This window comes from Bradyrhizobium sp. AUGA SZCCT0431 (genome assembly GCF_018131065.1).
GTDB lineage: Bacteria > Pseudomonadota > Alphaproteobacteria > Rhizobiales > Xanthobacteraceae > Bradyrhizobium.
This window is the reverse complement of record NZ_JAFCLR010000017.1, coordinates 57,672-156,454: the sequence shown is the minus strand read 5'-3', so window position 1 is coordinate 156,454 and position 98,783 is coordinate 57,672. Positions and strand designations below refer to the sequence as shown.

Sequence of the window (98,783 nt, the reverse complement as noted above, 5' to 3'; positions counted from 1 at the left end):
CTCGCGTGGGCCGCCTGGATCGTCGGCCGGCTCGGCGGCTGGGACGGTTACCCCTCGTCCAAGCCGCCAGGTCCCATTACCATGAAGCACGGCCTCGAATACTTCCACGCCGCCGCCGCAGGATGGAGCCTCAGAGATGTGTGCATGCCCTAGGGCCTTCGCCGGGACGACAAGCTACGCGCCATTGCGCTGGAACTGGCCTGCGGCGCGGAAGCGCCAGAGATACTGCGGCGCGATCGCTTCCAACGAATCGGGCGCGATGCCGAGCCCTTCCAGCGTCAGCCCTGCGGCCTTCGCCGCATCCGACACGACGTTGTCCGAGCGCAGCATCGCCACCTGATCCGGCGTCAGTTTCAGCACGCCCGGTGCGAATTGCAGGAACAGCGCCTGCAGCTTCGCCAGGCCGAACGGCAGCGAAATCAGCATGCGTTTACGCTCGGTGATGCTAAGAATGATTTCCATGATTTCACGCATGGTCAGCACTTCCGGCCCGCCAAGCTCATAGGTCGCGCCTGGCTTCGCCTTGCCATCGACGGCCTCGGCGACCGCGGTCGCGACGTCGCCGACATAGGCCGGCTGCATCCGGGTCTCGCCACCGCCGATCAGCGGCAGCGCCGGCGACATCCGCGCGAGCGCGGCAAAGCGGTTGGTGAATTGATCCTCGGGGCCAAACACGATCGACGGCCGCAGGATGGTGGCGGAAGGCACGGCTGCCAGCACGGCCTGTTCGCCGGCGGCCTTGGAGCGGCCATAGCCCGACGGCGAGTTCTCGTCGGCGCCGATCGCGGAGACGTGCACCATCCGCCCGCCGGCGGCGGCGACGGCCCTGGCGATCGTCTCAGCGCCCTTGGCCTGCACGGCGTCAAAGGATTGCGCGCCGCCCTCGGCCAGGATGCCGACCAGATTGATCGCGATCTGAGAATCCCGCATGGCGGCCTCGACCGAGGCCGGATAGCGCAAATTGGCCTGAACGCTGTGGATCTGGCCGACCCGGCCAAGCGGCTGCAGATGCCCGGCCAGCTCCGGCCGCCGCACCGCCACCCGGATGCGATAATCGCGCTTGGCCAGCGCCCGGACCACGTTTCGCCCCAGAAAGCCCGATCCGCCGAAGATCGTGACGAGGGTTTCCTGGTTCGATGCCATCGGGTCCATTGCTGGGTCCATTCCTGCGGTCAAATTCGAGAAATCGTGGGCGAATTTAGCGGATTCGCGATACGCCAACCCGCCGTCGCTGTACAGCATATTTGCACGTCGCCCCGGAAAAGTGGGCTCCGGTTTTCCGCAAGGGCGATGGGCCAAAAATTTATAGCCCACCCCGCAATTCATCAATTTGACAAGCTCGCGACTGATCCTTACTAACCCGCCCGGGCCCAGGTGGTGGAATTGGTAGACGCGCTGGCTTCAGGTGCCAGTGGCTTAACGGCCGTGAAGGTTCGAGTCCTTTCCTGGGCACCATTTGCCCATGCCCATGAGATCGCTGAATGGCGGGCCGATCGGTCCGCGTGGGCGAACGCTCGCTGCCGGGTCGCCGCGGCTGGCGGAACGCGCAAGCCTCAAACCACGCGCTTGGCGGCCTGATCCGCGACCGACTTCTGCACGAAATACATCATGATCAGCGAGAGGATCGACGTCGCGACCACGACGTATCCCAGCCAATCGAAATGCCGGAGCGTGCCGTCCGGATTTTGCGCGATGATCGCAGCCGCGAACACCGACCCGAGCCCGCCGGAGAGTTGCTGCAGGGAAGCGCTGACCGCGCTGAACGAACCGCGCTGGCTGGGGTCGGGTATTGCTGAAATCAGCGCCTGCGACGGGATCATGCGCGAAAAGATACCGACGAACATCAGGACGTTGACGATGATCGCGGTCGTCAAACTGACGTGGCCGAGATGCGTGTAGATCAGCACCATGACCACCGAAACGGCGCTGCCGAACGCAAAGGTCGGGAATTTTCCGAAAGCGTCGCTCGCCCGTCCGACCAGCGGCCCGATGAAAATGCTGAAAACGCCGGAAACGAGATAGATGGTCGGAAGATGCAGGATATCGATGCCGAGATTGTGCACGGTGAAGGCGCTGCCGAACGGCATCAGCATGAAGCCGCCGGTCGACAGCAGCGTCGTCACCGCGAAAGCCAGCGTATAGCGCGGCTGTCCGATGGTCGCGATCAGGTGCCGGAACGCGTTGCTGTCCTGCTTCAGTCGCAGATGCGCGTTCACCGGTTGCATCACGAGCAGGATCGCGGCCATCGCGACGATTGACAGGCCGACGATCGCGCCGAAAGAGACGTGCCAGCCCCAGTGGTTGGCGAGAAAAAGTCCGGCCGGAATGCCGAGCACCTGGCTGGCGGCGAAGGCGGTTTGCACGAAACCCATCACACGGCCGCGCAGCTGTAACGGAAACAGATCGGTGATGATGGCGAGCACCACGGCGCCAATCACGCCGCCGAACAGTCCGGTCACGATCCGGCCGAGCAGAAGCACGTGATAGTTCGGCGCCAGCGCGCAAAGCAGCGTTCCCAACGTGAAGCCGACATAGAAGAACAGCAGCAGACGCTTGCGATCGAATCGATCGGCAAAGCCGGCCGCAAGGATGCCCGAAATGCCGGCGCTGAACGCGTAGGCCGAAACCGCCACGCCGAATTGCCCGGCTGTAATATCCAGCGCGGGCATCAGGATGGCGCCGAGCGGCGACATGATGATGAAGTCGAGAATGATTGTGAACTGCGCGAATGCCAGCAGCGCAATGAGAAATGACTGGTAGCGCGAAAAACCGCGCTCCTGCTCCGGTTGTTGCTCGATTGGCGCCGCCGCGATTTGTTCGGTCATGACATTCTTTCGTCGGGAGCGATGCCGTGCGATGCGCCGGACGGACGCCGCATTGCCGGAAACATTTGAGCTGGGACAGATCGATTCACGCGGACGGCGCAAGCCGAGGCGGGCGCCGGCGATTAAACGTTAGAAGCGGGCGAGAGGTTGTCGAAACGCCAAGCTACACATCGAAGGCTTTCTCCGAAAGTGTGTGTGTCGTTTATCGCGACGATGTGAAGAGAAGTTTCAACGCCTGCCCGGCACTTGTATCGCTAGCAAGGGCTGCGATAGGCTCGCGCAACTGCTTACGCATCATGGCCGGGAAAAACCTACTTCGCCTTGCCCTTCGGACCCTTGGCTGTTGCCTTGGCTCTGATCCGCACATGCCCGCTATCGATCCTCTCAACGTCGAAGGCATCCGTCTTCCGGACCAGATCGATGAGTTTGCTATGGCCGTATGAGCGCTGGTCGAAATCAGAGAACAGGTTTGAAAGTTGCGTGCCCACCTGCCCCAGCGAAACCCAGCCGTCCTCGCCCTCGATCTGCGAAATGGCTTTTTTCAATATTGGAATCGCAGCACTCCGAGGCTGGAGGGAAACCGGCTTGGATGGCGTCTCCGCGTTGGAGGTCGTCGCCGCGGCCGGCAACAGATTCTCGGTGTAAATAAACCTGCGGCACGCCTGCCTGAAACTCTCTGGTGTCTTCTGGGCGCCGAATCCGTAGACGTCGGCGCCTTGCTCGCGCATGCGGGAGGCAAGGCGCGTAAAATCGCTGTCTGACGATACCAGGCAAAAGCCGTCGAACCGTCCGCTGTGCAGCAGGTCCATGGCGTCGATCACGAGCGCGATATCAGATGCGTTCTTGCCCTTGGTGTAGGCAAACTGCTGGTACGGATCGATGGCGTGCTTTTGCAGGATCTCGGACCACGATTTGAGGTGCGGCCCGGAAAAATCACCGTAAATGCGGCGGACGCTGGCCTCGCCGAATTTCGCGACTTCCTCGAACAAGCCGCCGGCAATCAGCGGCGAGGTGTTGTCGGCATCGATCAGCACGGCAAAACGGGGCAATCGCTGCTGTTCGGCTTTCATAGGTGCACCCCCTTTGTGGTCGCTGCCCATATTGACGTAACTCCGCCGATTCTGGAAAAGGCCCCATAAAGTACGCGATTTGGCGGCCGGACCCTCGTTTGGCGGCGATTTCGACGTTACCTTAGGACTTTAGGCTCTGCCGATTCGAAGAGGTTCCCAACGCCATGACCATCCGCCTGCATCGCGGCGATCTGCCGGATCTTTCCCGCTATACGGATTCGGTTGCGATCGATACCGAGACCATGGGGCTCAATCCGCATCGCGACCGGCTCTGCGTGGTGCAGATGTCGAATGGCGACGGCACCGCCGACGTGATCCAGATTCCGAAGGACCACAGCGACGCGCCGAACCTGAAGGCGCTGCTCGCCAATCCCAAGGTCATCAAGATCTTCCACTTCGCCCGCTTTGATCTGGCCGCCCTCTACAACGCCTTCGGCGTGATGCCGCAGCCGGTCTACTGCACCAAGATCGCCTCGCGGCTGAGCCGCACCTATACCGACCGGCATGGCCTGAAGGATCTGGTGCGCGAGGTGCTCAATATCGACCTGTCGAAGCAGCAGCAGTCGAGCGACTGGGGCTCGGCCAGCCTCAGCGAGGCGCAGCTCGCCTATGCGGCCTCCGACGTGCTGCATCTGCATGGCCTGCGTGAACGGCTCAACACCGTGCTGGCGCGCGAGGGCCGCACCGAACTGGCGCAGGCCTGTTTCGATTTCCTGCCGACCCGGGCTAGGCTCGACCTCGGCGGCTGGGAGGCCGAGGATATCTTTGCGCATTCCTGAACCGGGGCGATTTGAAGCAGTCCCCAGGGCGCTTGGGGGTGTTTACGCCCCGTTTCGGTCACACTGGTAAAGCGAGGTCCGGGCTGCATCGTGAGGCAATCCCGGCTACAATGGCGGGCTAACCTCGCTCTGGAGCAGCGGTGAACTCGTCACAGAACCCAGCCTACGTCGCCGGAATGGAGGCGCGCTTTGCCAGCGCGGCGCGCCACAGCCGGATGGTACGGATGCTGCGGATCGCGGTGCCGTCGGCGGTGGTGCTGGCGATGGCGAGTATCGTCGCCGTGTCGGTTTTCAACCCGTTCCGGATGCTGTTGCCGAAGCTCCCGGTCGATATTGGTAATATGGTTGTTTCCGGTACCAAGATCACGATGGAATCGCCGCATCTCGCCGGCTTTTCGACCGACCAGCGGCCGTACGAAGTCTGGGCCAAGGCCGCGATCCAGGATCTGACCGATCCCGACCATATGGAACTCAAGGCGCCGCGCGCCAAGGTGATGCTGGAAGACAAGAGCACGGTGACGATGGACGCCCGTACCGGCTATTACGACAGCAAGCAGCAATTGCTCGATCTGCGTAAGGATATCTTCCTGCAATCCTCCACCGGCTATGAAGCCCGCATGTCGCAGGCTTATATCGACATCAACAAGGGCACGGTAACCTCGGATGAACATGTCGACGTCAAGCTGCTGAACGGAACGCTGGTCGCCGACAGGCTCAGAATCCTCAACAGCGGCGAGGTGGTGCGGTTCGAAGGCAATGTCGTGATGAATTTGGACAAACTGGGTGATGACGTTGCGCCCGCTCAGCCTGCGCCGGCGCCCGAACCCGTTGCTCCATCGCCGAAGACGCGATCCGTCTCCGGCAAATCTTCCAGCACGAAGTGATTTTCATGAAGCTGTTTTTCCCGCGCAGTCTGGCGACAGTGGCGTTCGCGCTCGCGCTGATCGGCCCCGGCGCGGCTTTGGCGCAAGGCGCGGTGTCGGGTGTGCCCAATGCGATGCAGGGCTTCTCGCAGAATCGCGATCAGCCGATTCAAATCGAGGCGGCGTCGCTGGAGATGCGCGACAAGCAAAAGGAAGCGACCTTCTCCGGCAACGTGAAGGTCGTGCAGGGCGACACCACCATGACCTCGAAGACACTGGTGGTGTTTTACGATTCGGGTCCGGCCGCGCCGGCGCCTGCTGCCGCCAAGGGATCGAAATCCGCCCCGATGCAGGCGGCAACCCCGGGGCCCGGCGGCAGCTCCTCGATCCGCCGGCTGGAAGCCAAGGGCAAAGTCGTCGTCACGCAGAAAGATCAGGTGGTGACCGGCGAGACCGCTATCTTCGACACCAGGGCCAACCTCATCACCATGACGGGCGGCGTGGTGCTCACCCAGTGCAAAAACGTGCTCCAGGGCGACCGCCTGAAGGTGGACATGACCACCGGCGTGTCGCGGGTCGAATCCGACAGCGGCCAGGTGCGGGGCCTGTTCGACCAGGGCTCACAGGGCTGCGGGCCGGGAGCTGCGCCGACGCCGGCGCCGGGCGGCGCGAAGCCGGGCCTGCCCATGCTGCTTCCTGGGAAAAAATAAGACAGATCAAAGCCTTAATTATTATCTTGGGCTCGCACGGTTGAAGCCGGGGTTCCGAGGCTGTATCTACTGGGCGGGCGCGGCAAGGTGTTCCACTGGGCAGGGAACATCCATTCATTCATGCTTTGCAGGCGGATCGATTCGCCGGCGGGTGTCGCGGGATCACCGTGAAAGGCTAAGCGAAGCGGGATGGTGGATTTACTCGGCATGTTCCGTCGACGCCCCGCAAAACGCGGGCCGGCAGGATTTGCGCGTTCGCGCGAGGACATCACCGCGCTCGGCGATTCCTTTGGCGACATGCTGACGAACCCGGTGCGCGATGCGCCGCCGATGGCGCGTGCCGTCCCACTGACCGGACTGGAATTGCCCCAGCCGCCGGAGCATGCGGTGGAGCCGCCGTACGAGGAACCGCGCCCGCGCGCGCAGGCCCCCAGAACCCAGGCCCCCAAGAACCAATCCAGGACCAATGGCGCAGCTGCGCCCCGCCTGATCCAGCGGCCGGGCTACCTGGCCGTGCATAGCGTGGAAAAAAGCTTTGGCACCCGCAAGGTCGTGCGCGGCGTCAGCATCTATGTTCGCCGCGGTGAGGCGGTGGGTTTGCTGGGGCCGAACGGCGCCGGCAAGACCACGGTGTTCTACATGATCACCGGGCTGATCAAGGCCGACCGCGGCGCCATCGAACTCGACGGCCATGACGTCACGAAGCTGCCGATGTATCAGCGCGCGCGGCTCGGCATCGGCTATCTGCCGCAGGAAGCGTCAATCTTCCGCGGCCTCACGGTGGAACAGAATATTCGCGCGGTGCTCGAGGTGGTCGAACCCTCGAGGAAGAAGCGCGAGGCCGAACTCGATTCACTGCTCGATGAATTCAACATCGCGCGCTTGCGTAAATCGCCGTCGATCGCGCTGTCCGGCGGCGAGCGTCGCCGCGTCGAGATCGCGCGCGCGCTGGCGACGCGTCCGAACTACATGCTGCTCGACGAGCCGTTCGCCGGCATCGATCCGATTGCGGTCGGCGACATTCAGGATCTGGTGCGCCACCTCACCAATCGCGGCATCGGCGTCTTGATCACCGACCACAATGTGCGTGAAACGCTCGGCCTGACCGACCGCGCCTACATCGTCTATGCCGGGGAAATCTTGACTGAAGGCAGTCCGGACGACATCGTCAACGATCCGGATGTACGCCGTCTTTACCTTGGCGAGGAATTCCGCCTCTAGCCCTTTTTTAGCAGACGTCAAGCCGTGTACATCGGCTTTGGACTAGGATAAGCAAGAATCGGACCAACTTTAGTGGAACGGTTCTCGCCTCCATGGCACTGACGCAGAGACTAGAATTCCGCCAGTCGCAGTCGCTGGTCATGACGCCGCAGCTGATGCAGGCGATCAAGCTGCTGCAGCTGTCGAATCTCGACCTCTCGGCCTTCGTCGAGGAGGAGCTGGAGCGCAACCCGCTGCTCGAACGGGCCAACGACGGTCCCGAAGCGCCGGTCAGGGGCGAGCCGGTCCCGGAACAGGCTGAATTCTCCAATTCCAGTGATTCCCAGAGCTATGGCGACGAGGGCGGCGCCGAGCCGGGCGAGATGGCCGGTTCCACCGGCGACAATTTTGAGCCCGGCCAGTTCGAGGCCGGTCAGGAAGACTGGCTGAACCGCGATCTCGGCAGCCGCACAGAAATTGAGCAGACGCTGGATACCCCGCTCGACAACGTCTTCTCCGAGGAGCCCGCCGAGGCGGCCGCCCGGGCGGCGCAGGATGCCGCGCCCACCGCCTACACCGAATGGGGCGGCGGCGCGTCGAACGACGACGATTACAATCTGGAGGCCTTTGTCGCCGCCGAAATTACCCTCGGCAGCCATCTCGCCGAGCAACTGGCGGTGGCTTTCCCCGGCCCGGTGCAGCGCATGATCGGACAATATCTGATCGATCTGGTCGACGATGCCGGTTACCTGCCGCAGGACCTCGGGCAGGCCGCCGAACGGCTCGGCGCCGCGCAAGCCGATGTCGATGCGGTTCTTGCGGTGCTGCAGAAGTTCGACCCGCCCGGCGTTTGCGCGCGCAATTTGAGCGAATGCCTCGCGATCCAGCTCCGCGAACTCAATCGCTACGATCCCGCGATGCAGGCGCTGGTCGAACATCTGGATTTGCTGGCCAAGCGCGACATCGCGTCTTTGCGCAAATTGTGCGGTGTCGACGACGAGGACATCACCGACATGATCGGCGAGATCCGCCGGCTCGATCCCAAGCCCGGCCTGAAGTTCGGCTCGGCGCGCACCCAGACCATGGTGCCGGATGTCTATGTGCGGCCGGGCCCGGACGGCGGCTGGCATGTCGAACTCAACAGCGACACGTTGCCGCGTGTGCTGGTCAATCAGGTCTATTACACCGAGCTGTCGAAGACGATCCGCAAGGACGGCGACAAATCCTACTTCACCGACTGTCTGCAGAACGCGACGTGGCTGGTCCGCGCGCTCGATCAGCGCGCCCGCACCATCCTGAAGGTCGCGACCGAAATCGTGCGCCAGCAGGACGGCTTCTTCACCCATGGCGTGGCGCATCTTCGGCCGCTGAACCTCAAGGCGGTGGCGGACGCGATCCAGATGCATGAATCGACGGTGTCACGGGTTACCGCCAACAAATACATGGCGACCAATCGCGGCAGCTTTGAACTAAAGTATTTCTTCACCGCCTCGATCGCCTCGGCCGACGGCGGCGAGGCCCATTCGGCCGAAGCGGTCCGCCACCACATCAAGCAATTGATCGACGCGGAAGCCCCGGCCGCGATCCTCTCCGACGATACGATCGTGGAACGATTGCGGGAGTCGGGCATTGATATTGCCCGCCGCACCGTCGCGAAGTACCGCGAAGCGATGCGAATTCCTTCTTCGGTGCAGCGCCGCCGTGACAAACAAAGCATGCTCGGTAACGCACTTTCAGCCCCGGCCACTTCCTCCGACCGGTCCCGTGATACGGCGCCGGCCTGATTGCGTTCGCGTCAAATCGCGATAGTGTCGGTTTCCCGACAGAGTGAACGAGGCATCAAGCGAGGCATCAAATGACCCTTCGAATCTCCGGGAAAAGCATCAGCGTCGGCGAAGCGCTTCGTTCGCGCGTCAGCGAGCGCACCGATGAGGTCCTGCGAAAATATTTCGACGGCAATTATTCCGGCCACATCACGCTGAGCAAGGATGGCTTCGGCTTCCGTACCGATTGTTCGCTGCACCTCGATTCCGGCATTACGCTGGAAGCCGATTCGAACGCCACCGACGCCTATGCCAGCGCCGACCAGGCGCTGGTGATGATCGAGAAGCGCCTGCGCCGCTACAAGAGCCGGCTGAAGGACCGCTCGGCCCGCAAGACCTACGCGGCATCCATGGCGATCGCCGAATTGAATGGCGCCGGTCTCGACGCGCCGAGCTACGTCATCGAGGCCCCGGAGGGCGAGGACGAGGTCACCGAATACAGCCCCGTGATCATCGCCGAAGCGACCAAGTCGCTGAAGCGGCTTTCGGTCAGCGAAGCTGTCATGGAACTCGATCTGACCGGCGCTGCCTGCATCGTGTTTCAGCACGGATCGAGCGGCCGGGTGAACATCATTTACCGGCGCACGGACGGCAATGTCGGGTGGGTCGATCCCCCGGCGGTTACCCCGTGACAACTATGGCTGACAGCATTGACGCCCAAAGCGCCCCTCCCTATGGTCCGCCGCCCTTTAAGGATAGCGTGCGGGAACTCGCCCGTGGGAGTTGGCACCGGTCATGCGTTGGAGTAGAAGCCGACAAATCGGGACCCGGGCCTAAGCCCGCCTCCCACCTCAGCTTCTTGACGCCCAATTCTTGAAGCTGAAGTTCTCGAACCTATTTCGCACCCTGACGGCTTATTCACCTCGGAACGCCCCATGACGATTACCGATCTGGTCGCACCCGAGGCGATACTCCCCGCGTTGAAAGTCATCAGCAAAAAGCAGGCGTTGCAGGAACTTGCGGCGCGGGCGGCGACCCTGACCGGGCAGAACGAGCGCGCGGTCTTCGAAGTGCTGCTGCAGCGCGAAAAACTGGGGACCACCGCCGTCGGCTACGGCGTTGCGATTCCGCACGGCAAGCTGCCCAAGCTCGAAAAGCTGTTCGGGTTTTTCGCCCGGCTTGAACGCCCGATCGATTTCGAAGCGATGGATGGCCAGCCGGTCGACCTGGTATTCCTGCTGCTGGCACCGGAAGGCGCCGGCGCCGATCATTTGAAGGCGCTGGCGCGGATTGCCCGCCTGCTGCGCGATCAGGACGTCGCCAAGAAACTGCGCGCCTCGCGCGACGCCCAGGCGATCTATTCGGTACTGGCGCTGCCGCCGGCAAGCGCGGCGTAACATCCTCATTCTCGAACTGACGCTTGCGAAGCGCGCCGGCCAAAAAAATACGCGGGCCGTCCCCGATCCGAGGACATGCCCGCGTATTGCGAACTCTCATCGCGGTCTACGCGACCGCTACCAAGCCGGCGCCAGCGACAACAGCAAACGCTGCGTCAGTGATACCGACAAGCGTCGGATCAGTTGACACCGGTAGACCGGGTCAGTGCACGCTGACGGCCTGCAATTCGTTGCTCCATGCATTGGCGACCGCCGCCTCGCGGCTGTCGGTCAGCATGATCGGGGTACCGTCGGCGGCATGCAGCGCGAACAGTTTCAGTCCTGGCGCGATCTTCGGCGCCTGCGGAAACAGCCCGGGCACGTCCTCGGAACGGACTTGCTTTACGTAGGCGATATGGCCCTCACCAAGATGGGCCAGTGCCTCAACGGAAACCTTTTCAGTTTCGAACGTCACACTCACATCACTCATGGTCTCGACTCCTCTATGAGACTAAGCGGTCGAGTCCGCTCCTCGTTCCATTATTCGTGCTCATTGATAGCAATTGTCTTAATGACCCTTTCAGGTTCCGGCCTGGCAAGGTCGATCGACAACAGCCCGTTTTTCAGATCCGCGCCCAGCACATGCATCCCCTCCGCCAGCACGAAGGTGCGCTGGAAGTGGCGCGCGGCGATGCCGCGATGGATGTATTGCCGGGCCTTGTCGTCCTGCTGACGGCCCCGGATCACCAGCTGGTTTTCCTCAATGGTCACATCGAGTTGGTCACGGGTAAACCCGGCGACCGCCAGCGTGATGCGCAAGCGTTCGGGTTGCCCATTGCTGCGGTCGCAGCGCTCGATGTTGTAGGGAGGATAGCCGTCGGCGCCTTTGACGACGCGATCGAGCGCACGCTCAATTTCGTCGAACCCAAGCAGGAACGGACTGGATAACGATGGAACACGAGACATTACAAAGTCCTCTCGAAGCGACTTTGAGGGGCCCTTGCGGCACCCCATTCGACCGGCCGGCGGGTTTGCTGACCGGTCAAACAGCAATATGGGGGTGATTTGGGGAGGGTTCAAGCCGCTCCAGGCGCTGCGTAAATCGGCCGCGGCGGCCCTGTTTTCACGTCATTCCGGGGTGAACCCGGAATCTCGAGCTTCCCTGATGCGCAATTGCGCATCTGAGGTTCAGCGCTTCGCGCCGCCCTGGGACAGCGATCAGGAACCGAGCCGCTTGCGGCCATCGGCGGTAAACAGATGCAGTTTGTCGGATGGCGCCACCGCCCTGATTCGCTCGCCGATGGCAGGGCCGATGGCGCCGGGAATTCGCACGATCACCTCGCCGGGCGGCAGCTCGCCGGGGTTGGCAGCCACGGCCTGCGTCTCGTTCTGCCTTGTGCCGTAGATGAAGGTTTCGGCCCCGACGCGCTCGATCGCCTCGACGGTGAGGCCAAGTGCCACACCGCCGCCGACGGCTTCATTTGAAATGACGAAGTCCTCGGGACGGATTCCGAGGATGCCGGCCTCGTTGAGGCGGCTGTCGCCGGCCAGCTGCGATTTGAGTTCATCGGATCGCAGCGGCATCAGGTTCATCGGCGGCGCGCCGATGAAGGAGGCGACGAAGGTGGTCGCGGGCTTCTGGTAGATGTCGAGCGGATTGCCGATCTGTTCGACCTGGCCGGCATTCATCACCACCAGGATGTCGGCGAGCGTCATCGCCTCGAGCTGGTCGTGGGTGACGTAAATCGCCGTGGTGGAGAGGCGGCGCTGCAGTTTGCGGATTTCGACCCGCATCGCGATGCGCAGCTTGGCGTCGAGGTTCGACAGCGGCTCGTCGAACAGAAACACTTTCGGTTGCCGCACGATCGCGCGCCCCATCGCCACGCGCTGTCGCTGGCCGCCGGAAAGCTGCTTCGGCTTGCGATCGAGCATGGTGCTGAGTTCGAGAATGCGAGCGGCTTCCTGCACCCTGGTGTCGATCTCGGGCTCCGGCATACGCCGGTTGCGCAGGCCGTAGGCCATGTTGTTGTAGACACTCATATGCGGATAGAGCGCGTAGTTCTGGAACACCATCGCGATGTCGCGGTCGGCCGGCTCGACCTGGTTGACGATACGACCGCCAATATCGATCTCGCCGCCGGTTATCGTCTCGAGCCCTGCGACCATCCGCAGCAGCGTGGACTTGCCGCAACCGGAGGGGCCGACCAGCACGCAGAACTCGCCATCGCCGACGTCGAAATCGATGCCCTTGATGGCTTCGAAGCCACCGGCATAGGTCTTGCGGACGTCGCGTAGGGTTACGTTGGCCATTTCACTTTTCCGTCTCGACCAGTCCGCGCACGAACAGGCGCTGCATGAACACGACCACCGCGACCGGCGGCAGCATCGCGAGGATGGCGGTCGCCATCGCCAGCTGCCATTCGGCCAGCTCGTCGGTCGTGTACAGCATCTTCTTGATGCCGGTGACGATGGTCTGCATCGAATCCTGCGTGGTGATCAGAAGCGGCCACAGATACTGATTCCAGCCATAGATGAACTGGATCACGAACAGGGCCGCGATGGTCGTCACCGACAGCGGCAGCAGCGTATCCCAGAAGAAGCGGAACGGACCCGCGCCGTCGATCCGCGACGCCTCCAGCAATTCCTCGGGGACGGTCATGAAGAACTGCCGGAACAGCAGCGTTCCCGTGGCGGAAGCAATCAGGGGCAGGATGAGTCCGGCATAGGTATCGAGCATCTTCAGGTCGGCGACCACCTTGTAGGTCGGATAGATGCGCACCTCGACCGGCAGCATCAGCGTGACGAAGATGATCCAGAACGCGGTCTTGCGGAACGGAAAGCGGAAATACACCACGGCGTAGGCCGACAGGATCGAGATGAAGATCTTGCCGATCGCGATGCCGAGCGCCGAGATGAATGAATTGATCAGCATGTGGCCGACCGGCTCGCGGCTGGTCCGCGAGCCGCCGACGAATATGGCGCGGTAGTAGTTTTCCAGTGCCTGGCTGCCGGGCGTCAGCGGCATGCTGCCGCCGACCACGGTCGCGGCGTCATGGGTGGATGCGATCAGCGCCAGATAGACCGGAAAGGCGACGATGAAGACGCCGAGCGTCAGGATCGCGTAGGCGATGATGTCGCTGAGCGGGCGATGCTCGACCATCAGTATTGCACCTTGCGCTCGACATATTTGAACTGGACCGCGGTCAGCGCGATCACGATCACCATCAGCACCACCGACTGCGCGGCCGAGCCGCCGAGATCACCTCCCAGGCGTCCGTCGGCATAGACCTTGTAGACCATCGTGGTGGTGGCGCCGGCCGGGCCGCCACCGGTGACCGCATCGATGATGCCGAAGGTGTCGAAGAAGACGTAGACGACATTGACGACCAGGAGGAAGAACGTGGTCGGCGACAGCAGCGGGAATACGATGGTCCAGAACCGCCGCATCGGGCCCGCACCGTCGATCGCGCCGGCTTCCAGCACGCTCTTGGGGATCGATTGCAGGCCGGCCAGGAAGAACAGGAAATTGTAGGAGATCTGCTTCCACACCGCGGCCATCACCACCAGGGTCATGGCGTGGTTGCCGTTGAGCAGCGGATTCCAGTCGAAATTCATCCAGCGCAGCGGGCGCGCCAGCGTGCCGAGCGAGGGATGGAACATGAAAATCCACAGCACGCCGGCGACCGCGGGCGCCACCGCATAGGGCCAGATCATCAGCGTCTTGTAGGTGCCGGCGGCTTTGAGGTTCTTGTCGGCCTGGGTTGCGAACAACAGCGCAATGGACAGCGACAACGCCGCGACCAGCGACGAGAAGATCAGCGTCGTCAGCATCGACTTGTAATATTCAGGCTGGGCGAACAGCGACTGGTAATTTTCCAGCCCGACGAATTCGGACGTCAGTCCAAACGCGTCCTCGCGCTTGAACGATTGCAAGACCGCCTGGCTCGCCGGCCAGTAGAAGAATACGAATGTGATGATGAGCTGCGGCACCAGCAGCAGGTATGGCAACAGCTTGTTGTTGAAGACGACGGACTTTTCCATTCAGGACGCTGTGATGCCAGAGGTGCTCCCTCTCCGGATAGCGGAGAGGGAGTCTTCGTCGATACCATTTACACGTTATTTGGCCGTCTTTTCAAACGTCCGCAACATGGCATTGCCGCGCGCCACGGCCGCGTCGAGTGCTTCCTGCGCGGTCTTCTTGCCCGCGAGGGCTGCCTCGATCTCCTCGGACCAAAGTTCGCGCATCTGCACCATGTTGCCGAAGCGCAGGCCGCGCGAATTCTCGGTCGGCTCCTTGTTGGTGAGTTCTTTCAGCGGCGTCTGCAGAACGGGGTTCTTCTCGTAGAAGCCATCCGCCTTGGTTTTTTCATAGGCGGCCTTGGTGATCGGCAGGTAGCCGGACTTCTGATGCAGGTCGGCCTGACGGTTGGTGTCGGACAGGAAGGTGAAGAACTTGGCGACCCCCTTATACTCTTCAGGCTTCTTGCCGCCCATCACCCACAGGGAAGCGCCGCCGATGATCGAGTTCTGCGGTGCGCCCGCGGCGTCGGGATAATAGGGCATCGGCGCCGAGGTGAAGTCGAATTTGGCGGTGCTTTTCGCGGTCCCGTAATAGCCCGAAGACGTCAGGAAAATCGCGCACTCGCCCGAAGCGAACCGGGCTTCGCCGCCGTTGGCACGGCCTGCATAATCGTAGGTTTTGTCTTTCTGCAGGTCGATCAGGTTCTGCAGGTGCTTGACGTGCAGCGGCGAGTTGAACTTCAGCTCGGTGTCGAAACCGTCGAGCCCGTTTGCCTTGGTGCCGATCGGCACGTTGTGCCAGGCGGAAAATTGCTCGATATGGACCCATGACGCCCAGGCATTGGAAAAGCCGCAGGTCTCATGACCGGCCGCCTTCAGTTTCTTGGCGGCGGCGAACACTTCCGGCCAGGTTTTCGGGATCTCGGCGATGCCGGCCTTCTTCAGCTCATCATTGTTGATCCACATCACCGTCGATGACGAGTTGAAGGGAAACGACAGCATGTCTCCCTTGGAGGTCGAGTAGTAGCCCGTGATGGTTGGCAGGTAGGCCTTGGGATCGAACGGCTCGTTGGCGTCCTTCATCAGCTGATAGACCGGCTTGATGGCGCCGGTGGCGCTCATCATGGTCGCCGTGCCGACCTCGAACACCTGCATGATATGCGGTGCGGTGCCGGCGCGGAACGCGGCAATGCCGGCGTTCATGGTGTCGGCATAGCTGCCTTTGAAGGACGGCGTCACCTTATAGTCCGATTGGCTGGCGTTGAAGTCCGCGGCGAGCTTGTTGACGACGTCGTTGTTGGCGCCGGTCATCGCGTGCCACCACTGCAGCTCGGTCGCAGCGTAGGCAGGCGTGGCGAGCGCTAGCGCGACAGTTACTGTCGCGGCCGCGCCGAATTGTCGAAAAGCCATGTAATTCCTCCAGGTTGGGGTCGTCATCTTCGTTTCGCGCGATAACAGCGCCGGATGACGTACAAATGACCGTATAAGCGAAAGCAGCGTATGGGGGAAGCGGGCGCCAAGGGAAGCCGGAAAATAGGCGGAGGCCGCTTGTTAGTTATCGTCGTCCCGGACAAGTGAGCGCAGCGAACGCGATCCGGGACCCATACGCCGCGGCGCTGATTTGATGGGCGGTATCAGCCACCTTTGTTCACCGATGGGACAACGCGGTATGGGTCCCGGCGTTCGCCGGGACGACAATAGTGTTGCTACCGCTTCCGCTCCGACCCGCACACCACGCCCTTGGCGACCATCGCCTCGACCTCGCTCTTGGAGTAGCCGAACTCGCCCAGTACCTCGGCGGAGTGCTGGCTGAATTTCGGTGGGGTCCGGCGCAGGCTCGGTTTGGTTCGCTCCAGGCGAATCGGCGAGGCGACGCCCTTGTACCAGTCCTTTTCGATGACATCGCCGCGGTGAAGCGTGTGGGCGGCGGTCAGCGCCTGGTCGATCGACTGGACCGGGCCGGCCGGCAGGCCAGCCGCGAGCAGGCGGTCGCACAGCGGCGCGGCATCGTGCTGGCTGAACACCGCGGCGAGTTCGGCGCGCAGCGCATCGCGGTTGGCGATGCGGTCCTTGTTGCGGGCAAAGCGCGGATCGGTGCCGAGTTCCGGCTTGCCGATTTCCTTGGCGAGCTTGCGGAAGGTGCCGTCATTGCCGACGCCGATGAAGATGTTGTCGGTGCGGGTCGGAAAGATCGCATAAGGCACGAGATTGGGATGCTCGTTGCCGGTTAGATTCGGCGGCTTGCCATGCATGAAATAATTCGCGGTGTGCGGATGCATGATCGCGAGGCCGGTTTCATACAGCGTGGTCTCGAGGAATTGGCCGAGCCCCGAGCGCTGCCGCTCCGACAGCGCCATCAGGATGCCGATCGCGGCATAAAGCCCGGTGGTGATGTCGACGAGCGGAACGCCGATCCGCATCGGGCCGCTTTGCGGCGAACCGGTCGCAGCGATCATGCCGGTCATGGCCTGGATGATCGCGTCATAGCCGGGATTGCCGCCGCGCGGGCCGTCGCCGCCAAAGCCGGAAATCCGGCAATGCACGAGCTTTGGGAATTTCGCGCGCAGCACGTCGTTGCCGATGCCCCATTTGTCGAGCGTGCCCGGCTTGAAATTCTCGATCAGGACGTCGGCGGTCTCCAGCATCTTCAACAACACGGCGCGGCCGCCCTCGGAGGCGAGGTCGAGGCCGATCGAACGCTTGTTGCGGTTGATGCCGACGAAATAGGCCGCGTCCTCCTCATGGAACGGAGGGCCCCAGTCGCGCACCTCGTCACCGGCGGGCGGCTCGACCTTGATCACGTCGGCGCCGTGGTCGGCGAGGATCTGCGTGCAATAGGGGCCGCCGAGCACGCGCGTGAGATCGATCACGCGCAGGCCCGTCATTGCGCCGGGAGCCGGAGAACTCATGGAAAAAACCTTCGCTCAAGTAAGACCAATGGAATTCTTGAGCTAGCGGTCTTCGGGCGCGTCGGCAATGCCCGCGCGCGCACAGGCGCATGCGGAGACAGAAGGCGCGCGAAAACGGCCCGCGGCTTGTTGCAGCGGGCCGTTCGACGCGGTCGTTACACCACGGTCAGACGCACATCCACATTGCCGCGGGTGGCGTTGGAATACGGGCAAACCTGGTGGGCCTTCTGGACCAGTGCTTCGGCGTCGGCGCGGGCAAGGCCGGGCAGGGAAACGGCGAGGTCGATATCAAGGCCAAAGCCGCCTTCCGAGCGCGGGCCGATGCCGACGGTGGAGGTCACGGAGGCGTCCGCGGGCACCTTCACGCCGCCGCCCTGAGCTGCAACCGCCTTCATCGCGCCGATGAAACAGGCGGCATAGCCGGCCGCAAACAGCTGTTCGGGATTGTTGCCGGCGCCACCGCCGCCGCCGAGCTCCTTCGGGGTCGCAAGCTTGACGCTGAAGGCGCCGTCAGCCGTCGAGGCGGTGCCGTCGCGGCCGCCGGTGGCCGTTGCGGTGGTCTTGTAGAGGACTTTCACGGACATGTTGGTCTCCCTTGGGTTTGGTTTCGATGGCCGTTATATTGCACACAATTAGATTGTGCACAATAGAAAAAATGAAGGGGTCCGCAATTTAATTGTATGCAATTGATTAGGCTCGTCCGCGGCCCTAAATGATCACGGGCGTCCCCACTTGGCGAGGTGCAAATGGCTAGGAAACCGGCGGTCGATCCGCTGCTGCTCGGCAATCAGATCTGTTTCGCGGTGTATTCCACGGCGCATGCCTTCAATCGCGTCTACAAGCCCTTGCTCGACAAACTGGGGCTGACCTATCCGCAATATCTCGTGATGATGGTGCTGTGGGAGCGCGACGGCGTGCCCGTCAAGGACATCGGCGAGAAGCTGTTCCTGGATTCCGGCACCCTGACCCCGCTCCTGAAGCGGATGGAGGCCGCCGAATTGATCCGGCGCACACGCAGCACCGAGGACGAGCGCCAGGTCCTGATCGCACTGACGCCGAAAGGCCAGGCGCTTCGGGAAAAAGCCAGGGCGGTGCCGCAGGGTATCCTGGCGAGCTCGGCGTGCTCGGTGGGCGAACTGGTGGCGATGAAGAATGAACTGCTCGCGCTGCGCGACAAGCTGAATGCGGCATTGGGGGAGTAGGGGGCGGGGGTTAGAGACGCTTCTTGGCGAAGGCGCGGCCGGAATGGGATTTGAGGTATTTCTCGAACTCCAGTGCTTTAAGTTTATTCGGAAAGGCGCAGTACCAGATCAACTGCCAAGGCTTGAACTTGGCGGTGTGGGCGGATTTGCCGGCGTTGTGTTCGGGTAGCCGCCGTTTCAAATCGGAAGTCGCGCCGATGTATTCCTGCTCGGGAAAATCAATGCTGCGGAGGATGTAGACGTACCACATGGGTGCTCACGCGAACGGCGAGCCCGGATGGTAGATGGTCTCGGTTTGTCTCTCCAGCCCGTCGTCGCCCTTCGGGCTATGCCGGGCACCACGCTTCGCGCTTCAGGCTCCGTCGTGGCTGCGCCACGCGTAGCCCCGAGAATGAATTTTGGAAGATGTCGGTGGGTGTCCGGCCCGTCGTCGCCCATCGGGCTATGCCGGGCACCACGCTTCGCCCCTCAGGCTCCGTCGTGGCTGCGCCACGCGTAGCCCGAAGGGCGAAGCGTGGTGGAGCCAGGCGGGATCGAACCGCCGACCTCTTGCATGCCATGCAAGCGCTCTCCCAGCTGAGCTATGGCCCCTTAACCGATCCGCGCGCCTTGGGCGACGCGCGGGCATGACCCTGAACCACAGTTCAGGGCCGATCTCAAGTCTCTTCGTCGCCGCCGACGTCACCAATGATGTCGGTGACGTCCTCATCGCCTTCTTCCTCGTCGGGAATGAAGGTCGAATCGTCGTCTTCGTCGCCCTCGATGGTCTCGTCGATTTCGATGTCGTCTTCCGATTCGGGAACGACGGCCTTGACCTTGCCGGTGTTCTCCTCGGCATCGGCCTCCTCGAGCGAGACCAATTCCTCGGCCTCGGCCGGTTCCGGCGCATCGGCAGCGGCGCTCGCTGCGGCAGCTGCGCGTGCAGCATCACCGCGGGCGGCCCGGGGCGGCGCTATCGGCGCAATCGGCACGACCTCACCGGTATAGGGCGAGATCACCGGACTCTTGTTCAAGTCATAGAACTTCTTACCCGTCGTCGGGCAAATGCGTTTGGTTCCGAGATCGGATTTGGCCACGTGTGGAGTCCTGGGAATTTCTGAAAAACGGTGCTTCACTTGGCTAGTTGCTAGCCCGCTGTCAATAGCGGTTTGCGCGCATGAGACGGCCGCGTGACGCGGTGTTGCCTATGTGATACCTGCCGCCCTGCGCGAGAGGACACAATCTTGACCCATTCAGACCGGCTTGCAGCCCACCCGACCCCGCTGGAATCCCGCTCCAGCGGTTCCCTGACCGGTAAAGTCCGTGTTCCCGGCGACAAGTCGATTTCGCACCGCGCCCTGATCCTGGGGGCGCTTTCGGTCGGCCAGACCACGATTTCCGGCCTGCTTGAGGGCGAAGACGTGCTCAATACGGCAAAATCGATGCAGGCGCTGGGCGCCAAGGTCGAACGAACAGGCCCGTTCGCCTGGCAAGTGAGGGGCGTCGGGGTGGCGGGCTTCGCCCAACCCGCAAACCCGCTCGATTTCGGCAATTCCGGCACCGGCTGCCGGCTGGTGATGGGGGCGGTGGCCGGCTGTCCGATTTCGGCGGTGTTCGACGGCGACGCCTCGCTGCGTTCGCGGCCGATGCGGCGGATCCTCGATCCCCTGGAATTGATGGGCGCCAGGACCGGCGAGGCCAAGGAAGGCGGCCGCCTGCCGCTGACGCTGCATGGCGCCCGCGATCCCGTGCCGATCCTGTACCGGACGCCGGTGGCCTCGGCCCAGATCAAATCGGCGGTTCTCTTGGCGGGCCTTGCTGCGCCCGGCGTCACGACCGTGATCGAGCAGGAGGCGAGTCGCGACCATACGGAACTGATGCTGAAGCATTTTGGCGCGCAGATCGTCTCGACCAACGAAGGCAGCCATGGCCGCAAGATCGCGCTCACCGGCCAGCCCGAGTTGCACGGCGCCGATGTCGTGGTGCCCGCCGATCCCTCGTCTGCAGCGTTCCCGATCGTCGCGGCGCTGATCGTCGAGGGCTCCGACATCGTCTTCTCCGACGTCATGACTAATCCACTGCGCACCGGCCTGCTCACGACCTTGCGCGAGATGGGCGCCTCGATCGAGGAGAGCGACGTGCGCGGCGACGCCGGCGAGCCGATGGCCACCTTGCGCGTGCGGGCTTCAAAACTGCGCGGTGTCGAAGTGCCGCCGGAGCGCGCGCCCTCGATGATCGACGAATATCTGGTGCTCGCGGTTGCGGCCTCGTTTGCCGAAGGCACCACCATCATGCGCGGCCTGCAGGAGCTGCGCGTCAAGGAATCCGACCGGCTGGAGGCGACCGCCGACATGCTGCGCGTCAACGGCGTCAAGGTCGAGGTCGCGGGCGACGATCTGATCGTCGAGGGCCGCGGCCATGTGCCCGGCGGCGGCCTCGTCGCCACCCACATGGATCATCGCATCGCGATGTCGGCGCTGGTGATGGGGCTTGCCGCCGACAAGCCGGTCAAGATCGACGACACCACCTTCATCGCCACCAGCTTTCCGGATTTCATTCCGATGATGCGCGGGCTCGGGGCGGCGTTTTCATAAGGCGGAGGCTCGCGCGGTTCAGGACGGCGCAAGCCCCAGGCTGGTCACTGCCTCGAGCCAGATGGGCGCTTCTTCCTTGTACAGTTTCTGCGTCTCCTCGAAGGTCATCGCGGTGTCGTCGACGCCGAATGATTTCATCAGCTGCAGTACTTTTTCAGTCTTGCCGCCCTCGACGAGGAGTTTTGACAGCTTCTGAACGATTTCCGGCGGCGTCCCGATGGGCACGGCGCAGCACTGGAAGCCGGTCAGCTTGAAGATGGGCGATGTGGTGCCCTGCTCTGCAAAGGAAGGAACGTCCGGCAATGTCGACATGCGCTTGCGCGAGACGGCGACCGCACGGCCGCGGCCGCTCTGCAGCACCGACAACGCCGCAGAGTAGCTGCCGTGGGCGCCATCGATAAATCCGCCGGCAAGATCGGTCCACATTGGCGCTTCGCCGCGGTAGTGCACCGCTTCCATCTTGAGACCGTATTGCTTGTTCATTTCGGCGACCGCCATGTGCGCGTATGACCCTGCGCCATAGGTGCCGATGTTGATCTTCTCGGCCTTCTTCGCGTAGGCGACAAATTCGGCGAGAGTCTTGGCGCCCGTCTTCTCGCCGGCCACGAACGGCAGGCTGCCTGCCGGCATGATCGAGACGAGGGTGAAATCCTTGTCGGCGTCGTAAGCGATGTCCTTGATCAGAACGCGGTTCATGATCATCGTCGTCGAGATCGTGAACATCAGCGTGTAGCCGTCGGGCGCGGCGCGCTTGGCTTCAACCGCCGCGACCGATCCCGAGGCACCCGCCTTGTTTTCCACCACCAGATTCTGGCCCGTGGTGGCCCGGATATATTCGCCATAGGTCCGCGCAAACAGATCAGTCTGACCTCCGGCGGGATAGCCGGCGATGATCTTGATGGGCTTGGTCGGCCAGTCGGTCTGCGCATGGGCCGAACTCCCGATCAATGGGATCGTCGAGGCTGCTGCGGCGCTGCCAATAAATTGACGTCGTGAAATGGTGCTCATCGTATCCCTCCGGCCGTTATCATTTTTTTGAATCGGGCGATTCGCAGATGGAATGCCCCGGCTGGTCTCAGGATAGAGACGGGCAGCGGCGGCGGCGAGGCACATTTGGACGCATCTGGCGCGCCTATGTCCGCATCGCGGAATTCAGGTTTTCTGGCGGTGAGGCCGCCGTTTCCCGGAGCGGTGGCCCCATCACCTCTGACGCATGGTCTTGACCACCATGGCCGCTCTGTCGCACATGGCGCTCATGATCATCGCCATCGACGGACCCGCCGCCTCGGGCAAGGGCACGCTGGGCAAGCGGCTCGCGCAGCACTACGGCTATCGCCACCTCGACACCGGCGTGATCTATCGCGCCGTGGCCAAAATGCTGCTGGACCAGGGTTTTGATCTCACCGATGAAGCCCGCGCCGTCGCCGCCGCGATGGCGCTCGATCCGGAAAACTTCGGCCATCCCGAACTGAAGTCGCAGCGGATCGGCGATGCCGCTTCGGTGGTGTCAGCCATTCCCACGGTGCGGGAAGCGCTGGTCAGTTTTCAGCGCCAGTTCGCGGCCGATCCGCCCGGCGCGGTGCTCGACGGGCGCGACATCGGCACCGTGATTTGCCCGAATGCCGACGTGAAGATTTTCGTCGTCGCCGACCCAAAGGTGCGGGCCCACCGCCGCACGCTGGAAGCGCTCGCACGGGGTGAAGCGGCGGATGAAGCGCTGGTGCTGGCCGATATTCTCAAGCGCGACGAGCGGGACCGCAATCGGGCCGCGGCGCCTCTGAAGGCGGCCCCCGACGCGCATGTCCTGGACAATTCCAATCTCGATATCGAAGGCGGCGTTCGCGCCGCGATCGCGATCGTCGAGGCTGTCCGCGCCAGGCGGTGAAGTCTTCGGTTCAGTTCTTCGAGCGGTCGCGGTCGAACGGCAATCGCTGTTCGGCCATCAGCACGGGCTTCGATTTGGCCGCGGCAATCGCCTTGTCGGTCGCAAAATAGGCCGGCTTGCCGGCAACCGCCGTAGCGACGGTAAAGGCGGCGATGGCGGTCAGAGCGATCAGGCTCTTCATGGTGGCACTCCCCCTGTTTTTGAACCCGTGTCATCGTCGGGGGTGGCCCTTAAGGTCGGGTTCCATCTCGCCTGACGCTGCGGACCTTTTGTGTCATGCGGTGAACAAGGCGTTGAAAACATGGGCCCATGGCCGGCGTCCGCCAGCCCTAAAGCCCCGTAAATCGGGCATTTTCGCTTGCCGAAAAGAGCCCTTGGGGCTATATCACCGGCCATCCGGGCCGCCATCGATGAGATCAGGGCTGTCCGAGCGGGCCGGCAGGAGGTTTGAACCCCTGCCGTCATTGGAGGAAAGCCCGCTCCAGGTTCTTGAAGTCGATACGCTCGTTTCAGGCTCCGGATAAATCAACGTATCGAACGTGCAGGCATGCTGCCGGCCCGCTATTTGCGATTTCCCGCAAACGGCGGTCGTTAGGGTTTGCGGACCCCTGACACTTCACGCGCGATACGCCCCTTAACCCGACTGGCCGGCGATACCCGCATCTGGAGAACAAATGGCTTCGACTGCTGCTTCTTATAATCCTACCCGCGACGATTTCGCTGCGATGCTGGACGAGTCCTTCGCCGGCGGCAATTTGCAGGAAAGCTCCGTCATCAAGGGCAAGGTAGTTGCAATTGAAAAGGACATGGCCGTCATCGACGTCGGCCTGAAGACCGAAGGCCGCGTGGCGCTGCGTGAGTTCGCAGGACCCGGCCGCGACAGCGAACTCAAGGTTGGCGACGAAGTCGAGGTGTTCCTCGACCGGATCGAGAATGCGCTCGGCGAAGCCGTGCTGTCGCGCGACAAGGCGCGCCGCGAGGAGAGCTGGGGCAAGCTCGAGAAGGCCTTCAACAACAACGAGAAGGTTCACGGCGTCATCTTCAACCAGGTCAAGGGCGGCTTCACCGTCGATCTCGACGGCGCGGTGGCCTTCCTGCCGCGTTCGCAGGTCGATATCCGCCCGATCCGCGACGTCGCGCCGCTGATGAACAATTCGCAGCCGTTCCAGATCCTCAAGATGGATCGCCGCCGCGGCAACATCGTGGTGTCGCGCCGCACGGTTCTCGAAGAGACCCGCGCCGAGCAGCGCCAGGAGCTGGTGCAGAACCTCGAAGAGGGCCAGGTGATCGACGGCGTGGTCAAGAACATCACCGATTACGGTGCGTTCGTTGATCTCGGCGGCATCGACGGCCTGCTGCACGTCACCGATATCGCCTGGCGCCGGGTCAATCACCCGACCGAGGTGCTCACCATCGGCCAGACCGTCAAGGTCAAGATCATCAAGATCAACCACGAGACCCACCGTATCTCGCTCGGCATGAAGCAGCTGCTGGACGATCCGTGGCAGGGCATCGAGGCGAAGTACCCGCTGAACGCACGCTTCACCGGCCGCGTCACCAACATCACCGACTACGGCGCGTTCGTCGAACTGGAGCCGGGCATCGAAGGCCTGATCCACGTATCGGAAATGTCGTGGACCAAGAAGAACATGCACCCCGGCAAGATCGTTTCGACCTCGCAGGAAGTCGAAGTGCAGGTTCTCGAGGTGGATTCGGTCAAGCGCCGCATCTCGCTCGGCCTCAAGCAGACCATGCGCAACCCCTGGGAGGTCTTCGTCGAGAAGTTCCCGGTCGGTGCGACCGTCGAAGGCGAGGTCAAGAACAAGACCGAGTTCGGTCTGTTCCTCGGTCTCGACGGCGACGTCGACGGCATGGTCCATCTCTCCGACCTCGACTGGAAGCTTCCGGGCGAGCAGGTGATCGACAACTTCAAGAAGGGCGACATGGTCAAGGCCGTGGTGCTCGACGTCGATGTCGAAAAGGAGCGCATCTCGCTCGGCGTCAAGCAGCTCGAAGGCGACCCCTTCGCAGAGCCTGGCGACGTCAAGAAGGGCGCGGTCGTGACCTGCGAGGTGCTCGAAGTGAAGGAAGCCGGCATCGAGGTGAAGATCTCGGGGACCGATTTCTCCACCTTCATCAAGCGGTCGGAACTCGCCCGCGACCGCAACGATCAGCGCGCCGAGCGTTTCGCCGTCGGCGAGAAGGTCGATGCCCGCGTGATCCAGTTCGACAAGAAGGCCCGCAAGGTCCAGGTCTCGATCAAGGCGCTGGAAGTTGCCGAAGAGAAGGAAGCCATCGCGCAGTACGGTTCCTCCGATTCGGGAGCGACGCTGGGCGACATTCTCGGCACCGCGCTCAAGAACCGCGACAAGTAAGCAGAGCTTCCCTGTTCGCAAAGACCAGGCCCCGGTTTCGACCGGGGTCTTTTTTCATGTTGTCGTCCCGGCGAAGGCCGGGACCCATAGCCACCGTCTGAAGTTTTGCGGAAGGTATCTGCCAGCCTGCCATCTCGATAAATCACGCGGTATGGGTCCCGGCCCCCGTGCGCAATTGCGCACTAGGCCGGGACGACAAACGGGCCTTGTTTTCTTCATATTGCATCGCAATTGATGTAATTGGATAACGTGCTGGTGACGCTGCGAAGGCAAAACGCGCTGCTGACCTCAGGAGAACTTCGATGTCGCTCGATTCGGACGTGATCGTCGATCGCCGCAGGATACGCCGCAAGCTGACTTTCTGGCGCCTGGTGGCGGCCGTGGTCGTGCTTGCCGCGGTCGTTGCCGTCGGTGTGCTCGCGACACCCGCCGGCCGCTCGTCGCTGTCGGTGTCCGGCTCGATTGCCCGCGTCAATATCGAGGGCCTCATTCGCAGCGATCAGCAACGCGTCGAGGCGCTGGAGCGGCTGGAGAAATCGTCGGCCGCCGCCGTCATCGTGCACATCAATTCGCCGGGCGGCACGACTGCCGGCTCCGAGCAGCTCTACGATGCGCTGGTGCGGCTGAAGGCCAAGAAGCCGCTGGTCGTGGTGGTTGAGGGGCTGGCCGCCTCGGGCGGTTACATCGGGGCGCTTGCGGCCGATCACATCATCGCCCAGCAGAGCTCATTGGTCGGCTCGATCGGCGTGCTCTTTCAATTTCCGAATTTCACCGAGCTGATGAAGACCGTCGGCGTCAAGGTCGAGGAAGTGAAATCCTCGCCGCTCAAGGCGGCGCCCAACGGCTTTGAGCCAACCAGCCCGGAGGCGCGGGCGGCGCTCGACGCGCTGGTGAAGGACTCTTACGCCTGGTTCCGCGGCCTCGTGAAGGCGCGGCGCGGCATGGACGAGGCGTTGCTCGACAAAGTCGCGGACGGACGCGTGTTCACCGGCCGCCAGGCGGTCGAGCTGAAGCTGGTCGATCAGCTCGGTGACGAGAAAACCGCGGTGGCATGGCTGGTCGCCGAGAAGAAGATCAAGAGCGATCTGCCGGTGCGCGATTTCAAGCTGACCCCGCGGTTCGGCGACATGACTTTCCTGCGCGCAGTCGCGTCCGTCAGCTTCGATGCGCTCGGCCTGAGCGCGATCGCGCGTCAGATCGAGCAGGCCGGCGTCACAGGAGCCGTCGACCAGCTGGCACTGGACGGTATGCTGGCACTGTGGCGGCCTGCGGCCTCCAATTGAAGCCGCCCAGGCGAGGTTTGGCGCGGTCCTCCCGCATTGCGGGTGTTGCGACAACCCCTTTCCGGTCCATTTGTCACGTCATTTCGCGTGGCCCAAAATTGATTTAGCGTCTTGACAGTTCAAGGCATTTTCACGGAAATGGAAGTCCGCACGACAGTGGACCCCAGTCTCGATGATCAAATCCGAACTTGTTCAGCGCATCGCCGAGCACAACCCGCATCTTTATCAGCGGGATGTGGAGAACATTGTGAACGCGATTCTCGATGAGATCGTCGCTGCCCTGGCGCGCGGCGACCGTGTCGAGCTCCGCGGTTTCGGCGCTTTCTCGGTCAAGCATCGTCCAGCCCGCGCAGGGCGCAATCCACGCACCGGCGCGCATGTGCCGGTCGATCAGAAGAGCGTCCCGTTTTTCAAGACGGGCAAGGAAATGCGCGAGCGGCTGAATCGCGAGGGCGGTGCGCCCGAGGCCGGCGCGTAACCATAGCGTTTTCAAGCGAAGTGGACCCCGGTTCGCGTAACGAAAACGCGTCAAGTAAAAGACCCCACCGGGTTCTGACGATCGGGTGCCGTGCTGCGGACGCGTGCCCGCCGATGTCAGCTGCTTCGAGAGTCCGCACTGCGAGAGATGGTCATGCGAAAATTCTTCTCGGCGCTGGTCGTCATTCCCTTAGGCGTCATCTTCATCGTCTTTGCGGTCGCCAACCGTCATTCGGTGACGGTGTCGTTCGATCCGTTCAATTCCGTCAATCCGTCGGTCGCGGTGTCGATGCCGCTGTTCGTCGTGATCATTGCGGTCGCGATTTTGGGGGTCGCGGCGGGCGGCTCGGCGACCTGGTTCCGCCAGCGCCGCTGGCGCCGCGCCGCACGCCAGCACGAGGCTGAGGCCCGGCGGGCGCGGTCGGAAATAGCCGATCTGCGCGCCGCGGCGGCGGTCTCCCGGGGCGGCGTGCCGCAGCTTGCAGCACCGGCGCCGCGCGGCATTTACGGGGCCACCGGGCGAGACAAGCAGGGCGCGACGTTGTAGAACCCGCCCAAACAGCTCCGTTCCAACCCGCACTTGGCGGCTTGAAAGCCGCGCCCGAGAGACCATGTCCCTGCTCGTCAAGATTTGCGGCCTGTCCACGCGCGAGACGCTCGACGTCGCGCTCGGGGCTGGCGCTGACATGGTCGGGTTCGTGTTCTTCCCCCCGTCGCCGCGGCATGTCAGCCTCGAGACCGCTCGCGAGCTCGGCAAGCAGGCCAAGGGCCGCGCCGTCAAGGTCGCGCTCACGGTCGATGCCGACGACGCGACGCTCGAGAATATCGTCGAGACCCTGCGGCCGGACATCCTGCAACTACATGGCAAGGAAACCACCGCGCGGCTGCGCGACATCAAGGCGAAATTCGGTCTGCCGCTGATGAAGGCGCTTCCGGTCGAGACCGCGGCCGATCTCGTGCCGCTTGCGGGCTATGCTGCGGTCGCCGACCGCATCCTGTTCGACGCCCGTGCGCCAAAAGACGCCACCCGCCCGGGCGGGTTAGGGGCCGTGTTCGACTGGCGCCTGCTGGAAACGCTCGACCTCGAGCTGCCATTCATGGTTTCGGGCGGGCTCAACGCCTCCAACATCGCCGAGGCCGTTCGCGTCACCCGTGCGGGCGGCGTCGATGTGTCCTCGGGCGTCGAGTGTTCGCCCGGCGTCAAGGATCCCGACATGATCCGCGATTTTATCCGCGCCGCGCGCGCCACCGAAGAATTGATGGTCCGATGAATCCAGGTCAGCCGAACTCCTTGCCAAACTCCTTCCGCACCGGCCCCGACGAGCGCGGGCATTTTGGTAATTTCGGCGGACGTTTTGTCGCCGAAACGCTGATGCCGCTGATCCTGGATCTGGAGAAGGCCTACGTCGCGGCCAAGGCCGATCCGTCGTTCGCTGCGGAAATGAAGGGCTTTCTCAAGCACTATGTCGGCCGGCCGTCGCCGCTGTACTTCGCCGAGCGCCTGACCGAGCATCTTGGCGGCGCAAAAGTCTATTTCAAGCGCGAGGAGCTCAACCACACCGGCTCGCACAAGGTCAACAACGTGCTCGGCCAGATCATGGTCGCGCGCCGGATGGGCAAGAAGCGCATCATTGCCGAGACCGGCGCCGGCCAGCACGGCGTCGCCACCGCGACGCTGTGTGCGCGGTTCGGGCTGGAATGCATCGTCTATATGGGCGCGGTCGACGTCGCACGTCAGGCGCCCAACGTGTTCCGCATGGAGATGCTGGGCGCCAAGGTGATCCCGGTTCAATCAGGGACGCGCACGCTGAAGGACGCGATGAACGAGGCGCTGCGCGACTGGGTCACCAACGTGCACAACACCTTCTACTGCATCGGCACGATCGCGGGGCCGCATCCCTATCCGATGATGGTGCGCGACTTCCAGTGCGTGATCGGTGACGAGACCCGCGAGCAGATGCAGGAGGCCGAGGGCCGGCTGCCGGATTCGCTGGTCGCCTGCATCGGCGGCGGTTCCAATGCGATGGGGCTGTTTCATCCCTTCCTCGACGATCCCTCGGTCGAGATTTTCGGTGTCGAGGCGGCGGGCCATGGCCTGACCCAGCTGCATGCGGCTTCGATCGCGGGCGGCCGGGCCGGCGTGCTGCATGGCAACCGCACTTATCTGTTGATGGACGATGACGGCCAGATCCAGGACGCGCATTCGATCTCGGCGGGACTGGATTATCCCGGCATCGGGCCGGAGCATTCCTGGCTCTATGAAAACGGCCGGGTCACCTATCTCAGCGCCACCGACGACGAGGCGCTCGCCGCGTTCCAATTGCTGTCGCGGCTGGAAGGCATCATCCCGGCGCTGGAATCGGCACACGCCATCGCCAAGGTTGTGGAGCTCGCGCCGAAACGGCCCAGGGATCATCTGATGGTCGTCAATCTCTCGGGCCGCGGCGACAAGGACATCCCGCAGGTCGCCGAAATCTTGAAGGGTGAGAAGAAGTCGTGATGATCATTTGCATCGAATCCGGGGAGAGAGCCCCCACCCTGGCCCTCCCCCGCAAGCGGGAGAGGGAATCGACCGTCGCCGCGGCGCGATCCTCGCTTGCACATCGTCAAAGTCGCGTTACGTCGAACAGCCTGTCCGCTCGGCAGGCTCTGCCCCCTCTCCCGCTTGCGGGGGAGGGTTGGGGTGGGGGTGTCTCCGCGTGCGCAGGTTTTGGTAACAGCACAGCGAGCGCCGCAGCATGACCACCCGTATCGACGCGCGCTTCGCCGAACTCGCCAAGCAGGGCCGCTCGGCTTTCGTCACCTTCCTGATGGCCGGCGATCCCGATCCGAAAACCTCGCTCGACATCCTCAAGGCGCTGCCGAAAGCCGGCGCCGACATGATCGAGATCGGCATGCCCTTTACCGATCCGATGGCCGACGGGCCGTCGATTCAGGCGGCGGGCTTGCGCGCGCTGAGAGCCGGCATGACGCTGAAGAAGACGCTGGAGATGGTGCGCGGCTTCCGCAAGGACGACGACACCACGCCGCTGGTGCTGATGGGTTATTACAATCCGATCTACATTTACGGCGTCGACAAGTTCCTTGTCGACGCGAAGACCGCTGGCGTCGATGGTCTGATTATCGTCGATCTGCCGCCGGAAGAAGACGACGAGCTGTGCCTGCCGGCGATGAAGGCCGGGCTCAATTTCATTCGCCTGGCGACGCCGACCACCGACGACAAGCGCCTGCCGGCGGTGCTCGCGAACACGTCGGGTTTTGTCTATTACGTCGCGATCACCGGCATCACCGGCAGCGCCAGCGCCGATTCCCACGTAGTCGGTGAAGCCGTCGCCCGAATCAAGCGGCATACCACGCTGCCGGTCTGCGTCGGTTTCGGTATCAGGACGCCGGATGCCGCGCGCGCGATTGCCGAGAACGCCAATGGCGCCGTCGTCGGCACCGCCCTGGTCGATGCCCTGCGCGGCAGCCTCGATGCGGAGGGGCGCGCCACCGCCAAGACCGTACCCGCCGTGGCCGACCTCGTTGCCGCCCTAGCGCAGGGCGTTAGGGGCGCCAAGCAGGCCGCAGAATAGGCCATTTTGGCGTAGAATGAGGCGCGGGGGCTTGGTCCGGAAAAGTGGACCCCGGTTTTCCGAAAAGACCAAGCCCAACTAGAAGTCCACGCCTTGCCGGGTCCGACCCGGGCCGCCATATATTGCAGCTGATGCGTCCAACCGCATTTCGGAGCGAAACATGAATTGGCTCACCAACGTCGTCCGGCCGAAGATCCGCAGCATCCTGCGCCGCGAGACGCCGGAGAATCTGTGGATCAAGTGCCCGGATTCCGGGCAGCTCGTGTTCTACAAGGACGTCGAGGCCAACCAGTTCGTGATTCCCGGCTCAAACTACCACATGCGCATGGGCGCGGTGGCGCGGCTGAAATCGATCTTCGACAACGAGACCTGGTACGATATCGCGCTGCCTGACGTGACCGCCGATCCGCTGAAGTTTCGCGATGAGCGCAAATATGCCGACCGCATCAAGGATGCGCGCGCCAAGACCGGATTGAACGACGCCATCAAGGTCGGCTACGGCAAGCTCGAAGGCGCCGGCGTCGTCGTGGCCGTGCAGGATTTCGATTTCATGGGCGGTTCGCTCGGCATGGCCGCCGGCGAAGCGATCGTGCGTGGGCTCGAGCTCGCGGTCGAAAAGAAATCGCCGTTCATCGTGTTCGCCGCCTCCGGCGGCGCGCGGATGCAGGAAGGCATTTTGTCGCTCATGCAGATGCCGCGAACGACGGTCGGCGTGCAGATGCTGCGCGAGGCAAAACTGCCCTACATCGTCGTGCTGACCAACCCGACCACCGGCGGTGTCACCGCATCCTACGCCATGCTGGGCGACGTGCAGATCGCCGAGCCCGGTGCGCTGATCGGATTCGCCGGCGCGCGCGTCATCGAACAGACCATTCGCGAGAAACTGCCGGAAGGTTTCCAGCGCGCCGAGTATCTGCGCGACCACGGCATGGTCGACATGGTGGTGCATCGCCACGAAATGCGCCCCACCCTGGCGCGGCTGTGCCGGCTGCTGACGAAGTCGCCGGCGCCTGATGTTGCGTCGAAAGCCGTGCCGCAGGTCACCGACCCGGCCCAGATCGTCTCGGCGCCGGAAGCGGTGCCGGCCGCACCGCACGCGTGAACGCACCCGCCGCCAGATCGCAGCCCTCGCTCGACGAATTGATCGCGCGGCTGGCGGCGCTCCATCCCAGCCGCATCGATCTCAGCCTCGATCGCATGCAGGCCCTGCTGGCGCGGCTTGATCACCCTGAAAGCAAGCTGCCGCCGGTGATCCATGTCGCCGGGACCAATGGCAAGGGTTCCACCATTGCCTATCTGCGCGCGATCCTGGAAGCTGCGAGCCTGCGCGTTCACGTCTATACCTCGCCCTATCTGGTGCGGCTCAACGAATGTTTTCGTCTTGGCCGCAGCGGTGGCGGCGTGCTGGTCGATGACGATGAATTGTGCGCCGCGCTCGGGCATTGCGAGCGCGCCAACGCGGGCGATCCGATCACGATTTTCGAGATCGAAACCGCGGCGGCGTTTTGTCTGTTTGCACAGCATCCGGCCGATGTCGTGCTGCTGGAAGTCGGCCTCGGCGGACGGCTGGATGCCACCAATGTGATCGACGCGCCGATTGCGAGCGTGATCGCGCCGGTCAGCATGGATCATACGGAATTCCTCGGCAATTCGCTGGCCGAGATCGCCGGTGAGAAAGCCGCGATCATCAAGCGCAATGCGCCGGTGGTTTGTGCCGAGCAGGCGCCGGAAGCGATGGCGGTGATCGAGGCGCAGGCGCGCCGCATGCGCGCGCCGCTGCATGCGGCCGGCCAGCAATGGCATGTCAGCGTCGAGCGCGGCCGGCTGGTCTATCAGGACGATCGCGGCCTGATGGATCTGGTGGCGCCAAAACTGTTCGGCCGGCATCAGTTCGACAATGCCGGGCTCGCGATTGCGACCTTGCGTGCGCTCGACACCTTCAAGATCGGCATGCCCCATTTCGAGGCCGGCATCGTCAACGCCGAATGGCCGGCGCGGATGCAGCGGCTGGTTTCCGGCGCGCTGGTCGAGCAGGGACCGCAGGGTTGCGAGATCTGGCTCGATGGCGGACACAATGCCGAAGGCGGGCGCGTCGCCGCAGCGGCGCTGGGCGATCTGGAGGAGAGGGTGTCGCGGCCGCTGGTCGTCATAACAGGCATGATGGCCAACAAGGACGCCGGCGCGTTCCTCGCCAACTTCGCGGGGTTGACGCGCCATATCATGGCGGTGCCAATCCCCGGTCGCGACAATGCGAGCTCGATGGCCATGGCGGCGTCGATGCCGCCGGACCGGCTGGCGGATGCCGCCCGCGCCCTCGGCATGCGCGTGGAGAACGCCGCCAGCGTCGAAGCCGCGCTTCAAACACTGTCGAAACTTGCTTATGAAGTGCCGCCGCGCATCCTGATCACAGGATCGCTCTACCTCGCAGGCCACGTGCTGGCCCGCAATGGCACGCCGCCTGCATAACTCCCTCGTGTCCCGGACGCGGTGCAGCGTCCTTCACGCTGCTCTGCAGAGCCGGGACCCATCTGGACCCCGGATCAGCAGCGCACCGTCATCCGGGGCACGTAGACCTAGACGGGACTGGAAAGACCATGCGATTTGCCGCGATTGCCGATGTGCACGGAAACTACCTCGCGCTGGAAGCCGTGATTACCGATATCCGCGCCCAGGGTATCAAAGAGATCGTCAATCTCGGCGACATGGCGAGCGGCCCGCTCGACGCGCGGCGCACGATGGATGCGCTGATCGCGCTCGATGCCGTGCACGTACTCGGCAACCATGACCGCTATCTGATAGACCGGCCGCCGGAGAAGATGGGTTCCTGGGACAGACCGGCCCATGCGCAGCTCGACAAGACTCATCTCGATTGGCTGCGCGCGCTGCCGCCGACGCGCGTCTATCGCGACCTTGTGTTTCTCTGCCACGCGACACCCGCGCACGACGAGGTCTATTGGCTGGACACGGTGATATCAGACGGCACCGTTTGCATGGCCTCGCTCGATGCGATCGAGAAGCAAGCCGAAGGGATCACGCAGCCGCTGATCCTCTGCGCCCACACCCATGTCGCGCGGACCGTCCGCCTCGGCGATGGGCGCAGAATCGTCAATCCGGGCAGCGTCGGCTCGCCCGGCTATCGCGACACCCACCCGTTTCCGCATCTGATCGAAGCCGGCACGCCGGACGCGCGCTACGCGATCCTCGAACTGGCTGATGGATCCTGGCGCGTGACGTTTCGGCATGTGCCCTACGACCACGAGGCGATGGCGGCGCTGGCGCGGCAGAACGGCCAGCTTGAGCTGGCCTCCGCGCTGGCGACGGGGTGGATTAGATAAGTGCGTAGTTCGTAGCCCGGATGAAGCGAAGCGTAATCCGGGGCTCCGGGCTACGGGATCAAAACAAAACGGCCGGCGCTAAGCCGGCCGTTTCAAATAACGAGCAATCGAAGCCGATCAAACCGCGGCAGTGATCCACTGCTGCAGCTTCGCCTTTGGCGCGGCGCCGACCTGGCGGGAGGCCATCTCGCCGCCCTTGAAGATCATCAGGGTCGGGATCGACATCACGCCGTATTTCGAGGCCGTCTTCGGGCTCTCGTCGACGTTCAGCTTCACGATCTTGACCTTGTCGCCCATCACGCCGGAAATCTCGTCGAGCGCCGGGCCGATCATGCGGCAGGGGCCGCACCATTCGGCCCAGAAATCCACGACCACCGGCCCGGTCGCGTTGAGCACTTCGGCTTCGAAATCGGCGTCAGAAACCTTGCCAACGGCCATGGGAATACCTCGTTCGGTTGAAAACAGCGCGCGGATGAGAATCGCGCCTAGGATCATATTGACGAACCTATGAACGCGATCTTGCCGGGTCAAGCGCGGTCACGCCGAGATGATAGGATGCCAGTGCCGCGTCCAGCGCGGGGGCGGAAATCTCCATCAAATCAGGCGTTTCGGTCCAAAGCAGTGCGGCCCGGACCGGCAGCTGGGGATAAAGTTTTGCCAGTACCGCCCGGTAGAGCGCGAGCTGGCGGACATAGCCGCGCGGCGCCTCGGCAGGCAGCGTGGGCGGGGCGTGGTTGGTCTTGTAATCGACGATCAAAACCTCTCGCTCGGTCACCACCAGCCGGTCGATTTGGCCGGAAACCAGCGCCGGTGGCTGCCCGGGTCGATCCAGCCGTCCGACGATCGAGACCTCGGCCTGGCTGCCCGGCGCAAAGGCGTGCGCAAAGCGCGCATCCGCAATCAGCGCCAGCGCTTTTTCCGCCAGCGTGCGCCGTTCGTCCTCGGTCCAGCCGTCGGCATTTCGCGCAAGATGCGACAGCGCGGCCTCGCGGCGGCGTTCGGCGGCGATATCGGGCAGCGACTGCAGCAACCGGTGCACCAGCGTGCCGCGCTTGAGCGCCTTGGCGCGGGCGAGGATCGATTCGCCTGACCGGACCGGATGGCTGTCGTCGTCAGCGGGATCGGACGGGCGCAGCAGGCTTTCGGCGGCCGCCTCGGAAGGCGCCAGCTTCTGCAGCCAGGATGGCAGCACGGTCGCCGCTTCGCTTGAAGGTTCAGCCGCCGGGCCGTCCGAGGGTGCAACATCGTCGGCCCGCGAATAACGCTTCACAACGCCATTCGGGGTCTGGATTTCCTGAAACTGCAAATCGGAACTGGCGAGGCCGCTGGTGATCAAATCGTACCAGGAGAATTTGCGCACGCTGTTCCTGTTGCCGGGCATGCAGCCGGCGATTATCAGCCGGTCAGCCGCGCGCGTCATTGCGACATAGAGCAGGCGGCGATATTCGTGCTCGGTCTCTTCCAGCATGGCATTGCGCGCGTCCGCCACGCAAGGCGGGTCGTCGGCCTTGCGTCCGGCCCAGACCATGGCCTTGCCGCCATTTCCCAGCGGCAACTGGATGAGGCGAAGGCGCTGGGTGTCCGATGGCGACGTCGTGGTGTCGGCCATAATCACCACCGGAGCTTCCAGCCCCTTGGCGCCATGCACGGTCATCACGCGCACCTCGTCGCGCGAGATTTCCATGTCACGCTTTACTTCGGTGTCGGCGGCGCGCAGCCAGGCCATGAAGCCCTGCAGCGAGGCCGGCGCCTTCTTCTCGTAGGACAGCGCCAGTTCGAGGAATTCGTCGAGTGCATCGTTGGCTTCGTGCCCAAGCCGGCGCAGGATGCGCGCGCGGCCGTTGTCTCCGCCCAGCAGCCAGGCATAGAAGGCAAACGGCGTCTCGGTGCGGAAGCGCCGCTCGCACGCGAAAAGCCGGTCGAGCGTGTCCCTGAATTTGCTGCTTTCGGCAGCATGCGCGGTCAGGGCGTCGCGCAGCGATCCCTTGCGGTCCCTGGCGAGCGTGAACAGTTCCTCTTCGGTGAGGTTGAACAGTGGGCTCTTCAACACGACGGCGAGCGCGAGATCGTCCTGCGGCAGCAACAGGGCGTCGGCAAGATTCGTCAGATCGATGATTGCAATGTGCTCGGTAAGTTTCAACCGGTCGGCGCCGGCCACCGGAATGCCCGCGTGCTTCAACGCCTGGATGACGGCGTCGAACAGGTTGCCGCGGCGGCGCACCAGCACCAGCACGTCGCCATAGGCGAGGCGCCGTCGATTATCCAGCCTTCCGGTCATGGTGCCGCCCGTGACAAGGCGCCTGATCTCGCTCTGGATGCTTTTCGACAGCTTGACCTCGGCGCTCGTCAGCGGAACGCCGTCGAACGGGGCGCGCCAGCCCTCGATGTCCTGCTTCTCATCGGCGACCGAAAGCTCCCAGAGGTCGATCTGGCTTGGACCTGCATCAGGCAACGCTTCATGCAGCGGATAAGCCTTTTCGGCATGGATGCTGCGATAGATCGCTTCGTCGTGAAATACATCATCGACGGATTTCAGGATCGCCTGTCCCGAGCGGAAAGAATAGGTAAACGGGATTGATTCGAATTTCAGCTCGGCGTCTTCGAACTTTTTCTTCAGCTCCCACCGGCGGGCGGCGAACTCCCGCGGCGCAGCTCCCTGAAAGGAGAAGATCGACTGCTTCTCGTCGCCGACCGCGAACACGGTGCGGTTGGCGGCGCCGCGCGCGCCCGCGCCAACGGTGAATTCCGAGATGATATGCGCGATGATATCCCATTGCCGGGGGCTGGTGTCCTGCGCCTCGTCGATCAGCACGTGATCGACGCCGCGGTCGAGCTTGTAATGCACCCAGCCGGACGCGCCGCTGGCGAGCAGGGCCAGCGTCTTATCGATCAGATCGTCATAGTCGAGCAGGCCGCGGTCCAGCTTCTCGCGGCGGTAGTTCGCGGCAACCGCGATCGCGATATGCAGCAAGGCTTCGGTGCGGTCACGTGCCGTGACGGCGCGGCGCTTTTCGATCAGCGGACCCAGCCGGCTCGCCTCGGCATCGAAGCGGCTTCCGATCGCCGGATTGTCCCGGACGAAATTCTTCGTCAATACGGATTTGCGGGGGGTCCGATCGGCGTCGGTAAGGAATATGCCGAGATATTCATCGGCCTGGGCGGCGCCGGCGGCAGGCAGCGCAGCGCGTAATCGGTCCGCGTTGTCGCGCTCGGTCTTGGCTCCAGTCTCGAGCGCACGCGCGATCTCCTCCCAGCGCGAGCGCGGCAAGTTTGGGCCATCGACGATCTCACGCTCGACATCCTCGATGCGGTCAGCCGCGGTGACTCCAAGCAAAGCTGAAACCTGCGCGACGGCAGCGTCAGCGCTGCCGGCCGCGTCGGTCCAGGCCATGAAGTGTTCGCGGCTGAGGCAGGCCTCTCGCACGACATCCTTGAAAGTAACATCGGCCGCATTCGCCATCGCGGCCAGCAGCGCCCGCCCGATCGCGCTGTCGGGCGCCCGCGAGGCATCGAGCATCACGGCCAGGCTGGCGCGCTCCATCATCTCGGTCTGGTCGCGATCGTCGAGCACGGCGAAGCGAGCCGGCACGTTGGCTTCAAAGGGAAATTGCTGCAACAGGCGGGTGCACAGCGCGTGAATGGTTTGAACCTTCAGACCGCCCGGTGTTTCCAGCGCCGAGGCAAAGAGCTCGCGTGCCGATTTGCGCAGTCGCACAGTCACATGCGTGATGCCGGCGTCGCGGATGGCGACATCGAGCGCGTCGTCGTCGAGCGTTACCCAGTGGCCGAGCGTCGTGAACACGCGCTCGGCCATGTTGGCGGCGGCTGCCTTGGTGAAGGTGAGGCACAGGATCTTTTCCGGCGGCACGCCGGCGAGCAGCAGGCGGATCACGCGCTGCACCAGCACATGGGTCTTCCCGGAGCCGGCATTGGCCGACACGAACGCGGATGCCGCAGGATCTGACGCGCGGGCCTGCGCGTCACGGACGGGCGGAGGAATGACGCGCGGAGCCTTCACCACTCCTCCAGCGCAACGCCGCCGGAGGCGGACCATTCCTTGACACGGGCGAGGTTGTCATAGTCGCCATAGCGGGCGGTCCACATCGACAGCACCAGTGATCGATACGGCTCGTCGGGGTTCTCGAACCGGCGGATCAGCGCCTCGAGCTGCGCTCGCGCATAATCGGCCGCGTCATCCGGCAGCTGCGGCGGGTCGTTTTGCTTGATCTTCAATTCCATCGTCTTGTGCTCGCCCGGCGGATTGTTGCCGCTCAATCTGACATAGGCGAGTTCATCGACGGAGGCGCCCGCATCGATGCCGGCAAAGCCTCCTTCGCGCAGGATCGCTGCCTCCAGCGTGAGCTGCGGCGATAATCCCATCCGTACCTGCTTTCCGGTCGGCGGTTGCCCGGTCTTGTAGTCGAGGATTGCGTAGCCGCCATCGCCACGGCGTTCGATCCGGTCGGCGCGTGCAGAGAGCGTGAATATTCTGGCGTTGTCGAGGGGGATCTTGATTTCGCCTTTGGTCTCTGCGTCGATGAACGCGATGTTGTCGCGGCGCGCCGCCTCCCATTCGGCGAACCAGCGCGCGATGCGCTGGAAGCGCGGCCACCACAGCGCGCGCGCCTCCGGTTTCTCCATCAGCGGCGCGAAATGTTTTTCGCCGATACGGCGCAGCACGCCGACGGCATCGACCGGCAGTGCTTTGGCGTATTCCTTGGTGAATTCACCGAGCGCTTCGTGAATTGCAGAGCCGCGATCGGCTGCCGACAGCGGCATGTCGACGGGATCCAGCGGATTGAGCTTGAGAATGTGGCGGGCATAGATGGTGTAGGGATCGCGCAGCCAGTCCTCGATCGCGGTGACCGAGAGTTTCGTCGGACGCGTCTCGCGCGGCGGCTTGGGTTGCGGCTGCTCGATCGGCTTGACCTCCGCAGGCTGATCAATCGCGCCGGCGTAGCGGACATACTTGTCGCCGGCCGCCTTGGCTGTCTTCCAGCGCTCCTCGCCCGCAACGGCTTCCAGCCGGTGCAGGAAGCGCGAGGCGACTGCCGGAGCACCGCCGACCTTGGTCGAATGGGTGAGGATCACGTCCTCATGGCCGAGCAGTTGAGCGAAGTCGTGCGCAGAAAGGCCGATCCGGCGCTCCGGAAGGTCGAGACCGAGTTCATGGCGCATCGGCCGGCTCAGCCATGGATCGACGCGCGGCGCCGGCGGCCACACGGTTTCGACCAATCCGCCCAGGATGATGCGGTCGGATTCCGTCAGCCGCGCTTCCAGTTGGCCGAAGATGTGGAGTTGCGCTCCCGGCAGTTCGCGCCGCCGCACCAAACGGTCTGCAAAGGCGGCCTGGAACACCTCGGCATAGTCGCCGGCATCGACCATCAGGCCGATCTTCTCCTGCCGGCCGAGCAAATCGTCGAAGGCAGACGCGAGTGCAAGCCCGTCCGGCCGCTCGAATGCCGTGGCGGCACCGTGCTCGTCAGCGGAGAGGTTCACCAGCGTCTCCCGATGGCGCTGCGCGAGTTCGGCAAAATCATGCAGTTTGGAGCCGGCAAAGCCTTCCAGCGGTGTCAGCGCCTTGCTGAGCGCCGCGATCAGCGATTGCGCGCGGTCGAGTTCTTGGTCGCCCAGCCGTGCGCGCGGCTCGGCATGGTGCAGCGATGAGGTTTCGCCGCTGCGCAACTTGCGCAGTTCATCGCGGAAGCGCGTGAAATCGGCGGCCAAACCACTACTGCCGGCCTGGGGTCGAGTGCCGCGTAGCAGCGCAAGCTCGAGCACTTCAATGCCGCGCTTCAACGTGCCATGCATGCCGCCGAGCCGGAACATCGGATGCTTGAGCAGTGCCAGCAGGATTGGCGGCTCCAATCCATTGGTGGCGGCTGCCGCCACCAACCGCGCAAAGATGCCGGCCGGCGTTTCCATCAGCGCGTCGCCGCCGGAATCGTTGAATTCGAGATTCCAGCGGCCGAGCGCCGCCGTCACCCGTCGCGCCAGCGCGCGGTCCGGCGTCACCAGCGCCGCCGACTTGTTCAGATGCAGCGCCTCTCGCATGGCGACCGCAATTGCGAGCGCCTCCATTTCCGGATTCGGGGCCTCGACCACGGCGAGCTTATCCATGCCGGCCGCGATCTGCGCCGAGATATCCAGCCGTTTCAACCGATCATGCCATTCCGAGGTGGCGTTCCACGGCCGCATTGCTTCGGATGCCAGCACCTCGCGGCCGTTCTGTGCAGGCTTGCCGAGAATTTCGACATCGCTGCGTTTGATGCCGAAGCGCGATAGCAGCGCGTGCATCGCATATTGCGGGTGGTTGGAGGCGGGCGGCGTCGTGAAGGCGCCTTTGGCATCCTTGACGCCGCCGATGGTCTGCCAGGCCGCGTCATCGAGATCGGTATCGAGGCCCGGCAGCACCACCGCGCCGTGGGGCAACTTGGCTAATACCTCCAGGAATTTTGCCGTTGACGGCATCGATCCGGTAGAACCCGCGGCGATCACCGGGCCGGTGTACTGCTTCGAGAGCCGCTCAGCTTCGGCATCGATCAGAAGGTCACGGCGCGCGGCGGGCTCGATCCTGTTGGTTTCGGTCAGAAAGGCCGGCCAGAAGTCGCGGGCGATCTTCAGGAAATCCAGCGTGTGTTGCCAGTATTTGTCGAACTGGTCAGGCACGAGACGGTCGAGCGCGTTCCAATCGACGCGGCGCGTAACCATGTCGTCCATCAGGCGCGCAAGATCGCCGGCCAATGTCAGCGTGGAGGCGGCGCCGCCGACCACCAGTGGCGACAGTACCGGCCGTTTGGCCCAGGCGGCGACAAGTCGCGCCAGCACCAATCGGCGTTCGAGCTCGCCGAGTTTGGGCGGAACGTCGAGCGGGGCAATACCGCCGGGCTCGGAATCTTCCGAGAACGCAAGCTCATCCTCATCGATATCGCCAAGCGCCACGATGCGCGGCAGGATCGCCGCATCGGACTTCAACACATCGAGGAAGATCTCCCGCGCCATCCGGCCGGCGCGCCGGGTCGGCAGATAGAGCGTCGCCTGCGCGAGGTTCAGCGGATTCTGGCGCGCCTCGAATCCATCGACCAGCCGGCCGTCGACCAACGCCGATATGACGGTGCGCAGAAGCGGCACGGATACGGGAACGCTGAAAACGCGCATGGGCTGCCTGATTCGAGGTCAGGGCAATATAGGGAGTGATGGCTCAATGGTCATGGGTTCCGGCGTTCGCCGGATTTCGTAGGGTGGGCAAAGCCACCGGGTCGCGCGAAGGCGCGCCCGATGACAGGCTCCGCGTGGCCACCATGCCTAGCCGGTTTCAGCTGCGAGATGGTGGGCACGGCGGGAAGGGCGCCTTTGCCCACCCTACGCCTACTTTGCATGGGGTTGTTTTCGTGATTTTGGGTCCGGGCCCTACCGCTGGACCGCCGAAACCGGCGAGGCGCCTTACGCCACGCTCTCCAGATACGCCTCTTCCGCGGCCTGCACCGCGTCGGGGGTTCCGACATGCATCCAGACGCCGTCGAGCCGCAGGCCGAACAGCCGCTCCTGCTCATTGGCCTGGTCGAACAATTTCGTCAGCGAGAACTCGCCCGCGGGCGCATCTGTAAACAGCGACGGCGACATGATCGCAGCGCCGGCATAGACGAACGGCACCACCTGATGTTCGCGCCGCTTGCGCAGCGCGCCGTCCGGCAGCATCGAGTAATCGCCGCGGCCGGCATAGCCGATGCTGCTGGTGGTCGGCGCCATCAACAGCAGGATATCCATGCGCGCGGGATCGAAGGTCTCGGCCAGCCGCGTCAGATTGGGCCGCACGCCGTCGATCCACATGGTGTCGGCGTTGAGATGGAAGAACGGCTCGTTGCCGAGCAAGGGCAGGGCCTTCACGACGGCGCCGCCGGTGCCGAGCACCTGATCGCGCTCGTCGGAGATGGTGATTCGGGGGCGGGTTCGGGAGGCGGTATGTTCGATGATCTGGTCGGGCAGATAATGCACATTGACCACGGCTTCGCCGACGCCGGCGGCGGCCAGCTTGTCCAGCACGTGATCGAGCAGCGGCTGGCCCATCACGCGCACCAGCGGCTTTGGCATGTGGTCGGTCAACGGGCGCATCCGCAGGCCGAGACCGGCGGCGAGGACCATGGCTTTCTTGGGCTTGACGGACATTTCTTGGATTTCTCGAAACGGATCAGCGCTTCGGATCATATCACGGTGATTCGGCTGATCCAGCGACTGTGAGGCCGTAGTCATTGCAGATGACGGCTGTAAGACGACGCTGGGGCGGCGGAGCTCATGCTTCGGCGGTCTCCGCGCCGCGCTTGCCGGCCGCCTTTTTCTTCTTGTCGCCCTGCTTCAGGAAATTGACGCCGATCTGGTCGCCATTGACCCAGGCCAGTTCGCAGCGGCGGTAAGCCAGTCCCGTGGACGACAGCAGCAGGAAGAATTCCTTCAGATGCAGACCCTCGACGGAACCTTCCACCGTCAGCTTGGCGCCGGTCTCGGAGACGTCTTCCATCACGCATTCACGCCGCCAGGTGCCGTCGATGCCCATCATATGCGCCGGGTAGCCGCGCTCGAATGTGACGCGATCTCCCTTGCGCCGCTCTGATGTCGCCATCGCCGTATTCCCGGATTCGAAACAGCCGCTCGCACACGCGGAGCATAGCCTTAGCCAGATTAAAGCCGGGTTGGCTAACAAGTGGTAAATCAGGCCACCGGCGGCGGTACGTTGGCGGTGTACCATTCGCGAAAACCCGCCAGGGCCGGATGGGCCAATGAACGAGTTAGATAGGTCCAGATCCGGGGCTGATGACGCAAATATTGCGGCTTGCCGTCGCGCCGGTTGAGCCGCGCGAACGTGCCGAGCAGGCGGGTATTCCGCTGCGCCGACATGATGGCATAGAGCTCGGCGAAACCGGCCGGATCGAAATTGCTGTCGGCTACGCGCCGCGCCTTGATGTAGCGGGTCAGCAGCGTCAGCTCGAGCGCCTCGGGCACGTCGATCCGCGCGTCCTGCAGCAGCGACACCAGGTCATAGGCGGCAGGTCCGAGCACGGCGTCCTGGAAATCGATGATGCCGACACGCAGGATTCCGGAACGATCGTCGAGCCAGATGATGTTGGGGGAATGGAAGTCCCGGATCACCCAGGTCCGCGGCGCGGCCGCCGGCTTCTTCAATAATTCTCGCCACATCGCGACGAATTCGTCGCGCAGCTCCTGGCTTGGCTCGACGCCGCGATCGGGCATGTACCATTCAAGCATCAGCCCCATCTCGACCAGCCACGCTTCGGTGTCGAATACGGGAATGGCGTGGGTGGATTGCAAGGTCAGCAGCAGGATGTCCGGCAGCGGCTCGCGATGCAGCGCCGCCAGCATGTCGGTCGCGGCCTCGTAGCGCTCCACGATCGGTTGCGGCGGATCGCCTTCGACGATACTGGCGTGGCCGAAATCCTCGGTGATCAGGAAACCGGCATCGAGGTCCTGGTGGCGTATCGCCGGCGCCGAGAACCCGCGTTCGCGCAGGCCGTTGGCGATGGCGACGAACGGCTTGACGTCTTCGGCCAGATGCACGGCGGCGCTGTAGGATTTGCCGTCATAGATCGCCGGGCCGTCCGGCCGCTTCGGCGAATTCATCAGGATGGCTGTACCGCCCAGATGCAGCCGCGCATAGGAACGCGTCGAGGCATCGCCGGGCATGCGCTCGCGCTGCGCTTCCAAAAAGCCTGATGTTTCGAGAAACTGGCGCAGCGCCTTAAGTCTCTCGACCTGCACCGCCGCCTTGCCATGACCGGTAAACTCGGCGGCGCGCGCGCTGGACCCGAACGCGGGACGATGGCTGAAGGCGATGTCGATGCGGTCGTCCGGTAGCGCGTCCGCAGCGCGCTCCGGCCATTCGATCAGCGCCAGCGCGCCCTCGGGCAGCGGCGACAGCCCGATTTCCTCCAGCTCGCTCGCATCGTTGATGCGATAGAGATCGGCATGAACGATCGGAAACGGCTGGTCATAGCTCTGCGCCAGCGTGAATGTCGGGCTCGGCACCTCGAGCGCCTCGTCGCTGGCGAGGTAGCGGATCATCGCCCGCGCCGCTGATGTCTTGCCGGCGCCGAGATCGCCCGACAGCGTGATCACATCGCCGGGTCCAACCAGCAGCGCCAAGTCGGCCATCAGTTGCGCGGTCGCGGTCTCGTTCGCGAGCGCCACCGAGAATGTCGCTGATACGGTCATTCGGCGGCGTTGCGATGGGCGTTCTGGTCGATCGGAAAGTCGCACGTGACCGTCGTGCCCTTGCCGAGCTCCGAATCGACCCGCACCTTGCCGCCGTGCAGTTCGACAAAGGAGCGCACCAGCGACAGACCAAGCCCCGCGCCGCGGTGCCGCGAGCCGTTGGAATGGCTCTCGAACCAGTCGAACACCTTGTCCTTGACGTCGGGCGGGATGCCCGGTCCGGAATCGGTGACGGTAAAGATGACGCGATGCTCATTGCGCCGCGCGCTGATGCTGACGGTTGCATCATGCGGCGAAAACCCGACGGCATTGGCAAGCAGGTTATAGAGCACCTGCACCACGCGGCGTTCGTCGCCGGTGAAGTCGCCGATGCTGGGATCGATGTCGACCTTGAGTTCGATGCGGTCGGTGGCGAGCCGGTCCTGAATGCCTTCCTTGGCCTGCTCGATGGCTTTCGCGATGTTGACCGGGCCGAGCTCGAGCTTCATGGCGCCGGCGTCGATGGTGGCGAGATCGAGAATGTTGTTGGTCAGCGCCAGCAACGCGTTGGTGGATTTGGTGACGTAGTCGAGATACTCGGCCTGCTTTGGCGTCAGCGGGCCGGTCGAGGGATCGCTCAGGAAGTGCGCGAAGCCGATGATGGTGGTGAGCGGGGCGCGCAGCTCGTAGGACACGTGGTGGACGAAATCGACCTTCATCTGGTCGGCGGTCTCGAGCGCCTCATTGCGTTCGCGCAGCGCGCGCTCGACATTCTCGGTGTCGGTGATGTCCTGGAAGGTCAGCATGGTGGCGCCGTCGGGCAGCGGCATGGTCATGCAGGTCAGCACGCTGCCGTCCTTGCGCTCGAGCTTCAGCGCCACCTGCGCCCGGTTGCCGATCGCGGTAATCGCCTCGCGCAGCGCCCGCCACGTCAGGGCGTCGTCGAACAGCGGCTTGCACCAGGATTCCACGGTCTCGATGTGGGGCTGTTCGCGCAGCTGCTCTTCCGACAGCTTCCAGATCTTGGCGAAGGCGGGATTGAACAGTTCCACGCGGCCATTGCTGCCGAACACCGCGACCGCTTCGGCGAGATTGTTGAGCGTCTCGTGCTGCACCCTTGTCAGCCCGTCGAACCGCCGCGCCAGATCGAGGCTTTCGGTGACATTGTCGAACAGATAGGTGACGCCGCCTTCGAGGTTCGGCGTGGTGACGACGCTGACCGCGCGGCCGTCGGGCAGGAACCAGGTGTAGGTCTCCGGCTCGACCGCGCGATAGGCCTCGTGCAGCTTGGCTTTCCAGGCCCGGAAGTCCGGTTGCTCCGGGAGTTTGCGCGTGGCGCGCAGCCGGTCGAGCACGCTGGAATCGTCGGGCTGGCCGTCGAGGAAGGCCTGATCGAGGCCCCACAGCCGGCGGTAGGATTCGTTGTAGAAGGCGAGCCGGCGCTGGGCGTCGAATACCGCAACCCCCGACGACAATTGGTCGAGGGTGCGGCGATGCGCCTCCGACATCCGCTGCAGCGCGGCGCGCAGCGCGGTCGCCTCGCTGGCGTCGATGGCGATGCCGGCGCTGCCGCCGCCAAGCTTCAAGGCCTGCACGTCATAGATCCGCCGTTCGCCGCCGACCACGATCGGCAGCCGCGCGCTGAAGGTGGAACTGTCGTTCAACGTCCGGCTCATGTCGGTGCGCTGGTCGGTTTCCAAAAGTTCAAGGTTGCGACGGACGACATCGGCGACGCTGGTTCCTTCGGTCGCCCGCACATAGGCCGTATTGGCGTAGCGCAGATTGCCCTCTGGGCTCTTGGCCCAGATCGGCCAGGGCGCGGCGGCGGCGAAGTCACGCAGCAGCTCGGTCTCTTCCTGCAGCGTCTTGTAGCGCAGATTGGATTCGGCGAGTTCGCGGCGCAACCCGCCGAGTTCGCGAATCCGAACAACGGCTTGGCCGCCGATGGCACGGCCCATCGCCTCGATCGCGCGGCCGTTCGAGGTCGAGAGGTTGAGCAGAAAGCCTTCGCCGGCCTCGCGCAACGCATCGACGGCATGGTCCATCTGCAACGCCGGTTCCGGCGGCAGCCAGGTTCCAAAGGCGAGGATCCGCTGCGGTGAGTTTTGCAACGCTTCCTGCGAGATCAACAGCGCGGTGTCACCGCTGATCTGCGGCCGGCTGTCGCCTGCGGCCCAGGAAATCAGAATTTGCGGCTCGGCGAACAGCAGCGCCCGCAACCGGTCGGCTTGAACCTGCAGATCGGCGATGTCCTGGCGCAGGCGGAGCTCGGTGCGGGTCGCCTTGATGCGGGTGCGCATCAACAGGATCGCCGCCACGACGGTAAAGCCGAGCAGCGATAACGCCGTCGTCAGCACCGCGAATTCCTGGTGATTGAGGTCGAGCCAGGCCGAAATCGCCTCGGAGAGCGGCAAATCGCTGGCCAAGGCCGGTTCCGATACGATGGATAAAGCAGAGGCGAGCGCAATCATGCCGTGACGTGCCAGTGAGGTGCACGACAGCAGGTTTCGACGCATCGCCGCGACTACGCCCGACATGATTTGCCCCAGAACGCACGACTTCAGGCCCGGCGCTTAACATCAGCCGTGCACGAATCGAGTGAGAGTATCCCCAACGCGACTCCGTGGGTAAGAGTCCAGACCGTGAACGTGAATCTGGCTGTGCAAAAATGGGCGGATAACGCTCACGCTCAGCGCCCGGTCGAGCCAAATCCGCCGCTGCCACGGTCGGTGGTCGATAGCGTGTCGACCTGCACCAGTTGCGCCTGCGTGACCGGCGCGATCACCATCTGCGCGATGCGCTCGCCGCGCCGGATCGGGAATGGCGCCTCGCCATGGTTGATCAGGATCACGTTGATCTCGCCGCGATAATCCGCATCGACCGTGCCGGGCGTATTGAGGACGGTGACGCCGTGCTTTGCCGCCAGCCCCGAGCGCGGCCGCACCTGCGCCTCAAATCCCCTGGGCAATGCGATGGCAAGGCCGGTGGGTACCATCGCATATTTGCCCGGCGGCAGGATCAACGGCGTTTCCGCCGGCACCGCCGCGAGCAGATCCAGCCCCGCGGCGTCCGCGCTCTGATAGGCCGGCAGCGCCAGGCCCTCGGCGTGCGGCAATTGCATGATGTCGACCTTGACCGTTGCGCTCACGAATTCTTCTCCAGTGATTTTGCGATCCGCGCCACCAGTTCGGTCGCGACCTGTTCTTTCGTCATGACCGGCCAAGAGTCCACTTCAATGTTATCGACGCCGATCTCTTTGCCGGCGCGCTGCAGCAGATGCACGGTGTTGCGGTCGCCGCCCATCACGCCGGTTGCCGGCGACACGTCATTGGCGACGATCCAGTCGCAGCCCTTGCGCGCGATCTTGGCTTTGGCATTTTCGATCAGATGCTCGGTCTCGGCGGCGAAGCCGATCACCAGCGGCGGGCGCTTGTCCTTCAGTTTTGAAATCGTGGCCAGGATGTCGGGATTTTCGACCAGCTGCAGCGGCGGCATGCCGGCCGATGTCTTCTTCAATTTCTGTTCGCCTTCATTGGCGACGCGCCAGTCGGCGACGGCAGCGGCGAAGATCGCGATATCGGCGGGCAATGCGGCCTCGACCCGATGCAGCATGTCGCGCGCCGATTCCACCCGGATCACCGTCACCCCTGCGGGATCGCGCAAGTCCACCGGGCCGGACACCAGCGTCACGTCGGCGCCCGCGGCCTGCGCCGCGGCGGCGATCGCAAAACCCTGCTTGCCCGACGAGCGGTTGGCGATATAGCGCACCGGATCAATCGGCTCATGGGTCGGGCCCGCGGTGATCAGCACGCGTTTTCCCAAGAGCGGACGCGGGCGCGGCGGGCGCAGGATGTCGACTGCGGCCGCGGCAATTTCCACGGCCTCGGACATCCGTCCGACGCCGGCCTCGTTGGTTTCGGCCATCTCGCCGGCATTGGGGCCGATCATGGTGACCCCGTCGCGGCGAAGCTGCAGCACGTTGCGGCGGGTGGCGGCGTTGTTCCACATCAAGGGGTTCATCGCCGGTGCCAGCAGGATCGGCTTGTTGGCGGCCAGCAGGATGGCGCTGGCGAGATCGTCGGCGTGGCCATGCGCCATCTTCGCCATCAAATCGGCCGTCGCCGGCGCGACCACGATCAGATCGCATTCGCGCGCCAGGCGGATGTGACCGGCGTCGAATTCGCTGCCGGGGTCGAACAGGTCCGTATAGACGCGCTCATGCGACAGCGCGCTCGCGGACAGCGGCGTGACGAATTGCTGCGCCGCCTTGGTCAGCACGCAGCGGACCTCGATGCGCCGCTCCTTCAGCCGCCGGATCAGCTCGAGCGATTTGAAGGCGGCGATGCCGCCGCCGATGATCAGCGTGACGCTGGCCTGATTGGCCGCATGGACGATCGCCGGCGCGTGGGCGGAGACCTCCGCAGGCGGCGCTACAGACGGCGAGGCGGGAAATTCGGGGCGGCCCTGGATGAGGTCGCCTAGGATGACCCGGACTTCTTCTTCCACCGAACGGCCGTTGCCGGCGGATCGCAGCCGCAAATAGGCCTTTACGGCGTCGTCGAGCTTTCGGATGGTGAGGCTGGCCATGGGTGGCTCCAGGCAGGCATGATGTCAATGCTAGCATACAATGCATGCATTGCAATCACATTTGCCGGACGGCCACCAGAATCCCGATGAATGTCACCGCGATGATCCAGAGCGCCACGGTGCGCCAGCGGCTCTTGCGCCCCTCGGCCCGGCCCAGCGCCGCAATCGTCTCCGGCGACAGTGTGACGCCCTCCCGGGTCATCTTCTCCAGCTGCTCCAGCACCGCCACCGAGCGCGTGGCAATTGCCGGCAGGCCAGCCAGCACGCGGCCAAGATCGCCCGCGCCGGACACCGCGCCCTGAATGCGCCCTACGGGTCCGAGATTGCGTTCGATCCATTCGCGCACCACGGGATCGGCGACCTTCCAGATATCGAGCTTGGGATCGAAACCGCGCGCCACGCCCTCGACCACCACCATGGTCTTTTGCAGCAGGATCAGTTCGGGGCGGGTCTGCATGTCGAACAGCCCGGTGACCTCGAGCAGCAAGGTCAACAGCTTCGCCATCGAGATGTCTTCGGCGATGCGGTTGTGGATCGGCTCGCCGATGGCGCGGATCGCTTGCGCGAAATTCTCGACCGAGTGATGGCCGGGCACATAGCCGGCCTCGAAATGCACCTCGGCGACGCGGCGGTAGTCGCGGGTAATGAAACCCAGAAGAATTTCGGCGAGGAAGCGTCGCTCCTTCAGGCCAAGCCGGCCCATGATGCCGAAATCGACGGCGACCAGGCGACCGGCCTCATCGAGGAACAGATTGCCGGGATGCATGTCGGCATGGAAGAAGCCATCGCGCAGCGCGTGGCGCAGGAAACTCTGGATCACCTTGCGTCCGAGATCGGGCAGGTCGATCTGCGATTGTGCGAGGCGCGCGTGGTCGTTGAGCGCGATGCCGTCGATCCACTCCATCGTCAGCACGTTGTGGGTGGTGCGGTCCCAATCCACCGCCGGCACGCGGAAATCCGGATCGTCGCGCGTGTTCTCCGCCATCTCGGACATCGCGGCCGCTTCCAGCCGCAGATCCATCTCCATCGCGACCGAGCGCGACATCGTGTTGATGACCTCGATCAGCCGCAGCCGGCGCGCTTCAGCCGAATGCGCTTCGGCATTGTGCGCGACAAAGAAGAAATCAGCGAGGTCGCGGCGGAAACGCGCGGCGACATTGGGGCGCAGCACCTTGACCGCGACCGATTTGCGCGCGCCATCGCGTGCGACCTCGCCGCGATGCACCTGCGCGATCGAAGCTGCGGCAACCGACGGCCCGAGGCTCGCAAACGCCTGCGCCACAGGGCGTTCCAGCGATGTCGCAATGACGGCCTCGGCCTCGATCTGCGAAAACGGCGGCAGCCGGTCCTGCAAGGCTTCCAGATCGCGCGCCATCGCAACGCCGACCACGTCGGGCCGTGTCGCCAGGAATTGTCCGAGCTTGAGATAGGCGGGGCCAAGCCGGGTCAGCGCCCGCGACAGCCGCGGGCCGGATTTGGCGCCGGGCCGCTCGATGATCCGCGCCAGCTTGAGCGCAAGTTGCCCGGGCGGCGGCACCAGGCTCGGATCGACAACGCCGAACACGCCCTCGCGTGCGAACACAAAGCCGGCGCGGACAAGCCGCGCGATGTGGGTCGCCGCAGAAATCACAAACGCCAGCCCGAATGCAGCGCCACGATACCGCCGGAGAGGCTTTCCCATTTCACCCGCGAGAAGCCGGCGGCGCTGATCATCTCGGCAAAGGCGTTGGGCCTCGGAAATTTCCGGATCGATTCAACGAGGTATTGGTAGGAGTCGGCGTCGCCGGTCACGGCGCGGCCGAGCGGCGGGATCACCTTGAAGGAGAAAAAATCATAGAGCCGGTCGAGCCCGGGCACATCGACGGTGGAGAATTCCAGGCACAGGAATCTGCTGCCCGGTCTCAGCACGCGGTAGGCTTCCTTCAGCGCTGCATCGATCCGCGGCACGTTGCGGATGCCGAACGCGATCGTATAGGCGTCGAACGCGCGATCTGGAAATTCCAGCGCCTCGGCATTGCCCTCGACGAACGAAACCTGCTGGTCGAGATGCCGCGCCAATGCACGGTTGCGGCCGACGCCGAGCATCTCGGTATTGATGTCGCAGACCGTGGCGCGGAAGCCGGTGCCTGCCGCCTTGGCGGCGCGGAACGCGATGTCGCCGGTGCCGCCGGCAACATCCAGCAGCGCGAACGGCGCATCGCCCTTCGGCGGATTGAGCTTGTTGATCATGATGTCTTTCCAGACCCGGTGCAGGCCCGCCGACATCAGATCGTTCATCAAATCATAGCGCGACGCCACGCTGTGAAACACGTCGTTCACCAGCGTCTGCTTATCCCCCAGGGGGACGTCCCTGAAGCCAAAATGCGTCGTTTGGTCCGGCCGATCCATCAACTTATCTCCATGGCCTGACCATAGCGCGCCCGCCGCAATGGCGCTATCACGTCACCTTCATAAGGTGAATAGCTGCATGCCTGAATTACCCGAAGTTGAGACCGTCCGCCGCGGCCTGCAACCCGCCATGGAGGGCTCAAAAATCGTCAAGGCGGAAGCCCGGCGGAAAGATCTGCGGTTTCCCTTTCAAAAAGACTTTATCGCGCGGCTGGAGGGCCAGACCGTGACCGGCCTCGGCCGCCGCGCCAAATATCTGATGGCGGACCTGACCTCGGGCGACGTGCTGCTGATGCATCTGGGCATGTCGGGCTCGTTTCGGGTGCTGGAAAACGGCGCCAACAGCACAAGCCAGAACACACCCGGCCAATTCCATCTCCCGCGCAGCGAAGACCGCGCCCATGATCACGTCGTGTTTCACATGTCGTCGGGCGCCTCGGTCGTGTTCAACGATCCGCGCCGTTTCGGTTACATGAAGATTATCGCCCGCAACGCGCTGGAGCAGGAGCCGCTGCTGAAAGGGCTCGGTCCCGAACCGCTCGGCAATGAATTTGACGCAACGATGCTGGCGCAATCCTGCCACAACAAGAAAACCAGCCTGAAGGCCGCCTTGCTCGACCAGCGTGTGGTGGCGGGACTTGGCAACATCTATGTCTGCGAAGCGCTTTATCGCGCCCATCTGTCGCCGCGCCGGCTCGCTGCGACCCTGGCGACGAAGAAAGCCGAACCGACCGAACACGCCAAACGCCTGGTCGGATCAATCCACGATGTCCTGAACCAGGCGATCAAGGCCGGCGGTTCCTCGATCAGCGACCATCGCCAGACCTCGGGCGAACTCGGTTATTTCCAGCACTCGTTCCAGGTGTATGACCGCGAGGGCGAGAAATGCCAGACCGCGCGCTGCGGCGGCATCGTGCGGCGCTTCGTCCAGAACGGCCGCTCGACCTTCTGGTGCCCGAAATGCCAGAGGTAAAACGCGCAACGCGCCCCTGCCGCAGAACGACAAAGAAACGGGAAACAACATGACCAGTAATTGGCGGGATCGCGCGGCCACCAATTTTCAATGTCAGAAGCAGCCGGCGACTTCCAGTCGCGGCATGGTGGTGAGCAATCATCCGCTGGCTTCGAGCGCGGGCGCCGAGATGTTGGCGGCCGGCGGCAACGCCGTCGATGCGGCGATCGCGACGCTGTTCACGCTGACGGTGGTCGAGCCGATGATGGTCGGCATCATCGGCGGCGGCATGGCACATATTCGCCTCGCCGACGGCAGCCATCGCTTCATCGACGGCCAGAGCACCGTGCCGCTGTCGGTGCGTCCCGACACCTTCAGATCGAAACCGGGTTCGGCGCATGACGTGTTCGATACGGTTGGCAACGAAAATCTAAACGGTCCGAAAGCGGTGGCGACACCGGGCTCGCTGAAAGCCTGGTGCGAGACGCTGCAAAGGTTCGGCACCATGAGCCTTGCCGACGTGATGCAGCCCGCGATCAAGCACGCCTCGCGCGGCTATGCCGTAACGCCCTATCTGCACGAATGCATCAGCGACAGCGCGGCGGAGATGTTGAAGGACAAGGCGATCTCGGCGGTCTATCTGCCCAAGGGGACGCCGCTGAAGGCCGGCGAGCGCGTGGTGCAGTCGGAATATGCGGAGACGCTGACTCACATTTCGCAGCACGGCGCAGCGGCGCTGTATCAGGGACCGCTCGGCGATATCCTGGTCGACTACATGAAAGCGCATGGCGGCTTCATCAGCCGTGAAGACCTCACCTCCTACAGGACCGTCGAGCGCCAGCCGATCCGCGCCGATTATCGCGGCTGGGAAATTCAGGGACCGCCGCCGCCCGCGGCCTCCGGCGTGCACATCGCGCAGATGCTCAACATTCTGGAAGGCTACGATATCGCACGCCTCGGATTCGGCTCAGCGGAAACGATTCACTATCTCGCCGAAGTGTTGAAGATCGCTTTTGCCGATCGCGCGGCCGCCAGCGGCGATCCTGACTTCATCAACGTGCCGGTGGAGCGGCTGACGTCGAAGGCCTATGCCGGGGAGCGCCGCCGCGCGATCGATTCCGGCTGCGCGCAGCAATGGGGTGCCGGCGTCGCACAACTCGAAGGCGCGCACACCACGCATATGACGGCGGCGGATGCGTTTGGCAACGTGGTCGCGACCACGCAGACCATCAACAATCTGTTCGGCGCCAAGATCATGATCCCCGGTCTCGGCACCGTGCCGAACAACTACATGAACCTCTATGATCCCCGGCCCGGCCATGCGCTGTCACTGGCGCCCGGCAAGCGCGTCACCACCTCGATGTCGCCAATGATGGCGCTGCGCGATGGCAAGCTGGTCTATGCGCTCGGCCTGCCCGGTGGAAAGCGGATCTTTCCGAGCGCGATGCAGGCGCTGATCAATCTGATCGACCATGGCATGAGCCTGCAGGAAGCCGTCGAGGCGCCGCGGGTCTGGACCGAGGGCAATGCGCTCGAAGTGGAATCGGCGGTCCCGGAAAGCGTTCGCGCCAAACTCACAGCGATGGGCCACAGAGTGCAGGCGGTGCCTACGGTGGCCGGCGGCATGAATGCCATTCACTTCCACGACGACGGCCGGATGTCGGGCGCAGCCTGCTGGCGCGCCGACGGCACACCGATCGGCATCGCCGGCGGTCTCGCGCGCGCCGGTGTGAGGTTCGGGCTGGCGTAAACTAAGTTTACTTCCGCACGCAGATCACGCGCACCACGGATGCTTTTGCGTCCGGCGATCCGCTTGCGCCAGCGACGCCATTGGCCTTGAGGAAATCGCGCACGGTATCTGATGTCACCAGCACCGCCTGTGCGGCGCCGTTCGCCGGTCCTGCGACGACCACCGGCTTCAGCAGCGCGATGCCGGCGAATTTGCCGTCGCCGTCGAGCGCGGCCGCGCCGGAAAAGCCGAGCGCGGGCGGCGGCGACAACGCGACGTCGCTGCTGCCGCCAAGTTGCGCGACCGAGGCCTTGACGCTGCTGACGGCCCCGCCGCCGCCCTGGTTCTGCGGATCGGCAATGCCGGTCAGGTCGAGCGCCGTCTTCGAGGCCGGGCTCGCGAGGTTGAGCGGCTTCAGTCCGCGCGCGCCATAGATGCGCAGCAAAGCGAGATCGTGCTCCTTGTCCTCGGCCACACGGTCGGCATTGCCGAAGCCCGCGATCGCGACCGCGACGCAGCCATCGGTGATCTGGCGGTCGGTCAGGATCGCGCCGTCGTCGCTGACCACGACGCCGGTACCATATTCCACGGTCTTGCGCGGCGGGGGGCCTGCGACCTGCGGGCCGGTTGGAAACGCGTTGAATGCGCTCGACATTGCGATCACCACCGGCTCCACGGTATTTTCCGTGGCCTGATCGTAGAGGATGGTGAGGATGCGGACCTCATCGCCCTTGAAGGTGCCGCGCACATAGAACTTCTTCAGGCCTTGCAGGCCGGAGAGCACGAAGAAGTCCGGCTTCACCACCGTGTAATCGATCTTGCGCTGGGCTTCCTTCTTTTCCAGCTCAGCGAGCTTCGCCGTGGTGGGGGTCGCTTCCTTGCGCCGCGCCAGTTGAATCTGGATGGTTCCGGTCGGCGACGTCCATTTGGTGCCGTTGGCGTCGCTGGCCTGCTGCGGCACCAGCTTGGAGGGAATGCCGAGCCGCACGCCGGTGAGGGGATCGGTGACGATCTTCCAGCCGACATTCTCCTGCCGCTTCCTGGCGGTGTCGGCGAGGATGCCGCGCTCCTGCGGATTGAGCACGCCGGTCTCCTTGGCCCCGCGGCTCTTCTGGAATTCCTTGATCGCCTTGACCATGCGCTCGCTGATGTCACCGGTGATCGCGCCGTTATATTGCCCGACCCAGGCGAGGTCGGATTGCAGCGCCAGCCGTTCGGCCTGCGACATCGCGCTGGCGGTCTCCTCGGGCTTTTGCAGCGCGGGCCGGATCGGCACCGTCGTGACCGGCTTCGGCTTGGCGCCGGCCGTGGAGGGCGGCGTCAACTGGGCCTGAGCTGACGATCCCAGGCTCGCGAAAATGACGGCCGAGACCATCAATGTTGCTGAAAACACCGATCTCATGACAAATCCCAGGGAATACTCGGAATCGGGAGGGAATATTGGAGCGATCATTGACCTCGGGTCAATTAAGCACATCTGCTTGGTCAGCAACAACAGCGCCCCGGTTCACGGAACGGCGCATGGGAATAGACCGACGATGCTGACCGCCGACGAACTCGAACGCTATGCCCGCCACATCGTGCTGCGCGAGGTCGGCGGCCCCGGCCAGACCGCCCTGAAGGAGGCGTCCGTGCTGGTGATCGGCGCCGGCGGTCTCGGCGCCCCGGTCCTGATGTATCTCGCCGCCGCCGGGATCGGCACGCTCGGCGTGGTCGACGACGATATTGTCTCGCTGTCCAATTTGCAGCGCCAGATCATCCACACCACGCCCGATATCGGCAAGCGCAAGGTCGACAGCGCCGCGCAGCAGATCGACGCGCTCAACCCGCATGTCAACTTCGAGGCGCATGCGGTGCGTCTCGATGCTGGCAACGCGATGTCGCTGATCGGCGGTTATGATCTGGTGCTCGACGGGTCAGATAATTTCGAAACCCGCTATCTGGTTTCCGACGCCTGCTTCCTCGCGGCCAAGCCGCTGATCACGGCGGCGCTGGGCCAGTTCGACGGATCGCTGACCACGATCCGCGCCCATGAACGGGGCGCTGACGGCGAGTTCAATCCGACCTATCGCTGTCTGTTTCCAGAGGCGCCGCCGCCGGGCACGGTGCCGGCCTGCGCCGAGGCCGGCGTGATGGGCGCTCTCGCGGGAATGCTGGGATCGATGATGGCGCTGGAAGCGATTCGCGAAATCGTCGGCTTCGGCGACAGTCTGGTCGGACGGCTGGTGATGGTGGATGCCCGCGCGATGCGGTTCGAAACCCTGCGCTATCGGCGCGATCCGGCGAACCCGCTCAATGGCGATACGCCTGTCATCACCGATTTGAGCGGACACCGATGAGGCATCCGCCTTGCGCGTCAGTCGGCGTCGGCAATCTGCTTCTCGTAGTCAGACGCGTTTGATTTATCCGTCATGACCTGCGGGCAGCGGAAGCAGGCCTCTTTGCCTTCCTGACGAAACCAGCGGCAAGTGGACCGGATCTGGCAGGCGGGCAGCGCGTTGACGACGGCCGGAAGGCCTTCAACGATCCTTTTAGCCAGACTGCAGGCGTTGCCCTTGAAATGCTTGCAGCCGCCGCTGGCGCCTGCGCAGGGTGCCGCAATGCGGAACAGTTGCGTGGGCTTGGCATCTCCCGCAAGGGCAAGCAGCTTCTCGGAAACCGGCAGGGTTTCGGTGAGATAGCCGACCCTGTGATCTTCCGGCGTTCCCGTCATCACGCCATAGATTCGGGCGCCTTCCGTGGTGGCCTGAGAGCTGGGGCAGTCGATCTGCTTCTTTGATCCGTCGGACATGAAACCCTCTATCTCGCTGCTGGTGCCGGGTGAGCTGAATCGCCCCTGGGAATGAAAAGGCTTCCGGGATGGCGTCCGACGCGCTAAGCGCCGAACGCCATCTCGTCGCCAGTTCGGTTCAGAACTGGAACGTCTTCGTGGGCAGCGTGGGCAGCCGCGGCGAAATAGCGCCGGTCAGAATTGTGCCGCCAATCGGATCTTTGACGACGAGTATTTGCTTCGCGAAACCGGCTGCGACGATTTCGAGTTGCTCCGGGGTGAGCCGGACCGGCGCTTCGAGCGTCGCATCGGCCGACTGTTGGGACTTCGCTTCGGATTTCTTCATCTGTCTTCTCCTGTCGCGAGACGAAGGGGCCATCCGCTTCGACTGCTGCAGGACGCTAGGCGCGGACTGGAGGGTCTACCGTGATCTCTCTCACGGAACCTCCTCGCGCCCCACCAACGGAAGTGCGAGGAGGTCGTCCGATTACCTTCAGGCCCGCTTCTTCTCGCTGTCGAGATGCGCCATTTGCTCCGCGGCATAGCGCGTGCCGGCGGCAGCGCCCGGCGGGAAGGCGGCGGTGAGTTTGGCGAGGTGCGCCGGCGTCAGTTTCACGTCGAGCGCACCGAGCGCCTCCGTCAGGCGGTCGCGGCGGCGGGCACCGACCAGCGGCACGATATCGGTGCCCTGCGCCGCCACCCAGGCAATCGCGACCTGCGCCACCGATACGCCGAGTTCGGCGGCGACCGCGCGCAGCGGCTCGACCAGCGCCAGATTGGCGTCGAGATTGGCGCCCTGGAAGCGTGGGCCCATCTGGCGGAAATCCTGCTGGTCGGAGGTGTTCTTCGACCAGTGTCCGCTGATCAGGCCGCGCGACAGCACGCCATAGGCGGTGACGCCGATACCGAGTTCGCGGCAGGTCGACAGGATATCGTCCTCGATGCCGCGCGAGATCAGTGAGTATTCGATCTGCAGATCGGCGATCGGATGCACGGCATGGGCGCGACGGATGGTGTCGGAGCCGACTTCGGACAGGCCGACATGCCTGACATAGCCGGCCTTGATCATGTCGGCGATCGCACCGATCGTGTCTTCGATCGGCACCGCCGGATCGAGCCGCGCCAGCCGGTAGATGTCGATGTGATCGACGCCGAGCCGCTGCAGCGAATAGGCGATGAAATTTTTCACTGCCGCGGGGCGGCCGTCCATTCCGATAAAGCCGCGCGCGGGATCGCGCAACGCGCCGAACTTGACGCTGATCTGCACATTGTCGCGGCCGCGGCCGGCGAGCGCCTCGCGGATCAGCAATTCGTTGTGGCCCATGCCGTAGAAATCACCGGTGTCGAGCAGCGTGACCCCGGCGTCGAGCGCGGCGTGGATGGTGCTGATGCTCTCGCCGCGGTCGGCCGGACCATAAAAGTCCGACATGCCCATGCAGCCGAGGCCGATGGCGGCGACGTTGGGGCCGGTTTTGCCGAGTTTGCGGTGTTCCATGGTGGCTCTCCTCGTATTGGCGGCGGGATTCCGCGCCGGGTTGACGAGGTTCGTATGGCCGATCGCGATTACAACGATAAGCTGGACAATGATAAATAGCTTGTTCAGTATAGCGAACAATGCAGGATGTTGATCTCCGCGATCTCGATGCCTTCGTCGCCGTGGCGCGCACCCGGAATTTCCGGCGCGCCGCGATCGAGCAGCGCGTCTCCGTCTCGAGTCTCAGCCAGCGGCTGCGCGACATGGAGGAGCGGCTTGGCGTCCGCCTGATGAACCGCACCACCCGCAGCGTCGCATTGACCGAAGCCGGCGAACTGCTGCTGGCCCGGGTCGGGCCGGCGATGTCGGATGTCGGCGACGCGCTGGATCAGGTGCGCGGCCTGCGCGGCGTGCCGTCCGGCCGTCTGCGGATCAATGCGCCGCCGCCGGCGATCGATCTGGTGTTGGCGCCGATGGTCGGGCCTTTCCTCAAGACCTATCCACAGATCGAGCTCGAGATCGTCGGCGACAGCTCCTTCATCGACATTGTCGCCGACGGTTTCGACGCTGGCGTGCGCTACGGCGAGCATCTGGCGCAGGACATGATCGCGGTCGCGCTCGGCCCGCCGCAGCGCTACGCCGTGGTGGCGTCGCGCGAATATGTTGCGCAGCATGGCCGGCCCAAGCATCCGAAGGATCTGCTAGCTCATTCCTGCATCCGCACCCGGTTCGGCAGCGGCGCGATGCCCGACTGGGAGTTCGAGAAGGCGGGACGCATCGTCAAGGTTGCGCAGACCGGGAAGCTGATCGCGACCCATCTTGGCCTGGCGATGCGGGCGGTGCATGACGGGCTCGGTTTCTGGCTGACCTTCGAGGGCTATGTTCGCGAGGGGGTGAAATCTGGCGCGCTGGTCAGCGTGCTCGATGACTGGTGCGCGCCGTTTCCCGGACCGTTTCTGTACTACCCGAGCCGCCGCCAGCCGCCGCCGGCGCTAGGCGCGTTCGTCTCGTTTGTCGGGGAATGGCGCAAGCAGGAGAGACGGAAAGAAAAGACGGCGCAGCTTCCCCTGGAGGGAGTTACCTACGTTACAAGTCCGGCGGACCGGCCATGAGGCCTGATCCGCCGTACTCGTATTTTCCAAGGCAGAGGACTGCGTCTTACTAATCCGCTCAGGGCGTTCGGGCTTACTTCTTGAGGCTGGCGAACATAAACTTGACCTCGAGGATCTGTTCATACTGCTCCTTGGTCACCTGAACCCGGTCTTTGCCACCCGAGACGGCGTTGAGTTCTTCGTCGGAAAGCGCATCGATCTGAACATTCTGGGTATTCATGGCAGTTCTCCATTTGGCAGGGGAGCGCGACCACCGCGTTCGTTTCCTGTGATTTGGAGAATGCCTGAGACCGAACCGGAGCGCTGTTCCCCAGGTGACAGGCTGAAACGGCGTGTCCGGGCGGGCAGAGCGCCGGGCTACGCCCGTCGCCACTTCAATATCTGCGGCTCGCGCAGGTCGTTGTAGCCGATCACGATAGCGGCGCGTTGTTCCGGGTCGCACTCGCTCAGATATCGCTGCTGGCCGCCGGCATAGCGCTGGTTAGACGGCGAAGCCGGATCGGACGCGCCAAAATCCGGGCTGCGCTGCGCGCCGCGCGGCACGGAGACATTGAAGTCGACCTTCAGAAACATCGAGAGGTCCCAATAGGCTCGAAGCTCGGGACGGTGCAGGAAGATGCCGTCAACGATCAGCGCGGCGGTTGGCGGCGCCTGCTGCGCGACCGGTTCGAACGGCCGGTCGTAGTCGAGATCAAAACGCCTTGCGACATATCGACCGGAGCCACCGGGGCTCAAGGGATCAAGCAACAGCGTCCGAAATGAATCGTATTCGTACGAGTCGAGATAAAAGCCATCAGGTGAATACCGGCCGCGCGCGTATCGTACCGAGCGTGGATGATGGAAGTCATCGACCGAGGCGCGGATTGTCGGGCGGCCTTGCGCTGCCACGAGCGGCGCCAACGCGTCCGCCAGCGTGGTTTTTCCCGCGCCATCGACGCCATCGATCGCGACGCGGATGATCCGCGTGGGATGTAGTGCGACGATGGTGGCGGCGAGACGGTCCAGCAGCGATGCGTGGGCTTCGCTCACATCATCCTCGGTGGCCGCCTCACAGCATGCTGGGCAGCACGCGGTCCGGCGGCTTGTGGTTGTCGAGGAAGGTCCGGATATTGATGATCACCTTCTCGCCCATCTCGACACGGCCTTCGATCGTGGCCGAGCCCATATGCGGCAGCAGCGTGACCTTGCCAGCCTTGGCCAGCCGAACCAGTTTTGGATTGACGGCGGGCTCATGCTCGTAGACGTCGAGCCCGGCGCCGCCGATCTCGCCACTTTCGATCAGCTTGATCAGCGTGTCCTCGTCGATCACCTCGCCGCGCGCGGTGTTGACGATATAGGCCTCTTTCCGGATCAGTTTTAAGCGCCGCGCCGACAGCAGGTGGAACGTCGCCGGGGTGTGCGGACAGTTCACCGAGATGATGTCCATCCGCGCCAGCATCTGGTCGAGGCTTTCCCAATAGGTCGCGCCCAATTCGTCGGCGATCACGGGCGCGACGGGACGGCGGTTGTGATAGTGGATCTGCAGGCCGAAGGCGCGCGCCCGGCGCGCCACCGCCTGGCCGATGCGGCCCATGCCGATAATGCCGAGGCGTTTGCCGCCGATGCGATGACCGAGCATCCAGGTCGGCGACCAGCCCGGCCAGTTCTTGCCGTCGGTGAGAATCGAGGCGCCCTCGATCAGCCGCCGCGGCACCGCGAGAATCAACGCCATGGTCATGTCGGCGGTGTCTTCGGTCAAAACTTTCGGCGTGTTGGTCACGGTGATGCCGCGCGCATGCGCCGCCGTGACGTCGATATTGTCGACGCCATTGCCGAAATTGGCGATCATCCGCAGCTTGCAGTCGGGCTGCTTGAGAATTTCCTCGTTGACCAGGTCGGTCACGGTCGGCACCAGCACGTCGGCGGTACGGACCGCCTCGGCGATCTGTTCCGGCGTCATCGGCGTATCGTCGAGATTTAACCGCGCATCGAACAGTTCGCGCATCCGGGTCTCGATCGAGTCCGGGAGTTTGCGGGTGACGACGACGAGAGGCTTTTTCTTAACCGACATGTCCTGCTCTCATGAGGCAATGGCTCGCCCAACCTTTGACGAGTCAGAAGCTTCGCCGTTGAGGCCTCATTAACCTGGTTGTTCGACACTGCATTCGCTGCGCGGTTCGAACGGCTACCTGGTCGTTTCCTTAGGTTTCCTTAGCGCTTCCTCGGGTTCCCCGATCCTTATCTCGGGGTTGCCAAGGGAAGGGTCAAGGTAATCAGGGAAATTCGGGCGTTCTGGTTCTCAAGCGTTCCGTCCTCTCTAGCAGAAGGCCGGGCCAAGACAAGAACCCCTCGGGAACGACAATCCGAGTTGCGACCAAGGCGGGCACAGGGGGACCTAGGTTTAAGGGTCTTGGGTTTCAGGCGTTGAGTGGATTGTTTCAACTCGAAGAATTCGAGTTGAAAGGTTCTCGGCAGGAGACGAGTTGATGGCGTTGGGGCGTTTCTGTTCGATGGCGGTGCTGGCAGGGTGCATGCTGGGCGCGTCGGTCAGCACAGGTTTTTCAGCCAAGGAAGCAGGCTCCACCACCAGCGGCCTCCCGGTGCCGCGTTATGTCAGCCTCAAATCCGATCATGTGAATGTCAGGGCCGGTCCGACCAAGGACAATGACGTCGCCTGGGTCTACACCCGCTCCGGCTTGCCGGTCGAAATCACCGCCGAATTCGAGAACTGGCGCCGGGTGCGCGATTCCGAAGGCGCCGAAGGCTGGGTCTATCACTCCCTGCTGTCGGGCCGCCGCACCGCCGTCGTCACCATGAAGACCAAGGACGAACTCGCGCCGCTCTACGATCGCGCCGATCCGTCCAGCGCGGTCGCCGCGCGCCTGCAGGCCGGCGTCGTCGCCCAGGTCAAGAAATGTGCTGCCGGCTGGTGCCGCGTGATCGGTAACGGGTTTGATGGCTGGATCGAACAGCAGCGGCTGTGGGGCGTCTACGCCGACGAGAAGGTGGATTGAGTTAGGCGCGACGAGCAATAACTCTTGCGTCGTCCCGGCGAAGGCCGGGACCCATACGCCGCGGCTTTGCGTTGGCCACGAACGGCCGACGCCTTCGCCAAACAACAAACATTTGTGGTTATGGGCCCCTGCGTTCGCAGGGGCGACGAGACTCAGCGCTTCTTGCGCAGCCGCACGACCATGTCGACGCGGGCGATTTCGTAGCCTTCCGGCACGTCGGGCATCCGCGACAGCACCAGATGCGGATCGGGAATGTCGACCAGCTCGTGGTTGTTCTCGAGATAGAAGTGGTGATGCGCCGTCACGTTGGTGTCGAAATAGGTCTTGGTGCCGTCAACGCTGACCTGGCGCAGCAGGCCGGCATCGGTGAGCTGGTTGAGCGTGTTGTAGACGGTGGCGAGCGAGACCGGCACCTTGGCCAGCGTCGCTTCCTCGTACAGCATTTCAGCGGTCAGATGCCGCGCGCCCTTGCCGAACAGCAGCCAGCCGAGCGCCATGCGCTGGCGGGTCGGGCGCAGGCCGGCAGCTTGCAGCATTTCGTTGACGTCGTGCCAGGGACAGCCGGTCAACGCCGGTTGATGGCCGGCGGCATGGGCGGCCGGATCAATGGCGTCGTCGTTCACGGTCGAGACCTGGTCGTTCATTTCCACTTCGGTACCACGCTGACAAACTTGGGCAATATTCTTGCCCAATATAAAAGGAAATCCTTTAGATGCAAGTTTTTCGCAACTAGAACGATCCCAAGGTTAAGGCGGAACCTACGATGGGACATGGTGTTTTTAGCCCGTATCCAGTGTTTTGCCGCCCGCCAAGCCTATGTTACAGAGCGCGCGGACCACATATGCATATTCGGCAGGGACATTTGCCGAAAGCTCCCGAAGTAGCGCCAATTAGCGGAAAACCGGCATTCTTCTGCGGGAAATCGGTCCGTTTCGCTCGAAAGCGCGAGCAGGGTACTTTTGCGGGATATTTTAGAGAGGCTGAAAAGATGCTGGATCGCCGCGGCGGTTACGAATACGAGGATTTGCTGGCGTGCGGCCGTGGCGAGCTATTCGGCCCGGGAAATGCGCAATTGCCGCTGCCGCCGATGCTGATGTTCGATCGCATCACCGAAATTTCCGAAACCGGCGGGGAATACGGCAAGGGCATCGTTCGCGCCGAACTCGACGTGAACCCGGATCTCTGGTTCTTCGGCTGCCATTTCAAAGGCGATCCGGTGATGCCGGGCTGTCTCGGCCTCGACGCGCTGTGGCAGATGGTCGGCTTTTATCTCGGCTGGACCGGCGGCGAGGGCCGCGGCCGGGCGTTGGGCCTCGGCGAACTGAAGTTCTCCGGTCAAGTGATGCCGAACGTCCGCAAGATTGTGTACAACGTCGATATCAAGCGCGTGATGCGTTTAAAGCTCTGGCTGGGTATCGCCGACGGCTGGCTTTCGGCCGACGGCGAGATTATCTATCGCGCGAAGGATCTGAGGGTGGGGCTGTTAAAGCAGGGTGCCGCATTGCCGGGAGCGTAAGTTACCCGCTCTCCAATCAGGCGGCATTCGGTTTGACGGCGGCCATCACACAAAACGCAAACGACAGGACGAGGCGATCATGAGGCGGGTTGTCATCACGGGGATGGGCATCGTCTCATCCATCGGAAATAACACCCAGGAAGTGCTTGCGAGCCTTCATGAGGCGAAATCGGGGATCACGCGCGCGGAAAAATACGCCGAACTCGGCTTCCGCTCGCAGGTGCAGGGCGCTCCGTCCCTCAATCCCGCCGATGTCATCGACCGGCGCGCGATGCGCTTTCTCGGCGAGGGCGCGGCGTGGAATCACATCGCGATGGAACAGGCGATCCAGGATTCCGGTCTCGGCCCGACCGAAGTTTCCGACGTCCGCACCGGCATCATCATGGGCTCCGGCGGACCGTCCGCGCGCACCATCGTCGAAGCGGCCGACATCACCAGGACCAAGGGTCCCAAACGCGTGGGGCCGTTCGCGGTGCCGAAGGCGATGTCGTCGACCGCCTCAGCCACGCTGGCGACCTGGTTCAAGATCAAGGGCGTGAACTATTCGATCTCGTCGGCCTGCGCGACTTCCAACCATTGCATCGGCAATGCCTATGAGACGATCCAGATTGGCAAGCAGGATGTGATCTTCGCCGGCGGCTGCGAGGAACTCGACTGGTCGCTGTCGGTGTTGTTCGACGCCATGGGCGCGATGTCCTCGAAATACAACGACACGCCCGCCACCGCGTCGCGTCCCTATGACGTCAGCCGCGACGGCTTCGTCATTGCGGGCGGCGCCGGCGTGGTGGTGCTGGAAGAACTTGAGCATGCCAAGGCGCGCGGCGCGCGCATCTACGCCGAAGTGGTCGGCTATGGCGCGACGTCTGACGGCTACGACATGGTGGCACCGTCGGGCGAAGGCGCCGAGCGCTGCATGCGGATGGCGATGGAGACCGTGAAGACGCCGATCGACTACATCAATCCGCACGCCACCTCGACGCCCGCCGGCGATCCGCCGGAAATCGAGGCGATCCGCAAGGTGTTCGGCACCGGCGAAAAATGCCCGCCGATCTCGGCGACCAAGGCGCTGACCGGGCATTCGCTCGGCGCCACCGGCGTCCAGGAAGCGATCTATTCGCTGCTGATGATGAACAACGGTTTCGTGTGCGAGAGCGCCAACATCACCGAGCTCGACCCGGTGTTTGCCGACATGCCGATCGTGCGCAAGCGCATCGACAACGCCAAGCTCGGTACCGTGCTGTCGAATTCGTTCGGTTTCGGCGGCACCAACGCGACGCTGGTGTTCAAGCGCATGGATGCGTGACACCCAAGCGCGGGTGCGTAGGGTGGGCAAAGCCACCGGGTAGCGCGAATGCGCGCCCGATGACAGGCTCCGCGTGCCCACCATTCAAGGTACGGATTTATCGAGAGGTGGTGGGCACGGCGCGAAGGCGCGCCTTTGCCCACCCTACGATCTACCCCGCCGCGATCTTTTCCGCGCGCTGGAACGCGGGCCGCGCCGCGCACCGATCGATATAGGCGTCGAACGACGGCCGCGACGGCACCATCTTGAACAGCCGCACGGCGAAATTCAGCCCGGAGCCAATGATGATGTCGGCTGCGGAAAAATTGTCGCCGAGGATCCACGGACCTTTCTCCAGCGCGTTGTCGAGCACGTCGATCACGCGTTGCGAATCGCCCCAGCCGGCCGCGACCGGATTCATCTCGATCTTGGTCGCGAGCTGCACGATCGCAGGCTCGATACAACCGGGGCTGAAGAACAGCCAGTAGAGATACTTTGCGCGCAGCGGATCTCCGAGCGGCGGCGCCAGCCTCGCTTCCGGATAGCGCTCGGCGACATAGGCCGCGATCGCGGCGGCTTCGGCAAGCGTGGCCTCGCCATCCCGGAGCGCCGGTACCTTGCCCATCGGATTGATCGCCAGATATTCGAGCTTACGCTGTGCGCCGGTCGAGATGTCCGTCAGCACGCGTTCATAGGGTTGCCCGGTCTCTTCGAACAGCCACAGCGAGGAAAACGAACGCGAGCGGGGCGACCAATAAAGCTGCATCATCGTGAAGTCTCCTTTGTGGGTTGCCTCAGCATGATCGGAAGTGTCTTGTCGAGGCTGGTTGTCAGCAAGTTACGAGCGTACTCGCGCAGCGCAAGATTGTGGGCAGATTGCTCGGGATGGCGGGGAAACGACGCTTCGGCCAGTTCACTATATGGGCCTAAAATAAGTGTACCGAGGAGCATTCGCTTCACCAGCGGATCCATGTGGGTAAGCGCCGAACCGTGTGTGATGATCGAGAAATCGCGTCCGTCAAATACGCGGATGTAGCTGAGTGCAAAGAGATAGGTACGATGTCTGAACGGCACGTCGTGGTCGACGATGCCAATACCGCGGACGGTCAAGTTGAGGTCATTGAACTTGCTGATTGATTTGCTCACTAGGACATATCGTTGGCAATTCGTGCCATTGGTGACCTGCCGCATGAGTTCGACCAATTCCGCCTTCTCATCATGAAACAGCGTCCTAGGCCTCTCCCGCGGCGGAAATGCGGACTTGGTGTAGGGAATTCTGAGCACCGTAACCCCGGAAGGAGCCGCAGCGCGGACCCGCGCAAACACGAGATCGTTGAGACCCCAACTTTCGATCGGCACTACCGTCTCTTTACTCTGGAACGCGGTCAGGCCGATCGACTTCACCATGAATTCGTCGCCAACGGATACGACGACACCGAGCCCGCATGGGCTGCTGTGGGCGGAGGCTGGTTTGTCGGCCGATTCGCTACGCGCGGCTGGCTTCCGGATAGCAGATTTGGTGATCGGTCTTGTCGACTCCGTCCTTGCCGCTGGTGGCGTGGGTTGGCCCTGGGTCCACGCGGACGTCGAAAAGCATGACAGAAGAATTGCAGCGGCTAACGATCGGACCATGAAATTCAGCGCAGGCACACCATGAGTGAAGAAGCTAAACTAGAGCGTGCGGTGCGGCTCCGCAAGGCGAGTGTATGTCGCGATTATCGTCGCGCCGTTGACGGTTTTTTCCAACGATAATATTTCATCGTAAATCCGTTCGTCGGCTCGACCGTCTCCTTCTCGAACACAAATCCTTCGCGCTCATACCAGCGCCAGGCCTTTTCGTTTTCGCGCACGCAGCGCAGCCAGATTTCATCCGGCAGATGCTCGCGCGTGAAGGTCAGCAGCATCCGTCCGACGCTCTTACCCTGATACTCGGGCGCGACGAACAATTGATCGAGATAATTGTCCGGCAGATGCAAGGCCAGCATCGCCGCCAGCGTGCCGCCATCGTCGGCGACATAGAGGCTCCAGCCCTTCGCCACTTCCACCGGCACCCGCGCGCGCAGTTTTTCCAGCAGAGCATCGCTGGCCGCTTCGATCCCGGTCGTAGCCCAGCTGTTCATCCAGACGCGGGCGACCTCGTCATATTCGTCGGCACGGGCGGGACGGATGATCGGCGTCATCGGTTGGGGCCTTTGGCTTGTCGCCGCGGCGCGGGTTTCACCTTGCGCTGTTCGCGCAAGGCGTCGGCGGCGAGGCATACCACTTCCGAGATTTGCTGCAGCTGTGCGGCCAGCGGGCTTGTCTTGCGCCACACCATGCCGATCGTCCGCGACGGTTGCGGATTGCTGAACCGCGCGACCGAGACCTGTGCCGAGCGGGTTTCCACCGTGACCGCCATTTCCGGAATCAGGGTGACGCCGATGCCGGCGCCGACCATCTGAACGAGCGTGGACAGCGAGCTTGCGTCCAGCACCTCGCGCGGCGGCGACTGCATGTTGCAGAACGACAGCGCCTGGTCGCGGAAACAATGTCCCTCTTCGAGCAGCAGCAACCGCATCTCGCGCAGCGTCTCGTGGCTCGGCACCGGCGTTCCTTCGTCCTCGCCCGGCCGCACCAGCAGGAAATTCTCGGAAAAGCACGCGACCTCGGTCAGCGATGGCTCCGATACCGGCAATGCCACGATCGCCGTATCGAGCCGGCCTTCGGTCACTTCCTTGATCAGCTTCGGCGTCAGCGTCTCGCGCACGTGGATGTCGAGTTCCGGATGCATGCGCGCGAGGTTCTCGATCACTTTCGGCAACAGATAGGGCGCGATCGTCGGTATCATGCCGATGCGCAGCCGGCCGGCAAGCCGGTCCTGTGCCGCGCGCGCGAAATCGCCGAGTTCATCGACCGAGCGCAGGATGTCGCGGACGCGCTGGACGATCTCTTCGCCGAATTCCGTCAGCGTGATCTGTCGCGCGCTTCGTTCCAGCAGCGCGCCGCCGAGCACTTGCTCCATTTCCTTGATTTGCATCGACAGGGCCGGCTGCGAGATCGAGCAGGCTTCCGCCGCGCGCCCGAAATGGCCGTGACGGGCCAGCGCATCAAAATAACGAAGCTGTCTGAGCGTCATCTGGATCATCAGTATATCTTATCGGTTCGATCATTAAAATCAACTTCCCCTGATGGAAAGCGGCTCTTAGAGTGCCTCCAATCTGACTGGAAGCGGCCCTTAGGAGGCAATCATGGACGACAAAACAAAATGCCCGTTCTCGGGCGGAAAACGCGGACACTCGAACCGCGATTGGTGGCCGGACGCGCTGGACGTTTCGCTGCTCCACCGCAATTCCACTCTGTCCGATCCGATGGGCGAGGCGTTCGATTACGCCAAGGAATTCAAGACCCTCGACCTCAATGCCGTGGTCAAGGACCTGCACGCTTTGATGACGGAATCGCAGGAGTGGTGGCCGGCCGATTTCGGTCACTATGGCGGTCTGATGATCCGCATGGCGTGGCACAGCGCCGGCACCTACCGCATCACGGACGGCCGCGGCGGCGCCGGGGCCGGTCAGCAGCGCTTCGCGCCGCTGAACAGCTGGCCTGACAACGCCAACCTCGACAAGGCGCGCCGGCTGCTGTGGCCGATCAAGCAGAAATACGGCCGCAAGATCTCGTGGGCCGACCTGATGATTCTCGCCGGCAACGTCGCGCTCGAATCGATGGGCTTCAAGACGTTCGGCTTCGCCGGTGGCCGCGCCGATGTCTGGGAGCCCGAAGAGCTGTTCTGGGGCCCCGAAGGCACCTGGCTGGGCGACGAACGCTACAGCGGTGAACGCCAGCTCTCCGAGCCGCTCGGCGCCGTGCAGATGGGTCTCATCTACGTCAATCCGGAAGGCCCGAACGGCAACCCGGATCCGCTCGCGGCGGCGAAAGATATCCGCGAAACGTTCTTCCGCATGGCCATGAACGACGAAGAGACCGTTGCGCTGATTGCCGGCGGCCACACCTTCGGCAAGGCCCATGGTGCCGGCGATCCGTCGCTGGTGGGGTCAGACCCGGAAAGCGGCGCTCTCGAGGATCAGGGCCTCGGCTGGAAGAGCAAGCATGGTACCGGCGTCGGCGCCGATGCCATTACCGGCGGTCCGGAAGTCACCTGGACGGAGCAGCCGACGCAGTGGAGCAATCTGTTCTTCAAGAACCTGTTCGAGAACGAATGGGAGCTGACCAAGAGCCCGGCCGGTGCCAAGCAGTGGAAGGCGAAGGGCGCGGAAGCCACGATCCCTGACGCCTTCGACACGTCGAAGAAGCATGTGCCGATGATGCTGACCACCGACCTGTCGCTGCGCTTCGATCCCGCCTACGAGAAGATTTCGCGGCGCTTCTACGAAAACCCGGACCAGTTCGCGGATGCGTTCGCGCGTGCCTGGTTCAAGCTCACGCACCGTGACATGGGTCCGATCGTGCGTTATCTCGGCCCGCTGGTGCCGAAGGAAACGCTGATCTGGCAGGACCCGATCCCGGCGGTGGATCATCCGCTGATCGGCGATGCGGACATCGCCGCGCTGAAGACCAAGATTCTCAGCTCGGGCCTGTCGGTGTCGCAGCTCGTTTCGACCGCATGGGCGTCGGCATCGACGTTCCGCGGCTCCGACAAGCGCGGCGGCGCCAATGGCGCGCGTATTCGTCTCAGCCCGCAGAAGGACTGGGAGGTCAACCAGCCTGCTGAGCTGAACACGGTGCTGCAGAAGCTGGAGGCGATCCAGAAGGAGTTCGGCAAGAAGGTTTCGCTTGCCGACCTGATCGTTCTCGGCGGCTCCGCGGCGGTTGAAAAAGCCGCAAAGGACGCCGGCGTCGACGTCAAGGTGCCGTTCACGCCGGGGCGCATGGATGCGTCGCAGGATCAAACCGACGTCGCTTCCTTTGCTCCGCTCGAACCGCGTGCCGATGGCTTCCGCAATTATATCAACGGCAAGAAGCATCAGTTCCTGGCGCCGGTGGAAGCGCTGATTGACCGCGCGCAATTGCTGCGGTTGACGGGACCCGAACTGACGGCGCTCGTCGGCGGCCTGCGCGTCCTCGGCGCGAATGCCGGCGGATCAAAGCACGGCGTCTTCACCAGCAAGGTGGGGACATTGACGAACGAATTCTTCGTCAATCTGCTCAGCATGAGCACGGAGTGGCAGCCGTCGGGCGATGCATACGAGGGCCGCGATCGGAAGACAAAGGCGGTCAAGTGGACCGCCACCGGCGTCGACCTGATCTTCGGTTCGCATTCGCAGCTTCGCGCCTTCGCCGAGGTCTACGCGTGCGCGGACTCGAAAGAGAAGTTCGCCAAGGACTTCGCGGCGGCCTGGACCAAGGTGATGAACCTCGATCGTTTCTGATCACCTGAGCACCGGACAAACGCAACACTAGAGCGTTTTCCAGCGAAGTGGACACCGGTTCGCGTCAAGAAAACGCGTCAAAGCAAGAATCTAGTCTGACAAAAAAGGGCGGCTCACGAGCCGCCCTTTCGCTTTCAAGATGGAGCGCGCGATCAAACGCCGAGCGTACCAGCCTTCGCCGCCGCAAAACGCTCGGCGACCTTGGCCCAGTTCACCGTGTTCCACCACGCCTTGAGATAATCGGCGCGGCGATTCTGATAGTTGAGATAATAGGCGTGTTCCCAGACGTCGTTGCCAAGCAGCGCGCGCTTGCCGTCCATGATCGGATTGTCCTGGTTGGGGCGGGTTTCGATCGCAAGCTTGCCGTCCTTGGCAACGGTCACGAACACCCAGCCGGAGCCGAACTGGCGTCCGCCGGCGGCGTTAAAGTCGTTCTGGAATTTTTCCATGCCGCCGAGGTCCTTGTCGATCGCGGCCAGCACCTCGCCCTCCGGCTTGCCGCCGCCGGGGGCCATGATTTCCCAGAACATGGTGTGGTTGGCATGGCCGCCGAGATTGTTGCGCACGCCGAATTTGATGTCGTCGTTCAGGGCGTTCAGATTGCCGAGAATATCCGTCACCTTGCTGGTGCCGAGCTGCGCATTGGTCTTGGCGAGGGTGTTCAGATTGTTGACGTAAGCGGCATGGTGCCGACCATGGTGGATTTCCATGGTCTTGGCATCGATATGCGGCTCAAGCGCGTTGAAGGCGTAAGGGAGCGGCGGCAGCGTGAACGGACCTGCCGCGGCCGGGGCAGCCGCAGGTGCCGCGGCGGGCGCCTGGGCAAAGACGACACGCGGTGCCGCGGCGACGGCAACGAGGCCGGCGGCGGCGCTGAAAAAATGACGGCGCGATAGTGCGGACATAAGTCTCTCCCTGCGTGACGAGCCTGCGGCTCGATTCGGACGATCGTAACGGGTCCAACTTCCAGCTGCGAAGTCAGCCCCATTCCGGTTTCATTTTAAATGGGTTCGGCGCTGCGGCGTAAGAGCGCACGATCACATCTGCGGCAAATAAAAAGGGCGGCTTTGCAGCCGCCCCTTTTCTGATTTTCGATGTCGCGGCGCTTACTCGCCGGCCGCTTCGCGCGGCGCCGAGGCTTCCGCCGCCTTCTGCTTGGCCTCGAGATCCTCGCCGGTCGCCTGATCGACCACCTTCATCGACAGCCGCGTCTTGCCGCGATCGTCGAAGCCGAGCAGCTTGACCTTGACCTTGTCGCCTTCCTTGACGACGTCGGAGGTCTTCTGCACCCGCGCCGAAGCGAGCTGGCTGATGTGGACGAGGCCGTCCTTGGCGCCGAAGAAGTTCACGAACGCGCCGAACTCCATCACCTTGACCACGGTGCCTTCGTAGATCTGGCCGATCTCCGGATCGGAGGCGATCGACTTGATCCACTTGATCGCGGCCTTCATCGCCTCGCCGTCGTTGGAGGCGACCTTCACGGTGCCGTCGTCCTCGATGTTGACCTTGGCGCCGGTCTTTTCGACGATCTCGCGGATCACCTTGCCGCCGGTGCCGATCACTTCACGGATCTTGTCGGTCGGGATCTTGAAGGTCTCGATGCGCGGCGCGTATTCGCCGAGCTCGGCGCGGGCATTGGTGAGCGCCTTCGACATTTCGCCGAGGATGTGGATACGCCCATCCTTGGCCTGGCCGAGTGCGACCTTCATGATCTCCTCGGTGATGCCCTCGATCTTGATGTCCATCTGCAGCGAGGTGATGCCCTGGTCGGTGCCGGCCACCTTGAAGTCCATGTCGCCGAGATGATCCTCGTCACCGAGAATGTCGGACAGGACCGCAAAACGCGAACCTTCCAGGATCAGGCCCATCGCGATACCCGCGGTCGGCCGCTTCAGGGGAACGCCCGCATCCATCAGCGCCAGCGAGGCGCCGCAGACCGACGCCATCGACGACGATCCGTTGGATTCGGTGATCTCGGAAACCACGCGCACCGTGTAGGGGAATTCGTGGTGCGGCGGCAGGACCGGATGGATCGCGCGCCAGGCGAGCTTGCCGTGGCCGATTTCGCGGCGCTTGGTGCCGCCGAGGCGCCCGGTTTCACCGACCGAGTAGGGAGGGAAGTTGTAGTGCAGCAGGAACTGCTCCTTGTAGGTCCCTGACAGCGAGTCGATGTACTGCTCGTCCTCGCCGGTGCCGAGCGTGGTCACGACCATCGCCTGGGTTTCACCGCGGGTGAACAGCGCCGAACCGTGGGCGCGCGGCAGCACGCCGACTTCGGCGATGATGCTGCGCACGGTCTTGGAATCGCGGCCGTCGATGCGCTTGCCGGTGTCGAGGATGTTCCAGCGGACGATCTTGGATTCGAGTTCCTTGAACACGCCGGCGATGCGCAGCTTGTCGTATTGCGGCTCCTGCCCTTCCGGGAAGTAGTGAGCCATCACCTTTTCCTTGGCCTTGCCGACCGCCGCGTAGCGGTCCTGCTTGATCGGAATCGCGTAGGCCGAGCGCAGCTCCTGCTCGATCAGGCCGAGCATTTCCTTCTCGAGCGCGCTCTCGTCGACGACCTTGACTTCGCGCGGCTCCTTGGCGGCCTTCTCGGCGAGCTCGATGATCGCCTTGATCACCGGCTGGAAGTGCCGGTGTCCGAACATCACCGCACCGAGCATGATGTCTTCGTTGAGTTCCTTGGCTTCCGATTCCACCATCAGCACGGCGTCGGCGGTGCCGGCGACGACCAGATCAAGCTGGGTCTCGAGCATTTCGTCGAGCGTCGGGTTGAGCACATACTCGTCGTTGGCAAAGCCGACGCGGGCCGCACCGATCGGGCCCTTGAAGGGAGCGCCGGAGATCGTCAGCGCCGCGGAGGCCGCGACCAGCGCCAGAATGTCGGGATCGTTCTCCATGTCATGCGACAGCACGGTGACGATGACCTGGGTTTCATTGCGCCAGCCGTCGACGAACAGCGGACGGATCGGACGGTCGATCAGGCGGGAGACCAGCGTCTCCTTTTCGGTCGGCCGGCCCTCGCGCTTGAAATAGCCGCCGGGAATGCGGCCCGCGGCATAGGTCTTTTCCTGGTAGTCGACGGTCAGCGGCAGGAAGTCGACGCCTTCGCGCGGTGACTTGGCGGCCACCACGGTGGCGAGCACGACGGTCTCGCCATAGGTCGCGAGCACGGCGCCGTCGGCCTGACGGGCGATCTTTCCGGTTTCAAGCTTGAGGGGACGTCCACCCCAGTCGATCTCGACTGAATGCGTATTGAACATTTCGATTTCTTTCATGGTTTCGCGAAAGCACGGACGCCTGAAACACAAAGACCATGCGCAAGATTGCGAGACACTGATCGCAACACGAGATCAGCATCCGGCGATCCTGCCATGGTCTTTATATTTCGGATGGCGTCCATCCTCTCGGTAGTCCGGGCACCTTGCCCTGCCCAGCGGCCGGATTGCTGCTGGACGTCTATTGGACATGAGTTTCATCATGCCCTTGCGCATGATCGTCTCCGAAAATCCGGAGTCCGGGTTTCTTCCGGAAGACCATACGAAAACGCGCGCAACAGGCGCGCGCGTACTCTCGATATCAACGACGAATGTTGTGCTTTTCGAGCAGCGCCTTGTAGCGCGCCTCGTCCTTCCGCTTGATGTAATCAAGCAGGGAACGGCGCGTGGCGACCATTTTCAAAAGACCCCGGCGCGAATGATTGTCCTTCACGTGGGATTTGAAGTGCCCGGTGAGGTTGTTGATGCGTTCCGACAGGATCGCAACCTGAACCTCGGGCGAGCCGGTGTCGCCGGCCTTGTTGGCATTCGTCTTGATGACTTCCGCTTTGCGTTCGGCGGTAATCGACATCGTCAAACTTTCTCGTTGTTGCGACCGGAACTGGCAGTCAGTCCGGTCAGGTTGAACACACGCTTGGGGATGAGTTCGCCATTGCCAATTTCGGCGAGGGCCAGAAGCCGGCCTGCCACCGTGACATAGACTGTGCCGCTACAATTGGGCGCATCCCGTCCGCGCAACAAAACGGCTTGGCCCCGATGGAGCCTTGCCGCATCAGCCCGTGTGACGGCCAGTGCCGGGATGTCGTCCAGCGCGGTCTCAACGGGCAAAAGCGCGTCGGCGAGGCTGCCCTCGCCCGACGCGGCTCTATTACACAAAGCCTCCAACTGTTCCAGCGGAATCATGTCCGCTTCGCGGAATGGACCGACCAGGGTCCGCCGCAAGGCGCTGATGTGGCCGAAACAGCCCAGAATCCGGCCGATATCGCGGGCCAGCGCCCGGACATAGGTTCCCTTGCCGCACTCGGCCTCAAACACGGATTGGCCGTTATCTCCATGTTCTACAAGGGTTAATTCGTGAATCTCGACCGGCCGCGGCTTCAATTCGACGGTTTCGCCGTCTCTGGCCAGATCATAGGCCCGTTCGCCCTGGACCTTGATCGCGGAATACTGCGGCGGGATCTGCTCGATCAGGCCGGTGAATTGCGGCAGCAGCGCCCGGATCGCCTCGGCGGAGGGCCTGAGATCGCTGGTCCTGGTCGCCCGGCCCTCGGTGTCGTCGGTATCGCGCTCCTCGCCCCAGCTCACGGTGAAGCGGTAGCGCTTGCGGCCGTCCATCACGAACGGGACCGTCTTGGTGGCTTCGCCCAGCGCGATCGGCAGGCCGCCGGAGGCGAGCGGGTCGAGGGTGCCGGCATGGCCGGCGCGCTTGGCCTGGAACAAGCGCTTGAGCACCGCCACCGCGTGCGTCGAGGTCATGCCGATCGGCTTGTCGAGAATCACCCAGCCATGGACGTCACGCTTGTCGCGGCGCGGCTGATTGTTCTGGCGTTGCTGCTTGCCCTGATGCTTCTGGCGCGGATCGTTATGGCCGCGACGAGTATCGTCGTTGCGCGCTTCGGTAAAAATATTTTTTTCGGCGTCATGCGATTCGGCATTTTGCGAATCGAGCACGCTGTTTGCGCTGGTCAAAATCGGGGTCACAATCATCACTCGTCGTCCGAATCGGGTGCGAGGTCTTTCTGCACCGCAGGTGTTCTCAGTAATTTCTCGATCCGTTCCGCTTCGTCGAATCGTTCGTCGACGCGAAAGCGAAGATCAGGGGAAAATTTCAGGTTAACGCGGTGCGCGATCTCGCCGCGCAGGAACTTCTTGTTGCGCGCGAGCGCTGCGAGCACGACGTCGGTGTCGCGTCCGCCGAGCGGCATCACATAAATGGTCGCGAGCTTCAGGTCCGGTGACATGCGCACCTCCGGAACCGTGATGATGTGACCCTCGAGATCGGGGTCATGCACGTTACCCTGCGACAGAATATCGGCGACCGCATGGCGTACGGTCTCGCCGACGCGCAATTGACGTTGCGAGCCGCCGGGAGCGGAACTCTTGCTGTGGTGCCGGGGCATAGCGGTCTCTCAAAAATAAATCCGTCATGGCCGGGCTGTTCCCGGCCATCCACGTCTTTGTTGCTGCTGAATTCCCTGGGACGTGGATGCCCGGCTCATCAATGCGAAGACGCGCTTCGCGCTTTTGGCCGGGCATGACGTCGAACTAATACAATGTCTCCTGACGAAGCCGTAAGGTTCAGACTTACAGGCTCCGCTGGATCGTCTCCACGCGATAACACTCGATAACGTCGCCGGCGCGCATGTCGCCGTAATTCTCGAACGCCATGCCGCATTCCTGGCCGGACTGCACTTCCTTCACTTCGTCCTTGAAGCGCTTCAGTGTCGAGAGCTTGCCTTCATGCACAACCACGTTTTCGCGAATGAGGCGTACATTGGCGCCGCGTTCCACGGTGCCGTCGGTGACGCGGCAGCCGGCGACCTTGCCGACCTTGGAAATGTTGAACACTTCCAGGATCTGCGCATTGCCCAGCATGGTTTCGCGCAGCGTCGGCGCGAGCAGGCCGGACATCGCCTTTTTGATGTCGTCCACGAGATCGTAGATGATGTTGTAATAGCGGATCTCGATGCCGTTGCGCTTGGCGGCGGCCGCCGCTTCCTTGTTGGCGCGAACCGAGAAGCCGATGATGGCGGCGTTGAAACCTTCCGCCAGCGTCACGTCCGATTCGGAGATGCCGCCGACGCCCGCATGCAGGATGCGCGCGGCGACCTCGTCGGTGCCGAGCTTTTCCAGCGATCCCAAAATGGCTTCGAGCGAACCTTGCACGTCGGCCTTGATGATCAGCGGGAATTCCTTGCGGCCCGAGGTCTTGAGCTGCGACATCATCTGTTCGAGCGAGCCGCGCATGCCGGAAATCGAGGCAGCCGCGTTCTCGCGCTTCTGGTGGGCGCGGTAGCTCGTAACCTGACGGGCGCGGGCTTCGTTCTCGACCACCGCGAGACGGTCGCCGGCTTCCGGCGGACCGTTGAAGCCGAGCACCTCGACCGGCACCGAAGGTCCGGCCTCGTCGATGTTCATACCCTGATCGTTGATGAGGGCGCGGACGCGGCCCATTTCGGCGCCAGCCACGATAATGTCGCCGATGCGCAGGGTTCCGCGCTGCACCAGCACGGTCGCAACCGGACCGCGGCCGCGGTCGAGCCGGGCTTCGATCACGGTGCCTTCGGCGGGACGTTCCGCGTTGGTCTTGAGGTCGAGCAGTTCGGCCTGCAGCGCGATCATTTCCAGCAGCTTGTCGAGATTGGTCTTGTTCTTGGCTGATACCTCGACGTCGACGACGTCGCCGCCGAACGACTCGACCTGAACCTCGTGCTGCAACAGCTCGGTGCGCACGCGCTCCGGCTTGGCGTCGGGCTTGTCGATCTTGTTGATCGCGATGATCATCGGAACCTTCGCCGCCTTGGCGTGGTTGATCGCCTCGATGGTCTGCGGCATGACGCCGTCATCGGCCGCCACCACCAGGATCACGATATCGGTGACCTTGGCGCCGCGCGCACGCATCGCGGTGAACGCGGCGTGGCCGGGGGTATCGATGAAGGTGATCTTCTTGCCGCTTTCCGGCGAAGTCACCTGATAGGCGCCGATATGCTGGGTGATGCCGCCGGCTTCGCCCGAAACCACGTTGGCATGGCGAAGCGCGTCGAGCAGCGAGGTCTTGCCGTGGTCGACATGGCCCATCACGGTCACGACCGGCGAACGCGGTTCGGTGTCGGTGGAATCGTCGACGATGTCGAACAGACCCTCTTCGACGTCGGACGCGGCCACGCGCTTGACGGTATGGCCCAATTCCTCGGCGATCAGCTGTGCGGTGTCGGCGTCGATCACGTCGGTGATCTTGTGCATCGCGCCCTGCTTCATCAGCAGGCGGATGACGTCGACCGCGCGTTCCGACATGCGGTTGGCGAGTTCCTGGATGTTGATGGCTTCCGGAATCACCACTTCGCGGATGATCTTTTCCTTCGGCTCGTTCGAGGCGTGTCCCTTCAGCCGCTGGGTGCGGCGGCGGAACGAGGCGATCGAACGCTCGCGCACATTGTCGGCATCCAGGGCGGTGACCAGCGTCAGGCGGCCGCGTTCCTTTTGCGGTCCGGGCTTGTGGGTCGTCTTCGGCGGCACGGCGGGGCGCATGGCGCCGCCGGGGCCACGGCGGATCTGGCGCGGACCTTCATCCTCATCGGAGGCGTCGGCGGCAACGCCCGGCGCGCGCGCGGGCGGCACTGCCGAGGCCGTCGGCCGGGCCGCGGGGCGCGCGGTGGTGGTGGTAGTGGTGCCGGGTGCGGTGGTCGTTGCCGTCTTGGCCTCGGCCTCGCCAAATCGCTTCTTGGCTTCGAGTTCGGCCTTGCGTTTGGCTTCTTCTTCCAGGCGGTGACGTTCTTCCTCGGCCTTGCGGCGCGCTTCGGCGGCTTCGCGCTCGGCCTGCTCGATGCCTTCCTTGCTGCTGCGGCGCTTGGCTTCTTCTTCCGCCAGCCGACGTTCCTCGATGTCACGGACCTTGGCATCGGCCAGCGCGCTGGCGCGCGCGGAACGTTCATCCTCGGTCAGCGTGCGCAACACCACGCCGGAGCCGGCGCGGGGCGCGGCTGGCGCTGAGGGACGGTTTGGCGCTTTGGCGACGACCGGCGCCGGCTTGGCGACCACAGGTTCGGGCGCATGGGTTTCGCCGGCAGGCGCGTCGCCGCCGAGGCGGCGCTTGCCGCGCTTCTCGACCACGACCTGCTTGGTCCGGCCATGGCTGAAGCTCTGGCGTACGGTGCCCGTCTCGACGCGCGGCTTGAGCGTCAAGGTCTTGGTCGGGACACTCAAAGTCTTGTCGCCAGGCGTTTTGGTATCAACCATTCAGCAGTCCTAATCTTGTTGCGTTGTGCGCATTCGCACAGTCGTTAAAGCAAGTCTTGTTAGTCAGAATTTCTGGCCGCTTCCTTCGGTCTTGTCGTCATCGGCCATCCGGTATCGGACCAGGATCTGGCAGCGCGACAGGAACGTCTTGCTCGCCGGGCCCGCGAGCAGGGCAGCATGTATCACATTTGACCGCCCCAGTGCCAAATCCAATTCTGCCGACGTCAGAACATTGACGATCGGAAATTCCGGCGATTCATCCGCATTTCCGCGCTTTTGCCGCACGATCGCGTCCAATTTGCGGATTCCGTCGGCCGCGCCGTCGGAAGCGTGGATCAGGGCCTGGGCCTCCCCCTCGCGGAGCGCGCCCTCGACCTTGCTGAAACCGGAGACGACCTGGCCGGCCTTGGCGACCATCGCCAGCGCCTCGGTCGCGCTGCGAACCAGCAAAGCCTCGGTGTCGGCGGGGAGGGTCGCGGCGGCCCGGATGTCGCGCTTGAAACCCCTGCTAAATTGGTTACGCCGCACCGCTTCCGCAACGGTCCGGCGCGATGCCGAGACCCACAGTCCGCGGCCGGGGAGCTTGCGCTTCAGATCCGGAACGACCTCGCCCTGGGGCGAGACCACGAACCGGATCAGTTCGTCGATCGGGCGCACCTCACGGGTGACCGCGCACATCCGCATCGTCGCGGACTTGTCGGTCCGCGGTCCGTTGTCGAGATCGGGGTCAGCCATGGCGAGCATGCGCGGGGCATCTCCTTACGCCGTCTGGTCTTCGGTGGCTTCCGCCGCCTCGGACTGCTTGGCAAGGTCGGCCTCGGTGATCCAGCCGGCGATGACGCGGGCCTGCATGATCATGCGCTCGGCATCGTCGCGCGAGATTTCGTTGGCGTCGAGAATGCCGGGGAACTTGGTCGGCTCGGCGCCTTCCTTGCGTTCGGTCCAGCCAACCAGATCGTCGGTGGCGCAACCGGCCAGATCCTCGACCGACTTGATGTCGTTCTCGCCGAACTTGACCAGCATCTTCGAGGTCACGCCGGGTACTGTCTTCAAAGCGTCATCCACACCGAGTTCCTTGCGTTTGTTTTCCAGCTCGGTCTCGAGCTGTTCCAGATATTCTTTTGCACGGCTCTGCAGTTCGTTGGCGGTCTCCTCGTCGAAGCCCTCGATGCCGGCGAGTTCCTTGACGTCGACCAGCGCGAGTTCCTCGACCGAGGTGAAACCTTCCGACGCCAGCAACTGGCCGACCACTTCGTCGACATTCAGCGCTTCCATGAACACCCGCGTCGAATTCTCGAAATCGGCCTGGCGGCGTTCGGATTCTTCCTGCTCGGTGAGGATGTCGATGTCCCAGCCGGTCAGCTGCGAAGCGAGGCGCACGTTCTGCCCGCGGCGGCCGATCGCCAGCGACAGCTGGTTGTTGGTGTCGGGCACCACGACCTCGATGCGCTCGCGGTCTTCGTCGATCACGACCTTGGCGACTTCGGCGGGCGCCAGCGCGTTGACGACAAAGGTCGCAATATCGGGCGACCACGGAATGATGTCGATCTTCTCGCCCTGGAGTTCGTTCACCACCGCCTGCACGCGCGAACCGCGCATACCGACGCAGGCGCCGACCGGATCGACCGAGGAATCCCGCGAAATAACGCCGATTTTGGCGCGCGAACCGGGATCGCGGGCCACCGCCTTGATCTCGACGATGCCGTCATAGATCTCCGGCACTTCCTGCGCGAACAGTTTTGCCATGAATTGCGGATGGGTGCGGGACAGGAAGATCTGCGGCCCGCGGGTTTCGCGGCGGACGTCGAAGATATAGGCGCGGACGCGGTCGCCGTTGCGGAACACTTCGCGCGGCAGCATCTCGTCACGGCGCACGATGGCTTCGCCGCGGCCGAGATCGACGATCACGCTGCCATATTCGACGCGCTTGACGATGCCGTTGACGATGTCGCCGATGCGGTCCTTGAATTCCTGATATTGCCGGTCGCGCTCGGCCTCGCGCACCTTCTGGACGATCACCTGCTTGGCGGACTGGGCGGCGATGCGGCCATATTCCAGCGGCGGCAGGGTGTCGGCGATGGTGTCGCCGACCTGGGCGCCCGGATTGGCGCGCTGCGCATCGGCCAGCGAAATCTGGTTCGACGAATTCTCGACCACGTCGACGACCAGCATGTGGCGCGACAGCCGGAGCTCGCCCTTCTTGGCGTCGATCTCGGCGTGAACGTCGGTCTCGCTGCCGTAGCGCGCGCGGGCCGCTTTGGCGATGGCGTCTTCCATCGCCGCGATCACGATGCCGCGGTCGATCGATTTTTCGCGGGCAACCGCGTCTGCGATCTGCAGCAGTTCGAGTTTATTGGCGCTGACAGCTGCCATGGCTCAGTCTCCTTCGGTGGGATCGAATTCGCCGCCGGGCAAACCTTGCGCGGCGAGGCGATGTTTCTTGGTATTCTTCGGTAACGGCTTCTTCAGCGGCTTGTTCAGTGTCTTGGGCTTCGGCTTGTTGCTCTTGGCCGGATCGCTTTTTTTGGCGTGCGGCGGCGGCGGTGGCTCGAGCCCGAGATTCTGGCGCAGCTCGCGCTCGGCGGCCTTGCCGCGGCGCATCGATTCCGCGATCAGCTCGTCGGTGAGCACCAGGCGGGCGTCGGCGATGTCTTCCATGACGAGTAGCACGTCCGCATCTTCGTCTGCGCGGATGTCATCGCGATGAATCCGCACGGCGTCGCCCTCGACGCCCTGCAGGAGCCCGCGGAAACGCTTGCGGCCCTGATGGGCGAGCGCCATCTCGACCTTCACGAGATGACCGACATAGCGTTCGAAGTCCGAACGGCGCACCAGCGGACGGTCGATGCCGGGCGATGAGATCTCCAGCCGGTAGGCGCGCTCGATCGGATCGGCGACGTCCAGCACCGGCGACAGCGCACGCGAAATCGCCTCGCAATCCTCGATCTGCATGGTGCCGTCGGGCCGTTCGGCCATGATCTGGACCGTGCAGCCGGCCTCGCCGGAAATCTTGATCCGCACCAGCCGGTAGCCCATGCCCTGCAATACCGGCCCTGCCACGGCGGAAACCCGCGCGGCGACGCCCGGCTCGACCACGAGCCGCGGCTCGGCGAGCAGGTCAAGATCCTCTGAAACAGCAGTTGGCTCGGTCATGTCCAGGGTCAAAAGCGTCTTTACTTACATGAGGTTAGGCCGGGTCTAACCCGGATCCGGCCGGTTCCCTGAACCGTGCCGTAAGGCCCTTCTGGGCTGGGCTCGTTCAGGTAATAAAAAAGAGCGGGTCCCGAAGGGCCCACTCTCAATACGCGATCGTATGAGAACCATAAGTTGCGGCGGATATAGCGGTTTTCCTGCAATCCGGCAAGGCCTTGCACGCCCCGTTAAGGGAGATTTTGAGTCCTGTCCGAGCGGGCCAAAGCCTAACCCTTCATTCACGAACGGTACCTAGATTGCCGAAAACCAGCCAATTCGGCCGGTTTGGATAGGCTTATGACGCTAGCGACAACGCTGATCCCAGGACTGGACGACATCGTCAGGGCCGGCGATCCCAAGCGCCGCGCCGATGCAGCGCGCCGGATCAGTGAATTATTCCTGCAGGGGGCTGCCAATTTCGGCGCCGATCACGTCGATCTGTTCGACGGCGTATTGAGCAGCCTGGTCCCCCATGCCGACCTTGCCGCGCGGGCCGAGCTCGCCGAGCGGCTGTCGCTGCTTGTCAACGCGCCGCGCGGGCTGGTCGGGCAGCTCGCCCATGAGGATGAAATTGCCATTGCCGGCCCGCTGCTGCGGCGCTCGCCGGTGATCGACGAACGGATCCTGGTCGAAATCGCCAGCGTGAAGGGGCAGGGCCATCTGCTGGCGATGTCGGATCGGCCGACGCTTTCTCCCGATCTCACCGATGTCATCGTGCGCCGCGGCGACCGCGATGTCGTCAGGCGCGCGGCGGGCAATGCCGGTGCGGCGTTCTCGTCGGACGGCTATTCGACCTTGATCAAGCGCGCCAGCCAGGACGGTGTGCTGACGCTCAAGATCGGCCAGCGCGACGATCTCTCTAGCGAACAACTGAAGGACCTTTTGGCCGGAACGATCGATGTGGTCCGCCGCCGCCTGTTCACAGTCGTCAAGCCGGCGCGGCAGGTGGCGATCAAGCGGGCGATCAACGAAATTTCTGGCGCTGTCGAACGAACAGACAGCGGCCGCGACTTCGAGGCAGCGCAGCGCACGATCCTCTCGCTGCATCGCGACGGCCAACTGGTCGAAAGCGCGCTGCTCAACTTCGCCAAGGCCAACAAATACGAGGAATCCGTCGCCGCGCTGGCCGCGATGACCGGCGTCAAGATCGCAACCCTCGACCGGCTGATTGCCGGCGACCGCTACGATCCGATCCTGATCGCCGGCAAGGCGGTCGGCCTCGAATGGGCCACCGTGCGCGCGCTGATCCTGCTCCGGCTGGGCCCGAACCGGACGGCGTCATCAGCCGATATCGAAAGCGCGCGCGTGAATTTCTTGCGCCTGATGCCCACGACCGCCGAACGCGTCGTCGGCTTCTGGAAAACCCGCCCGACGGTTTGAGTTGAGGCCGTCATTGCGCGACGTGGTGCAGTCCCGAGGTTGTTTCCGTCGTTCCGGGGCGATGCGCAAGCATCGAACCTCAGATGCGCAATTGCGCATCGGGGAACCTCGAGATTCCGGGTTCGCGCTAACGCGCGCCCCGGAATGACAGCTGAGAGATTTAGCCCACCCGCCGAAACCGCAGATACGCCGCAACACGTCCCTCGCGCTCGGCCTTCCGTCCGTAGCGCGTCATCGTGTAGCCGCTCCACGGCTCGCGCCAGTCGGCGGCGCGTTCCGCCATCCAGGAAAAATCCGGCGAACGCAGCAGATGCGCCAGCGTCCATGCGCAGTAATCGTCGATGTCGCTGACGAAGCGAAACTCGCCATCTGATTTGATGATGCGCGCCATCGCGGCCACCGTGGCGTCCTGCACGAAGCGTCGCTTCCAGTGCCGGCGCTTCGGCCAGGGATCGGGATGAATCAGATCGATCCGCGCCAGCGATCGCGGCGGCGCCCAAGCCAGCAGTTCGGCGGCGTCACCGGCGTAGAGCCTGATATTGCCGATGTTGTGGGCTTCGATCTGCGTCAGGATTTTCGCCATGCCGTTGACATAGGGCTCGCAGCCGATGAACCCGATATCGGGAAACGCCTGCGCTTCGGCGACCAGATGCTCGCCGCCGCCGAATCCGATTTCCAGCCTGACAGCATCAGGCTTCGACTCGAAGATGTCGGTGAGATCGTCGGGCGCGGGGCTTCCGATATCCAGCGCCAGACGCGGCAGCAGATTGTCGATCAGGTCGGCCTGATGGATGCGCAGCTTGTGGCCCTTGCGGCGGCCGAAGAACGAGCCGTGCGCATGCGCGGCGGCGCCGTCATCCGGCGGCGCGTCGCGATCGCCGATGTCGCGCGGTGAGACCGTCATCGCAGCGTCTGGTACAGCCGGTGCAGCAGCCGCGCCCTCGGCTCGATCGAGGAGATGTACATCTGCTCGTAATGGGTATGCGCGCCCTTGCCGTCGACCCCGAGGCCGTCGAGCGTCGCCGTGTGAGGCGCGGTGAAATTGCCGTCGCTGCCGCCGCCGGTGAAGGTGTCGACGAGATCGAAACCGATTTCGGCCGCCAGCGTCTTGGCGTGCTCATAAAGCGCCGCACCGGCGTTGCTCTTTTCGTAAGGCGGGCGATTCAGTTCGCCGGTGACGGTGATGCTGACGCCCTCCGTGCGTGATTTCAGGCCGAGGATCTTCGGCACCAGCTCGTCGGATTCGGCAATGCCGGGCACGCGCATGTCGACCTCGGCATAGGCCTCCTCTGCGATCACGTTCGGCTTGGTGCCGCCCCTGACGACGCCGACATTGACTGACACGCCGCGCTTGAGGTCGTTCATCGCCTCCAGCGTCTGAATGACGTTGCCGAGTTCGCGGATCGCGCTGCGGCCGTCCTCGGGCCGCGTGCCGGCATGCGACGGCACGCCCTTGATGAAGACTTCGAAGCGCGCGACGCCCTTGCGTCCGGTGACGATTTTGCCGCCGTCGCGGGCGGGCTCGGTCACCAGCACATACTTTGCCTTACGTCCCTCCGTCTCAATCAGTGCGCGCGACGTCGGGCTGCCGATCTCTTCATCGGAGACGAACATCTGGGTGATGCCAAGCGGCGATCGCGCGCCGTCGGCACAAATCTGGCGAAAGGCATGGTAGGCGAGATAGGCGCCGCCCTTCATGTCATAAATGCCGGGACCGAAGACGCTGTCGCCCTCGATCTTGAACGGCAGCCGCTCGATGAATCCCAGGGGATGCACGGTATCGAGATGGCTCAGCACCAGGATGCCCGGCGCGTCCTGCCCCCATGACGAACGCGCGACCAGATGATCGCCGCATCCGTCTTTTCCTGCGATCCGCTCGACGGTCGCGGGCAGGTCGCGGTAGCCATCAGTGACGAGGTCGGCGAGCTTGTTGACCTGTGCGGGCACTTCGGTCGGCGTCTCGATTTCGACCCAGCGGCGGATGCCGTCGAGGATCCAACTGGAATCAAACGGATTGGCGGTGGTTCCGGTCATCAGCGCTTTGCCTTCATGGAATTTCGGCCCGAGGAATTTCGGCCAATGTCATGCGCTCGCGCCGGCGGGCGCGTCAATCGGAACATCCGGTGATGGCTGCGGAAATCAGCGCGGGTCGGGGCCTTCGCGCGCGGCGATCTGTTCGACCAGTTCGACGATACTGCGGCGCATTTTGGCGTCGGTAATACGCGTGAACGCCCGCGTCAGCGCCAGGCCTTCGGAGGTGGCGAGAAAGTCGGAAACGTAGGCGGGCGAACCGGATTCACTGAAGCCGTCGCCATTGACAGCACCGCTCGGCCCGCCGTCGAACAAAAACGATACCGGCACCTGCAGGATTTCCGAGATCCGCTGCAGGCGGCTGGCGCCGACCCGGTTGGTGCCCTTTTCGTATTTCTGAACCTGCTGGAAGGTGAGGCCCAATGCCTCGCCGAGTTTTTCCTGGCTCATGCCCAGCATGATGCGTCGCATGCGAACGCGGCTGCCGACATATTTGTCAACAGGGTCTGGCGCTTTGGTGGACATCTCCAACACTCCTGGGATTACGCGCCGGGGAATGAGGCATAAGCGGAGTATGCCTCAGGCGCCGGTACCGTCAAATCCTGCTCGGAGGATCGGGTTGAACTGCGGACAATTTGAGCAATGAACTGACTGGTTCTTGTTTTTTGGTTGCGGAACCCAGAATGCGAATTGCGCGGTCGGTCTGTCAACTAGTTAGTGGATTGGAGCAGGTTGCGTTTTGCGGCGACCGCAACAGGCAATATGCAAAACTTTAGGCTTTTCGCCTCGCAAAACGGCGACGGGTGACCAGCAGCAAAGCAACAGCCACCATCATGCCCGCTGGAATGTCTCTAAGGCGCGCGTAAATCGTCGGCGACAAAGCCGTTGGCAGGTTGGCGTCCAGCACGCCTTCAATGCCAAGGCCGAGCCGTGCGACAATACGCCCCGACGGATCGATCACAGCTGAAATGCCGGTGTTGGCTGCACGAACAACGGGCAGGCCTTCTTCGATGGCGCGCAGGCGCGCTTGCTGCAGATGCTGATAGGGACCAGTCGAAATTCCAAACCAGCCGTCATTGGTGACGTTGATGATCCAGCCCGGGCGTTCGTCCCCTGTCGTTATATCTCCGGGGAATACCGCCTCATAGCAAATCAGGGGCAGCGCGCGCGGGGCGTTCGGTATTTCCATGGCGCGGCGGCGGGTGCCCGGAATGAACCCGCCCTGGACCCTCGTTAACTGCACGAAGCCGAGTTTTTCCATCAGGCTCTGGAACGGCAGGTACTCGCCGAACGGCACCAGATGCAGCTTGTCGTAGACCGACAGCACGCTGCCGTCATGGTCGATCGTATATATCGAGTTGTAGGCGCGCGTGATTCGCACGCCGGGCGGGAGGTCGGGCGCGCGAACCGAGCCGGTGATCAGCACGGTGCCCCTCGGCAGCAGGTCGGCGATCTGCGCCATCGCGTCGGCTTCGCGGGTCAAAAAGAACGGGAACGCCGATTCCGGCCAGATCAAAATCTGTGCATCGCTCACGCCGGTCGATTGCGGTCCGGAAGCGCGGTCGGACAGCGTCAGGTACTTCTGCATCACCTCCGCTTTGGCGCCGTAATTGAATTTGACGTCCTGCTGCAGGTTGGGCTGCATGATGCGCAGCTTGACCTTTGTCAGCACGGTCGGCTGCATCGACAGCCTGACGGCACCGAACACGGCCATGACCGCGAGCAGGCCGAGCGCCGCCGCCGGCGCGAGCCAGGGTTTTCTTCCGCGTGAGGTGCCATCGATCAGGACCGCCGGGCTTGCGAAGATCGCCACCGTGAGGAACGTCATCCCCCACAGCCCGATCAGCGAGGCCGTCTGGGCCAGCGCCAGCGGCTCCGACAGCGCGTAGCCGAACGAATTCCAGGGAAATCCCGACAGCAGATGGCCGCGCAGCCACTCTGTTATCGTCAGGCTGATCGCGAGCGCGAGCAGGCGCGAAGCGTCGCGGGTCCAGAGCAGGCGCGCCAGCGCAAAGCCTGCCGCGGTGAACAGCGCGAGATAGGCCGGCAGGCCCAGCACCGCGAACGGCATCAGCCAGGCGAACGTTGGCGCATCGACCAGGAAGGCGTAACCGATCCAGTAAAGTCCAACGACGAAATAGCCGAGCCCGAACCAGAAGCCCGACATCGCCGCCGCCGGCACACCGCGCCATCGCCCCGCACCGGCGCCGTCGATCAGCCAGACCGCGACCGGAAAGGTCAGGAACAGCACCGGCCATGCATTGAACGGCGCCATCGCCAGCGCCGACAATGCGCCGGCCACCAGCGCAAGGGCGGCGCGCTTCCATCCCCAGGCCAGGATGATCGCAAGACCGGCGGCGCGAAGTCTGCTGGCGGGAATCACTGCGAGCCGGCTCCATCGCTGGACGATGGCGGCGCGTTGTCATTGGCCTGCGGCGCATTGGCGTCGGGCGCAGCTTCACGGCGGCGGCTTTCGCGCTGCGTGCGGGGGGCGGGCCGTTCCTTGCGAACCGCAATGCGCAGCCGCTTGACCCGCCGCGGATCGGCGTCGAGCACTTCGATCTCGTAAGTGCCGGGGCCTGAAATGACTTCGCCGCGCACCGGCAGGCGGCCGACCTGCGACACCAGATAGCCGCCAAGGGTTGCGACCTCTTCGCCGGCCTCGCCGGTGATGAAGTCCTCGCCGATCACCGAGCGGGCGTCCTCGAGGCTGGCGCGGGCATCGGCGATGAATGAATTATCCGCCTGCCGCACGATCGCCGGCGGCTCGTCGCTGTCATGTTCGTCGTCGATTTCGCCGACGATCTGCTCGACGATGTCCTCGATCGACACCAGCCCGTCGGTGCCGCCATATTCGTCGACCACCAGCGCCAGATGGATGCGCGAGGCCTGCATCTGCGCCAGAAGGTCGATCGCCCGCATCGACGGCGGCACGTAGAGCAGCTTGCGGATGATGTTGGCGTCCGCCAGCGGCTGCGCCAGGTCGACCGCGCGCAGATCGAGGCCCGCGGGGAAAGGTTTCTTGCGCTTCGCCTTGGTGGTGTCGCCGACCCGCGCCTTCGCGGTCATGAACGCCAAGAGGTCGCGGATGTGCACGATGCCTTCGGGGTCGTCGAGGGTCTCGTTGTAGACGACGAGGCGCGAATGCGCCGCGCTCTCGAACAGGCTCATCAATTCGCCGAGCGGGATGTCGCGCTTGACCGCGACGATGTCGGCGCGATGCACCATCACGTCGGCGATGCGCCGTTCGTGCAGCCCGAGGATATTGCGCAACATGGTGCGCTCGATGGCGGAAAAGCCGACCTCGTCCGGCGTCGAGGCATCGAGCACGACCTGCAGATCGGCGCGGACCGATCCCGGCTTCCAGCCGAACAGCGTGCGGATCGCGCGGGTCAGCCAGTTCTCGGCTGTCGGGCGCAGCACCTCGCCTTCCTGCACCACGGCCGGAAGGTTGGGCGTGTTGCGCGGATTGTCGTGGGTAGGGTCGGAGTCCGGCATGTCAGTCCATCCGCTCCCGGTCCGCATAAGGATCGGGAATGCCGAGCTGCGCGAGGATCTCCTGCTCGAGACCCTCCATGGCTTCGGCGTCGTCGTCTTTTTCGTGGTCGTAGCCGATCAGATGCAGGAACCCGTGCACCGCAAGATGGCTGAGATGGTGATCGAACGGTTTTTGTTCGTCGTCGGCCTCTTTGCGCGTCGTCTCATAGGCGATGGCGATATCGCCGAGCATGCGCGGTGCATCGTCGGGCGTTCCCGCACCGGTCGGCTGCAACGCCGGAAACGATAGCACATTGGTCGGCTTTTCGATGCCGCGCCAATTGCTGTTCAGGGTTCGGATCCCGGAATCGTCGGTCAGCATGACTGCCAGTTCCGCTTCGCCGACATCGGCATCGGCGATTTCGGCGGCGGCGTTGATGGCGCGATGGATCACCGCCTCGGCGTCGGGCTCGGTCTGCCAGCAATCGGCGACCACGAGGACTTCGGTTACGGGGTGGACGGAAGACAATTTCGTTCCAGGGTTTTGCAGGCCAGCATTCGGGTTGCGGCCCGGGCCCGCCTGCTGCGGGCCCAAAGCCAAAGGTCTGGCCATCAGGATCTGCCGGTCGCCGGTTTTTGCGGCAAGCCCTCATAGGCGGCGACGATCCGCGCCACCAGTTCATGGCGGATGACGTCCTCGGCGGTGAACTTCACCTGCGCGATCCCCTCGACGCCGTCGAGCAGCTTGACGGCCTCGGCAAGTCCCGAGGTCTGGCCATTCGGCAGGTCGACCTGCGAGGGATCGCCGGTGATGATCATGCGGCTGTTCTCGCCAAGCCGGGTCAAAAACATCTTCATCTGCATCGAGGTGGTGTTCTGCGCCTCGTCCAGGATGATGACGGCGTTGGTCAGCGTGCGGCCGCGCATGAAGGCGAGCGGCGCGATCTCGATTTCGCCGCCCTGCAGCGCGCGTTCGACGACGCGCGCATCCATCAGATCGTACAGCGCGTCGTAGATCGGCCGCAGATAGGGATCGACTTTTTCGCGGAGGTCGCCGGGCAGGAAGCCGAGCCGTTCGCCGGCTTCGACCGCGGGTCGCGTCAGGATGATGCGATCGACTTCCTTGCGCTCGAACAATTGCGCGGCATGCGCCACCGCAAGCCAGGTCTTGCCGGTGCCGGCCGGGCCGACGCCGAACACCATCTCGCTGCGTTTCAGCGCGCGGATGTAGGAATCCTGCGCGGCGGTGCGCGCCCGCACCGGGCGCTTGCGCAGATTGATGGTCTCGAACGCGGTCTTGGCGGCCTTGGGATCGAATTCGAACAGCGATCCCTGCGCGATCACGGCGCGGATGGCGCCTTCGACGTCGCCCTGCGCCAGATCCTGTCCCTGCACCGCCTGGGCGTAGAGCGTCTCGAGGACGCGCCGCGCCGCGTCGCAGCCGTCGCGCGATCCGGCGATGGTGATGTGATTGCCGCGCGAATCCACGACGACGCCGAGCCGGCGTTCGATCAGCGCGAGATTCTGCCCGTAAGGGCCGACCAGCGCGGAAGCGGCGCGGTTATCGTCGAAGTCGATGACGACTTGGGTTTCGGGCGGAATTTGCATGTCGCGATCAAATTTGCGGCTGGGAGCAAGCGAAGGTGAATCCGATGCGCTTTTGGGCAAGGGTTCAGGCTCCCGTTGTTATTCGAGAAGAATCGGTCATGGGTGAAAGCGTCGATAAAGAGGGTCGCGCGGAGGGCGCTGCGAGTTCGCCGAGCAGGCTGTAGCGCTCCAGGCTGTCGATGGAGACCGGCAGCACTTTTCCGATGATATCCGGTGATGCCATCACATGCGCGGGCTGCAGATAGGCGGTGCGGCCGACGATCTGGCCGGGGTTACGGGCTGCGCGTTCGAACAGCACATCGACAGTCTTGCCAATCATGGCCTTGTTGAAGGCCGATTGCTGGCTGTCGATCAATTCCTGAAGCCGCCCCAATCGCTCGTCCATTTCTGCCGCTGACACCGTCTCCCGCATGTCCGCCGCCGGCGTGCCGGGCCGCGGCGAATATTTGAACGAATAAGCCCCAGCGTATCCGATTTGCGTGACAAGCGCGAGGGTGGCGGCAAATTCTCCCTCGGTTTCGCCGGGGAAGCCGACGATAAAATCCGATGAAAATGCAATATCTTGGCGGCTCTCGCGAAATCGGTCGATGACGCGGCGGTAATCATCGGCGGTATGCTTCCGGTTCATGGCAGCCAGAATGCGGTCGGAGCCGGATTGTACCGGCAGATGCACGAACGGCATCAGTTCGGGCAGGTCGCGATGCGCCTCCAGAAGCGAATCATCGACGTCGCGGGGATGGCTGGTCGAATAACGCAGGCGCACGATACCGGGGATTTCGGCGAGACGAGTGAGCAGCCTGCCAAGCGGCCAGGTTCGTCCGTCCGGACCTTCGCCGTGATAGGCGTTGACGTTCTGCCCGATCAGCGTGATCTCGCGCACGCCATTGTCGGCGAGCCGCATCACGTCGTCGATGATCTTCGCCACCGGCCGCGAGACTTCGGCGCCGCGCGTATAGGGCACCACGCAGAAGGTGCAGAACTTGTCGCAGCCTTCCTGCACGGTGACGAACGACGAGATGCCGCGCGCGCGGATCGCCGCGGGCTTCGGCGGGGCTAAAAAACCGAACTTGTCCTCAACCGGGAATTCGGTCTCCAGCGCGCGGCCATGGCTTTTGGCGCGGGCCAGTAGCTGCGGCAGATGATGATAGCTCTGCGGGCCGACCACGACGTCGACGGTCGGCGCGCGGCGGATGATCTCCTCGCCCTCGGCCTGCGCAACGCAGCCGGCGACCGCGATGCGCATCTCGCGTCCCTGGCGCGCGGCTTCATCCTTGGCGACACGCAAGCGCCCGAGTTCGGAGTAGACTTTTTCGGAAGCCTTCTCGCGGATATGGCAGGTGTTGAGGATGACGAGATCCGCATCCTCGGCGCTGTCGGTCTCGACAAAGCCTTCGCCCGCCAGCGTGTCCACCATGCGCTGCGCATCGTAGACGTTCATCTGGCAGCCATATGACTTGATATGCAGCTTGCGCGGCGGCTTCATGGAACCTGAGTGCGGGGTTGGCGCGGCGCCCATGCGGCGCCCGGTCTGGGGGTCAGTTATAGCCTAAATGGCCGAAAATCCAGCTTATTAGCCCCGTCATTCCGGGGCGCGAAGCGAACCTCAGATGCGCAATTGCGCGTCGGGGAATCTCGAGATTCCGGGTTCGTGCTTCGCACGCCCCGGAATGACGGTGTTGAATACTCCGAATGCGGCCTAATCGGCCCCAATCCGGGCAATTAGATCAGGCAATTGCCGCATATCGCCGAAAGTGACCGCGGCGCCCGCCGCGCGCAGCGTATCCGCGGTGTCCGGACGACAATGGCTGCCGCCATGAAAGCCGAGCACGGTCATCCCGGCGGCCCGGCCCCCGGTGACGCCGGCCACGCTGTCCTCGATCACGAGGCATCGCGCCGGCGGGACTTTCATCTGCTCCGCCGCGAGCAGAAACAGATCAGGGGCCGGCTTGCCGTTGCGCACCTGCGATCCCGAAAAAATATGAGGGGCAAAGCGCTCGTACAGTTTCACCCGTGACAGGCTCGTAAAAATCTTTTCGTGCACGGCACTGGAGGCGACGCACTTGCGCAGGTCGATGGCGTCGAGCGTCTCGTGAAGATGCGGAATTGGTTCAACCGCGTCCGCGAGCGCTGTAAACAATGTCGTTTGCCGTTCATGCTCGTACGTTTCGGCCAGTGGCCGCCCGAGTTCCCGCTCGACTTCGGTGGTTGCATCGAGCGATGTGCGTCCGAGAAATCGCTGACGCACCTGCTCGGCGGTGATCGGATAGCCGTGACGCGTCAGCACCTCGGCGTGAACGCGGCACGAGATCACCTCGCTGTCGACCAGCACGCCGTCGCAATCGAAAATGATGAGATCGAAATTGGCGTTCAAGGTTTGCACGCGGCTTCATCCTTGGCGGTTCATGGAACCTGAATGCGGGGTTCGTGCTTCGCACGTCCCGAAATGACTATGCCTGATCGGGCCCAATCCGTCCGATTAGATCGGGCAATTGCCGCATATCGTCGAAAGTGACGGCGGCGCCTGCGGAGCGCAGCAATTCGGCATGACCTGCGCCGCAATGGCTGCCGCCGTGAAAGCCGAGCACGGTCATCCCGGCGGCGCGACTGCCGGTGATGCCGGGAACGCTGTCCTCGATCACGATGCATTGCGCCGGCGGGACGTTCATCTGTTCGGCCGCGAACAGAAACAGGTCGGGCGCAGGCTTGCCGCGCTTGACCTGCGTGGCGGAAAAGATGTTGGGCGCGAGGACATCGTAGAGCCCGGCGCAGGTGAGGCCATGGCGAATCTTCTCCGGCGTCCCGCTCGATGCCACGCATTTCGGAAGACCGATTGCGGCAATCGCTTCGCCGATATGGGGAATGGCTCCCAGTTCGTCAGCATATCGTCGCAGCGCGGCCTGTTTCATCTGCGCTTCGAAATCGTCCGGGAGACTGCAACCCAGTTCGGCCTCGACGGTCAGGCGCGCCTCACGATCGGAGACGCCGAGGAACCGCTGCAGCACCTGATCCGCCGTGATCGGATAGCCGTGGCGCGTCAGCGTCTCCGCGTGCGCGCGGCATGAAATGACCTCGCTGTCGACCAGCACGCCGTCGCAATCGAAGATGATGAGCTGTGGAATCTGCATTCTGTTTGACGCGTTTTCTTCACGCGAACCGGTACCCACTTCGCTTGAAAACGCTATGACGACTTATCTTCGTCCAGCGGCACGCAATACAGTTCGAGCCGGTGATCGACCAGTTTGTAGCCGAGCTGGCGGGCGATCTCGGCCTGCAGCTTCTCGATCTCTTCCGAGGTGAATTCGATCACCTTGCCGTCGCGCAGATTGATCAGGTGATCGTGATGGCTGTCGGGCATCTGTTCATAGCGCGCCCGGCCCTCGCGGAAATCATGCCGCTCGATGATGCCGGCGTCCTCGAACAGTTTCACGGTGCGGTACACGGTCGAGATCGAGATCTTGTCGTCGACCTCGACGCAGCGCCGGTAGAGTTCCTCGACGTCGGGATGATCAACCGAATCCGCCAGCACCCGCGCGATGACGCGGCGCTGCTCGGTCATGCGCATGCCGGTGGCGGCGCAGCGTGCCTCGATACCGGTATTCTTGTGCGCGGGCGGGGATTTCAGGACGGGCATATGGTCTCGGGCCTCATAGCGTTTTCAAGCGAAGTGGGTACCGATTCGCGTAAAGAAAACGCGTCAAAACAAAGAGCTAGAGCCTGTTCGGTTCTGATCCCATCAGAACCGAACAGGCTCTAGAGAACAGGGCAGGGTGTTTTGCCACCGCCCGCAGTTTACGACAAGTCGCGCCGCATCAGAAGTGCATTCAATTGCTCCCCGCCGGGCTGCTGATAATAGCGTTCGCGGCGCCCAATGACGCCGAATCCGGCCCATTCATACAGCCGCCGCGCCGGCTGATTGTTTTCTTCCACTTCCAGGAAGATGGAACGCACGCCGCGGCCGGCGAGATGGCCAAGATGGGTCAGCAGCAAATTGCGCGACAGGCCGCGGCCGCGCTCGCCGGCATCGATCGCGATCGACAATATTTCGGCTTCGTCGGCGGCCATGCGCGAGACCGCAAAGCCGATCACCTTGCGCCCTTGCCGGAGGCGATGAACCAGCGTGTTGCGTTCGGACAGCATCGCCTCGAATTCGCCTTCACCCCAGCCACGGTGAAACGAGGCGCCGTGCAGCTGCGCCAGCCGCGCCGCGTCGCGCTGGCTCGCCGGTTCGACCACCGGCGTGCCGCCGCGCCACCATTCGGAAATCAGGGATCCCAAGGCTATTGTTCCGGCCATCATCTCGGCCATTATGATGCGGGCTGTGAGGCTTGCGGCAGCGGGTCCTTTGGCGGCTTGGCATCGGGCGCGCGCAGATAATACGGACTGGCCGGCGACATCTCCGGGCTGACGGCGGCGCCCAGCCACGCCACCCAGGTGATGTCGGGCGCCGGCTGTGCATCGACCCTGAACGGCGGCGGCGCATTGGCCGGCCAGCGGTCGGCGAGGATTTTCGCGGCATTGCCGACCAGATGCGGCGTGCCGAAGCGGGAGGCGTCGAGTGCTTCCGATATCGGCGCCACTTTCGGCTTGACCAGCGAACCACCGTCGCCGCTGACAACCTGAAAATACACATGGTCGTGGCGCGCATCGATCGCGGAAATGATCGGATGCTCGCTGTTCTCGCCGACGAAAGGCGCCGCGTAAGCGGTCAGCGTCGTCAATCCCACCACCGGCTTGCCGGCCGCCAGCGCAATGCCGCGGGCAGCCGAGAGGCCGACACGCAATCCGGTAAAGCTGCCGGGCCCCTTGGTCACGGCGACACGGTCGAGCGACGTGAACGCGATGCCGGATGCTTTCATCACCCGCGCGATCAGCGGCATCAGGGCTTCGGCGTGGCCGCGCTTCATCGGCTGCGATTCCTGCGCGATGATCCTGGCCGCCTCGGTGTCGAGCACGGCCGCAGCGCAGGCATCAAGCGCGGTATCGATGGCGAGGATTAACATAAGCTGATGTATAGCAGCTTCGCGGGGTGGGCAAAGGCGCTGTTGGCGCCGTGCGCTTGCCTATCCCACGTCCTTGGCGGCAAATTATGATGTCGTCCCGGCCTTGAGCCGGGACCCATACTCCGCGGCCGCTATTGTCGAAACGAGATAATTGACGCCGTTCGCAACAATTGTCGTCACGGCGTATGGGTCCCGGCTCAAGGCCGGGACGACAACGATCGAAACTACATCGGCCGGACTTCGACCACGTCGGGCACGAAGTGCTTGAGCAGGTTCTGGATGCCGTGCTGCAGGGTTGCCGTCGAGGACGGGCAGCCGGCGCAGGAGCCCTTCATGTTGAGATAGACGACGCCGTCCTTGAAGCCGCGGAACGTGATGTCGCCGCCGTCATTGGCGACCGCGGGGCGCACCCGCGTCTCGATCAAATCCTTGATGGTCGCCACCGTGTCGGCGTCGGCCTCGTTGAAGAACTCGTCTTCCTCGTCGAGCGCCTCGTCATTGCCGGCCGTGCCGTCGGCCAGCAGCGGCGCGCCGGACATATAATGCTCCATGATGGCGCCGAGGATCGCCGGCTTGAGATGCTGCCAGTCGCTGTCGTCCTTGGTCACGGTGACGAAATCGGCACCGTAGAACACGCTCTTGACGCCCTCCACGTCGAACAGCCGCTCGGCCAGCGGCGAGCGGGAGGCGGCTTCGCGGTTGGCGAATTCCATCGTGCCGGTGTCGAGCACGGCACGACCCGGAATGAATTTCAGGGTGGCAGGGTTAGGGGTCGCTTCGGTCTGAATGAACATCTGATTTCTCCGGCGTCGCCGGTTCAAGGCCGGCGCGTGGGTTTCCTTTAGCAGATGGCGACGGCCGGCGCACGGTCAAGGGGCGCAGACCAGCCCTTCTTGGCGCAATTCCCTCAGTTCGCTCAGGAAAGCGCGTCGATTTCGGCGTCCTTGAGGTCGCCGGAAACGATGGTGACCGGGATCGGGAACGAGCCGGCGGCCTGCGCGATCATGGCGATCAGCGGACCGGGGCCTTCGGCGCCGGGATTGGCCGCCAGCACCAGCATCGAGATATCGACGTCCTTGTCGATGACGTCGAGGATCTGTTCGGTCGGATTGCCCTCGCGAATCACCCGTTCCGGCGTAATCGCGGCAATGCCGTTGGCGCGGCCGGAGGCGCGGTCAAGCGCCTCATTGGCGGCGTCCTCGGCTTCGGCGCGCATGATGTCGGCGACCCCCAGCCATTGCTGGTTCTGGTCCTCGATCTCGATGATACGCAGCATCACCACGCCGCCGCCGACCCGGATCGCCCAGCGGCTGGCATAGTAAACCGCGCGGTCCCACTCCGCGGTGTCGTCAACGATGACAAGACATTTTGGCTTGTGACCCGTCTCGTAGCTTCGTCGCTGGGTGGTCATGCATGTCCCGGTGCTGCGCCAAACCGACGCATGCTGCCACGGCGCAGCCGTGTCAGACAAGCGCCGTCGCAAATCCTGTGATCACGCCAGATACTACCGCTTGCGGATGAAGCCGACGATGTCCTTGGCGGCCTTCATGGTTTCGGCGGCGATCGCCTCGGCGCGCTCGGCACCATCGATCAGGATCGAATCGACATGATCGGGGTTTGCGACCAGCCGTTTCATTTCCGAGGCGATCGGCGCGAGTTTGGTGACGCAAAGTTCCACCAGCGCGTTCTTGAAGTTGGAGAACTGTCCGCCGCCGAACTCGGCCAGCACCTCGGCCTTGCTGCGGCCCGACAGCCCCGCATAGATGCCGACGAGATTGTCGGCCTCGGGCCGGCCTTCCAGCCCCTTTTCCTCCGACGGCAACGGTTCCGGATCGGTCTTGGCCTTGCGGATCTTCGCCGCGATGGTCTCGGCATCGTCGGTGAGGTTAATCCGCGAATTATCCGAGGAATCCGACTTCGACATTTTCTTGGTGCCGTCGCGCAGGCTCATCACCCGGGTCGCGGGCCCTGTGATCACGGGCTCCGGCAGCGGAAAGAACGATCCGTCGTTGAAGCCATGGCCGCGGATCGAGTCGGCGAAGTCGTTGTTGAACTTCTGCGCGATGTCGCGGGAAAGTTCGAGGTGCTGCTTCTGGTCCTCGCCGACCGGCACGTGGGTGGCGCGATACACCAGAATGTCGGCGGCCATCAGCACCGGATAATCGTAAAGCCCGACCGAGGCTGCCTCGCGATCCTTGCCGGCCTTGTCCTTGAACTGCGTCATGCGGTTGAGCCATCCCATCCGCGCCACGCAATTGAAGATCCACGCCAGCTCGGCATGACCGGTGACCTGGCTCTGGTTGAATACGATATGCTTTTTCGGATCGATGCCGCTGGCGATAAAGGCCGCGGTCACCTCGCGGGTGCAGCGCGTCAGTTCGGCCGGACCGCCCCAGACGTCGATCCCTTGCGTGATCGCGTGCATGTCGACGACGCAATAGATGCAGTTGTGCGTTTCCTGCAGCTTCACGAAGTTGACGAACGCGCCGAGGTAATTGCCGAGATGCAGATTGCCCGTCGGCTGGACGCCTGAAAAAACCCGTTCAACCATGGCCATGGTAATGCTTCCTGCGAATTGTCGGTTTGGCGCGCTCGTTTGCCATTTAAGGCTTAGTCGCGCAAGTCGCGGGGCTGGTTCTGCCGGATCGCCTTAACCGCTTGGCGCCAGTCCGTGATGCCGAAAAGCCGCAGAAACAGGCCGTAAATCGCAATACCCGCGATAATCAGGAGGAGCAGGATGATCGCCTGCACCAGGCCGTGGGCATCCGGCGCGAGGGCTGGCGTGAACCGCGTCGCCAGCCACAAGGCCGCGCCCATCGCCAGCGCGGCGGCAAGGATGCCGGGCAGCCGCCGCCGCGCGGCGGCGTCGATCGAAAATCCGAACGTTTCGCCGCCCCTGCGGATCAAGCTGAAGGCCGTGCTCCATGCCCCGATCGCGAGGCTGGCGGCGATGCCGCTGGCGCCGAACCAATGGCCGAGCAGGACGGAAAGGACGATGGCGAGGACGACGCCCCAAAGCGTCGCGAGCAGCGGCGTCAGCGTGTCCTCGCGCGCAAAGAACGCCGGCGACAGCGCTTTCACCAGCACATTGGCGGGCAGCCCCAGCGCCAGCCACATCAGCGCACGCGACGTTGCCGCGGTGTCATCAGCGGTGAAGGCGCCGTGTTCGAACAGCATGCGCACGACAGGCTCGCTCAGTACGATCAGCCCCAGCATCGCCGGCAACGCCAGTCCGAATGCGAGTTCGAGGCCGCGCGATTCCGCAT

The 98,783-nt window shown here is 63.6% G+C and carries 93 protein-coding genes and 2 tRNA genes (1 of these 95 only partly in view); 30 read left to right on the top strand and 65 right to left on the bottom strand.

Translation table 11 applies throughout. The features are described from left to right. Positions 1-174 precede the first annotated feature (174 nt). Positions 175-1,143: a complex I NDUFA9 subunit family protein gene (locus JQ567_RS18830; RefSeq protein WP_212440206.1), complete on the bottom strand. Its 969-nt coding sequence runs from the start codon at positions 1,141-1,143 to the stop codon at positions 175-177. Between the two features lie 225 nt (positions 1,144-1,368). On the opposite strand from JQ567_RS18830, the gene JQ567_RS18825 reads away from it, so the two are divergent. Next, positions 1,369-1,455, top strand: a tRNA-Leu gene (locus tag JQ567_RS18825). A gap of 98 nt (positions 1,456-1,553) precedes the next feature. Here JQ567_RS18825 and JQ567_RS18820 read toward each other — a convergent pair. Next, complete coding sequence (locus tag JQ567_RS18820; RefSeq protein WP_212440201.1) at positions 1,554-2,825, bottom strand: MFS transporter; 1,272 nt, start codon at positions 2,823-2,825, stop codon at positions 1,554-1,556. 311 nt (positions 2,826-3,136) lie between these two features. After that, entirely contained in the window at positions 3,137-3,925 is a 789-nt protein-coding gene (locus tag JQ567_RS18815) for an NYN domain-containing protein (protein WP_249165543.1), read from the bottom strand. 134 nt (positions 3,926-4,059) lie between these two features. On the opposite strand from JQ567_RS18815, the gene JQ567_RS18810 reads away from it, so the two are divergent. The 7 genes from JQ567_RS18810 to ptsN all read left to right on the top strand — a co-directional run bounded on the left by JQ567_RS18810 (position 4,060) and on the right by ptsN (position 10,607). Next, the gene (locus JQ567_RS18810) at positions 4,060-4,674 is read left to right on the top strand and encodes a ribonuclease D (protein ID WP_212440200.1); all 615 of its coding nucleotides are present in this window, start codon (positions 4,060-4,062) and stop codon (positions 4,672-4,674) included. Between the two features lie 140 nt (positions 4,675-4,814). Continuing rightward, positions 4,815-5,558 (top strand): LPS export ABC transporter periplasmic protein LptC, encoded by a 744-nt coding sequence (gene lptC / locus JQ567_RS18805; RefSeq protein WP_212440199.1) that lies wholly within the window; start codon positions 4,815-4,817, stop codon positions 5,556-5,558. Positions 5,559-5,563: 5 nt separating this feature from the next. Continuing rightward, entirely contained in the window at positions 5,564-6,247 is a 684-nt protein-coding gene (locus JQ567_RS18800; RefSeq protein WP_212440198.1) for an LptA/OstA family protein, read from the top strand. A gap of 189 nt (positions 6,248-6,436) precedes the next feature. After that, positions 6,437-7,468: an LPS export ABC transporter ATP-binding protein gene (gene lptB / locus JQ567_RS18795; protein ID WP_212031994.1), complete on the top strand. Its 1,032-nt coding sequence runs from the start codon at positions 6,437-6,439 to the stop codon at positions 7,466-7,468. A gap of 92 nt (positions 7,469-7,560) precedes the next feature. Beyond that, positions 7,561-9,231 carry an RNA polymerase factor sigma-54 gene (gene rpoN / locus JQ567_RS18790; protein WP_212440197.1) on the top strand — a complete coding sequence of 557 codons (1,671 nt, stop codon included), beginning with the start codon at positions 7,561-7,563 and terminating at the stop codon, positions 9,229-9,231. Positions 9,232-9,302: 71 nt separating this feature from the next. Next, complete coding sequence (gene hpf / locus JQ567_RS18785; RefSeq protein WP_212440196.1) at positions 9,303-9,902, top strand: ribosome hibernation-promoting factor, HPF/YfiA family; 600 nt, start codon at positions 9,303-9,305, stop codon at positions 9,900-9,902. 243 nt (positions 9,903-10,145) lie between these two features. Further along, positions 10,146-10,607, top strand: coding sequence for a PTS IIA-like nitrogen regulatory protein PtsN (ptsN, locus tag JQ567_RS18780; protein WP_192736214.1), 462 nt, complete (start codon positions 10,146-10,148; stop codon positions 10,605-10,607). A 202-nt stretch (positions 10,608-10,809) separates the two neighbouring features. On the opposite strand, the gene JQ567_RS18775 is transcribed toward ptsN, so the two are convergent. The 8 genes from JQ567_RS18775 to JQ567_RS18740 all read right to left on the bottom strand — a co-directional run bounded on the left by JQ567_RS18775 (position 10,810) and on the right by JQ567_RS18740 (position 18,099). Beyond that, complete coding sequence (locus JQ567_RS18775) at positions 10,810-11,076, bottom strand: DUF1150 domain-containing protein (RefSeq protein ID WP_192736215.1); 267 nt, start codon at positions 11,074-11,076, stop codon at positions 10,810-10,812. 50 nt (positions 11,077-11,126) lie between these two features. Further along, on the bottom strand, positions 11,127-11,552 hold the full coding sequence (locus JQ567_RS18770) for an Hsp20 family protein (RefSeq protein ID WP_209845395.1): 426 nt from the start codon (positions 11,550-11,552) through the stop codon (positions 11,127-11,129). A 252-nt stretch (positions 11,553-11,804) separates the two neighbouring features. Continuing rightward, positions 11,805-12,896, bottom strand: a complete 1,092-nt coding sequence (locus JQ567_RS18765) for a sn-glycerol-3-phosphate import ATP-binding protein UgpC (RefSeq protein ID WP_212440195.1) — start codon at positions 12,894-12,896, stop codon at positions 11,805-11,807. A gap of 1 nt (position 12,897) precedes the next feature. Then, on the bottom strand, positions 12,898-13,746 hold the full coding sequence (ugpE, locus tag JQ567_RS18760) for a sn-glycerol-3-phosphate ABC transporter permease UgpE (RefSeq protein ID WP_212440194.1): 849 nt from the start codon (positions 13,744-13,746) through the stop codon (positions 12,898-12,900). Further along, the gene (gene ugpA / locus JQ567_RS18755; protein ID WP_212274530.1) at positions 13,746-14,627 is read right to left on the bottom strand and encodes a sn-glycerol-3-phosphate ABC transporter permease UgpA; all 882 of its coding nucleotides are present in this window, start codon (positions 14,625-14,627) and stop codon (positions 13,746-13,748) included. The genes ugpE and ugpA overlap by 1 nt, the downstream gene beginning before the upstream one ends. 75 nt (positions 14,628-14,702) lie before the next feature. Continuing rightward, complete coding sequence (gene ugpB, locus JQ567_RS18750) at positions 14,703-16,016, bottom strand: sn-glycerol-3-phosphate ABC transporter substrate-binding protein UgpB (RefSeq protein WP_212440193.1); 1,314 nt, start codon at positions 16,014-16,016, stop codon at positions 14,703-14,705. A gap of 296 nt (positions 16,017-16,312) precedes the next feature. Further along, positions 16,313-17,515 carry a CaiB/BaiF CoA-transferase family protein gene (locus JQ567_RS18745; RefSeq protein WP_212440192.1) on the bottom strand — a complete coding sequence of 401 codons (1,203 nt, stop codon included), beginning with the start codon at positions 17,513-17,515 and terminating at the stop codon, positions 16,313-16,315. Between the two features lie 155 nt (positions 17,516-17,670). Continuing rightward, on the bottom strand, positions 17,671-18,099 hold the full coding sequence (locus JQ567_RS18740; RefSeq protein WP_212032001.1) for an organic hydroperoxide resistance protein: 429 nt from the start codon (positions 18,097-18,099) through the stop codon (positions 17,671-17,673). Positions 18,100-18,261: 162 nt separating this feature from the next. Here JQ567_RS18740 and JQ567_RS18735 point away from each other — a divergent pair, with 162 nt between their 5' ends. Next, positions 18,262-18,717 carry a MarR family winged helix-turn-helix transcriptional regulator gene (locus tag JQ567_RS18735; protein ID WP_212032002.1) on the top strand — a complete coding sequence of 152 codons (456 nt, stop codon included), beginning with the start codon at positions 18,262-18,264 and terminating at the stop codon, positions 18,715-18,717. Between the two features lie 10 nt (positions 18,718-18,727). Here the strand turns inward: JQ567_RS18735 and JQ567_RS18730 are convergent, their stop codons facing one another. From JQ567_RS18730 to JQ567_RS18720, 3 genes are all read right to left on the bottom strand, one after another. Beyond that, on the bottom strand, positions 18,728-18,967 hold the full coding sequence (locus JQ567_RS18730; protein ID WP_212440191.1) for a GIY-YIG nuclease family protein: 240 nt from the start codon (positions 18,965-18,967) through the stop codon (positions 18,728-18,730). Between the two features lie 265 nt (positions 18,968-19,232). After that, positions 19,233-19,308 (bottom strand) — tRNA-Ala (locus tag JQ567_RS18725). Between the two features lie 65 nt (positions 19,309-19,373). Next, positions 19,374-19,793 carry a TIGR02300 family protein gene (locus tag JQ567_RS18720; protein WP_192736224.1) on the bottom strand — a complete coding sequence of 140 codons (420 nt, stop codon included), beginning with the start codon at positions 19,791-19,793 and terminating at the stop codon, positions 19,374-19,376. A 147-nt stretch (positions 19,794-19,940) separates the two neighbouring features. Here JQ567_RS18720 and aroA point away from each other — a divergent pair, with 147 nt between their 5' ends. Then, entirely contained in the window at positions 19,941-21,290 is a 1,350-nt protein-coding gene (aroA, locus tag JQ567_RS18715; protein WP_212440190.1) for a 3-phosphoshikimate 1-carboxyvinyltransferase, read from the top strand. An 18-nt stretch (positions 21,291-21,308) separates the two neighbouring features. Here aroA and JQ567_RS18710 read toward each other — a convergent pair whose 3' ends face one another. After that, positions 21,309-22,298: a tripartite tricarboxylate transporter substrate binding protein gene (locus JQ567_RS18710; protein WP_212440189.1), complete on the bottom strand. Its 990-nt coding sequence runs from the start codon at positions 22,296-22,298 to the stop codon at positions 21,309-21,311. 247 nt (positions 22,299-22,545) lie between these two features. Here JQ567_RS18710 and cmk point away from each other — a divergent pair, with 247 nt between their 5' ends. Next, positions 22,546-23,175, top strand: coding sequence for a (d)CMP kinase (gene cmk / locus JQ567_RS18705; protein ID WP_212440204.1), 630 nt, complete (start codon positions 22,546-22,548; stop codon positions 23,173-23,175). Between the two features lie 10 nt (positions 23,176-23,185). Here cmk and JQ567_RS18700 read toward each other — a convergent pair whose 3' ends face one another. Continuing rightward, on the bottom strand, positions 23,186-23,356 hold the full coding sequence (locus JQ567_RS18700) for a hypothetical protein (protein WP_212440188.1): 171 nt from the start codon (positions 23,354-23,356) through the stop codon (positions 23,186-23,188). A gap of 493 nt (positions 23,357-23,849) precedes the next feature. On the opposite strand from JQ567_RS18700, the gene rpsA reads away from it, so the two are divergent. The 10 genes from rpsA to JQ567_RS18650 all read left to right on the top strand — a co-directional run bounded on the left by rpsA (position 23,850) and on the right by JQ567_RS18650 (position 34,220). Further along, positions 23,850-25,550 carry a 30S ribosomal protein S1 gene (gene rpsA, locus JQ567_RS18695; RefSeq protein ID WP_192736228.1) on the top strand — a complete coding sequence of 567 codons (1,701 nt, stop codon included), beginning with the start codon at positions 23,850-23,852 and terminating at the stop codon, positions 25,548-25,550. A 302-nt stretch (positions 25,551-25,852) separates the two neighbouring features. Further along, positions 25,853-26,833 (top strand): signal peptide peptidase SppA, encoded by a 981-nt coding sequence (gene sppA / locus JQ567_RS18690; RefSeq protein WP_212440187.1) that lies wholly within the window; start codon positions 25,853-25,855, stop codon positions 26,831-26,833. Between the two features lie 172 nt (positions 26,834-27,005). Continuing rightward, entirely contained in the window at positions 27,006-27,311 is a 306-nt protein-coding gene (locus tag JQ567_RS18685; RefSeq protein ID WP_074820867.1) for an integration host factor subunit beta, read from the top strand. A 153-nt stretch (positions 27,312-27,464) separates the two neighbouring features. After that, positions 27,465-27,857 (top strand): lipopolysaccharide assembly protein LapA domain-containing protein, encoded by a 393-nt coding sequence (locus tag JQ567_RS18680; protein ID WP_212440186.1) that lies wholly within the window; start codon positions 27,465-27,467, stop codon positions 27,855-27,857. A 64-nt stretch (positions 27,858-27,921) separates the two neighbouring features. After that, positions 27,922-28,581 (top strand): phosphoribosylanthranilate isomerase, encoded by a 660-nt coding sequence (locus JQ567_RS18675; RefSeq protein ID WP_212440185.1) that lies wholly within the window; start codon positions 27,922-27,924, stop codon positions 28,579-28,581. Further along, a complete protein-coding gene (gene trpB / locus JQ567_RS18670) occupies positions 28,578-29,810 on the top strand; it encodes a tryptophan synthase subunit beta (protein WP_212440184.1) in 1,233 nt (410 codons plus the stop codon). The genes JQ567_RS18675 and trpB overlap by 4 nt, the downstream gene beginning before the upstream one ends. A 238-nt stretch (positions 29,811-30,048) precedes the next feature. Next, a complete protein-coding gene (gene trpA, locus JQ567_RS18665) occupies positions 30,049-30,885 on the top strand; it encodes a tryptophan synthase subunit alpha (RefSeq protein ID WP_212440183.1) in 837 nt (278 codons plus the stop codon). A gap of 160 nt (positions 30,886-31,045) precedes the next feature. Then, the gene (accD, locus tag JQ567_RS18660) at positions 31,046-31,987 is read left to right on the top strand and encodes an acetyl-CoA carboxylase, carboxyltransferase subunit beta (protein WP_192736235.1); all 942 of its coding nucleotides are present in this window, start codon (positions 31,046-31,048) and stop codon (positions 31,985-31,987) included. Further along, the gene (locus JQ567_RS18655; protein ID WP_212440182.1) at positions 31,984-33,351 is read left to right on the top strand and encodes a folylpolyglutamate synthase/dihydrofolate synthase family protein; all 1,368 of its coding nucleotides are present in this window, start codon (positions 31,984-31,986) and stop codon (positions 33,349-33,351) included. The genes accD and JQ567_RS18655 overlap by 4 nt, the downstream gene beginning before the upstream one ends. Positions 33,352-33,479: 128 nt before the next feature. Continuing rightward, positions 33,480-34,220 (top strand): metallophosphoesterase, encoded by a 741-nt coding sequence (locus JQ567_RS18650; protein WP_212440181.1) that lies wholly within the window; start codon positions 33,480-33,482, stop codon positions 34,218-34,220. Between the two features lie 117 nt (positions 34,221-34,337). Here the strand turns inward: JQ567_RS18650 and trxA are convergent, their stop codons facing one another. The 11 genes from trxA to ubiE form a co-directional block, all read right to left on the bottom strand. Further along, the gene (gene trxA, locus JQ567_RS18645; RefSeq protein ID WP_212440180.1) at positions 34,338-34,658 is read right to left on the bottom strand and encodes a thioredoxin; all 321 of its coding nucleotides are present in this window, start codon (positions 34,656-34,658) and stop codon (positions 34,338-34,340) included. Positions 34,659-34,725: 67 nt separating this feature from the next. Continuing rightward, complete coding sequence (gene addA, locus JQ567_RS18640) at positions 34,726-38,274, bottom strand: double-strand break repair helicase AddA (RefSeq protein WP_212440179.1); 3,549 nt, start codon at positions 38,272-38,274, stop codon at positions 34,726-34,728. Beyond that, positions 38,235-41,378 (bottom strand): double-strand break repair protein AddB, encoded by a 3,144-nt coding sequence (gene addB, locus JQ567_RS18635; RefSeq protein ID WP_212440178.1) that lies wholly within the window; start codon positions 41,376-41,378, stop codon positions 38,235-38,237. The genes addA and addB overlap by 40 nt, the downstream gene beginning before the upstream one ends. 285 nt (positions 41,379-41,663) lie before the next feature. After that, complete coding sequence (locus tag JQ567_RS18630) at positions 41,664-42,386, bottom strand: nucleotidyltransferase family protein (protein ID WP_212440177.1); 723 nt, start codon at positions 42,384-42,386, stop codon at positions 41,664-41,666. 124 nt (positions 42,387-42,510) lie between these two features. Further along, positions 42,511-42,837 (bottom strand): PilZ domain-containing protein, encoded by a 327-nt coding sequence (locus tag JQ567_RS18625; RefSeq protein WP_212032028.1) that lies wholly within the window; start codon positions 42,835-42,837, stop codon positions 42,511-42,513. An 89-nt stretch (positions 42,838-42,926) separates the two neighbouring features. Next, positions 42,927-44,444, bottom strand: a complete 1,518-nt coding sequence (tsaE, locus tag JQ567_RS18620; protein ID WP_212440176.1) for a tRNA (adenosine(37)-N6)-threonylcarbamoyltransferase complex ATPase subunit type 1 TsaE — start codon at positions 44,442-44,444, stop codon at positions 42,927-42,929. Continuing rightward, positions 44,441-46,960, bottom strand: coding sequence for a PAS domain-containing sensor histidine kinase (locus tag JQ567_RS18615; protein WP_212440175.1), 2,520 nt, complete (start codon positions 46,958-46,960; stop codon positions 44,441-44,443). The genes tsaE and JQ567_RS18615 overlap by 4 nt, the downstream gene beginning before the upstream one ends. Before the next feature lie 152 nt (positions 46,961-47,112). Further along, on the bottom strand, positions 47,113-47,571 hold the full coding sequence (gene dut, locus JQ567_RS18610; RefSeq protein ID WP_212413434.1) for a dUTP diphosphatase: 459 nt from the start codon (positions 47,569-47,571) through the stop codon (positions 47,113-47,115). After that, the gene (gene coaBC, locus JQ567_RS18605; protein WP_212440174.1) at positions 47,568-49,010 is read right to left on the bottom strand and encodes a bifunctional phosphopantothenoylcysteine decarboxylase/phosphopantothenate--cysteine ligase CoaBC; all 1,443 of its coding nucleotides are present in this window, start codon (positions 49,008-49,010) and stop codon (positions 47,568-47,570) included. Before coaBC ends, dut begins: the two co-directional genes overlap by 4 nt. 55 nt (positions 49,011-49,065) lie before the next feature. Then, positions 49,066-50,640: a 2-polyprenylphenol 6-hydroxylase gene (gene ubiB, locus JQ567_RS18600; protein WP_212440203.1), complete on the bottom strand. Its 1,575-nt coding sequence runs from the start codon at positions 50,638-50,640 to the stop codon at positions 49,066-49,068. Then, the gene (gene ubiE / locus JQ567_RS18595) at positions 50,637-51,398 is read right to left on the bottom strand and encodes a bifunctional demethylmenaquinone methyltransferase/2-methoxy-6-polyprenyl-1,4-benzoquinol methylase UbiE (protein WP_212440173.1); all 762 of its coding nucleotides are present in this window, start codon (positions 51,396-51,398) and stop codon (positions 50,637-50,639) included. The genes ubiB and ubiE overlap by 4 nt, the downstream gene beginning before the upstream one ends. A 79-nt stretch (positions 51,399-51,477) precedes the next feature. Between ubiE and mutM the strand changes: the two genes are divergently transcribed. Next, a complete protein-coding gene (gene mutM, locus JQ567_RS18590) occupies positions 51,478-52,371 on the top strand; it encodes a bifunctional DNA-formamidopyrimidine glycosylase/DNA-(apurinic or apyrimidinic site) lyase (protein ID WP_212440172.1) in 894 nt (297 codons plus the stop codon). Between the two features lie 49 nt (positions 52,372-52,420). Then, complete coding sequence (gene ggt, locus JQ567_RS18585; protein ID WP_212440171.1) at positions 52,421-54,100, top strand: gamma-glutamyltransferase; 1,680 nt, start codon at positions 52,421-52,423, stop codon at positions 54,098-54,100. Positions 54,101-54,107: 7 nt separating this feature from the next. Here the strand turns inward: ggt and JQ567_RS18580 are convergent, their stop codons facing one another. Beyond that, a complete protein-coding gene (locus JQ567_RS18580) occupies positions 54,108-55,481 on the bottom strand; it encodes a serine protease (RefSeq protein WP_212440170.1) in 1,374 nt (457 codons plus the stop codon). A gap of 136 nt (positions 55,482-55,617) precedes the next feature. On the opposite strand from JQ567_RS18580, the gene JQ567_RS18575 reads away from it, so the two are divergent. Next, the gene (locus JQ567_RS18575) at positions 55,618-56,418 is read left to right on the top strand and encodes a molybdopterin-synthase adenylyltransferase MoeB (protein ID WP_212440169.1); all 801 of its coding nucleotides are present in this window, start codon (positions 55,618-55,620) and stop codon (positions 56,416-56,418) included. 17 nt (positions 56,419-56,435) lie between these two features. Here the strand turns inward: JQ567_RS18575 and JQ567_RS18570 are convergent, their stop codons facing one another. The 3 genes from JQ567_RS18570 to JQ567_RS18560 all read right to left on the bottom strand — a co-directional run bounded on the left by JQ567_RS18570 (position 56,436) and on the right by JQ567_RS18560 (position 58,344). Next, complete coding sequence (locus JQ567_RS18570) at positions 56,436-56,870, bottom strand: hypothetical protein (RefSeq protein ID WP_212440168.1); 435 nt, start codon at positions 56,868-56,870, stop codon at positions 56,436-56,438. 118 nt (positions 56,871-56,988) lie between these two features. Then, positions 56,989-57,195 carry a hypothetical protein gene (locus tag JQ567_RS18565; RefSeq protein ID WP_212440167.1) on the bottom strand — a complete coding sequence of 69 codons (207 nt, stop codon included), beginning with the start codon at positions 57,193-57,195 and terminating at the stop codon, positions 56,989-56,991. A gap of 147 nt (positions 57,196-57,342) precedes the next feature. Next, entirely contained in the window at positions 57,343-58,344 is a 1,002-nt protein-coding gene (locus tag JQ567_RS18560; RefSeq protein WP_212440166.1) for an aldo/keto reductase, read from the bottom strand. Positions 58,345-58,463: 119 nt separating this feature from the next. Between JQ567_RS18560 and JQ567_RS18555 the strand changes: the two genes are divergently transcribed. Further along, a complete protein-coding gene (locus JQ567_RS18555; protein ID WP_212440165.1) occupies positions 58,464-59,435 on the top strand; it encodes a LysR family transcriptional regulator in 972 nt (323 codons plus the stop codon). A 73-nt stretch (positions 59,436-59,508) separates the two neighbouring features. Here JQ567_RS18555 and JQ567_RS18550 read toward each other — a convergent pair whose 3' ends face one another. The 3 genes from JQ567_RS18550 to JQ567_RS18540 all read right to left on the bottom strand — a co-directional run bounded on the left by JQ567_RS18550 (position 59,509) and on the right by JQ567_RS18540 (position 61,485). Continuing rightward, positions 59,509-59,655, bottom strand: a complete 147-nt coding sequence (locus JQ567_RS18550; RefSeq protein ID WP_212440164.1) for a bacteriocin — start codon at positions 59,653-59,655, stop codon at positions 59,509-59,511. 137 nt (positions 59,656-59,792) lie between these two features. Then, entirely contained in the window at positions 59,793-60,464 is a 672-nt protein-coding gene (locus JQ567_RS18545; protein WP_212440163.1) for a uridine kinase, read from the bottom strand. Between the two features lie 19 nt (positions 60,465-60,483). Further along, on the bottom strand, positions 60,484-61,485 hold the full coding sequence (locus JQ567_RS18540; RefSeq protein ID WP_212440162.1) for a D-glycerate dehydrogenase: 1,002 nt from the start codon (positions 61,483-61,485) through the stop codon (positions 60,484-60,486). 415 nt (positions 61,486-61,900) lie between these two features. On the opposite strand from JQ567_RS18540, the gene JQ567_RS18535 reads away from it, so the two are divergent. Then, entirely contained in the window at positions 61,901-62,428 is a 528-nt protein-coding gene (locus JQ567_RS18535) for an SH3 domain-containing protein (RefSeq protein WP_192736259.1), read from the top strand. 152 nt (positions 62,429-62,580) lie between these two features. Here JQ567_RS18535 and irrA read toward each other — a convergent pair whose 3' ends face one another. After that, on the bottom strand, positions 62,581-63,072 hold the full coding sequence (gene irrA, locus JQ567_RS18530) for an iron response transcriptional regulator IrrA (protein ID WP_283816520.1): 492 nt from the start codon (positions 63,070-63,072) through the stop codon (positions 62,581-62,583). A gap of 344 nt (positions 63,073-63,416) precedes the next feature. On the opposite strand from irrA, the gene fabA reads away from it, so the two are divergent. Next, positions 63,417-63,944, top strand: coding sequence for a 3-hydroxyacyl-[acyl-carrier-protein] dehydratase FabA (gene fabA / locus JQ567_RS18525; RefSeq protein WP_192736260.1), 528 nt, complete (start codon positions 63,417-63,419; stop codon positions 63,942-63,944). Positions 63,945-64,023: 79 nt separating this feature from the next. Further along, the gene (fabB, locus tag JQ567_RS18520) at positions 64,024-65,247 is read left to right on the top strand and encodes a beta-ketoacyl-ACP synthase I (protein ID WP_212440161.1); all 1,224 of its coding nucleotides are present in this window, start codon (positions 64,024-64,026) and stop codon (positions 65,245-65,247) included. A 151-nt stretch (positions 65,248-65,398) separates the two neighbouring features. Here fabB and JQ567_RS18515 read toward each other — a convergent pair whose 3' ends face one another. The 4 genes from JQ567_RS18515 to JQ567_RS18500 all read right to left on the bottom strand — a co-directional run bounded on the left by JQ567_RS18515 (position 65,399) and on the right by JQ567_RS18500 (position 68,350). Further along, complete coding sequence (locus tag JQ567_RS18515) at positions 65,399-65,995, bottom strand: glutathione S-transferase family protein (RefSeq protein ID WP_212440160.1); 597 nt, start codon at positions 65,993-65,995, stop codon at positions 65,399-65,401. Next, positions 65,992-66,633 carry a hypothetical protein gene (locus tag JQ567_RS18510; RefSeq protein ID WP_212440159.1) on the bottom strand — a complete coding sequence of 214 codons (642 nt, stop codon included), beginning with the start codon at positions 66,631-66,633 and terminating at the stop codon, positions 65,992-65,994. Before JQ567_RS18510 ends, JQ567_RS18515 begins: the two co-directional genes overlap by 4 nt. A gap of 308 nt (positions 66,634-66,941) precedes the next feature. Further along, on the bottom strand, positions 66,942-67,406 hold the full coding sequence (locus tag JQ567_RS18505) for a GNAT family N-acetyltransferase (protein WP_212440158.1): 465 nt from the start codon (positions 67,404-67,406) through the stop codon (positions 66,942-66,944). Next, positions 67,403-68,350: a LysR substrate-binding domain-containing protein gene (locus JQ567_RS18500; protein ID WP_212440157.1), complete on the bottom strand. Its 948-nt coding sequence runs from the start codon at positions 68,348-68,350 to the stop codon at positions 67,403-67,405. Before JQ567_RS18500 ends, JQ567_RS18505 begins: the two co-directional genes overlap by 4 nt. Before the next feature lie 103 nt (positions 68,351-68,453). On the opposite strand from JQ567_RS18500, the gene katG reads away from it, so the two are divergent. Further along, complete coding sequence (gene katG, locus JQ567_RS18495) at positions 68,454-70,592, top strand: catalase/peroxidase HPI (RefSeq protein ID WP_212440156.1); 2,139 nt, start codon at positions 68,454-68,456, stop codon at positions 70,590-70,592. A 152-nt stretch (positions 70,593-70,744) separates the two neighbouring features. On the opposite strand, the gene JQ567_RS18490 is transcribed toward katG, so the two are convergent. From JQ567_RS18490 to rimP, 9 genes are all read right to left on the bottom strand, one after another. Next, positions 70,745-71,497 carry a superoxide dismutase gene (locus JQ567_RS18490; RefSeq protein WP_212440155.1) on the bottom strand — a complete coding sequence of 251 codons (753 nt, stop codon included), beginning with the start codon at positions 71,495-71,497 and terminating at the stop codon, positions 70,745-70,747. A 201-nt stretch (positions 71,498-71,698) separates the two neighbouring features. Continuing rightward, on the bottom strand, positions 71,699-73,858 hold the full coding sequence (gene pnp, locus JQ567_RS18485; protein ID WP_212440154.1) for a polyribonucleotide nucleotidyltransferase: 2,160 nt from the start codon (positions 73,856-73,858) through the stop codon (positions 71,699-71,701). 316 nt (positions 73,859-74,174) lie between these two features. After that, complete coding sequence (rpsO, locus tag JQ567_RS18480; RefSeq protein ID WP_074272228.1) at positions 74,175-74,444, bottom strand: 30S ribosomal protein S15; 270 nt, start codon at positions 74,442-74,444, stop codon at positions 74,175-74,177. Positions 74,445-74,446: 2 nt separating this feature from the next. Continuing rightward, complete coding sequence (gene truB / locus JQ567_RS18475) at positions 74,447-75,580, bottom strand: tRNA pseudouridine(55) synthase TruB (protein ID WP_212440153.1); 1,134 nt, start codon at positions 75,578-75,580, stop codon at positions 74,447-74,449. Then, entirely contained in the window at positions 75,580-75,993 is a 414-nt protein-coding gene (gene rbfA, locus JQ567_RS18470) for a 30S ribosome-binding factor RbfA (protein WP_212440152.1), read from the bottom strand. Before rbfA ends, truB begins: the two co-directional genes overlap by 1 nt. A gap of 184 nt (positions 75,994-76,177) precedes the next feature. Continuing rightward, entirely contained in the window at positions 76,178-78,829 is a 2,652-nt protein-coding gene (infB, locus tag JQ567_RS18465) for a translation initiation factor IF-2 (RefSeq protein WP_212440151.1), read from the bottom strand. 63 nt (positions 78,830-78,892) lie between these two features. Beyond that, positions 78,893-79,573, bottom strand: a complete 681-nt coding sequence (locus JQ567_RS18460; RefSeq protein WP_212440150.1) for an RNA-binding protein — start codon at positions 79,571-79,573, stop codon at positions 78,893-78,895. A gap of 15 nt (positions 79,574-79,588) precedes the next feature. Next, the gene (gene nusA, locus JQ567_RS18455) at positions 79,589-81,202 is read right to left on the bottom strand and encodes a transcription termination factor NusA (protein ID WP_192736271.1); all 1,614 of its coding nucleotides are present in this window, start codon (positions 81,200-81,202) and stop codon (positions 79,589-79,591) included. 3 nt (positions 81,203-81,205) lie between these two features. Beyond that, a complete protein-coding gene (gene rimP, locus JQ567_RS18450; protein ID WP_212440149.1) occupies positions 81,206-81,982 on the bottom strand; it encodes a ribosome maturation factor RimP in 777 nt (258 codons plus the stop codon). A gap of 336 nt (positions 81,983-82,318) precedes the next feature. Between rimP and JQ567_RS18445 the strand changes: the two genes are divergently transcribed. After that, a complete protein-coding gene (locus JQ567_RS18445) occupies positions 82,319-83,401 on the top strand; it encodes a DUF2336 domain-containing protein (protein WP_212440148.1) in 1,083 nt (360 codons plus the stop codon). A gap of 160 nt (positions 83,402-83,561) precedes the next feature. Here the strand turns inward: JQ567_RS18445 and trmB are convergent, their stop codons facing one another. The 17 genes from trmB to murJ all read right to left on the bottom strand — a co-directional run. After that, entirely contained in the window at positions 83,562-84,305 is a 744-nt protein-coding gene (gene trmB / locus JQ567_RS18440; protein WP_212440147.1) for a tRNA (guanosine(46)-N7)-methyltransferase TrmB, read from the bottom strand. Beyond that, positions 84,302-85,435, bottom strand: coding sequence for a M20 family metallopeptidase (locus JQ567_RS18435; RefSeq protein ID WP_212440146.1), 1,134 nt, complete (start codon positions 85,433-85,435; stop codon positions 84,302-84,304). The genes trmB and JQ567_RS18435 overlap by 4 nt, the downstream gene beginning before the upstream one ends. A 105-nt stretch (positions 85,436-85,540) precedes the next feature. Beyond that, a complete protein-coding gene (locus tag JQ567_RS18430; protein WP_212440145.1) occupies positions 85,541-85,957 on the bottom strand; it encodes a helix-turn-helix domain-containing protein in 417 nt (138 codons plus the stop codon). A gap of 247 nt (positions 85,958-86,204) precedes the next feature. After that, positions 86,205-87,815: an apolipoprotein N-acyltransferase gene (lnt, locus tag JQ567_RS18425; RefSeq protein WP_212440144.1), complete on the bottom strand. Its 1,611-nt coding sequence runs from the start codon at positions 87,813-87,815 to the stop codon at positions 86,205-86,207. After that, positions 87,812-88,930, bottom strand: coding sequence for a hemolysin family protein (locus JQ567_RS18420; RefSeq protein WP_249165541.1), 1,119 nt, complete (start codon positions 88,928-88,930; stop codon positions 87,812-87,814). The genes lnt and JQ567_RS18420 overlap by 4 nt, the downstream gene beginning before the upstream one ends. A 1-nt stretch (position 88,931) precedes the next feature. Continuing rightward, positions 88,932-89,438 (bottom strand): rRNA maturation RNase YbeY, encoded by a 507-nt coding sequence (gene ybeY / locus JQ567_RS18415; protein ID WP_249165547.1) that lies wholly within the window; start codon positions 89,436-89,438, stop codon positions 88,932-88,934. An 83-nt stretch (positions 89,439-89,521) separates the two neighbouring features. Further along, the gene (locus JQ567_RS18410) at positions 89,522-90,577 is read right to left on the bottom strand and encodes a PhoH family protein (RefSeq protein ID WP_212264026.1); all 1,056 of its coding nucleotides are present in this window, start codon (positions 90,575-90,577) and stop codon (positions 89,522-89,524) included. Positions 90,578-90,581: 4 nt separating this feature from the next. Then, a complete protein-coding gene (miaB, locus tag JQ567_RS18405; RefSeq protein ID WP_212440141.1) occupies positions 90,582-92,000 on the bottom strand; it encodes a tRNA (N6-isopentenyl adenosine(37)-C2)-methylthiotransferase MiaB in 1,419 nt (472 codons plus the stop codon). Positions 92,001-92,213: 213 nt separating this feature from the next. Continuing rightward, the gene (locus JQ567_RS18400; protein WP_312017425.1) at positions 92,214-92,897 is read right to left on the bottom strand and encodes an HAD family hydrolase; all 684 of its coding nucleotides are present in this window, start codon (positions 92,895-92,897) and stop codon (positions 92,214-92,216) included. A gap of 67 nt (positions 92,898-92,964) precedes the next feature. Further along, complete coding sequence (locus tag JQ567_RS18395; protein ID WP_212440140.1) at positions 92,965-93,642, bottom strand: HAD family hydrolase; 678 nt, start codon at positions 93,640-93,642, stop codon at positions 92,965-92,967. Between the two features lie 53 nt (positions 93,643-93,695). After that, positions 93,696-94,148, bottom strand: a complete 453-nt coding sequence (locus tag JQ567_RS18390; protein WP_212440139.1) for a Fur family transcriptional regulator — start codon at positions 94,146-94,148, stop codon at positions 93,696-93,698. A gap of 158 nt (positions 94,149-94,306) precedes the next feature. Next, a complete protein-coding gene (gene rimI / locus JQ567_RS18385) occupies positions 94,307-94,810 on the bottom strand; it encodes a ribosomal protein S18-alanine N-acetyltransferase (RefSeq protein WP_212440138.1) in 504 nt (167 codons plus the stop codon). Positions 94,811-94,821: 11 nt separating this feature from the next. Continuing rightward, complete coding sequence (gene tsaB, locus JQ567_RS18380; protein ID WP_212440137.1) at positions 94,822-95,517, bottom strand: tRNA (adenosine(37)-N6)-threonylcarbamoyltransferase complex dimerization subunit type 1 TsaB; 696 nt, start codon at positions 95,515-95,517, stop codon at positions 94,822-94,824. 224 nt (positions 95,518-95,741) lie between these two features. Further along, entirely contained in the window at positions 95,742-96,311 is a 570-nt protein-coding gene (locus JQ567_RS18375) for a NifU family protein (protein WP_212440136.1), read from the bottom strand. 122 nt (positions 96,312-96,433) lie between these two features. Beyond that, positions 96,434-96,928 carry a universal stress protein gene (locus JQ567_RS18370; protein WP_192736286.1) on the bottom strand — a complete coding sequence of 165 codons (495 nt, stop codon included), beginning with the start codon at positions 96,926-96,928 and terminating at the stop codon, positions 96,434-96,436. Positions 96,929-97,021: 93 nt separating this feature from the next. Beyond that, positions 97,022-98,074 (bottom strand): tryptophan--tRNA ligase, encoded by a 1,053-nt coding sequence (trpS, locus tag JQ567_RS18365; protein ID WP_212440135.1) that lies wholly within the window; start codon positions 98,072-98,074, stop codon positions 97,022-97,024. A 53-nt stretch (positions 98,075-98,127) separates the two neighbouring features. Then, positions 98,128-98,783, bottom strand: the final stretch of a protein-coding gene (gene murJ / locus JQ567_RS18360; RefSeq protein ID WP_212440134.1) for a murein biosynthesis integral membrane protein MurJ. It continues 904 nt past the right edge of the window; the window shows 656 of its 1,560 coding nt (coding positions 905-1,560); its start codon lies off the right edge, out of view; its stop codon occupies positions 98,128-98,130.

Excerpts from the sequence above, each read along its gene's own strand:
- accD (WP_192736235.1), top strand. The coding sequence starts at position 31,046 with ATGAATTGGCTCACCAACGTCGTCCGGCCGAAGATCCGCAGCATCCTG.
- katG (WP_212440156.1), top strand. The coding sequence starts at position 68,454 with ATGGACGACAAAACAAAATGCCCGTTCTCGGGCGGAAAACGCGGACAC.
- coaBC (WP_212440174.1), bottom strand. The coding sequence starts at position 49,010 with ATGGCCAGCCTCACCATCCGAAAGCTCGACGACGCCGTAAAGGCCTAT.
- JQ567_RS18710 (WP_212440189.1), bottom strand. The coding sequence starts at position 22,298 with ATGAGCACCATTTCACGACGTCAATTTATTGGCAGCGCCGCAGCAGCC.
- JQ567_RS18490 (WP_212440155.1), bottom strand. The coding sequence starts at position 71,497 with ATGTCCGCACTATCGCGCCGTCATTTTTTCAGCGCCGCCGCCGGCCTC.
- infB (WP_212440151.1), bottom strand. The coding sequence starts at position 78,829 with ATGGTTGATACCAAAACGCCTGGCGACAAGACTTTGAGTGTCCCGACC.
- JQ567_RS18435 (WP_212440146.1), bottom strand. The coding sequence starts at position 85,435 with ATGACCGGAACCACCGCCAATCCGTTTGATTCCAGTTGGATCCTCGAC.
- JQ567_RS18615 (WP_212440175.1), bottom strand. The coding sequence starts at position 46,960 with ATGTCGGGCGTAGTCGCGGCGATGCGTCGAAACCTGCTGTCGTGCACC.
- rpsA (WP_192736228.1), top strand. The coding sequence starts at position 23,850 with ATGGCTTCGACTGCTGCTTCTTATAATCCTACCCGCGACGATTTCGCT.
- JQ567_RS18650 (WP_212440181.1), top strand. The coding sequence starts at position 33,480 with ATGCGATTTGCCGCGATTGCCGATGTGCACGGAAACTACCTCGCGCTG.
- sppA (WP_212440187.1), top strand. The coding sequence starts at position 25,853 with ATGTCGCTCGATTCGGACGTGATCGTCGATCGCCGCAGGATACGCCGC.
- tsaB (WP_212440137.1), bottom strand. The coding sequence starts at position 95,517 with ATGTTAATCCTCGCCATCGATACCGCGCTTGATGCCTGCGCTGCGGCC.
- irrA (WP_283816520.1), bottom strand. The coding sequence starts at position 63,072 with ATGAACGACCAGGTCTCGACCGTGAACGACGACGCCATTGATCCGGCC.
- JQ567_RS18685 (WP_074820867.1), top strand. The coding sequence starts at position 27,006 with ATGATCAAATCCGAACTTGTTCAGCGCATCGCCGAGCACAACCCGCAT.
- JQ567_RS18680 (WP_212440186.1), top strand. The coding sequence starts at position 27,465 with ATGCGAAAATTCTTCTCGGCGCTGGTCGTCATTCCCTTAGGCGTCATC.
- trpS (WP_212440135.1), bottom strand. The coding sequence starts at position 98,074 with ATGGCCATGGTTGAACGGGTTTTTTCAGGCGTCCAGCCGACGGGCAAT.
- JQ567_RS18735 (WP_212032002.1), top strand. The coding sequence starts at position 18,262 with ATGGCTAGGAAACCGGCGGTCGATCCGCTGCTGCTCGGCAATCAGATC.
- truB (WP_212440153.1), bottom strand. The coding sequence starts at position 75,580 with ATGATTGTGACCCCGATTTTGACCAGCGCAAACAGCGTGCTCGATTCG.
- JQ567_RS18745 (WP_212440192.1), bottom strand. The coding sequence starts at position 17,515 with ATGAGTTCTCCGGCTCCCGGCGCAATGACGGGCCTGCGCGTGATCGAT.
- ugpB (WP_212440193.1), bottom strand. The coding sequence starts at position 16,016 with ATGGCTTTTCGACAATTCGGCGCGGCCGCGACAGTAACTGTCGCGCTA.
- JQ567_RS18675 (WP_212440185.1), top strand. The coding sequence starts at position 27,922 with ATGTCCCTGCTCGTCAAGATTTGCGGCCTGTCCACGCGCGAGACGCTC.
- JQ567_RS18540 (WP_212440162.1), bottom strand. The coding sequence starts at position 61,485 with ATGTCGGTTAAGAAAAAGCCTCTCGTCGTCGTCACCCGCAAACTCCCG.
- cmk (WP_212440204.1), top strand. The coding sequence starts at position 22,546 with ATGATCATCGCCATCGACGGACCCGCCGCCTCGGGCAAGGGCACGCTG.
- JQ567_RS18510 (WP_212440159.1), bottom strand. The coding sequence starts at position 66,633 with ATGGTGAAGTCGATCGGCCTGACCGCGTTCCAGAGTAAAGAGACGGTA.
- JQ567_RS18765 (WP_212440195.1), bottom strand. The coding sequence starts at position 12,896 with ATGGCCAACGTAACCCTACGCGACGTCCGCAAGACCTATGCCGGTGGC.
- JQ567_RS18390 (WP_212440139.1), bottom strand. The coding sequence starts at position 94,148 with ATGCCCGTCCTGAAATCCCCGCCCGCGCACAAGAATACCGGTATCGAG.
- JQ567_RS18370 (WP_192736286.1), bottom strand. The coding sequence starts at position 96,928 with ATGACCACCCAGCGACGAAGCTACGAGACGGGTCACAAGCCAAAATGT.
- mutM (WP_212440172.1), top strand. The coding sequence starts at position 51,478 with ATGCCTGAATTACCCGAAGTTGAGACCGTCCGCCGCGGCCTGCAACCC.
- trpB (WP_212440184.1), top strand. The coding sequence starts at position 28,578 with ATGAATCCAGGTCAGCCGAACTCCTTGCCAAACTCCTTCCGCACCGGC.
- JQ567_RS18830 (WP_212440206.1), bottom strand. The coding sequence starts at position 1,143 with ATGGCATCGAACCAGGAAACCCTCGTCACGATCTTCGGCGGATCGGGC.
- ugpE (WP_212440194.1), bottom strand. The coding sequence starts at position 13,746 with ATGGTCGAGCATCGCCCGCTCAGCGACATCATCGCCTACGCGATCCTG.
- rimP (WP_212440149.1), bottom strand. The coding sequence starts at position 81,982 with ATGACCGAGCCAACTGCTGTTTCAGAGGATCTTGACCTGCTCGCCGAG.
- ptsN (WP_192736214.1), top strand. The coding sequence starts at position 10,146 with ATGACGATTACCGATCTGGTCGCACCCGAGGCGATACTCCCCGCGTTG.
- pnp (WP_212440154.1), bottom strand. The coding sequence starts at position 73,858 with ATGTTCAATACGCATTCAGTCGAGATCGACTGGGGTGGACGTCCCCTC.
- JQ567_RS18625 (WP_212032028.1), bottom strand. The coding sequence starts at position 42,837 with ATGGCGACATCAGAGCGGCGCAAGGGAGATCGCGTCACATTCGAGCGC.
- JQ567_RS18505 (WP_212440158.1), bottom strand. The coding sequence starts at position 67,406 with ATGACGCCGATCATCCGTCCCGCCCGTGCCGACGAATATGACGAGGTC.
- trmB (WP_212440147.1), bottom strand. The coding sequence starts at position 84,305 with ATGACGGTCTCACCGCGCGACATCGGCGATCGCGACGCGCCGCCGGAT.
- JQ567_RS18375 (WP_212440136.1), bottom strand. The coding sequence starts at position 96,311 with ATGTTCATTCAGACCGAAGCGACCCCTAACCCTGCCACCCTGAAATTC.
- miaB (WP_212440141.1), bottom strand. The coding sequence starts at position 92,000 with ATGAAGCCGCCGCGCAAGCTGCATATCAAGTCATATGGCTGCCAGATG.
- JQ567_RS18565 (WP_212440167.1), bottom strand. The coding sequence starts at position 57,195 with ATGAAGAAATCCGAAGCGAAGTCCCAACAGTCGGCCGATGCGACGCTC.
- ggt (WP_212440171.1), top strand. The coding sequence starts at position 52,421 with ATGACCAGTAATTGGCGGGATCGCGCGGCCACCAATTTTCAATGTCAG.
- JQ567_RS18630 (WP_212440177.1), bottom strand. The coding sequence starts at position 42,386 with ATGTCCGTCAAGCCCAAGAAAGCCATGGTCCTCGCCGCCGGTCTCGGC.
- JQ567_RS18580 (WP_212440170.1), bottom strand. The coding sequence starts at position 55,481 with ATGAGATCGGTGTTTTCAGCAACATTGATGGTCTCGGCCGTCATTTTC.
- JQ567_RS18700 (WP_212440188.1), bottom strand. The coding sequence starts at position 23,356 with ATGAAGAGCCTGATCGCTCTGACCGCCATCGCCGCCTTTACCGTCGCT.
- rpsO (WP_074272228.1), bottom strand. The coding sequence starts at position 74,444 with ATGTCGATTACCGCCGAACGCAAAGCGGAAGTCATCAAGACGAATGCC.
- JQ567_RS18535 (WP_192736259.1), top strand. The coding sequence starts at position 61,901 with ATGGCGTTGGGGCGTTTCTGTTCGATGGCGGTGCTGGCAGGGTGCATG.
- JQ567_RS18515 (WP_212440160.1), bottom strand. The coding sequence starts at position 65,995 with ATGATGCAGCTTTATTGGTCGCCCCGCTCGCGTTCGTTTTCCTCGCTG.
- JQ567_RS18815 (WP_249165543.1), bottom strand. The coding sequence starts at position 3,925 with ATGGGCAGCGACCACAAAGGGGGTGCACCTATGAAAGCCGAACAGCAG.
- JQ567_RS18445 (WP_212440148.1), top strand. The coding sequence starts at position 82,319 with ATGACGCTAGCGACAACGCTGATCCCAGGACTGGACGACATCGTCAGG.
- rimI (WP_212440138.1), bottom strand. The coding sequence starts at position 94,810 with ATGGCCGGAACAATAGCCTTGGGATCCCTGATTTCCGAATGGTGGCGC.
- rpoN (WP_212440197.1), top strand. The coding sequence starts at position 7,561 with ATGGCACTGACGCAGAGACTAGAATTCCGCCAGTCGCAGTCGCTGGTC.
- JQ567_RS18820 (WP_212440201.1), bottom strand. The coding sequence starts at position 2,825 with ATGACCGAACAAATCGCGGCGGCGCCAATCGAGCAACAACCGGAGCAG.
- trpA (WP_212440183.1), top strand. The coding sequence starts at position 30,049 with ATGACCACCCGTATCGACGCGCGCTTCGCCGAACTCGCCAAGCAGGGC.
- nusA (WP_192736271.1), bottom strand. The coding sequence starts at position 81,202 with ATGGCAGCTGTCAGCGCCAATAAACTCGAACTGCTGCAGATCGCAGAC.
- JQ567_RS18430 (WP_212440145.1), bottom strand. The coding sequence starts at position 85,957 with ATGTCCACCAAAGCGCCAGACCCTGTTGACAAATATGTCGGCAGCCGC.
- addA (WP_212440179.1), bottom strand. The coding sequence starts at position 38,274 with ATGGTCCGCCTCCGGCGGCGTTGCGCTGGAGGAGTGGTGAAGGCTCCG.
- JQ567_RS18570 (WP_212440168.1), bottom strand. The coding sequence starts at position 56,870 with ATGTCCGACGGATCAAAGAAGCAGATCGACTGCCCCAGCTCTCAGGCC.
- JQ567_RS18550 (WP_212440164.1), bottom strand. The coding sequence starts at position 59,655 with ATGAATACCCAGAATGTTCAGATCGATGCGCTTTCCGACGAAGAACTC.
- JQ567_RS18560 (WP_212440166.1), bottom strand. The coding sequence starts at position 58,344 with ATGGAACACCGCAAACTCGGCAAAACCGGCCCCAACGTCGCCGCCATC.
- tsaE (WP_212440176.1), bottom strand. The coding sequence starts at position 44,444 with ATGACCGTATCAGCGACATTCTCGGTGGCGCTCGCGAACGAGACCGCG.
- JQ567_RS18740 (WP_212032001.1), bottom strand. The coding sequence starts at position 18,099 with ATGTCCGTGAAAGTCCTCTACAAGACCACCGCAACGGCCACCGGCGGC.
- JQ567_RS18500 (WP_212440157.1), bottom strand. The coding sequence starts at position 68,350 with ATGATCCAGATGACGCTCAGACAGCTTCGTTATTTTGATGCGCTGGCC.
- lptB (WP_212031994.1), top strand. The coding sequence starts at position 6,437 with ATGGTGGATTTACTCGGCATGTTCCGTCGACGCCCCGCAAAACGCGGG.
- JQ567_RS18770 (WP_209845395.1), bottom strand. The coding sequence starts at position 11,552 with ATGTCTCGTGTTCCATCGTTATCCAGTCCGTTCCTGCTTGGGTTCGAC.
- JQ567_RS18730 (WP_212440191.1), bottom strand. The coding sequence starts at position 18,967 with ATGTGGTACGTCTACATCCTCCGCAGCATTGATTTTCCCGAGCAGGAA.
- fabA (WP_192736260.1), top strand. The coding sequence starts at position 63,417 with ATGCTGGATCGCCGCGGCGGTTACGAATACGAGGATTTGCTGGCGTGC.
- JQ567_RS18575 (WP_212440169.1), top strand. The coding sequence starts at position 55,618 with ATGCTGACCGCCGACGAACTCGAACGCTATGCCCGCCACATCGTGCTG.
- fabB (WP_212440161.1), top strand. The coding sequence starts at position 64,024 with ATGAGGCGGGTTGTCATCACGGGGATGGGCATCGTCTCATCCATCGGA.
- trxA (WP_212440180.1), bottom strand. The coding sequence starts at position 34,658 with ATGGCCGTTGGCAAGGTTTCTGACGCCGATTTCGAAGCCGAAGTGCTC.
- ugpA (WP_212274530.1), bottom strand. The coding sequence starts at position 14,627 with ATGGAAAAGTCCGTCGTCTTCAACAACAAGCTGTTGCCATACCTGCTG.
- JQ567_RS18810 (WP_212440200.1), top strand. The coding sequence starts at position 4,060 with ATGACCATCCGCCTGCATCGCGGCGATCTGCCGGATCTTTCCCGCTAT.
- JQ567_RS18420 (WP_249165541.1), bottom strand. The coding sequence starts at position 88,930 with ATGCCGGACTCCGACCCTACCCACGACAATCCGCGCAACACGCCCAAC.
- JQ567_RS18775 (WP_192736215.1), bottom strand. The coding sequence starts at position 11,076 with ATGAGTGATGTGAGTGTGACGTTCGAAACTGAAAAGGTTTCCGTTGAG.
- JQ567_RS18395 (WP_212440140.1), bottom strand. The coding sequence starts at position 93,642 with ATGCAGATTCCACAGCTCATCATCTTCGATTGCGACGGCGTGCTGGTC.
- JQ567_RS18460 (WP_212440150.1), bottom strand. The coding sequence starts at position 79,573 with ATGCTCGCCATGGCTGACCCCGATCTCGACAACGGACCGCGGACCGAC.
- JQ567_RS18555 (WP_212440165.1), top strand. The coding sequence starts at position 58,464 with ATGCAGGATGTTGATCTCCGCGATCTCGATGCCTTCGTCGCCGTGGCG.
- rbfA (WP_212440152.1), bottom strand. The coding sequence starts at position 75,993 with ATGCCCCGGCACCACAGCAAGAGTTCCGCTCCCGGCGGCTCGCAACGT.
- addB (WP_212440178.1), bottom strand. The coding sequence starts at position 41,378 with ATGCGCGTTTTCAGCGTTCCCGTATCCGTGCCGCTTCTGCGCACCGTC.
- ubiE (WP_212440173.1), bottom strand. The coding sequence starts at position 51,398 with ATGGATCGGCCGGACCAAACGACGCATTTTGGCTTCAGGGACGTCCCC.
- hpf (WP_212440196.1), top strand. The coding sequence starts at position 9,303 with ATGACCCTTCGAATCTCCGGGAAAAGCATCAGCGTCGGCGAAGCGCTT.
- JQ567_RS18800 (WP_212440198.1), top strand. The coding sequence starts at position 5,564 with ATGAAGCTGTTTTTCCCGCGCAGTCTGGCGACAGTGGCGTTCGCGCTC.